Raw genomic sequence first — 111,127 nt, 5'->3', positions numbered from 1 at the left:
AACCCGGGCGACTTCGTCATCGGCGACTGCGACGGTGTGGTCGTGGTGGAGCGCGAGAAGATCGAGTCGCTGCTGCCGCTGGCCGCGAAGAAGGTCAAGGACGAGGCCGCGCGCATCGCGGCCATCAAGGAAGGCGACACGGCCGCCAAATGGCTCGTCTCGGCGCTGCGCACGGCCGGCGTGCTGAAGGAAGGCGAGACGCTGTGACCGCCATCCTCGTCACTGGCGCGGATCTGGCGTCGCAAGCCCTCGCGCTGCTCGAGGGGCATGAGGTCGTCTACGCGGGCAAGACGCCGACCGAGGAAGACCTCGTCGCCCTGTGCCGCAAGCACGATCCGGTGGCCATCATCGTGCGCTACGGCAAGGTGAGTGCGGCCGTCATGGATGCGGCCCCGTCTCTGAAAGTGATCTCGAAGCACGGCAGCGGCACCGACACCATCGACAAGGCGGCGGCGAGCACCCGCGGCGTCGAGGTTGTCGCGGCCGTCGGCGCCAACGCCGCGGCCGTCGCCGAGCAGGCGCTCGCCTTGCTGCTTGCCTGCGCCAAGTCGGTGGTGGCGCTGGACGCGCGCATGCACGCCGGTCACTGGGACAAGGCAACGCACAAGAGCCTCGAGCTCGGCGGCCGCACCGTCGGCCTGGTCGGACTGGGCGCCATCGGCCTGCGCTTCGCACGCATGGCAGATGCGCTGGGCATGCGCGTGCTGGGATTCGACCCGTTTGCCAAAGATCTGCCGGCCCATGTCGAAGCGGTGGACCTCGCCACGCTCTGGCGCGAATCCGACGCCATCTCGCTGCACTGCCCGCTGACGGAGGACAACCGGGGCCTGCTCGACGCGCAGACGCTGGCGCAATGCAAGCGCGGAGTGATCGTCGTCAACACGGCGCGTGGCGGCCTGATCGACGAGCATGCACTGCTCGCAGCCGTGCGCTCGGGCCAGGTCGCCATGGCGGGCTTGGACAGTTTCGCGGTTGAGCCGATGGCGCCTGGCCACCCGTTCCAAGGCGAAAAGCGCATCGTACTGAGCCCGCACATCGGCGGCGTGACCGGCGATGCCTATGTGAACATGGGCGTCGCTGCCGCGAAGAACTTGCTGCAGGTGCTGGCACGGCAGGCCGCGACGACCTGAATCTGCCGGGCCGCACCATGCAGAAAAGATCAAGGAGACATTCATGAAGATCGGTGGAAACCTCCGCTGGCCCGTCGCTGCCGTTGGCATGGCGGCGGCGCTGGTGGCGCACGCGCAGGCCCCGGCCTGGCCCGCAAAGCCCGTGCGCGTGCTCGTCGGCTTCTCCGCGGGCGGCCCCACGGACGTGGTCGCACGCGCCTTTGCCGACTACGCATCGCGCGCGCTGGGCCAGCCCTTCGTCGTGGACAACAAGCCCGGCGCCAACACCATCCTCGCGGCGGAAGCTGCCGTCGCTGCGCCGGCCGATGGCTACACGCTGCTGCTGGGCGCGACAAACCACACGATGATCCCCGCGCTGTACAGCCAGCGGGTCAAGTTCGATGCCGTGCGGTCGTTCACGCCGGTGTGTTCGCTGGCCGCAAGCCCGACGGTGCTGGTCGTCGGTCCGTCGATGCCGGTCAAGTCGGTGGACGCATTCCTGCAAGCGGTGAAGGCGGAGCCGGGCAAGCGCACGTACGCCACGCCGGGCTCGGGCAGCTCGGGGCACTTCGCGAGCGCGCAGTCCACGCGGTTGACGGGCACCTCGATGAACCACATTCCCTACAAGGGCGCGGCACAGGCGATCACCGACCTCATGGGCGGGCAGGTCGACAGCTCCTTCGCGACGCTGGGCTCCGTGCTGCCGCAGGTCCAGTCCGGCAAGCTCGCTGCGCTGGCGGTGGCGGCACCGAAGCGCTCGGCCTTGCTGCCGAACGTGCCGACGTTCGAGGAGGCGGGCCTCAAGGGCTACGCGGCGGACGCGTGGTACGGGTTGCTGGCGCCTGCCGGCACGCCACCCGCCGTGCTGGCCACGTTGCGCCAGGTCGCCACCGAGTTCACGCGGGCCCCCGCCGCGCGGGAGAAGCTGCGCTCGCTCGGCATGGAAGCGCAGAACACCTGTGCGGATGCCTTCGGCGCCCAGATGGCGCGCGAAGTCAAGCTTTACGGAGAGCTCGCGCGCGCGCTCGATTTGAAGACCGAATGAATGCGCACCGCCGCCATCCTTTGAACGCCGCAAGGAACCCATGATCCACCCCATCCCATGCCTGCTCGCCGCGTGCCTTCTGGCCGCCGCCGCTTCTGCACAGGCCGCCTTTCCGGAGCGCCCCATCACCCTCGTGGTGCCATATGCGCCCGGCGGCTCAGCCGATGCGCTCGCCCGCGTTCTCGCGGTGCACGTCGGCGCGAAGCTTGGCACCAGCGTGATCGTCGACAACAGGCCGGGCGCCAGCGGCACCATCGGTGCGAGCTTTGCCGCCAAGGCCGAACCCGATGGATACACGGTGCTGTACGACGCAACGCCGTACTCGATCAATCCACACCTTTTCCCCCGCATGCCATTCGCCGCCAACGCCTTGCAGCCACTGGCACTGGTTTCGCTGGCGCCCAACATCGTGATCGTCCGCGCGGAGTCGCCGGTGAAGAGCATCAAGGACCTCGCGGACAGAGCGAAGACCGAACCTGGAAAGCTCAACTTCGCGTCGGGCGGCAGCGGCACCGTGCAGCGCCTTGCCGCCGAACTGTTGCGCCAGCGGCTCGGTCTTGACATGGTGCACGTCGCCTACAAAAGCGGCGGCCCCGCCATCTCCGATGTCATGGGCGGCCAAGTCGATTTCATGTTCAGCACCATCGCCGCGTCATACCCGCTGGTGTCCAGCGGCAAGCTGCGCGCGCTGGCGGTGTCGTCGCCGCAGCGCTCCCCGCGCCTGCCCGACGTGCCGACCATTGCGGAGACTGTCGCGCCCGGCTACGAGGCGTACGAGTGGAATGGATTGCTGCTGCCCGCCGGCACGCCTGCTGCTGTCGCCGAGAAGCTTCACAAGGCCGTGGTTGAAGTTCTGAAGGAGGAAGAGGTCAAGCGGCGTTTCGTCGATGTGGGCGTCCAGCCGGTCGGATCGACGCCGGCCGAGTTTGCCGAGTTCCTGAAGAAGGAAAATGCGAAGTGGGCGGACGTGATCCGCAAGGGCAGCATCAAGCTCGATTGAGGGCGTCGTCGATGACCGTCAAATCGCTCTCGCAGCCCGTTCCTCATTCGGTGGGACTGAACCGGCCTGCGCTCGCACTTCCGCCGAATGCCTGCGACAGCCACATGCACATCTTCGATCCGCGATTCGCCGCATCGAAGCACTGGAAGCGCCAGCCGCCGCGGGCCGAAGTGGGCGACTACCGCCTGCTGCAACAGCGGCTTGGCACCCCGCGCACAGTGGTCGTCAACCCATCGACCTACGGCACCGACAACGCCTGCACGCTCGACGCGCTGGCGCAGCTAGGCGAGCGTGCGCGGGGCATCGCCGTCGTCGACCAGGACGTTTCCGACGAAGCGCTCGATCTGCTTGCCGCGCGGCGCATCTGCGGCCTGCGGGTGAACTTCGTCACGCCGCAATCCTGGGGCATGACCACTGCGCAGATGCTGATCACGCTCGCACGCAAGGTGGCTCGGCTGGGTTGGCACGTCCAGGTCTTCGTGCAGCCGGAGCAACTGGTCGAACTCGCACCCGTGCTCGCAGCGCTTCCGGTGCCATTGGTGATCGACCACATCGGCCGGATCGACCCGGCCGATGGCGTCCGCGGCGAGGCCTACGCGACGATGCGACGGCTGCTGGACGCCGGCAACACCTGGGTCAAGTTATCTGGCGTGTATATGCGCTCGCGCGACGGCGCACCGGCCTACCGCGACTGCGCTGCAATGGGCCGGGCGCTGGTCGAAGCTGCGCCCGAGCGCCTGGTCTGGGGGAGCGACTGGCCGCACACCACGGAACATCCGAACACCGTGAACGACGCCGACCTGGCCGACGTGCTGGCGGCCTGGTGCCAGAGCGTGGACGCGCGCGACCGTATCCTGGTCGACAACCCAGCGAAGCTCTATGGCTTTGGGGCCGATTGAATCGCACGGCCAACCGATACCATCCGAACCGTGGCGCGCCGGCGCCCAAGGAGATCGACTTGTACCTTTTGCAAGCGCCCCAGGTGCTGGAACTCCAGACCTTCACCACCATGCCCCAGGCCTTTCGCCGGCGCATGGCGAGCGTCTGGGCCGACGCGAACCGTGGAGGCCAACCCACCGATTCCTTTCTCGAAGGCCCCGTGTTCGATGAGGCCGGCAATCTCTACGTTTCGGACATTCCCTTTGGCCGGATCTTTCGCATCAACGCCGCGGGCGAATGGACGCAGGTTGCGGAGTACGACGGCGAGCCGAACGGCATGAAGTTCATCGACGCGCACACGCTGCTCGTCACCGACTACAAGAACGGCCTGATGCACGTCGACGTGCGCACCGGCCATGTCACGCCGCACCTGCAGCGGCGCAACACGGAGAGCTTCAAGGGCGTCAACGACCTCGTGCTCGACGCGCAGGGCAACATCTACTTCACCGACCAGGGCCAGAGCGGATTGCACGATCCGTCGGGCCGGCTCTACCGGCTGCGCCCGAGCGGCCAGCTTGACCTTTTGCTCTCGAACGTGCCCAGTCCGAACGGCGTGGCATTGTCCCCGGACGGCAAGCTGCTGTACCTCGCGGTGACGCGCGGCAACTGCGTCTGGCGCGTCCCGCTGCTGCCCGACGGCAGCGTGGCCAAGGTGAGCCAGTTCTTCACCTCCTACGGCCCCAGCGGCCCCGATGGACTCGCGGTCGACACACAGGGGCGCCTGCTGGTCGCCAATCCTGGCCTTGGCTACGTATGGGTGCTCAACCAGCGCGCGGAACCCGTGATGGTGCTGCGTGGCCCGGCCGGTGCATCGACGACCAACATTGCGTTCGGCGGGCCTGACAGAGCCACGCTCTTCGTGACCGACTCCACCCACGGCAACGTGCTGAAGCTCGTGCTGGATACGCCTGGCGTCGCACTGCATCGCTGGCCACTGCCGGGGTAGCAAGCAGTCAATGCTGGTCGTTGAACTGAGCTGACATCCTTACGCGCGAAGTCAGGGTGCCCCAAGGTCTGCTGCTTTTTTAACTCTTGCCGCCGGTGACGTACAGAACCATGTTTGCATCTCCATCTGGTTCACCTGTGCGTTCGCAGATCCGATACATGCGGCCACTCGCGTGCGCCGCCCGCGCTAGACTGAGCCTCTACTTGCAGGAGACGACTCCATGACCCGATTGCTCGTGCGCAGCTTCGGCGTTTCGCTCGATGGCTTCGCTGCCGGACCAGACCAGAGCCTGGAGCACCCGCTGGGCGTTCGCGGTCCCGAACTCATGGACTGGTTCTTTCCCACACGCGTCTGGCAGCAGATGCAGAAGTCGGGCGAAGTTGGCGGCGAGACCGGCATCGACAACCAGATGGCCGAACAAGGCTTTGCCGAAGTGGGTGCCTGGATCCTCGGGCGCAACATGTTCGGGCCGGTGCGCGGTCCCTGGCCCGACGAGAGCTGGAAAGGCTGGTGGGGCGACGAGCCTCCGTATCACGTCCCGGTCTTCGTGCTGACCCACCATGCGCGCGCGCCACTGACCATGCAGGGCGGCACCACCTTCCATTTCGTCACCGGCGGCATCCACGAGGCGCTGGCGCTTGCAAAGGCCGCCGCGGGCACGCGCGACGTGCGCGTGGGCGGCGGCGTCGCGACGGTACGCGAATATCTGAAGGCCGGGCTGATCGACGAACTGCACCTTGCCGTGCGGCCTGTGCTGCTGGGAAAGGGCCAGGCGCTGTTCGCAGGCCTGGACCTGCCGGCGCTGGGCTACAGCTGCGAACGGCAATTGGCAGGCGAGCGCGCCACGCATGTGTTCCTGCGCCGCAGCTGAATTGAACTGACTCCCGGCAGTTGCCGGCCACACCTCAACGCGTTGGCGCGGCAGGGGACAGGCGGTTCTTGCGATAGGAGTTCTTGAGCAGGATCTTGCCGGCCCGAAAAGTGAACAGATCGCAGCCGTGAACTTCAACGCGTGTTCCGTCCGTTCGCGTTCCGGTAAACGTCCACTCCGATACGCCCCGGTCTCCGTGGACGAAATGGCGTGCGTTGCCCCAGTGGGCATCGGGAAAGATGGCCCAGACCTCTGCGAAACCAGCTCGCACAGCCTCGACGCCAACGTACCGGGTGCCGCAGGCATCGGCGCCGGCCGACGATTCGAAGACGCAGTCGTCTGTCATGAACGACATGAGTGCATCGACATCGTGGCGATTCCACGCATCGGCAAATGCTTGCAGTACGTCCGTCGTCATTTCGGGAATCGCGATTTGCATGATGGGCACCTCTGCAGAGCCTTCGCGCGGGTGTTCAGTTTACTGAGTTCAGCTTGGCGATGGAGAAATCGGGCGAGCGGCCGACCACCGCTCGGATCTCCTCCATCAGCGCGCGCGCACCCGGCGACGGGAATGCGCCAAGGCGTTGAGTGAGCCCGATCTCGCGCCGCGTTTCGTCGAGCGGAAAGTCGAGCACGACGAGGCTGCCGTCTCGGATCTCGTAGCGCAGCTGGTGGGCCGAGATCGCGGTGAGCATGTCGCTTTCGAGCAGCAGGCCGCGCAGCACCGCCAGGTCGCCGGTTTCCACGGCGGGAATCGGAGGCGCTTGCCGCGCGGCGGAGAAAAAACGCTCGAGCAGTTCGCGCGACGGCGTGCCGTGGCGCGAGAGCGCCCATGTGGCCTGGCGCAAGGCATCAAAGCCGATTCGCGCAGTGCGCGCCAGCGGATGGCCGTTGCGCGCGATCACCGAAATGCGGTCCTCGAACAGCGCCTCTTGCTGCAGGTCTCCGGCCGCGGCGCCGCTGCGCAGCGCGCCCAGGATGAAGTCGATGTCGCCGCTTCGCAGCGACGCCGCCAGTGCGTCGTAGGGACTCTCGACCGTTGCGATGTGCAGCCCCGGATGGCGCGCCAGCAGCGAGGCAATGGCCAGCGGCAGGATGTGCGTGCGCCCGAGCGGCAGGGCGCCAACATTCACGCTGCCTTGCAGCATGCCCTCGCTCGCGGCAATGTCGGGTCCGATGTGGCGCAGCTCCGCGAGCACGCGCTTGAAGTAAAAGGCCACGATCTCGCCGGCCGGCGTGGGCACGAGGCCGCGCGTCCTGCGCTCGAGCAGCGCAACGCCGAGTCCGCCTTCGAGATCCTTCAGCGCGCGGCTGATGGCGGGCTGCGTGATGCCGAACTCGCGCGCGACGACCGGCATGTTGCGCTTCTCCACCAGGCTCGCAATGACCGCGAGGCGCCGGCCGTTGAGGATCGAGGCGAAGAGCGAATGCACGTCGGCCGAGGCGCCGATGCCGCCGCGTCCCACGAGCTGCGTGCGCGCGTCCTCGAACTCGCGCTCGATGCGCCGCGCGCGCATCAGCACCAGGTCGCCGTACGAGTTCAGCGCCATGCCGCGCGCGCCGCGGTCGAACAGCGGTCGGCCCAGCGCACCTTCGAGCTCGAAAATGGAGCGCGTGACGCCCGAGGCGACGCGGAACAGCTGCTCGTCCGCGGCCCTGGCGATGCTGCCCGCCGCGGCCACGGCCGAGAACGCCCGCAGGTGCCGCAGGTTGATGCCGAGCGCGCCGGCACGCGACCGCTCGATAACTTTGTCTCGCTGGTTCACGGGCTTTGCTTTTTGCGAATGTTCTCTCGCAGGAGGGAGTGGCCATCTCAGGGGAAAACCCTGATCGATAAAAAAGTCTGATGGTAGGTCAACCCGAACTCACCCCACGCGGTAGTCCGGCGAATCACACTTGCCGCAAGGGCTGGCGCCACATCTTTCGCGCCGGCAAGCACCACCAAGCCACCCACGGAACTGCCAATGATCATCGACTGCCATGGCCACTACACCACGGCGCCCAAGGCGCTGGAGAACTGGCGCAACCAGCAGATCGCGGCCCTGAAGGATCCCGCGCTGAAGCCGCGCGCCTCCGACTTGAAGATCAGCGACGACGAGCTGCGCGAGTCGATCAAGGGCAACCAGCTGCGCCTCATGAAGGAGCGCGGCAGCGACCTGACGATCTTCAGCCCGCGCGCGAGCTTCATGGCGCATCACATCGGCGATTTCGAGACCTCGTCGACCTGGGCCGCCATCTGCAACGAGCTGTGCTTTCGCGTGAGCGAACTGTTCCCGGATCACTTCATCGGCGCGGCCATGTTGCCGCAATCGCCGGGCGTGGACCCGCGCAGCTGCATTCCGGAGCTGGAGCGCTGCGTGCGTGAATACGGTTTCGTGGCGATCAACCTCAACCCGGATCCTTCGGGCGGGCACTGGACTTCGCCGCCGCTGTCGGACTGCCACTGGTATCCGCTCTACGAGAAGATGGTCGAGCACGACATTCCGGCCATGGTGCACGTGAGCACCAGCTGCAACGCCTGCTTTCACACCACCGGTGCGCACTACCTGAATGCCGACACCACCGCGTTCATGCAGTGCCTCACCTCGGACCTGTTCACCGACTTTCCGACGCTGCGCTTCGTGATTCCGCACGGCGGCGGGGCGGTGCCCTACCACTGGGGACGCTTTCGCGGGCTGGCGCAGGAGATGAAGAAGCCGCTGCTCAAAGACCACCTGCTGAACAACATCTTCTTCGACACCTGCGTGTACCACCAGCCGGGCATCGACTTGCTGACCCGCGTGATCCCCGTCGACAACATCCTGTTCGCAAGCGAAATGATCGGCGCGGTGCGCGGCATCGATCCGGAGACAGGTTTCTTCTACGACGACACGCGGCGCTACATCGATTCGACACCCATGCTCGACGCCCAGGCGCGGCACAAGGTATTCGAAGCCAATGCACGCCGCGTGTACCCGCGCCTGGACCGCGCACTCATCGCCAAGGGACTCTGATCTCATGACTGCTTCCAACACTCTCCAACAGCTCGGCGTCGTTCACCGCAACGTGGTGCGCGCGGACGCCGCCGCCGTCGTCAAGCTTTCGCGCTTCGGCGTTTCCACCGTGCACGAGGCGCTCGGCCGGCTTGGCCTGATGCAGCCGCGCATCCGTCCCATCCATCCCGATGCGCGCTTCTGCGGACCCGTCGTCACCGTGCTGCTGCAGCCTGGCGACAACTGGATGCTGCATGTGGCGGCCGAACAGATCCAGCCCGGCGACGTGGTCGTTGCGGCCTGCACCAGCGACAGCACCGACGGCTTCTTCGGCGACCTGCTCGCCACCTCCTTCAAGGCGCGCGGCTGCAAGGGCCTCGTGATCGACGGCGGCGTGCGCGACGTGCGCGACCTCAACGCCATGGGCTTTCCCGTGTTCAGCCGCGCCATCCATGCCAAGGGCACGATCAAGGCGACACCTGGCTCGGTGAACGTGCCGGTCGTGTGCGCGGGTGCCCTGGTATATCCGGGCGACGTGGTGGTCGCCGACATCGACGGCGTGGTGGTGGTGCCCGCGGCGCGCGCGCAGCAGGTGGCCGATGCGGCCGAAGCGCGCGAGGCCAACGAGACGGCCAAGCGCGAGCGCTTCGCGGCCGGGGAGCTCGGCCTGGATATGTACGCCATGCGCGAGCCGCTGGCCAAGGCCGGCTTGCGGTACATCGACTGAGCGCAGCACACCGGTGGCTGGCAAGAATGCCGCGCCGCAGACCTGGGACCAGAAACCCCGCAATCTCGAAAACGATGATGACCACTTCTTTCATTCGCCGCCGCTTGCTCGCCCTTGCAGGAGTGCTGGCGCTCGGCGCCTCCGTGGACGTCGGTGCCGCCGAGGCCTATCCGTCCCGGCCCATCAAGATCCTGGTTGGCTACAGCGCCGGTGGCGCGGTCGACGCCATTGCACGCTCGGTTGGCCAGCGCATGTCGGTCATCCTCGGGCAGCCTGTGGTGGTGGAGAACAAGCCGGGTGCGGGAACCAACATTGCGGTGAAGGCGCTCATCGCGAGTCCGCCCGACGGCTACACGCTGCTGCTGGCGGCCAACGCGCTGGCGGTGAATCCTTCGCTCTTCGAGCCCGCGCCTTACGACCTCGAGCGCGACCTGACGCCGGTGGCGTCGGCCGGCCGCGTGCCGGTGGTGTTCTCTGTGCGCGAGGGTGCGGCCATCAAGTCGCTGCCCGAACTGGTGGCCGCGGCCAAGGCCAAGCCGGGCGGCGTCACCGTCGCCACGCCGGGCAACGGCTCCACGCCGCATCTGGCGATGGAACTGTTCCAGCACACGGCCGGCCTGTCGCTGCGGCACGTGCCTTACAAGGGCGGCGCGCAGGCACTCACCGACGTGCTGGGCGGTCATGTCGACGTGGTGGCGGTCAATGCGCTGGAGGTGCTGCCGCTCGCCAAGTCGGGCAAGCTGAAGGTGCTCGCGGTGATGAGCGGGGAACGCGCCGTGGTGCTGCCGGGCGTGCCGACCGTGGCCGAGTCGGGCTACCCCGGTTTCGAATCGAGCGTCTGGTATGGCTTTGTCGCGCCCGCGGGGCTGCCGCAGCCGTTGCAGGCCAAGCTGCATGACGCCGTGCAGAAGGCGCTGGCCTCGCCCGAGGTGCGCGAGCAGCTCGCGGCTGCGGGCGGCGTCACCTTGCCCGGACCGGCGGCGCAATTCGACAAGCTGCTCAAGACCGATGCGGCGCGCTACGGCAAGCTGATCCGCGAAGCCAACATCAAGCCCGATTGACCGCGCAAGCGAGGCAACGAATGACGAATCCGATCCAGGGCCTCTGCTCGATGGCGACCCGCGGGCTGCTCGACGAACTCGTGGCCACGTATGCGCAGCACACGGGCGTGCCCGCTTCTTTCATGGCGATCGGCGGTGTCGAGGCCGCCCGGCGCGTGTCGGCGGGCGAGCTGTTCGACGTGGTGGTGCTGGCTTCGGAGGCCATCGACAAGCTGGTGGCAGCCGGCAGGCTCGGTGCCGCGGGCAGGATCGACCTGGTGCGTTCGGGCGTGGCGGCGGCGGTGCCTGCCGGTGCGTCCCGTCCCGATATTTCCACCGAAGAGGCGCTGCGCCGCGCTGTGTGGGCGGCACCGCGCATCGCCTATTCGACCGGCCCAAGCGGGGTCGCGCTGATGGCGTTGTTCGAGCGCTGGGGCATTGCCGGTGAGATTGGCAGCCGCCTGGTGCAGGCCCCACCAGGCGTGCCGGTCGGCTCGCTGCTGGCGCGCGGGGAGGCCGAGCTCGGGTTCCAGCAACTGAGCGAGCTGATCGGCATCGAAGGCATCGAGCTGGTCGGCCCGTTGCCGCCGGAGGTTCAGATCACGACCGTCTTCTCGGCGGCGCCGGCCATACCGGCCGCGCTGGGTATTGACGGCGGCGCACAGCCGGAGGCGGTGCGCGCGCTGCTCGCGTTCATGGGCTCGGCGGAGAGCGCCGACACCAAGCGCCGCCACGGCATGGAGCCCGCCTGAAGCACTGCGCCTGGCGCTGGGCTGGGCGGGACCAGGCTGTGGCTATCGGCAGGCGAAGCTGGCGGCCGATTCGATGCTGCCGCCCATGTAGACCGCCGTCTGCGGGTAGGGGCACAGCGGCCGCGTGCGGGCAGGCGACCAGTCGGCCGGCACTTCGGCGTTGACCACGTTGGCGCCCGGCCCGCGTGCGTTGGCGGTCACGGCCGCGGGCGCCTTGCCCTGTTCCACCCACGCCACCAGCGGCGCCAGCATGTCGAACTGGTCGGTGGCCGGGCCGCCGCCGCAATGGTTCATGCCGGGCACCGGGAAGAAGCGCGCAAAGCCGGACGCATCGCCGCCGTTCGCCGCGCGCAGCTGCTCGTACCAGTGCGTCGTGTCGTCGGACGAGAACACCGCATCGCTGGTGCCGTGATAGACGATGAGCTTGCTGCCGCGATCGCGAAGCGCCGACAGGTTGGCCGGGTTCGGCGGCGTCATGAACGACATGGCCGACTCGGTGTACAGCGCCGTGCTCGCGAAGATGCTCGGCGCATCGGTATCCATGCTGAAGCCCAGCGCAAAGTCGATGCCCGGCGGGCGGCTGGTGCCCAGCGGCGGTGTGCTGAAGACGAAGCCCACGGCGGCCGTGTCCAGGTTCTGCGAGTTGGCGAATTCCCATTGGCGCCAGTCCGCGCCCTTGATGCCGGCGTCGTACGGAAAGCCGCTGTAGAGCGGCGTGCCCGCGCTGTTGCGCGCGCCGGAGAAGATGTTGTCGAGCACGGTTTTCTGCGCGGCCGTGAGGCAGCTGCCGGTGCGCGCGGCGCCGCAGGTGGGCACGGCGCTGGCCAGGTCGAAAGCCTGCTTGCAGCTTTGCACGTCTGCCACGATGCCGTCCGCCGCGCCGTCAAGGGCGTCGCAGCGCGCGAGCACCGCGTTGGCCACCGTGGTCATCTCTGCCGGCGTGAAGGCGGTCTGCAGGTCCGGCTTGCCGGCCGGCGTGGTGGCGGTGGTCACTTTGGCGTATTGCTGCACGCCGTAGAGCTGGGCCACCGCGGCCTTCGGCAGATTGAATCCGGGGTTGCCGGCCAGGATGCCGTCGTATTGGTTCGCGGACCGCGCCGCGGCCACCATCGCATGGCGGCCTCCGTTGGAGCAGCCGCCGAAGTAGGAGCGGTCGGGCCCGCGACCGTAGGCCTTGGCGATCAGGTTCTTGGCCATCGGCGTGAGTTGCGCAACGGCGTTGTAGCCGTAGTCCAGGCGCGCCTGCGGGTCGATGCCGAAGGTCGGAATCTGCGCGCCCGAGTGTCCCGCGTCGGAGCTGATCACGGCAAAGCCTCGGTGCAGCGCGGTGCTCGTGGGGGCGCCGCCGCCGATGCCGCCGGTTGCGCGCGCCACGCTGCCGTCGAGACCGCCGTTGGCCTGGTAGAAGAACCGGCCATTCCAATTGACCGGCAGGCGCATCTCGAAGCCGATGGCGTAGGTCTTGCCGTCCACGCTGCTGGTGCGCTGGTTCATCTGGCCCTGCACCAGGCAGTGCTCTGGCGTTGGCGTACTCACGCCTGCGACGACGAGCGTGCCGGCCGCGACAGTCGTGGCGCTGGTGTAGACGGTATTGCTGAACGCCGCCTTGGCGGCGAGGTCGTCGCACGACTGAAGCGTGCCGGGGCGTGCCTCAGACATCGCGGAGCCACCCGGGGGAAGTGTCGCTGGAACAAACCCGAAACCGCCCGCGCCGCCGCCACCTCCACCACCGCCGCCGCAGGCGGCGAGCAGGGAGGCTGCGGCCAACGGGGCCCAGCTTGGGCGCCAAGAAGAGAACATGATCCGGCTCATCGGTGTCTCCTTGCCGGTCGGGCCGGCTTGATGAAGTTATGTGAGATAACCAATATAGTTTTGTCTGATAACTAAAAAATAGGGCAAACCCTGAAATTGGCAGGCAGGTTGCAGCTTGTTTTCTGCGTTGGTCAGCTGACTGGCGCCGCGATGTGTCAAAGTGCGACCGACCTTTACAGGATCCAGTTCAAAGCGCACCGTGTTTCGCCGACCCTCCATCACCTACCGGACGATGGCCTTCGTGGCCATTGTCAGCCTCGGCCTGCTGGCGATAGACGGCTGGAACAGCTGGCAGTCGCGCACGGAGCAACTCAAGCAGATGAACGTGGCGGCGTCGAACCTCGCGCGTGCCATGGCGCAGCAGGCGGACGACACGCTCAAGGCGGCCGACTCGGCGCTGGTGGGCATCGTCGAGCGTGTCGAGCACGACGGCACCGGGCCGGCCGCGGTCGAGCGCCTTCGCAAGGTGCTGGCCGCGCAGGTCGATGAATTTCCGCAACTCGATGGCCTCCACATCTACGACGAGGACGGCAATTGGGTCGCGAACTCGCGCCGCATCCCGCCCCAGAACCTGAACAATGCGAGCCGGGAATACTTCATCTTCCATCGCACGCACGAGGATCGCGGTCCGCACATCGGCATTCCGGTGAAGGCCCGGACCAGCGGCGAATTGCTGGTGCCGGTGTCGCGACGCATCAATCATGCGGACGGCAGCTTTGCGGGGGTGGCGCTCGCAACGATCGACATCGACTTCTTCATGAAGTTCTACGACAGCCTGGACATCGGCGACGCGGGCGCGGTAGGGCTGGTGCTCGACAACGGAACGATGATGACCCGCCGGCCCTACAGTCCCGACATGGTCGGGCGCGACATGCGGGAAACCGAGCTCTATCGCGCCTACGTCGCGCAGGGCGCGGCCGGCACGGCGTACATCCGGTCGGCGCAGGACGGCACGATGCGATTGAACAGCTTCCGGCGCCTCGAGAACTATCCGCTGTTCGTGACGGCGGCGTTGTCCAAGGACGAGATCCTGGCCAACTGGTGGCGCGAGACGATCTGGCATTCGGCCGGTGTGCTGCTGCTCGCGCTGGTGGTCGGTTTCGTCGGCTGGCGGCTGGTCAAGCAGTTCGACCTCCAGGCGCGCACCGAGGACGAGCTGCGGCAGGCGCGCGATGCGCTCGAAACACTGAACAAGACGCTCAACACGCTGGCCATGGAAGACGGCCTGACGGGGCTCGCCAACCGCCGGCAGTTCGACGTGACGCTCGACAACGAGTTCGGCCGCGCGATGCGCAATGCAAGCACGCTCGCCTTGATCATGATGGATGTGGACTGCTTCAAGCAGTACAACGACATCTACGGCCACGCCGCCGGCGACGAGTGCCTGCAGACGATCGGCCGCACCGTCGCACGCGTAGCGGGGCGGCGTCCGGGGGACCTGGCCGCGCGCTATGGCGGTGAGGAACTCGCGGTGCTGCTTCCCAACACCGACGTGGCCGGCGCCATTGTCCTGGCGGAACGCATCCGCAGCGCCGTTCGCGACCTGCAGATCGTTCATGCCGGCGCCGAGGACGGCTTCGTGACCTTGAGCGCCGGCGTTGACGCGCTCACGCCAATGCCCGGCGCGGCGCAGCCCAAGGAGTTGATCCGCGCCGCGGACCAAGCCTTGTATGCCGCCAAGGCGGGCGGCCGCAATCGCGTGTGCGCATTGCCGAGAACCGTGCCTGTCTAGACGGAATCAGTCGCGCCTGTCATCCGCACTCGGCGCCAGTTGTCCCGTCTTATCGACACCTTGCACTTTTCAATCTCGGAATCGGCAGCAAGCTAAGGGCATGCGACCTGGTGAAGCTGCGGGTCCGCGATATTTCCAACGGCGACTGGATGGCCGCAAGAGCGAGCGTTATGAATAATTAAACAGATTTCACTAATTATTAAACTGGATTATAATTTTTCGTATGGAGCTGAATCAGATTTGGCACTGCGCCCGACCGGAGCTCGCCAAGCGCTACCTGGCCCTGCTGCAAGCCGGGCCGGTTGTGAGCACGACCATTTTCGCGCCCCGTCGTACTGGGAAGACGGTGTTCTTGCGCAAAGACCTAACGCCAGCAGCCGACGCTGCTGGCTTCACCGTCGCGTACGTGGACCTTTGGCAGACGAGGTTGAATCCCGGCATCGCGATTGTTCGAGGATTGGAGGAAGCACTCACGCCGAAGACGTTGGCACAAAAGGCGCTCCACAAACTGCATGAGCCAGTCAAGAAGGTCAAAGCATCTGGCAGCGCGGGTGAGTTGAAGGGCGCCATCGAGGTTGAATTGGGCGACGCGAAAAAGGAAGCCACCGAACTCGCCCTGCGCATCGAAGAACTCGTTCTCAAGCTTGTTTCCAAGAAGAAGCTTCTGCTCTTGGTCGACGAAGCTCAGGAACTTGCACGGAACAAGGAGAATGAGCTGATGGCAATGGCACTGCGCACCGCCATCACCAAGAATAGCGACAAGCTGCGAGTCGTATTCACCGGCTCATCGCGCACGCAACTTGCCAACGTCTTCTCCAACAGCACCGCGCCACTCTTCTCGGTGGGCGCCGCTGTTCAAGAGTTCCCACTGCTTGGCAGAGAACTGGTCGAATTCGTCGCAAAGAAGTTCCAGGTCGCCAGCGGACGAACCCTGGACGTCTCCGCAGGGTGGACGGCCTTCCAGGAATTCCACCAGCAGCCCGAGCCATTCCTCTCGGTAGTCGTGGCCATGCTCATGGACCCATCGCTCACCTTAGAGCGCGCAGTGGCATCCGAAAAGGCAGAGCAGGACAAGGAGGAAAACCACGAAGGAACCTGGGCGTCGCTCGATGCGATGCAGCGCCAGCTCCTTTTGCTCTTCGTCAACGACCCGCATGCCAAGCCATTCGGAAAGGCGGCGCTTGCGAAGCTTGCCAAAGCTCTCGGCGTTCCTTCGCTCGCGCCGTCCGACGTGCAGTATTCGCTCAACAATTTGAAGTCCAAGACCATCGTCTCGAAGGCGCCAGGCGGTGTGCACACGTTCGAAAGCGCGGCGTTCGAGCGTTGGGTCAGAACGTCGGCGCCCGTTAATCCCTGACGGGCGCCAAACCGGCTGTTGTGTGTGGGGCAGCATCCGGCAAGAGGAGACTTCGGAACCGAACCACAATCTGACGCAATCAATCCCCATGCAGGCTCAACTCGATGCGTTCGGTACCCCTTTTTCTAGGCTTGGCTCTGATTGCTGTTGCGCAACACAGCTTGCGCCCGCAGCCACGAACGCCAACAGTGCAAAGTCCGCACTTCCGAACGTCCTACTGGGCGCAATGATGTTGCTAACAGAAACCCGGTCGTGGCGCGCGGGGGCAGCCACGGCGATAGGGGTGCTGATGGTCCTGTAGGCGCTCGTGCCGCGCCGAGGCTCCAAAGTCGGTGGGAAAAGCACTCGGCAGCGGGCACGATCCGACATTCGAGACAGCCGCCAATCACCCACAATTCAGGCATGACACCGTTTCAGATTGCGACAAGAAGTCGCACTTCAGTTGTTGCGGCCAGCTTGCTAGCGGGCACCAGATTGGCAAGGGCTTGGAAAGCCTTTTGTCGCCGTCGCGCACTGTTAACCATCTGTGTTTGCTTGCTGGCAGCTGGGCAATCCGCGCACGCACAATCGCCCACCCTGGGCTTCATGCAGTTGCCGCAGCCTGGCGGCGGACTCGTCACCGTTTTCTACCCGTCTTCGGACCCAGAGATGCCAGCCATACAGGGGCCGTTCAAGTTGTCATGGGCAGCCAACGGTCGCGTGTCGAAGGGCAATGAACACCTCGTTGTGATCTCTCATGGCTCGGGCGGAAGCCCATGGGTGCACGCAGATTTGGCGCGAGTTCTGGTGCACCGGGGATTTACCGTCGCCCTGCCTCAGCACGCAGGCGACAACTACCTTGACCCATCGGAGCCAGGACCCGGGAGTTGGATCAAGCGGCCGATCGAAGTTTCTCAGTCCATCGATGTCGTAGCCGGCAGCCAGTCACTGGCGGCTAACTTGCGCCTTGATTCGGTCGGTCTGTTCGGAGGGTCTGCTGGTGGACATACGGCCTTGTCTATGGCCGGCGGCAAATGGTCAAAAACGCGCTTCAGGAACCACTGCGAAGAGCACATCAGAGATGATTTCTCGTCTTGCGTCGGTTTCTTCACATTGCTCAACGGCGACTGGATGGACGAACCAAAGATTTGGCTGGCGAAGGCCGTTATCGCAGCGCGCTTCTCCGACGATGCAATTCAAGGTGGCTTCGACCCGCGGGTCAAGTCCGTGGTGGCCATGGTCCCATTCGCCGCGGACTTTGATCCAGCGAGCTTGAAGCAGCCCGCAACTGCGCTGGGGCTTGTGATCGCGGAAAAAGACATCAACCAAGTGCCCCGCTTCCACGCGGGAGCAATCCTTTCCGCATGTGAACCCCGATGCGAAGTCGTCATGCGCTTGCCGGAGGGTGGCCACGGTTCGATGCTCTCCCCAATGCCGCCCTTGGAGATTGGCAGCGTGGCGCAGCGCCTGCTACGTGACCCGCCCAATTTTGACCGGGGGCAGCTGGTTCCCGCGCTTAATTCGCGGATCGCCGATTTCTTCCTCCGGACCTTGGCTTCTGCGCCATAGCTATTGGAGCCGATGAGGATCGTGCTTGCTTGCGTCCCGAACGGCCCCAATGCGCAAGCCGTGAGAGGCCGGTCTGGGTCCCTAGCTCTGAGCCTGTGACCGGCTGCAGTCGGCCAGGAGGGGCATCGGTGATCGGGCGGGATCCGCGGAGCTCTCTTCTAGACTCGTAATCCCACTACGAAGTAGATCTTGAATGACCTACTTCACCGGAATCGCGCTCCACAGCACACATTCACCGTCGACCAGTACAAGTCGACGGCGCGAGTGCAGCGGCGTGCTGGCATGCATCGTGCACGAAGTACCGCGATGTTTTCGTTTCCACTGGATGCCTTGTGCCACCGCCTTCGCCAACTGACGGGCCAGGCCCAGCCCCTGCGTGTGTTGCTGACTCTCGGAAGCCTGATGGCGATCGGCAGCCTGAGCGGCCACGCCGAAGCCCTGACCCCGTTGTTTCTGGGCACCATTGCCAGCGCATTGGCCGAGACCGACGACAGCGCGCGGGGCCGCTTGCGCGCGCAGCTCGTCACGTTGGCCTGCTTCATGGTGGCGGCGCTGGCCGTCGTGGCGTGGGTTGACAAGCCGATCTTCTTCATCCTGGGTCTGGCGCTGGCGGCGTTCTCGCTCACGATGCTGGGTGCCATCGAGGCGCGCTACAAGGCCATCGGCTACGCCACGCTCATCCTTGCGATCTACGCCACGCTGGGCACCGATGGCGGCGCGGCCGCAAGCGAAGCCGCGAGGCTCCGGGAGGTCTTGCTGCTGCTGGCGGGCGCCGCCTGGTATGGCGTGTTCTCGGTGGCATGGTGCGCGTTCTTCCCGGCTCAGCCGGTGCAGGTGCGGCTGGTGAAGCTGTTCTCCGTGCTCGGCGACTACGTGTGCTTCAAGGCCTCGCTGTTCGAGCCGCTGCGCGGCATCGACGTGGAGCGCAAGCGGCTCTCGCTGGCGCAGCTCAACGCCGACGTGGTGCGCGAGCTCAATGCGGCCAAGGAAGGCATCTTTCGGCGCATCGGCGCGCGCGCACCGCAGGGCCGCATCGCGCGCTACCGCGGCCTGTACCTGATTGCCCAGGACGTGCACGAGCGCGCAACCTCCTCGCATGACGACTACAACGCGCTGGCCGATGCGTTCTTTCACAGCGACCTGCTCTACCGCTGCCAGCGCGTGCTGAGTCTGCAAGGCGAAGCCTGCCGGCGCCTTGCGCGCTCGATCGAGCGGCGCGAAGCTTTCGACGCCGGCCCGCAGACGGGCTGGGCGCTGGCGGAGTTGCAAGGGGCCATCGAGCACGAGCGCGCGCAGGTTCGCGAGCCGCGCCGCTTGGCACTGCTCGCGTCCATCGAGGCGCTGGCGCGGAACCTGGCGCAGCTCGACGGGCAGCTCGCCGGTGCCATCGAGCCCTCGGCCAGGGCCGGCCGCGCCGACATGGGGCTTCTTGACCGCTCGCCGCGATCGTGGCGAGAGAAGGTGGAGCGCGTGCGGCGCCAGTTCACGCCGGAGTCGACGCTGTTTCGCCATGCGCTGCGCCTGGCGGTCGCACTCATGGCGGGCTACGGCGTGATGCTGCTGATCCACCCGGTGCGAGGCTACTGGATCCTGCTGACCACGCTGTTCGTCTGCCAGCAGGCCTGGGGCGATACCGTGTCCCGCATGGGTCAGCGCATGGCAGGAACGACCCTCGGCGTGGTGGCCGGGTGGGCCTTGCTGGCGCTGTTCCCGCAGCCCTGGGTGCAGTCGCTGGTCGCTGTGACCGCGGGGGTCTTCTTCTTTGCCACACGCGCGACGCGCTACCTGCTCGCGACGGCGGCCATCACGGTGCTGGTGCTGATGTGCTCCAACCAGGTGGGCGACGGCGAGCTGCTGATCGTGCCGCGGCTGATCGACACCGCCATCGGCAGCGTGATCGCCGCCCTTGCGATGGTGCTGGTGCTGCCTCACTGGCAGGCGCGGCGCTTCGGCGACCTGGCCGCCACGGTGCTGCGCAACCATGCGCACTACCTGCGGCAGATCGCCGGCCAGTACCACTCGGGCGCGCGCGACGACCTCGCTTACCGGCTTGCAAGGCGCAATGCCCACAACGCCGACGCCACACTGTCCACCGCCGTGTTCGAGATGTACCGCGAGCCGGGCGTCGTGCGTCCGCGCGCGGGCGTCGCGATGCGGTTCCTGATCCAGTCGCACGCGCTCCTCGGCTATCTGTCGGCGCTCGGCGCGCACCGCGTGGCACTGCATGCGCCGGAGCAGCTGGCCGCCCTGGATGCCGAGTCCGAGAGCGCAGCCGTCGCGCTGGAGGCGCTGGCTGCCTATATGGAAGGTGTGGAAGGTGCATCGCAGGACGCCGGCCGGGCAAGCGCAAATCCGATCGATCCGGGGCCTGCGGCGGCGGCCGGCGGCGCCGCCGCGGCCGATCACGTCGTCCGGTTATATCGGGCCGAGCTCGCGATGGTCTGGATCCAGATCGAATCACTGCGCGGCCACGCCGCCCGTTGGCTGCGGCCGCAGGCCGACGGCGCGGACCTTGCACGCTGAAGCGGTGTCTACCTACAACTTAGCTGGCGCGAAAGAGCGAGCTTCGTTTTGCCATGAACAAGCTCAAGCATCTGCTGCGCCTGTGCAAGGAGGCCGCCGCGGCCTGGGTGGACGATTTCGCGCCCAGCATGGGCGCAGCGATCTCGTACTACACGATGTTCTCGCTGGCGCCACTGCTGGTGATCGTGATCGCCGTGGCGGGTGCGCTCTTCGGGACGGAGGCGGTGCAGGGCCAGATCGCCGCGCAGCTGGCGGGCTTGATCGGGCAGGAGGGCGCGCTCGCGGTGCAGGCGCTGGTCAAGAGCGCGAACGAGCCGTCGCGCGGGCTGATTGCCGGTGGCATCAGCATCGTGGTGCTGATCGTCGGCGCAACCACCGTCTTTGCCGAGCTGCAAAGCGCGCTCGACCGCATCTGGCACGTACCCGAGCGCGCGAAGCCGAGCGGCATCTGGGGCATCCTGCGTGCACGGGTGCTGTCGTTCGGGCTGATCCTGGGGCTCGCATTCCTGTTGATGGTGTCGCTCGTGGTCAGTGCCGTGCTCGCAGCATTGGGGAACTGGAGCGAGGGGCTTTTTCCGGGCTGGGAGTTGCTGCTCCAGTCGATCAACGCGCTGGTCACGCTGGGCATTCTCACGCTGCTGTTCGCCATGATCTACAAGCTCATGCCGAGCGCACCGATCGCGTGGCCCGACGTCTGGATCGGCGCGGCGGTGACGGCCTTGCTCTTCGAGATCGGCAAGGTGCTGATCGGCCTCTATCTCGGCAAGAGCAGCGTGACCGAATCTTTTGCCGCGGCCGGATCGCTGGTGGTGCTGCTGGCCTGGGTGTACTACGCGGCGCAGGTCTTCCTGCTGGGTGCGGAATTCACCAAGGTCTACGCCAATGCCCATGGATCGGTGGCTGCGAGCAAGGCCAAGGCCGCGACGGAACTGGCGGCGCATCAAGACGAGCAGGGCACCGACATCGTCACCGTGCGCCAGCAGGAAGAGGGTCACGTCGAAACACTCGAGAAGGTCGAGGTCACCCGGCGCAAGCTCGATGATCGCACCCGGGTGGCCGCCGCCAAGCTCCTGCAGCAGATGATCGGCCTGTTCGCAATCAGCGTGGCGACGAGCATCGTGAAGCGGCATCGGCGCAGGCTGCGGCGCAGTGGCTCGACCCGCGCCCGTGGCCCGACGCGAGCTGCTCGCTGAGCGCTAGAGCTTGATTCCCGCGCCCTTGACCGTCGGACCGAGCACGTCCACCTGCGCCTTGACGAAGGTGTTGAACTCGGCGGTTGATTCCGGCTTGGCGATGATGCCGAGTTCGGTGAGCTTCTTCTGGATCTCGGGCATCACCAGCACCTCGTTGCAGACGTCATGGAGCCGCGCGACCACGTCCGCCGGCAGCTTGGCGGGGCCGGACAGGCCGAAGAAGTTCTCGAGAACCAGCCTGGGCTGCTGGAGCTCGACGATGGAGGGCACCTCCGGCATTAATGGGGAGCGCTGCGGGCCTGTCACCGCCAGCGGCAGCAGCTGGCCGCTCTTGAAAAAGGGCACATAGGCCGTGATGACGTCGATGCCCACTGGAATGGTGTTGGCGATCAGGTCGGTGGTCATCGGCGCGCCGCCGCGATAGGGCACGTGCACCATATTGATCCCCGTGATCTTCTTGAGCAGCTCGCCGTGTATGTGGCCAACCGACCCGGGGCCTCCGGAGCCGAAGTCGATGTGGCCGTCCTTGCGTGCGGCCGCTTCGAAATCGGCGTAGCTCCGCAGGCCAGAGGGCTTGCTGGCCATGATGACCAGCGGCGCGGCGCCCAGGTGGGCGATGTGGCTGAAGCCCGTCACCGGATCGTAGGGCTGCTTGTCCAGCGTGAAGGGGCCGAGCGCAATCGGCGTGGTGTTCGAGAGCATCAGCGTGTAGCCGTCGGGCGCTGCCGAGGCCACCTGCGCGCCGCCGATGGTGCCGCCCGCACCGGGCTTGTTGTCGACGACCACGGGTTGCCCCAGCTTCCTGGACAACTGCTCCGCCATCAGCCGGGCCAGCACGTCGCTGGAGCCGCCCGGTGGAAAAGTCACGATGATCCTGATCGCCTTGTCGGGCCACTGCGCGAAGGCGGAAAGAGCCGCCGAGGCTGCCCCTGCAGCGAGGACGTGCAGTACGGTGCGGCGGGTGGCGCGAAATTGGGACATGGCGATCTCTCTGTGGGCAATGGGGAGAAACCACCGTTAGCAGGAAGCGGGCCGAGCGGCGCAAGGCTCCTCGCTTCATAGTTGCTATCTCGCCTCGACAAATGTAAACAGACTGTTCACAGGGCGCCGTGCGCGTTACATTTTTAGGACTCTCGAGGGCGACATGAACGAAGATGGCCGGAAATCGCTGCGGCGAATGCTCTACCTGCCGGTATCGGGCAAGTTCCTTATTGCGTTGATCGGCGCCAGCGCCTGGATGGGTTTTTCGATCTGGGCCGCGGAGCCGTGGTTCGCGGATCTGCAGGACCATGTGGGCTTGGTGCTGGCTGTTTTCCTGGTGTATGGCATTGCCATCATTCCGGGTTTCATGAATGCGTTCCTGGCCATCAGCCTGATTCTGGACAAGCGGCCGCCGCATCGCACGTTGTCCGTCTACCCTCCGATATCCATCCTGGTTGCCGCATACAACGAGCAAGCGTCCATAGAGGAGACACTCGTCAGCATTGGCCATCAGAACTACCCCGGCGGATTGCAAGTCATCGTGATCAACGACGGTTCGACAGACAACACATCTGCAGTCGTCGAACGTGCGCTGGATCAATATCCGTGGCTGACCTTCGTCGATCTGAAAAAGAACGGGGGCAAGGCACGCGCGTTGAATATCGGATTGAAGGAAGTCCTGCACGACCTGGTCATCACGGTCGATGCCGACTCGTTTCTGTACCGGGGAGCGCTGACCAATATCGTCGAGCGATATCAGGCGGATCCGCCGAATACGCGCGCCGTGGCGGGAAAAATCCTGGTCCGCAATTCACGCCAGAACTGGATCACGGGCTGCCAGGAATGGGATTACTTTCATGGCATTTCGGCCATCAAGCGGGTTCAATCGCTGTTTCAGGGCACCCTGGTGGCGCAGGGTGCCTTTTCGGTCTACGACCGGGCTGCGCTCGCCGAAGTGGGCGGATGGCCCGAATGCGTGGGGGAAGACATCGTGCTCACCTGGGCCCTGCTGAAGGCCGGCTACCGGGTCGGACACTGCGAGGACGCCTGCCTGTTCACCAATGTGCCGAGTACCGTCAAGCAATTGGTGAAGCAGCGCCAGCGGTGGGCGCGCGGCATGACCGAAGCCTTCCTCAAGCATCCGGGGATTCTCCTCAAATCCCGCCTGTCGACTTTCTTCATTTACTGGAACCTGTTGTTTCCGTGGCTGGACCTGGCGTTCACCATCGGATTCATACCTGGACTGGTACTTGCGTTTTTCGGCTATTACTGGATCGTGGGGCTCATGACGCTTGCGCTGTTGCCAGCCACCTTTGCATTGAGTCTTCTGATGTTTTCCATTGAACGCCAAATGTTCAAGAAGACAGGCTTGGTCGTGCGGAAGAATGTCCAGGGCTTCTTTGTTTACGTGCTGCTGTACAGCCTGATCCTGCAGCCGGCCAGCATCCTCGGCTACCTCGATGAATTGTTCAGAAAGCCCAAGGCCTGGGGCACGAAATGACGGTGCCATTCAGAAACCTTGCTGCGGTTCCTTTGGGATTCATGGTGCTGATGGCGGCTAACTGCCAAGCTGAGGAAGCCAAGGACGAGGAAAAAAAAGCCGACATGGCTTTTGGCACGGAATTCTTCGTGACCAACGACAGCGATCATTTTCAGTCGCGCCGCGTGTCTGTCGAATTCTTTCCTGCCTTCGAAAACGCGGATCGCTTCCTGGGCTTCCGCCTCGGCGACTATCAATACAAGCAGGACAGCTGGCGACGCGCCGGGCAGAAGATCTCGTTCCTCGCCCGCTCCATCGAAACCCGAAGCGGCGACGGAGGCGCCCTGGAAGCCGGCGTGTTCCAGCAGGGCGGGCATTCGCTGCTGACGCTGGACGGCAACTACCGCCTGTCGCCCACCAAGAGCACGGCGGTGGAGTTCCTGCTGACCCGCGACTGGGTGGAAACACCCAAGTCGCTGGACCGGGGCATCGATTTTTCTTTCGTCGGCGTGGCCGTGGACCAGGGGCTCGGAAGCCACGTGACCCTGGTCGGGCTGGTGGCGCAGCAGTATTTCTCGGACGGCAACCGGCGTGACCACGGGCGCGTGCGGCTGATCTATCAGCCCTCGCTCGACCTGGGCCTGACCTTGCAGGCGCGCTATCGAACGTACCGCAGCACCCACGAGGACGTCGACCGCGCCTATTTCAATCCAAAGAACTATGCCGAGTCGATGCTTGCGGTCAGCTGGCGGCAGCGGTTCCAGGGATGGACCGCCGCGGTAACGGCGGGGCTCGGCAACGAGACCATCAATCATGACCTGAGCCAGCCGACGAGACTGCTGGACTTCAGCCTGCAAAGCCCGGTGAGGGGGTCGCAGGTGTTTCGCTTCGGTGCCGGCTACAGCCGCAGCACCACCTTCTCGGGGCCCAGCTACGTGTACCGCTATCTGCGCGGGGAGTGGATCATTCTTTTTTGAGCGGCCGACATTGACGCGGGTGGCATGCGCGGGCCACCATAGCGTCCGATCGTCAGGGCTTCAAGGAGAACTCCATGGCTGAGAGCGACAAGGTGTTTGCGGGCTCGATCCCGAAGCTCTACGACACGCTGATGGTGCCTCTGATCTTCCAGGCATACGCCGACGATACGGCGGCGCTGGTCGCGGGGTTCTCGCCCGGCGCGGTGCTTGAAACGGCAGCGGGCAGCGGCGTGGTCACGCGGGCACTGGCACCAAAGCTCGGCACTGACGCGCGCTACGTGGTGACCGATCTCAACCAGCCCATGCTCGACTATGCCGCCAGCCGGCAGCCGCCCGATTCCCGGATCGAATGGCGGCAGGCGGACGCGCTCGACCTGCCGTTCGAAGATGCCTCGTTCGACGTGGTCTGCTGCCAGTTCGGCGCCATGTTCTTCCCCGACCGTACCGCGGGCTATGCCGAGGCGCGCCGCGTATTGAGGCCGGGCGGTCGCTTTGTGTTCAGTGTCTGGGACCGCATCGAAGAGAACGCCTTTGCCGACGACATCACCAACGCCGTGGCCACGCTGTTCCCGAACGATCCGCCGCGGTTCCTGGCCCGCACCCCCCACGGCTATCACGAAGTCGCGCTGATCCGCGAGGACTTGCGCCGCGCAGGCTTCGCCAATGTCCAGATCGAAACGCGAGAAAAGCTGAGCCGCGCGCCTTCGGCACGCGACGTGGCCATGGCCTATTGCCAGGGAACGCCGCTGCGCAACGAGATCGAGGCGCGCGACGCCAGCTTGCTACAGCTGGCCACGGACCGCGCCGCGGAAGCGATGGAAAGCCGCCACGGCGAGGGCGAGGTGGCCGGCAAGATCCAGGCGCATGTGATCGTGGCGGCGCAATAGCCCCCCAGCATTAAACCTTCGACAAGCGCCGCCGCGCCTTGACCGCGGTCGCCAGGCCCTCGAGCACCGGCACCGTCTGGGCGAAGCCGATGCACGCATCGGTGATCGAGACACCGTGCTTCAGTGCCTCGCCAGGCTTGAGGTCTTGTCGTCCTTCCTCGAGATGGCTTTCGATCATCAGGCCCGTGATGCGCCGCTCGCCGGCCGCGATCTGCGCCGCCACGTCTTCGGCGACCACGATCTGTCGCTGGTGCTGCTTGCTGCTGTTGCCGTGCGAGACGTCGACCATGACCTGCGGCCGCAGGCCGTTCGCCACCAGCGCCTCGCAGCTGGCCGCGACGTCGGCGGCCGAATAGTTGGGCGCCTTGCCGCCGCGCAGGATCACGTGGCAGTCGTCATTGCCGCGCGTCTCGAAGATGGCCGCCATGCCCATCTTGGTCATGCCCATGAAGGCATGCGGTGCGCGCGCCGCGAGGATGGCGTCGGCGGCGACCTTGACGCTGCCGTCCGTGCCGTTCTTGAAGCCCACGGGGCAGCTCAGGCCCGATGCCAGCTGCCGATGGCTTTGGCTCTCGGTGGTGCGGGCGCCGATGGCGCCCCAGGCGATCAGGTCGGCAATGAACTGCGGGCTCAGCAGGTCGAGGAACTCGGTGCCGGTCGGCAGGCCCAGGGTGGTCAGCTCGAGCAGCAGGCGCCGCGCGCGCTCCAGTCCTTCGTTGATCGCAAAGCTGCCGTCCAGGTGCGGGTCGTTGATGTAGCCCTTCCAGCCCACGGTGGTGCGCGGCTTCTCGAAGTAGGCACGCATCACAATCAGCAGGTCGTCCTGCAGGGAATCGGCCACCGTCTTCAAGCGCTGCGCATATTCGATGGCCTGGTCGTGGTCGTGGATGGAGCAGGGGCCGACCACCACGATCAGCCGGTCGTCGCGGCCATGCAGCACGTCGGCGATAGCCGCGCGGCTGCCTTCGACCAATGCCAGCGTGTTGTCGCGCACGGGCACGCGTTCCTGCAGCAGGGCAGGGGTCATGAGCGGACGAACGGCGCCGATGCGCACGTCGTCGATCCGGGTGGTGTCGAGCGTGCTGTCGCGGGAGCCGATTTCGGCGTCGTGGAGAGGGTCGTCGAGGCGGGGCATGGTCATGGCTGTGAGTTCAAACGGGCTCCTTCGATTGTCGTCTCGAAGGCGCCCACGGCCGGCGCGCTTGCGAGATAGCCAGGTTGCCGCCGCCGCTACGCGTTTCGAGCGTCCCGATGTGGACGAAGATCGACCCGCGCTCCGACCACCTTGCAGTTCTCGATCTCGAGGACGAAGCGCAGTTGTTGCCCTTCGACCCGCAGCTGGAGCTTGAGCCGTGCCGTGATCTCCTCGCAGCCCAGTTGCGCGCCCCTCCAATCCGCCACGGCCTTGCTGGCCGACAGCGCGGCCATCTCCACGGTCAATCCCTGGCCCAGGGCCTCGGAGTGCATGGCGACCGCATTGCGTCCTTCGGCGCGCCCCTCCAGTCGCACGTGCAGGCCCGGTACGGCAAAGAGTCCGTCGCTGAGCTGCACTTCGCCCGACAGCGCGGTACGGCCGAGCAACAGGCGCGCCTGCTCCGTCAAGCCCTGGCCCTGGCCCCCGGCACTCTGGCGCAGCATCGTCTCGGCGAAAGTCTTCAGGTGCAGCTTGCCGCGTTCCGAAACCCACGGATTCAGCAAAGCGCCGCGTCGCTCGAATTCCACACCCGCGAGCGGCGCCGATGCGAACTGGTAGAGATAGCTGCGCCCATTCGGCGCGTCGACATACAGGCCCAGCCGGCTCACGCCCATGCGCGAGTCCGGTCCCACATGTTCGACAGTCGCGTCGTTGAAGTCGATGTGCCCCTGCCGAATGGGCACGGTGACATCGGCGTCGAACAGCAGGTGCGCGTCGGTGATCTCGCCGCGGATCGTGCCGTCTGCCGCGTCGAGCGGGCCGAGGCACCAGGCCTCGGCTGCCGTGCTGGGCGTGGCCGACGCATCCGTACTCCGCAAGGCCTGCCACGCGGCCCGCAGCTGCGGCGGCATGGTCAGCGGACCCTGCAGCCTCACGCCCGAAAGCTCGGCCTCGGCAGCCTCCAACGCCGTCAGATGCGGCGCGCCGGCGTCGGTGCGCAGGTGCCCCACGAGTTCACGCACGGCAATGCGGTCGATCTCCAGAGTGATCGCGCCCGACGCCAGCCGAAGCGCGATCGCCTCGAACTGGCGAGCGCCGACTTCGATCGCGCCCTCTTGTTCGGACTTCCAGGTGACGCCCTCGAGCGACCAGCGATCGTGCGCGACGTTGTCGGAAGCCCCGAGTTTTAGCCCGAGCAGGAGATCGACGATGGAGGTCGCGAGTGGGACCGTCATGGAGGCTTTGTACCAGAGCATGGCGCCGGGGCAAATCGGTCCCCTTCGCCCCGCAGGACGCATGTGTGGCTGGTCCAGCACATAATTGTGTCCTGATGAAAGCGTCTCACGTCGTGTTCGGCCACCACACTCTTCGTGTCGCCACGATGGCGGGTGATGCTGGCATCCAGGTCCGAAGCATTTCATGACGGCCGGCCGCAAAGGTGGTTCGCGGGTCGTCCGGTGGATCGCCAAACTGTGGCTCGCCCTGCCGCTCGCGGCCTTGCCTTGCGCGCACGCCAGCGAGGCTCCGGCCGCGGACGAGGTGCAGCGGCAGAGCGGCGTCCTTCACGTCAGGCACGCCGAGCTGCTGTCGGTTTCAGGCGCGGGGTATTCCGCCCCTCCGCGTCGCGCCGAGGACGCCGAGCTGCCGAGCGATGGGTGGAAGACGGTCAGCCTCCCGCACACGGCCGAGCGCGAACTGGTGCCCACGTCGATGGGCGGCGTGCGAACCATCACCGACTGGTACCGCATCGATCTGACCCAGCTCGCGCCATCGGCGCAGCACCGCTTTCTCTACCTTCCGCGCTGGAAGACCCTCGGCCACATTGCGGTGTACGGCGACGGCGTCTTGCTCTATCAATCGCACGGCAGCCCCGTGCACAACGGCTACAACCATCCGCTACTGATGCCGTTGAATGCGACCGCGCATGCGATGTCGCCGGCGTCGGTCCTGATTCGCGTCGACCGGCTGCGCAGCAGCGGCAGCGGATTCTCGACCGTGTGGGTGGGCGACCAGGATTCACTGAACTGGCGCTACCAGGCGCGCCAGCTGCTGCAGGTGCAGCTGCCGTTCATGGGCAGCGCCGCGTTCCTCGCGGTGGGTGCCTTCGCATTGGCGGTGTGGTTGGGCCGAAGGCGCGGATCACTCTATCTGTTGTTCTTTGCCATCTCCGCGATGGCCTTTCTGCGCACGCTGCACTACTACGTGAGCGGCGAGAACCTCCCGGTCTCGGACGGGTGGTTCGAATGGATCACCGTGGCCTCGCTGCTCTGGCTGATCGTTCTCATCCACCTGTTTCTGCAGCGCCTGCACCAGCAGCCCTCGGCCTGGCTGACCCGTTCTTCGGTGGCGCTCGCAACGGCCAGCAGCATCGCGGCGATGCCTCACGCGGCGTTTGCGAACCTGTATCTGGTCACGCCGCTGCTCAACCTGATGGTGCTGCCCATTGCGGTGCTGATCTTCACGGTGAATCTGCACAAGGCACTGCGCGCCAGATTGCCGGAGGGGCGGCTGGTGGCGGGCTGGGCCGTGCTGGCTGTCGCGTTCACCTCGTACGACGGGCTCCTGCAAAACAACCTGGTGAGTCCGGAGAGCGTGTACACCTCGCCTTACGCGATCATCGGCCTGTTCTTCATCTTCTCGTACATCATGTTCCAGCGCTACACCGGCGCGTTCGCCGAGGTGGGCCGGCTGAACAAGGGTCTGGCGGAGCGCCTGCAGGCGCGCGAGGCCGAACTGGAGCAAAGCTACCAGCGGATGCGCGTGATCGAGAACGAGCACATGTTGGGTGCCGAGCGCCGACGCCTCATGCAGGACATGCATGACGGCCTGGGCTCGTCGCTGATCAGCGCCATCCGTTCGGTGGAGCAGGGCGTCATGAACAAGGCCGAGATCTCCGGCGTGCTCAAGGGCTGCATGGACGACCTGAAGCTGGCGATCGATTCGATGGAAAGCGTGGACGCCGATCTGCTGCTGCTGTTGGCGACCTTGCGCTTCAGGTTGGCGCCGCGCATCGAGAGCGCCGGCCTCGCGCTGCGCTGGGAAGTGCAGCCGGTGCCCGCGCTGCCATGGCTGGACCCGGGCAGCGCGCTGCACATCCTGCGCATCATGCAGGAATGCGTGGCCAACGTGCTGCGCCACACGCGGGCTACCACCATCTGCTTCAGCACCACCACGGATGGCCGGGGCGTGCGCGTGGTGATCGAAGACGACGGGGCCGGCTTCGACGTTGACGAGGCCTTGCGACGGAGTGGGCGGGGGCTGCGCAACCAGCAGCGGCGCGCGTCGGCCATCGGCGGCGCCGTGAACTGGGAATCGAGCAGCGCCGGAACCCGCTTCACCCTCTGGCTACCGCTTCACCATGGGGCCGTTCCGCCCTAGATGATGAATTGGCCCCATGTCTCATTTGTCGAATGACCCGCAGACATGATCCACCCATTCAGACTGAGCGATCTCTTCGAAGCTCGCGTCGACGAACCCGAAATCGCCGAGCAGCGTGAGGAACCCCTTGTCAGGGTCGGCCTGCTCGGCCGCGCGCAGCCAACCCATTTCGCAGTCTTCGCAGTGCGCATAGACCCGGCGATAGGTGACGTCGTGCTGCAACACGAGCCGGCCATGTCCGCAGTTCACGCACATGCGGGTCCAATAGGAGGTCGCCATGCTGCGTGTCAGCCCAGCGCCGGCCGGCGCTTGCAGCCGCGCGCGGCCGATTTCAGAGACCGTGCACGAGGTACACCCCCTGCGGGGACGAAGGCACTTTCAGCGTGTACTCGCCCACCCTGGAGAAGCGGTACTCGCGGCCGTTGAAAACGGCGGATCTGGTGTTGGTCCAGATGCGGTACTCGTAGCCGTCCTGCAGGGCCGTGACCTGCAACACGCGCATCACCGGCGGCACGACGACCTTGAAGCCCAGCTGGCCTGTGGCTGTGCCGCGCCCGAGCATGCTCTCCGCCGCACAGACGGGCGGCAGAAGAAGAAGCAATGCGAACAGGGCGCCATTGAGGCACACCCCCGCAGACAACCTGCTTCCGGACATAAGGCTTTCCCCCCGAAAAACACTGGGCTGGAAACATCTCGGCGATGACCGGCCTTCGTTGATCGGCGGAAAGCTTCAAAAATGAAGACCGGCAGAGCAAGTAAATACAGCAGGGGGTGAAAGCGCAACTGCCTTTCGTCGGATTCAATGGTCTTTCTGGATAGGAAAGTCGGTCATGGCGGCGTCTCGCACGTAGACGTTGACGCGTCGCGACGGGGAACCGGCACTGCTCCAGGGCAGCGGCAGGTTGTCTTGAACCAGCTCGATCTGGTGGCTGCCGGCGGCCACGGAGGGGAAGCTGTAGCGGCCTTGGGCATCGGTGCGGGCCACGTAGCCGCGGTCGAGCACCACCGTCACGCCCGGGACACCGCCTTCGCTGGCTTCGCGCAGTCCGTTGTTGTTCTGGTCGAAGAAGACATAGCCCTCGAGCTTGCCCGCGCCGGCGCCGGGAAGGCCGCCGATGGGGGCGCTGGCCACGCCCGCGCGGCTCTCGTAGCGAAGCGCCACCATGAACGAGCGGTTGGAGGGAAGCACGCGCACGGCTTGTTGCATGGCCGTTGTCAGGGCCGACACCACGGCCGGGTTGAGCGACTCCTGCCCGCGTGCGGCGGCGTACTGGGCAATGAACGACCAGCCCAGGCCGAGGGGCCAGCTCAGGCGCGCGTTGGCGCTCAAGAAGCGCGAATCGGTGTCGCCGATGCCGTTGCTGCCGCGCAGGCTCAGGTCGAGCCGGGCGCCGGCGGCCAGCGGCGTGGTGCCGAGCACCCCCCAGTGCACCGTGCGCGCATCGACGCCGGATTGGCGCGATTGCTCGTAGGCCAGCGAGGTCGAGAGCGTCTGGTCCTCGCTGACACGCCAAGCGTGATCGATGCCGGTGCGCAGCACGCGAAGGTCGGTGCCGTGTGCAACGTCGGTGCGCCACTGGCTGTAGCCCCAGTCGGACTTGTGTTCCCAGGTGAACTGTGCCGATTGCGCCGCATAGTTGCCGGTGCGCGCGGCCACGTTGCCGGAGAGCGAGTCGCGCGAGTCCAGCCGAAAGCGGCCGAAGAGATTGCCGTAGAGCGAGCGGCGCTGGAGTCCGCTCACGCTGTCGCTTACCTCGATGTTGCCGCCCAGTTGCCATTGGCGGGTGGAAACGTCGCCGCGCCACGAGGCACCCCGCAGGTCACTCGGCAGCGAATCGCCGCCCCATCGCAGCGAGGGCTGGAAATAGAACACGGTCGCGCTCTGCTGCATCAGCTGCGTGCGCCAGGTTGCGTCGACCCAGCCGCCGGTGGCTGAATCGCGCGCCGCGCGCGACGAGGCGTCAGAGGGCTGCCCGTTGCTGTGCGCCAGGTTGGCCTGGACCCGCAGGCCGCCCACGCGCTCGCCGACGCCCCCATAGCCTTTGCCGACGGAATCGGCCCACGGCGCCTGCCCTTGCCACGAGACGGCGCTCCACACCGAGCGCGTGTCCTGCGCAAAGCCGGGCACGCCATTGGCGTTGAAGTTGCGGGTCTCGACCATCTGGACCGCCGCATCGGTGCGGCCCAGCGCGTAAGGGCCGTCGCTGCCGCTCAGCTGGGTCTGTGCACCGGCGCCCGCCGCGGTGCCCCGTCCGGACGAGAAGCCCTGGGACGAGATGCCGTCGAAATAGCCAAGCCGCCCGGCTGAGGCATTCAGCGTGGTGCGCCCGGGCTGCTCGATGCTGAGCGAGGCGCCCTCGATCGGCAGGCTGGGCAGGTAGACCCGACCGACACCGCGCGCGAGCGGCGTGCTCGCCATGTTGATGTTGCCGATGCTGTTGTTGCCGAACCAGCCGCCGTCAAAAGGCATGGCGCGCTGGTCGATGCGCCAGGTGCTGCCGCTGCGGTAGGTATAGGGCACCTGCGTCAGCGGCGTTCCGGTGGTGCCGTACAACGCGATGCCGCTCACCGGCACCGAATCGCGGTTCAGGTTCAGGTTGGCAGACAAGGTGCCGTAGTCGGGCGTGTCGAGGTAACCCGAGAACAGCAGCGAATTACTCTGCGTGCGCGTGGCGCCGCTTTGACGGGTGGACTGCCCCTCGACGGTCCAGCCGCGCGGCCAGCCGGTACCCTGGGTCTGGGGCTCGTCGACCGGCGCGGCCTGCGGGCTGTCGTCGAGCACGCGATCGATGTATTGCGCCGCCTCCGGCTGCGCCCTTGCGGATGTGCCGCCCAGCACCTGCCCCGCGCCGCACAACCCGAGGGCGCCGTAACGGAGCCAGCGCTTCATGGAGCGAAGCGTTGATTGATCGGCAGCGAGCCGCTCTTGCCCCACTCCAGCTTGCCGGCGATGGTGATCGGGAAACGCACCGCGACGGTGGTTTCGGTGTCGCCGGGCTTGTTGGCCGCGAGCGCGATTTCCCGGGTTTCGCCGGGCATGATGGGCGTGGTGCCGGCCTGCAGCTCGAGTGCCGTGCCGCCCGCGTCGGTGCCCGAGAGAAAGCCGGCCAGGCGGCCATGGGCTGTGCCCGTGTTGCGGATCTTGAGCATGGGCGTGGGGCGCCCGTCGACCGTTCGCACCGAGGTGCCCACGAGTTCCAGCACCGGTGCGACGTCGCCTACGGCCACGTAGACGATGACTCCGATGCGCGCGCCCAGCGCCATCGGCACGCCCGGGGCCGTGGCCGGTTGCTGGCCTTCGATCAGCACCGCAAAGCGGCATTCGGTGGGCGGCGCGTCGGCCGGCGGCGTCACCTCGAAGCGAAAGCGGTAGGGGCGTCCGGAGGTGATGCTGAGCTCGCGGCGCTCGATGGCCACCCAGGGCCGGCAGCTGCCCGGCACCAGCTCGTCGCTGAAGTCGACCGAGGCATCGGGGCGGAAAGTCCAGTCCGCGGTCTTGAGCTTGTAGCCGCCGCTCGGCGTGTCGCGGTGCGTGAGCTCGATCACTTCGCGCACGCGCTCGCCGGGCTTGGTCGACAGTTCGAAGCGCGGCGGCGACACGGCAAGCGAAAACTGCGCTTGCGCCGTTGTGCCCATCATCAGGGCTGCAAGCAGAAAAATAGCCGCACTGCGGCCACGGCAAAGAAGTGCGACTCGGCGCATCACGGGGATACCTCGATCTCGAAAAAGAATTGCAGGGATTGCGCGTGCTCGACCTTGCGGCCGTCGGCCGTGAGATCGACCACGATGCTTTCCTGCAGGAAAGAGTCGCGCACCACGCCCTCGTACACCAGCGTGCGACTGCCGCCGCGGACCGTGCCCGGAAGCAGGCGGCCCTGCGTGCGCCAGGTGGCGACCAGCTGCTCGCCGTCGGTCGGCGCCAGCGACAGGTAGATGCGCGCGGGCCGGCTGACCCATTGCGACAGATTGAGCCGCAGCTGCACTTGCACGCGGCCTTCCACCGTGTGGTCTCCGGCGCGGCCGGGTGCCAGCTGGCGCCAGCGCATCGGCGTGACCGGCTGGCTCGCAAAGGTGCCGGTGTCGTCGATGCGATAGGTGGCGGCAGCGGCGGGAAGCATTGCGCCCAGGGCCAACAGGCCGGCCAGCATGGCAAGCGTGCGTTGGACTCTCATGGGGCGGTCAACGTGAAGGTCGCCCTGCCGGTGAAGGTGCCGGCCGGGACGATCTCTGTATTGAGGTAGCTGAACGCGAGACAGCTTTCGAACCACGTGTTGCGGCTGACGGTCAGCAGGGTCTGCGTACCACCGCTAACGAACGTGCCGCTCGGAATGGTCGCGGTGGCGTCGCCGTTACCCGAAGAGGTCCATGCAATCCTGCTGAACGGAATGGTGTCGCCGTTGCCGCTGGTCAGGGCGGCCGGCGTAGTGACGCTCAGTATGGCTTCGTTGCCTCCGGCCCCCTGGCCGGGCCGGCGGAAGAAGCCGCCCACGTACACCTGTCCGGTGGTGGCGGGCGAGTTGCAGAAGGCGGCCCCTTCCCAGGGACTGGCCGTGACGGTGCTGTCCGTCGTCATGAGCTGCGGTGCGCCCGACCCAAGCTGGGCCACCGGGACGGTGACCGATGCGGTGTTGACCGTCGAGTTGTCGCCCGGCGTGCCGCCGTTGTTGAAGAACCCTCCCGACATGGTGCCCACGCCCACCTGAAGGAACAACGCGCGCTGCCCGGCGGTGATGCCGACCGTGAAGCCGTGTGCGCTGGGCAGCCAGGCGACGCACGCCACGGCGAGCCCCAGCAGGGCGCGGCGCATCCGGAATGACAAAGATTTCATGCCGCTCGTTCTCAGCGAATCGCCAAGGCAGGACTCGGTCCGCCTTCGGTCATCGAGGGTTGGAAGCCGCGCTTATTTATTTGGAGGTTCTGCTGGAGCTCAGGGGGCGGTCGCGGTGTAGGTCACGCGTCCGTTGTTTGCGACCGTGTCGCCGTAGGTGCCGGCTGGCATCACGGAGGTGTTGGCATAGGCGAAGGTCCAGCTGCCTTCGCGGCGCACGAGGCCGCCCGACGCAGTCAGCGTGGTGGGCGTTGCCGACGCGCCGCCGGTCGCGCCGTTGTTGAACGGCGGGTGGGCGATTGCGGCGTTGGTGTAGCCGGTCGTGGTCGTCGCCAATACGTCGGCCGTCACGGTGATGTCGGTCCACGGCACGGTCGGATTGCCGCTGACGCCATTGCTGAGTTGACCCGAGGTCGCATTGGTCAGGACGACGTTGCCAGTATTGCCGAGTACGCGAACCGTGACGGCGCCGCCGGAGAGGTTGCCGCCGGTACCTGCCACCGCAGTGCCGTTGCCAATGCCGTTGGCGGGCACAGTGAACGTCACCATATCCACCGTCGTGTTGTCCGTCATGCTGGAGCCCGTGCCGACCTGCAGGAACAGCACCTTCGGAACGACGATCTTGAAGTCGAGCTTGGCGCTGGCGGCCGGTGACGTCGAGCCGGTGGTCGTCACGAAGTTCGATTCGGCTTGGCTGGCGAAGGGCGCCAGGATGGCGGCTGCTGCGGCGATCAGAAGTAGGTTTTTCATGAAAATGAATGCTTTAGGGCTAATGGATGGGGCGGGAGGCAGGTCGAGTGTAACTAAATAAATACATTTGTGTGAGACATTAAGTTCTCATTTCTGAATGAAACGCCTGCAAATGGGAACTTCGGTAATAAGTCACAGAAATGGGCGTTGTGTCGTTGCGACACTCATTCGGGCGGAGCCGCGCGCTTCCTCGAAGGGACCGGTAAATTTCTTTTCAATGGCTGAATCCTTTGGACCACGCGCGGCCCTCCATGCAAGGGTCAACATCTTTTGGAGCTGCAACGTGTTTCATCTAAAACGCAACATCCCAGCCTGGGAACGAGTGATCCGCCTTTGCCTGGGCGTTCTGGCGGCGCTTGGCGCCTTCTACTTTTTGCCGCCCGGAGGGCTCCAGGTGCTGGGCTTTGCCGTTGCGGCCATGATGGGAGGCACGGCCGTCGTTGGGTTCTGCCCTGCCTGCGCAATGCTCGGCCGCAGGGCCGTTGGGTCGCTGAAATGATCCGCGCATCCGCGCCGCTGATCGAGGCTGCCTGTGCGGGGGATGAGCGGGCGCTGTCGCAGCTTCTGCGCACATGCCAACCCGATCTCAAGCGCTTTGCGCGCCGCACCTGCACCAACAGCGAGGACGCCGAAGACGCGGTGCAGGTGGCGCTGTGGCAGTTGCACCGGAAGATCGGCACGCTCGGGACCGTGGCCGCCTTTGCCACATGGCTGTTCCGGATCATCGAGCGCGAGTGCTACCGGATCTTCAGGCGCAGCGCCTCCAAGGACCGGCTGTCGTCGGAGCCGCTTGCCGACGAATTGGCCGCGCCCGCGATCCCGACCGATCTTCGCCTCGACCTGACGAAGGCGATTGCTGCGCTGCCGGAGGCTTATCGCGTTGCACTGATCCTGCGCGACGTCGAGGAGCTGACCGCCCCCGAAGTGGCGCAAAGCCTGGGGCTGAGCGTGGAAGCGGTGAAGAGCCGGCTGCATCGCGCCCGCGCCATGGTGCGCGAAAGCCTGATGAACGGCGGCTATTGGAACCAGGACGGCGGCCCGGACGCCGCTTGAAGCGCATCGTCCGGGCGGACCGTTGGCTTACCATCCCCCGATGCCCGCTTCGCACTTCCCCGCAGATCATTTCGGAGTGCACGCGTCCTGATGCGGCCCAAAGGTCCGGTCGCGAGGCTGCTCTGGCGCGTGCTGGCGCTGGTGTTTGTCGCCCTCGGCCTGATCGGCGCCTTTCTCCCCGTTCTGCCGACGGTGCCCTTTCTGCTCGCAGCCGCCTGGGCGGCACGCCACGGCTGGCCGGCGCTGGAGCGCTGGCTTCTCGAACACCCCCGCTACGGCGAGTACATCCGGCGATGGCAGGAAAGAGGCGCGGTGCCGCGCCGCGCGAAGTGGACCGCGACCGTGATGATGACCTTCAGCGCGCTTGTGCTGCTTGCCACCGGCGCACCCGTCGCCGTGAAGATCGGCGCGCCGCTCTTCATGGCGGCCATCGCGATCTGGCTATGGCGTCGGCCCGAGCAGTGATCGCTCCGGCTGGGTCAGGAGTTGCAGCAGCGTGTTGGCGACCACGACGGTCGCCTTGCGCAGTTCATCGAGCGGCACGCGCTCGTCGGCGCGATGGCCGTTGGCTTCCAGCAGCGACGCGGGGCCGGCGCCGTACATCACGGTCGGAATGCCGGCTTCGCTGTAAAGCCGTGCATCGGTGTAGAGCGGCACACCGATCGGCGTGACCGGCTTGCCCATCACGGCGCTGGCTTCGCGGCACATCAGCTCCGCGAAGGCCTGTGCGCCGGGGGCGGGCGCGAAAGGCCGGGCCAGCAGGATCTGCCGGATCTCGACGGAGATGCCGGGCAGGCTGCTGCAGGCTTGCTCGATGACCTGGCGCAGTTCGGCCTCGACGTCCTCGGGCACTTCTTCGGGCACGATGCGGCGGTCGATCCGCAGGCTCAGCGCGTCGGCCACCACGTTGGTGTTGATGCCGCCTTCGATCAGGCCGACGACCATCGTCGGCTGCGTGATGCCCGGCGTTTGCGAGGGCCGCTGCGCCAGCTGGTCGCGATAGCGGTAGAGCGCCGGCAGCAGGGTCGCCGAAGCCTCGATCGCGTCGACGCCGGTGTCGGGCCTCGCCGCATGCGCGGACTTGCCGCGCAGCGTCACTTCCAGATGCAGGCAGCCGTTGTGCGCCACCACCACGTGATGCGAGAAGGCGGCCGATATCACGTAGTCCGGCCGGCTCAGGCCCTGCGAAAGAATCCATGCCGGGCCGGTCATGCCGCCGGTTTCTTCGTCATAGGTCAAGTGCAGCTCGACCGTACCGGCCAGCGGCGCGCCCGATGACTGCAACTGTTTGAGCGCACGCATCGCGAACGCGTAGGTCGTGAAATCCGACTTCGAGACCGCGGCGCCGCGGCCGTACAGCCAGCCGTCGCGCACCTCGCCGCCGTAGGGCGAACCGCTCCAGCCTGAGCCGGGCGGCACCACGTCGCCGTGTGCATTGAGTGCAATCACCGGCCCGTCGCCGAAGCGCTCGCGCACGATCAGATTGGTCACGCTGCGCATGCCGTGTTGCGCTGCGAATGCGGCCGGCACCGGATGGCGTTCGACCTTCAGGTCCATGGCCTCGAGCAGCCGGGCCGTGAGTTCGGCGTGCGGGGCGCAGTCGCCGGGCGGGTTGTCGGAGGGGCATTGCACCAGCCGTGCGAGGGTTTGGACCTGATGGTCGAAATGGGTGTCGATGAATTGGCGCAGCGTGTCGCGCGCGGTTGAAAGGTCTGTCATGGCGTCAAAGAAAGCGGTCGATGTGGAAAGGAGTGATGTCGATGTCGGTGCGGCCGCGCACGATCAGGTCGGCCACCAGGTGAGCGGTGATGGGTGCCAGCGTGTAGCCGTTGGAGGTCACGGCGTTGTAGAAGCCGGGCAGGCCGGATACGCCGCCGATGATCGGCGCGCCGTCGATGTTGACGTTCATGCCGGCCCAGCAGCGCACCATGTGCAGCCCGCTCACGGCCGGCAGCACCTGGCGCGCGACCCAGAGGCTTCCTTCGATGCTGTCGCGCTCGGCGCGGTTCAGTCGCATGCCCTCGTGAAAGGCGGCCGTCCAGCCGCCGCCGATGAGCAGGCCGCCGGTGGCCGCCTGCTTGAGGCTCAGGTGGCGGTCGGCATGTGCCACCAGGTGGTTGACCAGCGGCGGTGCCGGCTCGGTCACGATCATCTGCAGCGGTGCGCCCTTGACCGGTATCCTGATGCCCAGCATGTCGCCGACCGTGCTCGACCAGGCGCCGCTGGCGTTCACCACGCGGCCTGCGTGGATGGTGCCGCGCGAGGTGTGAACGACGAAGCCGGCGCCGCTGCCCGGCCGGCGTTCGATGCGCATCACGTCGCAGCCGCGCAGAAAGCGCGCGCCTTCCTGCTGCGCCCGCGAGGCCACCGCATAGGTCGCGCGCAGGGGGTTGATCTTGCCTTCCATCGGGCACAGGTCGGCGCCCAGCAGCTTTCCGGATAGCGCGGGTGCGAGCCGGCGCAGTTCGGCGCCGTCGATGACTTGCGCGTCGATGCCGTGGCTGCGCTCGAGCGCGGCCTTGGCCTCGAGGAAGCGCATGCCGGCCTCGCTGTCGGCCACCATCAGCCCGCCCGTGATCTTGATCTCGAGGTCTTCTTCGCCGCAATCGGCCTGGATCTCCTGCCAGAGCCGCACCGACATCGGGCCGAGGGGCAGGGTGGCCGCGGCCGGGCCGCCACCTTGCTGCGCCTTGACGCCGAAGTCGAAAGACAGCAGCTGGACATGCAGGCTTCCCGCGTTGGCGCCGGAGGCCTGCAGATTGATGTCGTCGCGGTCGACCACCGTCACGTCCTGGCCGGCCTTCGCCAGGTAGTACCCCAGGCAGGAACCGAGCACGCCGGCGCCGATCACCAGCACGTCGGTGCGGAGGATGTGAAAGGGCGCGCGCTCCACAGGGCGCGCGAGGTTCGGCGTGATCGCCGGCTTGTGGCCGCCCCATTCGGGCTTCTCGAAGCCGAGCGCGCCCGCGGGCACCGGCCTGGCCGGCGGCCGCGGCGCGAAGTACTGCTCGACCGCGGTCGGGCGTCCAGTCGTCTCGCCGATCAACCTGGCCGCGGTGACCGCGCAATAGCGGCCTTGGCAGCGGCCCATGCCGAGCCGCGTGTTGCGCTTCAGCGCGGCCAGCGTGTCGCGGCCGGCCCGGATCTGCTCGCGCACCGAACCGAAGCTGATCTCCTCGCAGCGGCACAGCAGCGTGTCGTCGCTGACCGTGGCCAGCGCCACGGGCGGCGCCCGGTAGAGCGACCACAGCGCCTGCTGGAAGCGCTCGGCGCGGCGCAACCGGTCCCCGGCGCCGGGCGGTTCGGAGGCGGTCAGGCCGATGTTGCGTGCCGCCGCCGCGCCCGCCAGCGTGCCGCGCGCCAATGCGACGCGCGAGCCGCCCATGTCGGCACCATCGCCGACCACGAACACCCCGGGCAGGCTGGTGGCGCCGTCGGTGCCCGTCACGGTCGCGAGGTAGCCCAGGTGCCGGTCGGCCAGGCGGTGTTCACAGCCGAGCATGCGCGCCAGCTCGGTCGAGGGGATGAAGCCGTAGCCCAGGCACAGCGTATCGGCCTCGAAGCGCAGCGCCGGGGAAGGTGTGGCACGGCCATGGGCATCGAGCCGCGCGGCCTGCACCGCCTGCAGCTCGGCCGCGCCTTCGGCGCCGACCACTGCATGGCCCCACAGCAGTGGGACCTTGTGGGCGCGCAACTCCCGAAGGTAGCCCCAGCCCTGGCGCAGCAGATCGGGCGCGGTGCGGGCGGCGGCGAGCAGCTGGCGCCAGTCGCCCGCGGACGGGCGGCCCGCCGATTCGAGCACCGCGATGACGTGGGCGCCGCCGGCAATCAGTTCCGCGGCCAGCTGCAGGTTGAGCGGTCCGTTGCCGGCGATCACCACGCGCTGTCCCGGCGCGACGCGGTAGGCCCGCGCCAGCGTCTGAGCGGCGCCGGTGGTCATCACGCCCGGCAGCGTCCAGCCCGGGAAGGGCACCGGCCGCTCGTAGGCACCCGGCGCGATCACCAGCTGCCGGCATCGGATGTGGGTGACCTGCCCGTCGATCAGCGCGCTGACGTCGTGCGGCGAAAACGCGGCCCAGACCTGCGCGTCCTGCTGGATCGTGACGCCGGCGGAGAGCACTTCGCGCTCCAGCGCCAGGCCGTCCGCAAACTGCCGGTCCGGCGGTGTTGCGGCCTGGTGCGACGGTGCCAGCGGTTTGAAGAACTGGCCGCCGGACTGCAGCCGCTCGTCGAGCACCAGCACGCCGGCACCCGCGCGCCGGGCCGCGAGCGCCGCCGAGAGACCGGCCGGGCCGGCGCCGACCACCAGCACGTCGACTTCGCGCGCCAGCGGCCGGGCTGCCGCGTCGGGTGCCAGCGGCGTCAATGGATCCGCAGGCGTCCCCGCCGGCATGGCCGAGCGGATCTGCTGGCCGTCCGCGGCCTTTGTCAGGCAGGCGCGCTGGCTGGCCCGGCCGTCGATCGTCACGAGGCAGTCGAAGCAGGCGCCCATGCCGCAATACAGGCCGCGGCGTTCGCCGCCCTGCGTGTGCCGCATCTGCCGGAGATCGCTGGCCGCGAGCGCGGCAGCCACGGTTTCGCCCTCGAGACCGTCCACGGGCTGGCCGTCGTACCAGAAGCGGATCGGGCGTCCGCCGGCAGCGATGGAGGGATGGGTCAGTCTGGCGCTCATTGAAACAGGTGCGAAGCAAAAAACCACTTGGACATGGCCTAATGTATACGTATACTGAACGTATACAAATACTTCGTCGCCCCAATTTTTTCAACAAGGACTGGAATGACAGCGTTTCGAGGCACCTATACGGTGCTCATCACCCCCATGACCGCCGACGGAAAGCAGGTGGACGTGCCGGCCCTGAAGAGGCTCGTCGACTGGCAGATCGAAGAGGGCATCCACGGGCTGATTCCCCTGGGCAGCACCGGCGAATTCCTGTCGCTGACGGCCGAGGAGCGGCAGCTGGTGATCGAGACCTGTGTGCAGACGGCAGCAAAACGCGTGCCCGTGCTGATCGGCACCGGCGCCGAGTGGACCGACGAGTGCGTGCGGCTGAGCCGCGAGGCGGAGAGCATGGGCGCCGACGGCGTCATGATCATTCCGCCGTTCTACAGCACGCCCACCGACGACGAACTGTTCGCGCACTACCGCAAGGTGGGCGAGGCGATCGGCGTGCCGATCATGGTCTACAACAACCCGGCCACGGCGAACGTCGATCTCAAGCCGGAACTGGTGGCGCGGCTCTCGCGCATCGACAACTGCAGGTACATCAAGGAATCGACACTCGAGGTGACGCGCGTGCGCGACATCATCGAGCTCTGCGGCGACCGCATGACGGTGTTCGCGGGCATCCTGGGCTACGAGTCGTTCTGGCTGGGCGCGCAGGGTTGGGTCGCGGTCTGCTCGAACCTGATCCCGAAGATGTCGGCGCGGCTGTTCGAGCTGGTCGCCGACGAGCAGGACATGCCCGCGGCCCTCGCCCTCTACAAGGAAATGCTGCCGATCGTGCGCTGGGTCGGCGGCCACCGCTATGTCGCGGCCTCCAAGCACGGACTCGGAATGATGGGCCTGCCGGTCGGCCAGCCGCGCGCGCCACGCCTGCCGCTGCCCGAAGCCGACGCCATCGACCTGCGGCGCGAGCTCGACCGCCTCGGCCTGCTCGGTTCGATCAAGGCCTGAGCAGCGCCCGTCCCTTCAATCTCCCATCTCTTGCCTCGCTCCATCTCCACCAGGAAACCACCATGAAACTGCTTCCCGCTCTCACGTCGGCCACGGTTCTTTTCATCCTCGGCATGGGCATCGCGAACGCCCAGGCCTGCAAGTCGCCGGTGCCCGACTCGGCGCTGATCAAGAAGGGCACCCTGATCATGTCGGTCAACCCGACCTTGCCGCCGATGCAGTTCGTCGACCAGACCGGCACCCTCAAGGGCATGCGGGTGGAACTTGGTGAAGCGATTGCCAAGCGCCTGTGCCTGACGCCCGAATACGTGCGCATCGAGTTCTCGGCCATGATTCCCGGCCTGCAGGCAGGCCGCTGGGATGTGATCAATACCGGCATCTTCTACACCGACGAGCGCGCCAAGCTGATGCAGATGCTGCCCTACGAGGACCAGGCGATCAGCATCAGCACCGCGCGCGGCAACCCGCTCAAGATCAGCAAGCCCGAGGACCTGTCGGGCAAGAGCATCGGCGTCGAGCTCGGCGGATTCGAGGAGCGCAAGGCGCGCGAACTCGACAAGCAGCTGACCGACAAGGGCATGAAGGGCATGACCATCCGGACCTTCGAGAACTTCGCGATGGCCTTCCAGGCGCTGCGCGCGGGGCAGGTGGAGGTGGCGCTGTCGATCGACTCCACCGGTGCCGAGTACCAGAAGCGCGGCGATTTCGACCGCGTGCTGAGCGGCCTGTTCCCCACCCCGGTGGCGCTGGCCGCGAAAAACAAGGAGCTGTCGGTTGCGATGGCCAAGGCACTCAACGACATGAAGGCCGACGGCAGCTTCCAGAAGCTGTTCGACCAATACGGCGTCAAGGCGATCGACGGTGCCGTCGTCGTCAAGGGCCCCGCCAGCTGAGCGCACCGCACCACCACTGAGTTCGAGAGGGAAAGTCCATGGGACAAGGCTGGAGCTGGTCGGGTTTTGCCGACTACCTGTTCAATCCGTACATCCTGAAGGGCGCGCTCACCACGCTCTGGCTCACCCTCGCGTCGATCGCGGGCGGCCTGGTCGTCGGATGTGCGCTGGCCCTGGCCCGCCTGTCGCGCCACCGCTGGCTGGTGGCACCGGCGCATTTCTACATCTGGGTCTTCCGCGGCACGCCGCTCCTGGTGCAGCTGATCATCATCTACACCGGACTGCCGCAGCTCGGGCTCAAGATGTCGGTGATCGAGTCGGCGCTGCTCGGGCTGATCCTCAACGAGGCCGCCTACCTCGCGGAGGTGGTGCGCGGCGGCATCCAGTCGGTGCCGGTGGGCCAGACCAACGCGGCGCGCGCCATGGGCTTCAGCAGTGCGCAGAGCATGCGCTACATCGTGATGCCGCAGGCGATGCGGCTGATCATCCCGACGCTGGGCAACAGCATCAACGGTCTGCTCAAGACCACCTCGATCACCTCGGTGATCTCGATGGAAGAACTGCTGCGCCGTACCCAGGTGCTGATCCAGGAGAAATTCATGGTGCTGGAGCTGTTCATCGTCGCCGCCATCTACTACCTACTGATGACCACGGCGTGGGATTTCATCCAGCGCCGCATCGAGCGCCACTACGGCCGCGCCTACCGCAACGGCGCCACCGCCGCCGACGCGCCGGTGGTGGGCGATGCGGTGCTCGAACAACGTTGACCGGAACCCGACGATGAGCTCCTACGACCTGATTCTTCGCAATGCCGACATCGCCACCGTGGGCGACCGCTACCGCGCCGACATCGGTGTGCGCGACGGGCGCATCAGCGCCATCGCCCATCGACTGGACGGCAGCGCGACGCGCGAGATCGACGCGGCCGGCCGGCTGGTGACGCCCGGTGGCGTCGACGGCCACTGCCACTTCGACCAGCCGACCAGCGACGGCTCGCGCTTTTCGGACGACTTCTTCACAGGCACGCGCTCGGCGGCCTGCGGCGGCACCACCACGGTGTTGCCGTTCGCCGCGCAGCAGAAGGGGCGCAGCATGCAGGAAGCTGTCGACGACTATCACCGGCGCGCCGAAGGCAAGGCGGTGATCGACTATGCATTTCATCTGATCGTCGCGGACGCGACCAAGGACGTGACGCAACGCGAGCTGCCGGCATTGATCGAGAAGGGCTACACCTCGTTCAAGATCTACATGACCTACGACGACCTGAAGCTCGCCGACCGGCAGATCATCGAGGTGCTCGCGGTGGCGCGCCGGCACGGCGCGATGACCATGATCCATGCCGAGAACAGCGACTGCATCGCCTGGCTCACCGAGCAGTTGCTCGATGCCGGGCTGACGGCGCCGCGCTATCACGCGAGCTCGCGGCCGATGGCGGTGGAGCGCGAAGCCACGCACCGCGCGATTGCGCTGGCCGAGCTGATCGATACCCCGATCCTGATCGTCCACGTCTCGGGCCGCGAGGCGGTCGAGCAGATTCACTGGGCGCGCGGGCGCGGGTTGCCGATCCATGCCGAGACCTGCCCGCAGTACCTATTCCTGAGCGCGGAAGACCTGGGGGTGGACCCCGACGATCCGATGCACGGCGCACGCTGCATCTGCAGCCCGCCGCCGCGCGACAAGGCCAACCAGCAGTTCATCTGGAACGCTCTTTCGAGCGGCCTTTTCACGATCTTCTCTTCCGACCATGCGCCCTTCAACATCCATGGCAGCGACGGCAAGCGCGTGGCCGGCGAGGATGCGTCCTTCGACCGCATTCCCAACGGCATTCCAGGTGTCGAAACCCGGCTTCCGCTGCTGATGAGCGAAGGCGTGCTGACGGGGCGCATCGACGTCCATCGTTTCGTCGAACTCACGTCCACCAACCCGGCGCGGCTCTACGGGCTGTATCCGAAAAAGGGCACGATCGCGGTCGGCAGCGATGCGGACCTGGTGGTGTGGGACACGTTCGGCGAGGGCCACGAAAAAGTCATCCGCAACGACATGCTCCACCATGCGGCCGACTACACGCCCTACGAGGGCATGAAGATGCGCGCCTGGCCGGGAATCACGCTTTCGAGGGGACGGGTGGTATGGGAAAATGGCGTGTTCTCGGCGGAAGCAGGTGCGGGGCAGTTCCAGCCCTGCCTGCGCCCTCGCGCGCCCAACGCCGAGAATCCGCTCGCCAAATGGCTGTGAAGCTTTCAGCCCCGCCGCGGCTGGCCTTCCAGGCGTTTCCCCACCTTTCGTGGCAATCAACTTCTCCCGCATGCCAAGCCTTCCCAGCCCGGCTCAGCCAGCCACAATTACCATCGCGCCGCTCGAAGTCCGCTCCGCGAGCCTGGCCGAGCAGGCCTACGCGAGCTTGCGCACGCTGATCCTCGATCGCAAGATTTCGGCGGGCAGTCCGCTTCAGGAAGGCCGCCTCGCGGACGATCTGCGGATTTCGCGCACGCCGATGCGTGAGGCGCTCGTCCGGCTCGCCGGCGAAGGTTTGCTCGTGCGCCGCGACGCGCGTTCCTACGCGGTGCGCGCGCTGGGCACCAAGGAATACTTCGACTGCATGCGGGCGCGCGAGATCATCGAGTGCGAGGCCATCGTACTGGCCGTCGACAAGATCACCGAAGCGCAGCTCGACGAACTGGACGCCGATCTGAAGACGCTCGACGCCGGGGTGCACGACGAGATCGAGCACTGGCACTTCGACGATCGGTTCCATCAACTCATTTCATCGGCCAGCGGCAATGTGGTGCTGCCGCGCCTGGTCGAGGAACTGCGCGTGAACGCGCGCCTGTTCCGGCTGCACAGCCCGCTGCACCGCCAGCGTGAAAACCATGAAGAGCACGGCGAGATCATCTCGGCATTGCGCGCGAGGGATCCCGAAAGGGCGCGCGCGGCGATGCGCGCACATCTGCGCAGTCTCCAGGAAGACGTCAAGCGCGCGCTTGTCGACTGATGCCGGTGCAGAGCCGCCGGCCGGCGCTCAGATGACTTCGGCCGGGCCCGTGAGCACGCGCTGATATTTGCCCATCGCCTCGGGCTCAATGCCGAGCCAGCGCGCCACCTGGTCAAGCTTGGCGCCTCTTCGCAGCTGCCGCAGCGCGAAGGTGTGGCGCAGCAGGAACGAGCCGCCGCCAGCGGCATCAATGCCCGCATCTTCGAGCACCTGCTTGGCAGCCACATACTGTGCTTCCTTGCTCCACGCCTTGCCGGTGCGCGTGGCCGGAAACAGGAATTCGCCCGCAATCTGCGCCTCGGCCCGCACTTTCAGCCAGTGCTGGAGTAACTCGCCCGCCCAGGGCGCAATCGGTGCCTCGCGTGCCGGTGAGTTGCCGTTGCCCGGCACCGCAACTTTCCACGGACGGTCGCGCCGACCTGCGATCTGCGACGTGGGCGCGTTCAGCCGCAGCACGCGAACGTCGCCGGGCGTGAGTCCCGCGCCCAGCTGCAAGGCGACGGCCACTCGGTTTCGCAAGGCCTGCCAGCTCAGCGCGGCTTGTCCATGCCTGTCGCCGGGCCGGGGCCTTGCGCTCGAGAGAAAGGTGATGAGGTGCCTGGCTTCGGAGACCGAGAGAAATTCCGGCAGGGGATCCGCCCGCGCCGAATCGGCATAGCGAACCTCGGGCTGGGTGGCTATCCATTCCGATGCAGCCGTGTTCGCGGCGATTCCCTGGGCCGCCGCATGGTGGCGCAGCACCCGGTCGATCAGCCGGAGCAGGCGCAGCGCATAACGCGGTGACAGCGACAGATCGTCGCTTTTCATGCCAAAGCGAGCCTGCTGGAAGGCCGACAGATCGCTGGTGTCCAGCGACGCGAACGTCACCGCGGGCGACTGGCCGAGGCACCAGGCGGTGAAACTGCCCCACATGTCCCGGTAGACCGCGATGGACGAGGGCTGTCGCAAGGCCCCGTTTTCCTGCTGGGACGCGAGCCACCTGTCGAACGCGGCTTGGTGGGATTCGCCCGAAGGTTCAGAAAAGAGCGGAAGAGACGTCATAAAAATACGCTAACGGCGACGGATTTGTTTTTCCGTTGTTGCCGGCGAGTGTTGGTAAATGGCGCATGCGTTGAGGTGTGGTTGGTACGCTCGGTTTGCCGTTAGTGTATTTATTTCTTGATGGTAGCAGTCTTTGCGGGGCCGCCGCGACCTGTGCCCCCTCGCCGGGCCGGCCGTACAAAGAAGTTTGCGAATTCATCGCCGCTTGTCCGCACGACGGTGCCACGCTGCGCAGGCACTGGCTCATGCGTTCGGCCATGACCTTCAGCAATTCGTCGCCCGCCTTGTGGTTAAGGCTGTCATTGACTAGCTTGAAGCCGTCCAGGTTGATGAACACCACCGTCATCAACGGCCCGTATCGGTCCGCATACGAAATGGCCTGCTTGAGGCGATCTTCCAGCAGCGCGCGGTTCGGAAGTCTCGTCAGTACATCGTGGATGGCCTGGTGCTTCAGGTGGTCGGCGCTGCTCTCCAGCAGCAGATTGAAAATGCTCGAAACGCGATGAACTAGCTGGCCAAGGCGATAGGATGTTTGAGTTCTAGATCCACCATGGGCCGCTCTGCATGAGAGGGCCAGCCCCGCCCACTACCTACTGGACAGAGTGCAGAGGAAGGCTGATGGTGAAGACGCAGCCCGAGCCCGGCACGTCCCGGACCGTCAACGTTCCATAGTCCGCTTCGATGGTTTGACGAGCGATGGAGAGCCCAAGCCCCAGACCGGCCCGGCTGTCGTTGTTGGGCCTGAAGGGGATGAACATCTTTGCGGCGCCGCCTGGCGGCAATCCTCCGCAATGGTCCTCGACATCGATGAGGACCTGGTCGCCCGAGGCGTAGGCGCTCAGGGTCACCATGGCGTTCTCCTGGGTGTACTTGAAGGCGTTCTGTAGCAGGTTGGCCAGCGCCGCATGAAGCAAATCCCGGTTGGCCATGATCGCCAGCGAGGGATCCACGGTCCGCACCTCGAAGACTGCGCCTTTGCGCGCCAGATCGAGCCGCGCCACCAGGTCGACATCCGCAATGAACGCGGCCACCGAGAAAGTCTGGCGTTGATCGGCCCCTTCGCCCCGCACTTCGGCCGTGGCCCTGCTGATTAACAGCCCCAGCGTGGAAAGGCTTCGCTTCAGGACCGCGCCCGTTGCGCCGCTGATCGCCATGTTGCCCAGTTCGAGCGCCCGCACGGCGAGGGTGGCGGTTCCGAGCGAGTTGCGCAGTTCGTGAACCAGGAATCCCAGCCGCTGCTTTTCGCCTGCGATCTGCTGCACCGAAATCTGCGCATCGCGTTGAGCGCTGAACTCGGTGACGGCGTCCGCAATGGCGTTGTCCAGACAGCGGTTCAGCGTACGGAACTCGGCCACGGCAAATGGTGCATCCCGTTCGAATGCGAGGTCTGTGATGGCCTGGCAGAGATCGCCGTAGTCATGAACGACCTGGTCCACGGTGTAGCCCAGATTGAGCAGTTCCTTGCCGTGGGCGGTGGCGCTCACGCCTATTTCGGACAGGGCAAGCGTATCGCCCCCAGAAGGCCCCGAAATGGCGATGCTCACGTCCATCTCGTCGTCTTCTTCTGCGGCGAGCGTTCTCGCGAGCTGGTCCAGGAACATGGGCACACCATGGGCCAGTTGCTTGTCGGTCGCCGCCCGCAAGGGGCGTTGTGCAACCTTCACTTTGCACCGAGCAATCAGTTCGTGGCGGTTGTTGGAAAGAAAACGGTGCATGAAGACCTTCTTGGCCAGTGCACGAAGCGATGGGGCAGGCCAGCAGCTCGTGCGTCGGAGGCTCAGTGGCCACTATAGGCGCTTCGGGCTGGGAACTCGAGGTGATCGAGGTAATGGATGAGCGGCAGTGTGCCGCATTCATGTTGTATTGGGGCACGCAGCCGTCGCGCGGAGCGGCAGCGCCCCGCCCAAGTGCACACCGGCCACGAGCGTGGCGAAATTCATCCGCCAGATGATGCATTGGCCACCCCAACGGGTTGGACTACAGCACGCCGCGCCATCCACCCACCTTGTGCCAACGGCGGGGAGCGAATGATGCTCCCAAACAAGGCTGACAACTCGCCCGACCTCAACCACCAAACCATCCAAGGAATGCCCGTGACCCAAGCCAAGACCCCTTCCGAGCGCTACGACCTGAACCTCGACCCCATCACCGGTGAGCCGGGCTCGCACCCCGTCGGCACGGGCGCGGGGGCCACGGGCGGTGCCCTCGCCGGCGCCGCTGTCGGTGCCGTCGGCGGACCGGCAGGTGCGGTCGCCGGCATGCTCGTGGGTGCCGTGGCCGGCGGCATGGGTGGCAAGGCCGTTGCAGAGCGCATCAATCCCACCGTCGAACACAGCCACTGGGAAGGCGTCTACACGCGCGAGCCTTACTACGAGCCGGGCCTGAGCTACGAGCACTATGCGCCCGCCTATGAACTCGGCTGGAACCGCCGTGCGGCGTTGGACGACTCCTTCGCGGCCGTCGAGCCGTCGCTAGCCCGCGAGTGGGAAGCACGCCGCGGCACCTCGTCGCTCACGTGGGAGCAGGCGCGGCCTGCCTCGCATGCGGCATGGGAGCGCGCCGACCGGCTCTACATGCGTGACGAGGACACCTCGCTTCCCGAGGGCGATCCGCTATCGAACGATGAGGTGGTCGACGTGCTGAACGATGTGATCGAGAACGTGCGCGACGGCGAGGCCGGATTTCGCACCTGCGCGGAAGAAGTGGAATCTCCCCGGCTGAAGCAACTGTTCGCGACGCGTGCCGCGCAGTGTCGCGAGTCCGCGGCGCAACTCTCCCAACTGGTGATTTCCTATGGCGGAGAGCCTGCGGACGGTGGCACCGCCTCGGGCGCGCTGCACCGGGGCTGGGTGCACCTCAAGGGCGCGGTGGGTGCGAACAGCGAGCTGTCGATCCTCGAGGAATGCGAGCGCGGCGAGGACGCCGCAGTCGCGCGCTTTCGCAAGGCTTTGCGCCAGCCGTTGCCCCAGGATGCACGCCAGGTGGTGCAGTCACAAGCGCAGGCCGCGCAGCGCAATCATGATCAGATCCGTGACCTGCGCAACGAGGCACGCGCAGCGCGCGCCTAACCCCCTGCGCCTGGGGTGCGCGACAGGCAGGGACGCTCCGAGAAAGTGCTGCCGTGTTGCCCATTGAGTACTCGCAAGAAATCGAGCATGCCAGCTTTCCTTTGGAGGAGGCCCGCTTCGCGCGGGCTTTTTCCCGTCTGCTCCGTCATGGTTGCGAGTCTCGCGCACGGGTGCCTTTGGAAGCTGGTCAACCGTGCACCTTGACCGTATTCCGCCCCCCTTCTTTGGCAAGATAGAGCGCCTCGTCCGCGGCTTTCAACAGTTCAAACGGCGTGCTGCCGGGCTGCGGAACCCAGGCCGCTACGCCAAGGCTGACGGAGACGATGCCTCGGCCCGTCGCTGCATGAGGAATTTGCAGATCGGCCACTGCCAGCCGTGCCCTTTGCGCGACCTCGAGCGCCCCGTCGGCGTCCGTCGCGGGCAACAGCAGAACCATTTCCTCGCCGCCATAGCGCGCTACAAGATCGCCTGAGCGCCACACCGCCGAGCGCAGCGCCTGGGCGGCCCGCCGCAAGCACTCGTCGCCCTCAAGGTGGCCGTACAGATCGTTGTACTTCTTGAACTCGTCGACATCGACCATGACGACCGCCAGCGCCATTTGGCTTTCCAGTGCCTGTTGGAAGTTGAGGACCAGGCGGGCGTCGAAGTAGCGGCGGTTAGCCAGACCCGTCAGCCCGTCTTCCTGAGCGAGATGTTCCAGGCGCTCATTGGCCTCCGTCAGTGCGTCCCGGGCGCTTCGCAAATGGAGTTCAGCCACCAGCCGTCTGCGCATCGATCGGATCAGATAACGTCCTGACACTCCAATGATCAAGCACAAAAGGACGACCCAGGTCGTTTGATAAATCGATGCGGATTTCCATTCCCGCAGCGCCTCGTCCTTGCCCGCGGCGACGGTCACGAAGAGCGGATAGTCCAGCAGGTGCTCGAAGCTGATGATCCGGGTCACGCCGTCAATCGCCGATCTTCCCTCGACGGTGCCCGAACGCGAGGCCTGGAAACGCTGCTGCAACGGAGAGTCCGTATTGCGCCTGCTCATGTCGGCTTCTCTGAAGGGCCTGCGAACCAGGAGCTGGTCGGTCCGGAACAACGCGATCGCTCCTTGCTCGCCGATCTGGAAACGGTCCAGCACGGCCAGTAGGTGCTTGACGCTGAGCGTGACCAGCACCACACCGGCGAAGTTTCCGTTCGGGTCGTTGATCCTTCGGGACACCGGGATCACCCACTCGCCGGAAGAGCGGCTCACGATGGGGCCACTGATCAGGGTCCGCGCACTCGGGTTGATTCGGTGATGAATGAAATACTCGCGGTCCGAATTGTTTCGTGACCCGGCCGCAGAGGCCTCGGAATGGACCAGCCAGCGGCCTTGCTCGTCGTAGATGAAGAGTCCTCTGATGGCTTGAACTTCGGAGGTATGGTTCACGAGGACCGGCTGCAGACGTTGCAGCGTGTCAGGCGTAATGTCCGAACGCTCGAGTTCGAAGACGAGGCCCGAGCTGATGTGCTCGGCCAGGGCGACGGTACTTTCGATTTGTTGGCTGACCGCGCGCGCCAGGTTGGTGTTCGCCCGCGCGATCTGCTCGTTTTCCGCCGTGCGAGCGCGAACGACCAGCCATGCATTCATAACCAGCAACGCCGCACACACGAAGACTACGAACAAAGTGGTACCGAAGATGACGCGGCTTTTTTGCACATCCGTTTTTCGGGCAAGAGAGCTCGCGTCGTCAGCGGACCATTGGCCAATGGACGTAGCCGGAGCCGTCTCCGTTGGCGTGGGCGAGGAAGCTGTTTTCATCGAAGGCTCGCATCAGCGCGTGCATCAAGCCTCGGCGGCGCTCGTTGACACGAGGCCGATAGCAGGAACGATTGGCTGATCTTCGTGGCCCTGTACCGCTACGTCGTGCCAGCGCGCCGTCGGCATGTCGCCCACGCAAACTGAAAAACTGTGCACACTACCGACGGGTGCGGCGACTGGGTGTCAGTGGGAGGCTTGCCTTCGCGTGAGGCGCCCCGCTCTGCAATGAGGCCCATCCGGAGCGGCCCTCAGATAGGGCGCCCCACACTCGAAGCACAGTCTGCGCAAGTCAGTGCAGGTTCCCAAGCTGGATTGGGATGGCCTGCCGCAAACGCCGTCGTGCAGAACGTGCAGAACCGAAACGAAGAGCGAACTCCAGCCATGCCACAGCCACTGCGCCTCATCGAGACTTCGCCCAACCCGCCGGCTCGTGCCGACGTCGTCGTGATCGGCGGCGGGATCATCGGTGTGTTTGCCGCGTACTACCTGGCCCGGCGCGGGCTTTCGGTCGTCGTGGTTGAGAAGGGCCGCATCGGCGCCGAGCAATCGAGCCGCAACTGGGGCTGGTGTCGCCAGCAGAATCGCGACGCACGCGAACTGCCGATGGCCACGAAGAGCCTGGAGCTGTGGGAGCAGTTTGCCGCGGATACCGGTGAAGACACGGGCTTCAACCGCCATGGGTTGCTTTATCTGAGCGACGACGACGACGAAATCGCCCGCTGGGCTCGCTGGCGCGATTTCGCCAAGTCGGCGGGCGTGACGACGCACATGCTGAGCAGCCGGCAGGCCTCGCAGCGGGGTCAGGCGACCGGTCGCGCGTGGAAAGGCGGCGTGTTCTCGCCCACCGACGGCACGGCCGATCCGGCCAAGGCGGCGCCCGCGGTGGCAGCCGCGCTGATGAAGCTGGGCGGTACCGTCCACCAGAACTGCGCAGCACGGGGCATTGAGCTGGAGGGCGGCCGAGTCAGCGGCGTGATCACCGAAGCGGGGACCATCAAGACCCGCACGGCTGTTCTCGCAGGTGGTGCGTGGGCATCCTCGTTCTGCCACCAGCTCGGCGTGCAATTTCCGCTCGCCACGGTGCGCCAATCCATCGTGCGCGTATCCCCGCTCGAACAGCGCTTGCCGGACGCCCTGGCGGGCCCGCGTGTCGCCGTTACGCGGCGCCCCGATAACAGCTACATCCTGGCCATCAGCGGCCGCGGGCGCGTGGACCCGACGCCGCAGCTGATGCGCTTCGCGCCGCAGTTCGTGCCTATGTTCGCCAAGCGCTGGCGCAATGTGTTTCCCGGCGGCCTGGAAGGCATCCGCTGGGGTCATGAAACTCGCGCGCTATGGAAGTTGGACGCGCCCACGCCCATGGAACGGGCACGCATCCTCGATCCCAAGCCCGACCCGGCGGGCGTGCGCGAGACGCACCGCCGCGCCGTCGAGTTGTTGCCCGCACTTGGCAAGGCTCCCATCGCCAGTACCTGGGCGGGCTACATCGACAGCACGCCCGATGGCGTTCCCGGTGTGGGAGAGGTGCCGGGGGTGCCCGGATTCATCCTTGCCGCGGGCTTTTCCGGGCACGGCTTCGGCATCGGTCCGGGGGCCGGCCACCTGATCGCCGACCTGGTCACCGGCGCAGCGCCGATCTTCGACGCCGCGCCTTTCCGGCCGGACCGGTTCAACAAGTCGGCGTGGGGCAAGGTGGCTGATTTCTAGAGGGCTGCAAGTTATGCCTCCAGCCAGACGTGTTCGGCGAAGCTGGAGCCCATCATCCCGCCGAGCGGAATCTGCGACAGGCCCTTGAGCTTGCTGGCGTGCCCATCGATGCTGGAGAGGAACATCGGAATCCCGATGCCGCCTTCGTTGTGGATCATCACCTGCATGTCCGCATACATCTGGGTGCGCTTGGCCGCGTCGGTTTCCCCGCGCGCGGCCACCAGCAGCTGGTCGAACTTCTCGTTCTTCCAGCCTGCTTCGTTCCAGGGCGCATCGGACTTGAAGAACAAGGTCAGTGCCAGGTCGGCGCTGGGGCGCGTGTTGACGTTGCCGAAGCCGATCGGGTGCTTCATCCAGTGCGTCGACCAGTATCCGTCGGCCGGCATGCGCTTGACCTCCAGATTCAGTCCGATCTGCTGGGCCGCCTGCTGCAGCAGCAGGGCCATCTCCACCGAGTTGACCGCGGCGGGCGAGACCACCACCGGCACGGGCGCGCTGCCCAGGTTGGCCTTTTGAAGGTGCCACTTGGCCTTCTCGGGATCGTGCGCGCGCTGCGGCAGGCCCTTGAAGTGAAAGCGGCTGGCCGGGCCGATGGGCTGGTCGTTAGCCACCACGCCATAGCCCTGCGCGATGGTCTTGAGCATCTGGTCGCGATTGAACAGGTGCTTCATGGCCAGCACGAAATCGGGGTTGGAGCCGGGGCTGCGATCGATGCGCATGATCAAGTCCGTGTACGAGACCGCCTTGGACTCGAAGACCGCGTGCTGGCCGGTGGCTTTCACCCGTTCGACCGAGCGCGGGTCGACCGCGCTGATCAAGTCCAGCTGGCCACCCAGCAGCGCGTTAACGCGCGCAGACTCATCGGTGATGGCCAGGAACTCGATCTCGTCCAGATACGGGCGGTTGGGCTTCCAGTAGTTCTCGTTGCGCACGGCGATGGAGCGCACGCCGGGCTTGAACTCCTTGAGCTTGTAGGGGCCGGTGCCGATGCCGGCACTGAAGTCGGTCGTGCCTTCCTTGACGATGTGGAAGTGGTAGGTGCCCAGGATCACGGGCAGGTCGGCATTGGGCGAGGCCAGGCGGAAAGTCACCTCGTTGGGGCCGGTGGCGGTCACTTGCTCGATCTGGTCCGCCAGGACCTTGGCCTTCGACGCGGTAGCGGGGTCCTTGTGCCGCATGATCGAGAACACCACGTCGGCCGGCGTCAGCGGCTTGCCGTCGTGGAAGCTCACGCCCTTGCGCAGCCTGAAGACCCATGTCTTGGCATCCTTGGTCGTGAACTCCTCGGCCAGCTGCGGCTGAGCGGCGAGGCTGCCGTCCAGGTAAGTCAGGCCGTTGTAGAACATGAAGCCCCGGGCGTAGTCGGTGCCGTTGGCCTGCTTGGCGGGATCGAGCGTGTCGTTCACGCCAGAGGAGGTACCCGCGACCCGGATGCGGCCGCCCTTGCGCGGCGTCTGCGCATGTGCCGCGGTGGCCAGCGATGCGACGCCGCCCGCCAGCGTGGCCTGCATGCCGCCGGCCATCAGCATCGCCAGCACGTCACGGCGGCTGGCGCCGCGCTGCAGCTGACCCATCAGGCGCGTGCTTTCCTCGGCGCCGATCAGGCCGTTGAGGTTCTTGTGCTCGTTCATGGTTGATTCCTCGATTGATGAGTAGCGAGATGGGCTTCAGGCGAACTTGTCCTTGAGCCGGTAATAGGCTCCTACCAGCGGCAGGAACCACGGGGGTCCGACATGGCCCGGAATCGCAGGCCAGTCGAAGTCTTTCCAGGGATTGAGTTCGGCGCGCCCGTCCATGACCTCGGCCATGATCGTCCCCATCAGGGTCGACATCTGGGTGCCGTGGCCGCTGTAGCCCATCGAGTAATAGATGCCATTGCGCTCGCCGGCGCGCGGCAGGCGGTCACGCGTCATGTCGACCATGCCGCCCCAGCAATAGTCGATGCGTGCGGCGCGCAGCTCGGGAAAGACCTCGTGCAGCGCGGCCTTGAGGATCGCGCCGCTCTTCTCGTCCGAGTTCGGGTTGGAGACGGCGAAGCGGGCGCGTCCACCGAAGAGCAGCCGGTTGTCGGGCGTCGTTCGGAAGTAGTTGACCAGGTTCTTCGTATCGACCGCCATCCGGCGCCGTGGCAGCAATCGGTCGAGCGTCTCTGTGGTCAGCGGCTCGGTGACGATCAGGAACGCGCCGACCGGCACGATGCGGCGCCGGATCCAGCCCAGCGGCCCGGTCTGCGAGGTGCCGCTGGCCAGCAGCACCTGCTTGGCGTGGAGCCGGCCCTTCGGGGTTTCGATCTGGTGCCCTCCGCCGGGGGCGGGTCGCAGGCCGGTCATCGGCGCATGCTCGTGGATCTCCACGCCGCGCCGCGCTGCAGCTTCGCCCAGGCCGCGCACGAAGCGCCCGACATGCATGCCGGCGCCTTTGCGGTAGATCAGCCCGCCATGGAAGCGGTCCGACCCGACCTCGCGGGCCATGTCGGCGCGGCTCACCATCTCAGTGTCGGGGTCGACGTTGGCGGCCAGCAGTTCCTGGCTGCGCGCCAGCTTGTCATAGTGCTCGGGCTTGGCCGCCAGCTTGATCTTGCCAACGCGCGCGAAGCTGCAGTCGATCTTCTCTTCCGCCACCAGGCGCTCGACCATATCGACGCCGGCGTCGAAGGCCCGATAGAGCCGGTCGGCAACTTCCTTGCCGAGTTTGGCCGACATCATCCCGTAGTCCTGCGCAAAGCCGTTGTTGCACATGCCGCCGTTGCGCCCGGAGGCGGCGTTCCCGATGGTCTCGGCCTCCAGGAGCACGACGCGTGCACCTTTCTTGGCAAGTGCCAGCGCAGCCGAACAGCCGGTCAGGCCACCGCCGATCACCGCCACGTCGCAGCTGCCCTGCACCGGTCCTGCAGCGGCACTGCGGAAGGGCTCCGAGGTGTCGAGCCAATACGAGGCAAGCTTCATAGCGGCATTTCCGAAGTTGTCGGCGTTTCCGGTGTCTTCGAGCGCGTCATCGTGATGTCTCCTAGTTGAACGACTGGTTGGCCAGCGCGAACATGCGTGCCGGCCCCGCTGGCGGGATGTGCGGCCCCTTGACCATGGTGATGGCGTCACCAACCTGCCGCAGGCCGATGCTTTCGAGCCAGTCTCCGAGCTGCGAGCTGGCCGCGGTGTCGACGCGCACGAAAACCTGGCCGAGACACGCGAGTGAGGCTTCGATCAAGGCGCGCCCATCAACCGCACTTTCGGCGACCACGGGACCAATGACATACCCGCGGCCGAACCGGCGTGAAATGGCATAGCCGCGCGGCTCGCCGTCACGCACGAGCACGTGGCCGTCACCGGCCTGGACGAGCCGGTCCAGCATCTGCCGCCTGGCCCAGCCCGTGCCCTGCTGGTCCAGCCGCGCGACCGCCTCGGCATCCGATGGCGCCATCGCCCTAACCAGGCTGGCCGGTGGCGCCTGGTGGCGCTCGTGGGGAACGCCCTGATGCTGCTGGACGACGCCGATGCGGACAAAGCTGCGCCTTTCATAAAGCGCCAGACCTTCAGCCGTCGAGTTCAGCGTGATGGTCCGCGGATGCGCCGCCGCCAGCAGCGCGTCCATCAGCCGGGCACCATGCCCGCGGCCTTGGGCCGCCTTGGCGACGATGATCATCCCGGCCGAAGCATGGGTTTCGCCGTAGGCCCACCAGGCCGCGGTCGCGATCACCGTACCGGCGCTGTTGCGCAGCACGAAGCCCTGGCCGAGTTCGAGCGCGATGGCCCAGTCCTCGAGCCGATAAGGCCAGGACATCTCCTGCGAAAGTTGGAGGGCGCCCTCCAGGTGTTCCATGGCAAACGAAAGCAGCACCACCTCGTTGTTGTCGTCGTCGTGGTGGACGGGCTGGGGCGCCATGGCGGTCATGGTTCGCGCACCGCGATGGCGTCGATCTCGACCAGGTACCCGTGGTGCAATTCCGGCACCGGAACCACGCTGCGTGCGGGGCGCGCATCCGGCAGCATGGACGCATAGACCGCGTTGAAGCCGGCCCAGTTGGCGATGCCGACGATGTACGCCGTCACCTTGACGATCTGTTGCGGCGAGCTGCCCGCGGCGCGAACGATCTCCAGCATGTTCTGGATCGCCTGTCTGGCCTGCGCCTCGAATCCCTCGTCGTCCAGCGGACGCCCATCCGGGCGGATCGGCAACTGGCCGGAGACGAACACGTGGGCGCCCGAGACCACGGCCTGCGTGTAGTGGCCTGCCGGCTTCGGCGCGCGGTCCGTCAGGATGCCGGTGATGCCCGTGCTCATCGCCAGCCCCCGAAACGCGGCCACTCGGCTTCGACCCGGTCGGATGCGCCGCGAACGACGTGATAGGCGCGATGCTGAGCGCCCGTGGCGCAGGCGTGGTTCGGCAGGATTCGCACGCGATCGCCGATCGCGAGATCGGGCAGCTTGCCCCCCGAGCCGGCGCGCACCGTGATGATCCCGTGCTCCTGGTTGGCGTCGGCAACGATCAGGTCGGGATAGGGGACGCCGGCGGCGTCGCACACCAGGCCATAACCTTGGTCGACTGCCTGCTTGCGAGTGCCGCGATCCTGCGACAGCGCCATCCAGCCGGCGTCCACCAGGATCCATCCCTTGTTGCGCTGGTGGCCGATCACCGTCGCCAGCACCGACAGCGCGATGTCGTCGACCTGGCAGACACCGATCCCGGCCATCACCAGATCGAAGAACACGAACACGCCCGCCCGCACTTCGGTGACGCCGGTGAGGTCGGCGGCGTTGTGCGCGGTCGGCGTGGAGCCGACGCTGACCACCGGGCAGGGCAGCCCCGCCTGGCGCAGGATGCCGGCGGCATCGACCACGCTGCGGCGCTCGACCTCGGCACATTGCCGCAAGGCCTCGGCCCCGCGGGCCAAATAACTGTCCCCGGCGTGCGTGATCACGCCCCGCAATTCCGCGCCGTCTTCCAGGGCGTGGCCGATGTCCAGCAGCAGCTGCCGGTCGGTCGGCAGCACCCCGGAGCGGTGGCCGTCGCAGTCGATCTCGATCAGCGCCGGAATACGCACGCCGGCCTGGCGCGAGGCTCGGGCAACGGCTTGCGCCTGCTCCACGGTGTCCAGCACCACGGCCACGTCGGCCCCCCCGGCACGCAGCGCCAGCACCTGCGGCAGTTTCGAGGGTGCAATGCCGACAGCGTAGACGATGTCCTGCACGCCGGCGGCTGCGAACTCCTCGGCTTCGAGCAGCGTCGAAACAGTCGCTGGACCCGACGGCGACGTCATGGCGCGCCGCGCGACCTCCACCGACTTGGACGTCTTGAGATGCGGGCGCAGCGTCACGCCCAGGCCGTCCAGCCTGCCTTTCAGGCGTGCGATGTTGCGCTCCATCCGCTCGGCGTCGAGAACGAGGCAAGGCGTCGCCAGTTCACCCAGCGTGGTTGCGATCTGTTCGGCTTGCGCCGGCTCTGTGGTCTGGGCCAATGTCGTGCTCCGAGTTGTGCTTGTCCAATGCGGCCTGCTGGATGCGCACTGGCACCAAGCAAGCGAGATGGCCGGATGTTGCGCCTGATCGATTGAACCTACAATTTATCGAACCTGCATGCCAAGTTAAGGTTCAACTAAATGATTAGCTCCGAGGATCTGCGCTTCTTCAATGTGCTGGCCCAGTCCGCGTCGCTTGCTGAAGCGGCCCGGAAGATGGACGTCACGCCGCCGGCGGTCACGCAGCGCCTGCAAGCGCTGGAAGCACGAATCGGCATCCGGCTGATCGACCGTTCCGGCCGCAGGATGGTCCTCACCGATGAAGGCGATCTGGTTGCATCGCACGGCACCATCGTGGCCGATGCGATGGAGGCGCTGACCGAAGCGCTGGCCAATCGCAAGAAGGCCGTCAGCGGGCATCTGCGCATCGCCGCCCCGCATGGCTTCGGGCGACTGCATGTCGCACCCGTGGTCGATGCGTTTGCAAAAGCGCACCCTGGCGTGACCGTCACCCTGGACCTTGCCGACCATCCCGGCGCGCACCTGCTCGAGAGCAGCGACGTCATCGTCCACATCGGACCGCCTGGTGCCCAGAACCAGATCGTCACCACCCTCGCACCCAACCGGCGCATCCTCTGCGCCAGCCCGGACTATCTCGCCAGTGTGCCGCCGATTCAGTCGCCTTCGGACTTGCTGCGGCATCGGTGCCTGGTGGTAAGGGAGAACGACGAGGACGTCACGCTGTGGCGCTTCGTGCACGCCTCGCGCGGATCTGAAACCGTCCGGATCCGTCCCACCATGTGCAGCAATGACGGCGCGGTAGTCTGCGAGTGGGCGGTGGCAGGGCAGGGCGTCGCAATGCGGTCGGAGTGGAACGTCACAGCCGACCTGGCGGCCGGCCGGCTCAAGCGGGTGCTTGCGAGCTGGGAGGTGCCAGCGGCCGACGTCGTCGCCATGCTGGGCACCCGCTTCGGGCGAAGTGCGCGGGCAACTGCCTTTCTGACGATGCTGCGCCAATCTCTAGCGCCGCCACCATGGAGGCGACGGGCCGTGCGATGAGGCCGGGTCCTTGTCCGCCGTCCATCACTTCACGCCTTCGCAAGGTGCTTTTGAATCCGGCGGCAGCTCCGTGAGCGCTCGCGCGAGACGGCGCGGTGTCACGCCGAAACGGTGCAGCACGTTGCCGAGAAGCTTGCCGAAGAGCGGGTCGCTGCCAACCACCCAGGCCGCGCCGACCGCGCCCGCATGGAATACGCGCCCGCCCTGCGGCCGCTCCCAATAGATCATTTCGGCCGAAAGCCCGTCGAGCGATTCGGTGGGTCTCGAGTAGTAGTCGAGGTATGTGTCCAGCTTGCCCGGAATGCGCCGGATGCCCTTGGCGATGACTTCGATGCCCTCCTGCGGGGCAGGAAGGGAAGTCCCCGGAGGACGATGCCTGGTCATCTTCGCAAGTGTCGAAAGGGTCAGATCCCACTCGTGCCCGATGGCGCGTGGCAGCCCGCCGCCGGGCGCGTGGCCGAAGGTTTCCCCTTTGCCAAGGCCCAGTGGCTGCGGCTCGGTGAAGAGCGCATGCTCCGGCTCCTCGACGTGGTAGACGCCGAAGTCATCCCCGTCGGCGAACGCCCAGCCCGCGGTTTCGAGGCCGATGACGTCGGCAGCCGGACGGCCCGATGCCTTGAGCCGTCCGCCGCGCGCCCAGTCCTGGCTGTGGTACTGCTCGCCGAACGCGCCGGCCGGCGGGCCGACGGGCGGCCTGGCGTCGTCGTGACCGGGCCCGTTGACCTTCCGCTGTTCCATGACGGTGAAGTCTTCGTCGTAGCTCACGCGCAGGTACATGGTGTTGCCCGACAGCACGATCGCGCTGCCGCCGCGCTTCAGGAAATCGTCCAGTCCCTCCACGCCGGGCAGCGACCAGTATTCGCTGTGCCCGTTGATGAAGACGGTCTTGTAGTTCGCGAGCAGCGACGGGTCGCGGTGCAGGTCGATGTCGCCGATCACGTCGTAGTCGTAGCCCTGCTTGTCGAGCCACACGTGCAGGTGGCGTTCGAGCCGCGCCCACTGGCTGAAGCCGCTCGTGGCCGGGTCGTAGAGCGCATTGGGGCTGGCATTGGGCCAGGGCATGCGCAGGCCGACCTGGTAGCAGGGCTGGCCGTGGCGGTGGTAGACGTAGCTGCTGTAGGCCGGCGCTTCGGGATGGCTGTTCTCCAGGCCTTCCGAACGGCGCGGCCACACCGGATCGTCGACCACGTTCTTCGCGAATGGCGTGGTGGCGTAGGCGAGCCAGCTGTTGACGGCACATAGCACCAGGATCGGCGCTGGCGCCACGTGCGCAGGCTTGCGCACGATGAAGGTGATGTCGTAGTCCGCCTTGCGGCCTTCGATGTCGAAGCGCGCGCGGCCGACGTACACGCCCGACCTCGCGTCGTCGGGAATGCGGAATTCGTGCACCGCGTCCCAGCGGCAATCGTAGAGATCATCGCTCGCGAACCGCAACCCATGCCCGCGCGTCGGATCATGGAGCGGGTCGTAGGGCGATTCGTCTTCTTCGTGCTCGCCGACCTTGCCGGGCTCGAAGGCCGGGCCCACGATCATCCAGGTTGCGTGGTTGACGATGCGGCCGGTGCGTTGATATCCGGTGGTATCGGCCACTTGCGAACCGCGTTCCTCGCGCAGCGGCCAGCAGGCGAGTACCGAACGGCCCGTTGCGATCTGCAAGCCGCGCTGTTCACGGCGCGCCGCGATCTCGTCGGGCGAAAGCGCGCGGTCGTACAACGACGGCATGACAAGGTCGGCTTCGAGGAACAGGTCGGCCTGGCCGTCGATGGCACACGCGCCGAGGCGCAGCGGCGCAGCAGCAGGCTTGACTGTCTGCAGCGCGGGCCACTCCGCGACGAACACCCCATCGATGTAGAGCGTCGCGAGCTTGCCGTCCCAAGTGGCGGCAATGTGCTGCCAATGACGCGCCCCAAGCCGGCCGTGCAATGGCGCGGCGTTGTCACCCAAGTGGAACGACAGCGCGCCGCCCGGCTCGATGAAGAGCGCAAAGCCGCGGCGCGCGGGGTCATCGTGCTGGCTGATGATGGTCTGCCGTACACCGACCGTCCACGGCTTGATCCAGCATTCGAAGCTCAGTCCGCGCAGCGGCAGGCCGGCCGGCAAGCCGCATTCGACATGCACGTAGGAGCCGGGATGGATCGGTTGAACGCGTGCCGGATGGGGCGCGAACGCTTCGAGCGCCACGTCGTCGCTGCGTCGCTCGACGTCGCTGCCCAGCCGGCAGACCGCGAATTCGTAGGGCACATCGCTGCTGACGTGGAAGCGGATGAGATCACCCGCTGCCACGGTCTTGGCATCGGCGTAGCCGTGGAGACCGGGCAGTTGCAGCGCTTTGTGTGGCGGCATCGGCTGCGGCGCGGTCGCTGTCATTCCGACGTGAAGCCCGAGGCCTTCACCACCGGCCCCCAACGCTTGATGTCGTCGACGATGAGGGCCGAGAGTTCTTCGGGCGTACTCGGGTTCGGATCGCTGCTGAGCTTCATCAGCCGTTCCTGCACGTCCTTGTTCGCAAGCGCCTTGCCGAGCGCCGCATGCAGCTGGTCGACGATGGGCCGCGGCGTGCCGGCAGGCACGAACAGGCCGGTCCATTCCAGGTTGTCGAAGTGCGGCTGGCCGAGTTCCCTGAGCGTCGGCACGTCGGGCAGCAATGCGGCACGTTTGGCGCCGTTCACCGCCAGCACCCTGAGCTTGCCCGACTGCTGATGCGCGACGAGATCGGCAATGGGCATGATGCCGGCCGAGATCTGGTTGCCGAGCAGGTCCTGCACCAGCGGCGCGGCGCCCCGGTAGGGCGCGGCCACGAGGCCCGCCTTGGCATCGCTGCCCAGCCGGTAGCCCATGAATTGCGCGACGCTGCCCGGAGCGGGCACGCCGTAGTTGGCCTTCTTCGGGTCCTTGGCGGCGATGTCGAGCCATTGCTTCACATCCTTGGCCGGCAGCTCCGCGGGCACCGCGATGCCTAAGTAGAAGCTAGCGATACGGCCGACGGGCTTGAAGTCCTTGACGGGGTCGTAGCGCACCGACTTCGTGGTGAGCGGCAGCATGACCATCATGTGCATGTTGGCGAGCAGCACGGTGAGCCCGTCCGCCGGCGCCGTGCGAACGTAGTCGGCCGCGATCGCGCCGCCCGCGCCGGTGCGGTTGTCCACGACGACGGTCGTGCCGAGTTCGGCCGCGAGCTTGTCGGCGAGCGTGCGCGCCTGAACGTCGGCTGAGCCGCCGGCCGGATAGCCGACGATGAGCTTCAGCGGGCCATGCGCTGTGTTGATCTGTGCACCAGCCGCGACGGCGAAGGCCAATGCCGTGCAGGCGAGCGTGGCCTTGAGAGTGAACGAGAGCTTCATCGAGGGCTTTCCTGGGTGGGGTTGCGAAATCGGTGCGTGCGCCGGGTTCAGCGCGCGAGGCCTTCGCGCGCGACCTCGTCCGCGAGATCGGCCAGTGACTTTTCGAGCAGGCCGGCCAGCTCGTCGATCTCCGCTTCGGTGATCGTGAGCGGTGGCGTGATCATCTGGAAATCCCCGAAAGCGCCGAGGTTGGCCCGGCGGTTGTAGAGCGCGATGCCATGCTTCAAGCCGTGCTCGGTCAGCCGAGCGGGCGCATTGAAGGCAACCGGCAACTGGCTGCGCTTGCCCTTGTCCGAGACGATCTCGATGGCCGTGAGCAGACCCTTGCCGCGCACGTCGCCGACGATCGGCGAGCGGGATGCGATGTCGCGCAGGCGTGCCATCAGCAGTTCGCCCATATCGCGTGCGCGTATCACGAGGTCTTGCCGCACGACCTCGTCGACCACCGCGCGCGCGACCGCGCATGACAGCGGATTCGTGAAATAGGTATGGCCATGCACGAAGCCACCCGCGCTCGCAATTGCGTCGACCATTCGGTTCGGTGCGAGCAGGCAACCCAGCGGCGTGTAGCCGGCGGCCAGGCCCTTGGCGAGCGTGACGAGGTCGGGTCGCGCCCCCTCCCAATGGTGCGTGGCGAGGAAGGCGCCGGTGCGGCCGGCACCGCTCATGATCTCGTCGAAGATCACCAGCACGCCGTGGCGGTCGCAGATCTCGCGCACGCGCTGAAAGTACGCCGCCGAGGAGACCACTGCGCCGGTCGAGAGGCCGCCGATGGGTTCGAGGATGAAAGCCAGCACCGTCTCCGGGCCTTCACGCAGGATGGCTTGTTCGAGCGCGTCGGCGCACGCCTTCTCGTGCGACTCGACCGTGTGGCCATCGGGCACGCGGTATGACAAGGGCGCCGGCACCTTGGGCATCGGCCGGACCATTGGACCGTACAGGTTGAGCGTGTTGGCATCGCCGGTGACCGCCAGCGCGCCGAGCGTGGAGCCGTGGTAGCTCGGATTGCGCGAGATTACCTTCGAGCGGCTTCCTTGGCCGGTCACGACCGCATACTGGCGCGCCAGCTTGATCGCAGCCTCGTTGGCCTCCGATCCGCCCGATACGAAGAATGCGCGGTCGAGGCCGTCGCCCGCGAGCTCGCAGACGCGGTCGGCCAGCGCGATGTTGTGCTCGCTCTCGAAAAAGCGCGGATACGCGAAGGTCACCTTCGAGGCCTGTTCTGCCATTGCGGCCAGTACGCGCGGGTTGCCATGGCCGATGTTCGCGACGACGGCGCCGGCGGTTGCGTCGAGATAGCGCTTGCCGTTCGCGTCCCACAGAAAGATGCCTTCACCGCGCGCGACGCGCGGCGGACGGGCCGACCCCTTGGGGGCGTAGAAGCCGAGGACGGAGCCGCCCTTGGGCTCGTCGCCAATCCGGGCGATGCCGGTCGCGGGGGAGTTCAACATGTTCATGACCCGACGATACGAATCGCGGTCGCTTTGCGGTAGACGCATGGAGTGATGAAGTGTTATACGTATAACGTATGAAGCACGTACATGACCGACTCGACCTTCTCGGCACTTTCCAGAAGATCGGCGAGAGCGGATCGCTCAGCAAGGCGGCGCGGCTGCTGGGGACCACGCAACCCACGGTCAGCCGGCGACTGCTCGAACTGGAGCGGCTGCTCGGCTGCAAGCTTGCGCTGCGCACGACCGCACATTTTTCGCTCACCGATGAAGGGCGCTCGCTGCTCGTCGAAGCCCGCGACCTCGGCGACCGCTGGTCAGGCCTGTCGCAACGCCTGAAGGGAGGGCAGAGTCGGCCTGAAGGCACGCTGCGCGTGATCGGGCCTTCGGGATACGGAACGGGCTTCCTGACCGATGCCGTGACCGACCTGCGCGCTGCACATCCCGCGTTGCGCGTCGAACTCACGCTGACCGATCGGGTGCTCGACCTGACTGCATGGGGCGCGGATTGCTGGGTTTGCGTGGGCGAGGTGCGCGATCCTGGATTGGTGAGCCGCAAGCTCGGCACGATGGAACGCGTGCTGATCGCCACGCCCGAATTGCTCGAGAAGCTGGGGCCCGTCAGCATCGCGCGCCTGCCGCAATTGCCCTGCGTCGGCCTCGTGCCCTACGTGACCGGAAACGTGCGCATGCTGGATCGATCGGGCCGCTCCCGCATGGTGACGCTCGACACGCCGATCCAGACCGACAGCCTGTTGTCGAGCTACCGCGCGATCCTCAACGGAGCGGGCATCGGCGCTGCGGCCCCCTGGATGTGCCAGGAAGATCTCAAGACCGGCCGGGTGCAGCGGGTGCTGGCGAACTGGTGGCTCGAACCCATCGCCATTCACGTCGCACTGCCTCCGGGCATCTACAGGCCCGCACGGGTGACCGCATTCATCGAGGCGCTCAGGGCCAGGATGCTTTCTCTTCCCGGATTTCGACCATCCGCCTGAAAAAGCAGGCCAGGAGGCGCTGACCTGCGACAGCTCGCCCATCAGCTTGAGGAATCCGAAATCGTAGGACGCGCCCAGGTTGATCGTGCGCAGCTGCTCGGAAAGCCGGGTGCCGGCCACGACCCCAGTCTCGCTGATCACCAAGGTGTCGGCTGCCGTGCTCTTGCCGTAGGCAACCGCCACATTCACCGGGCCGCTCGTATAGTCAAACCGCCCGCCGTAGTAGCGTCCACGTTGGGACGGGCTGTCGAACAGGTAGCTGTATTTCACGTTCTCAGGCAGGGCGTACATGACCTGGCCATAGAAACCGCCCTTGACGAAGACAAGCGTGCCGGTGCGGCCCTCCTTGATGGTCACGTCGTCGATGGTCGAGGTTCGCGCAACCCGGTCACCGACCCGTATGGGCGAGCGAAACTCGAATTGGCTGCCGGCCCACATGCGGCGAGGCAGCGGCACCGGAGGAAGGAAGCCGCCGCGCTTGGCGTGCCCATCGGCGCCGATTTCCGACTGTCGATGCATCGGCAGGAAATACAACCAGTGCCAAAGGTACGGCAGGGTGGTGCCGGCCTCTATGGGCGCCGCAGGGTGGTCCAGCGTGGCGGTCAGCGCGATGACTGGTGTCGGGTTGATGGCGTCCTGGATGGTTTCGCTGCGTCCGACCCAGGCGCGAAGTTCTTCAGCTTGCAGGCTCATTCACTTGTCTCCGTTTGCGGCTCCTGCTTCTGAGGACCCTTGCGAACGAGTCTCTCGCCTTGGCGGAACAAAGTGAATTGCAAGATTCGGAACGATTGATGCATCGTCCGCATGAAAATGCGCGCACGCTTCAGTGCCGGAGATCAGCAAATTCCAGGCTTCTTCAGCCGATGCTGCCCAAAAGCAACGCCTGCAATATGAACCGCCTGTTGTCCGTGGGCAGACTCCGGTCGTCGAGCTGGTTTGCCAGCGCCGCCGTGGGATGGGCCGCACAGGCGATGCCGTCATAGATCGGAATGGCAGCCTCCCGGCTGATCTGGCGCACGAGTTCCGGCGCCATGCCCTGGCATTCCACTGCGTCGTAGAAGCGGCTCAGGATCCTTGCCGTATGCCGGACTTCAGCAGGGCTGCCAAGGCTCGCGAGGGCGGGGCGAATGGTCGCGACGTGCGCGCCCAGTTCCTCCGCGGCGCGCTGAAACAATGCCCTGCTTTCGCTGCCTTCGTCGGCTACGTCGCAAAAAACCCCCAGATTCTTGCCCTTGAGCTGCAGCGGAAAGGCAGCGCGCAACGCAGCCGCCTGGAGGAGCCGTGCGCGCCCGATCAGGGCGGCCTCGTCCTCGGGCAACAGGATCTGAAAAGCCGACGAATTGTGGATTTCGAAGGGAAAGCGCATGAACTCCCTTGTGTGACCCGGGAAGGCTAGTCCCTCGACGTGCGCCGCTCTTGACGCAGATCAAAGCCGCGCCAGGCCGGGCGCTGTTACGCGCCGGACACAAACCATTCACCCAGCGTTACCCACCGACTCCGAGTGTTGTCACTGTGTTGCCGGGCGCTTCCTAGCATCCCTTCATCGACCCGCGACATGCGCACAACACACCCGAGGAGCTCCCACATGTTCAACCCCGCCCGCACCGAAACTGCCGCCCCGGCGATGACCGGCTTTCTCGCGACGCGCGCACTGGCGCCGGTCGGCAACGCCGTTCAAGAGCGGGCAGGTCATGAGCGGGCCAGCCAGAAGCTGGTGGAAACGCAAAAGCTCTTGCAGGAGCGCCTCGCGCCCCAGCGCCGCGTGGTGCACGCCGGCGACGTGATCTATCAGTCTGGCGAGCGCTTTGGCAACCTGTACATCCTGAACTCGGGTTTGTTCAAAATCGTGAACCTGTCCGCGGACGGGCGCGAGCAGGTGGTGGGCCTCAAGTTCCGCGGCGATTGGCTCGGCTTCGACGGCATTGCAGGTGGGCACTACTCGTGCGACGCCGTGGCCATGGACACGGGCGAAGTCTGGGTGGTTTCGTACGAATCGCTGCTCGCCGCCTGCCTGGCCGAGCCGGCGCTGCTGCAGGTGTTCCACACCGCGATGAGCCGCGAAATATCCCATGACCGCGATTCCCTGATGTCGGTGTGCACACTGCCGGCCGACGCGCGGGTGGCGGATTTCCTGCGCTACTGGGCCGAGTCGCTCGCCGAGCGTGGCATGCGCACCGACCAGATCACGCTGCGCATGACGCGTGCCGAGATCGGCAACTATTTGGGCATGACGCTGGAAAGCGTGAGCCGTGCGCTGTCGCGGCTGGCGCGCGACAAGGTCATCGAATTTGTCGAGAAGGGGCGCCGCGACGTGCAGATCCCCGACGTGAGTGCCTTGTCTGCCTTCGTGCAGCGCTGCCTCGCGCCGGCGCCTGCGCTGCTGCAGTGACCGCCGCTACGGCTTTTCCGCGCCTGCGGGGCGTGCGGCCCGCTTGACGGCCTGGGCTGACTGTTCCGCCGCATCGGCCGCCGCGCGCGCCGCATTGCGCATGGCTTCAGCGGCCTTGTCCAGCGCTTCGCGCGTGGCCTGGGCTGCTTTTTCCGCTTCTTCCTTGCTGGCCTGCATGGAACGTTTGACCGACTCTTCGGCCCGATCGAGCGCCTCCCTGGCGGCGGCCGAGGCCTTCCTGCTTTCTTCCTCGACGCCACGCGCAGTTTCGCGGGTGCTGCCTGTGGCCTTGGCGGACGAGGCGCCTGCCTTCTCCTGGAACCGGTTGGCAGCCTCGGCCGCTTTGCGCGCAGCGCGGCGAATACCTTCCGCCAGGGCTTGCGAGATCTTGCCGGCGTTTGCCTTGCCATTCTCTGCCGCTGCTTCGGCGGCATCGACCGCTTTCTTTCCGGCGCTGGCTGCGTCCTGCGAAGCTTTTCCGGCCGCGTTCATCGTTCCGCGCCCCGCTTGCGAGGGCGGGCTCAGCTGCCCAGGCACTGGGTTGGTATCTGCGGCAAACGCTGTAGCGCCGGCAAGTGCGAGTGGAAGGAGCAGGTTGCGAAGTGTTGTTGAGCGCATGACATTCTCCTGTTGAAGAGAGGACGGAATCAATTAACGCGGCACGGGTCCCCGGCGTCCATCCGCCTTCGAACGTTTCCTTCGCTGGGGGTGCTTCACTTCCTTGCGCCCCTCGAGCCATTCGAAGATGCCCCATGCCGGCCAGCATCGCGATCACGAACACCAGCGCCTTCGCTTGTCCCATGCCGACTGCCACCAAGGCCGGACCCGGACAGAAGCCCGCGATGCCCCAGCCGATGCCGAACACGACGCTGCCAACGATGAGGCGCCGATCGATCGACTGCAGGCTGGGCAGCCGCATGGCCGCGCCGAGCAGCGACCGCGTGCGCCTCCTAGCCACTGCAAACGCAACCGCTCCGACAGCGATCGCACCGGCCATCACGAAAGCAAGCGACGGGTCCCATCGCCCACCAAGGTCCAGGAAGCCCAGCACCTTGGCGGGATTGGCCATGCCGGAAACGATCAGGCCCAGGCCGAACACCAGGCCCGCGAGAAATGATGTGAAGAAGGCCATGGCAGTGTTCCTCACAGGCTCAGCAGATGGCGCATCAGGAACACGGTCAGGAAACCGGCCCCCATGAAGACCGCGGTTGCCGCGAAGGAGCGCGGCGACAGGCGCGACAGGCCGCAGACGCCGTGGCCGCTCGTGCATCCCGCTGCGTAGCGGGTGCCCACGCCGACCAGTAGACCGGCCAACACCAGCGTGCCATAGCCGGCTTCGATCTGCGGCCTCGGCCAGTCCGTATAAAGGGCGTAGACCATCGGCGCGACGACGAGGCCGGCAATGAACGCCACGCGCCACGCCACGTCACCGGTGACGACCCGAAGCAGTCCGCCGACGATGCCGCTGATGCCGGCGATGCGGCCATTGAGCAGCAGGAACATGGCGGTGGCTGCGCCGACGAGCACGCCGCCCGCGAGTGCGGCCCATGGGGTGAATGAAGGCCAATCGATGGTCATTGTTCTTCCTTCGGGCAGTAGATGCGGTAAAGCAGGGCGAGGATCTCGAGCAGTGCCGGATCGGCCACGGCATAGAAGATGTTCTTGCCTTGCCGGCGCGTGGTGACCACGCCTTCATTGCGCAGCACGCCGAGCTGCTGGGACAGCGTCGGCTGGCGGATGTCGAGCTGCGCTTCGAGTTCGCTCACGCACATCTCGCCTTGCGAAAGCTGGCACAGCAGCAGCATGCGGTCTTCATTGGCCAGCACCTTCATCACGCCGACCGCACGCGAGGCGGCGCCGCGCAGCACCTCGGCATCGAAGACGGGGTGCGGCGATTTCATGGCTTGCACGGCAGGCATCGGTCGGTCGTCCCATTCATCAGAGCGTTGACAACATTATATGAATATATAGAATATTTTCCCATCGATCAAATCGACCGATCGAACCGCGAGGTGCCCAATGAACACGACCGCCTCCGTCCAGGCCTTCTTCGACCCCAAGACCGGAACCGTGTCCTACCTCGCATGGGACCCGGCCACCTTGCAAGCCGCCGTGATCGATCCGGTGCTCGACTACGACTTCAAGTCGGGCCACACCGGCACCGCGTGCGCCGACCGGGTGCTGGCCTGCGTGGCGGAGCATGGGCTGCAGGTCGAATGGATCCTGGAAACCCATGCGCATGCCGATCACCTATCGGCGGCCGGCTACCTTCAATCGCGGGTCGGCGGGCGCATCGCCATTGGCGAGAACATCCGCATGGTGCAGGCCACCTTCAAGAAGCTCTACAACCTGGAGCGCAGCTTCCTGCCGGACGGCAGCCAGTTCGACCATCTGTTCAAAGACGGCGAGACCTTCCGCATCGGAGCGATCGAAGCCACGGCCATCCTCGTGCCGGGACACACGCCCGCCGACATGGCGTATCTGATCGGCGGCGCGGCGTTCGTCGGCGACACGCTCTTCATGCCGGACCTGGGCAGCGCACGGGCCGACTTTCCCGGGGGCGATGCTTATCAGCTGTATGCATCGATGCGAAGGCTGCTCGATCTGCCGCCCGAGACGCCGATGTATGTCTGCCACGACTACCCGCCCGCGTCGCGGCGCGCCAAGTGGCAGACCACGGTGGCGGAGCAGCGCGCGCGCAACATCCATGTGCACGACGGCATCACCGCGGACGAGTTCGTGGCCATGCGCCTCGCGCGCGACGCCACGCTCGATGTGCCAACGCTCATCCTGCCGTCGATTCAGGTGAACGTGCGCGCCGGCCGGCTGCCGCCTGCGGATGACAACGGCGTGTGCTACCTGCGCATTCCGCTGAATGCGCTGCCGGTTCGTCCCATTGCCGGCGGGTGAGCGCGGGTGCGACGGTACCGTTTTTTCTGAACCTGCTCATCGTTCCAATGATCCGTGGCACGTGGATGAGCAAGCCATGGCTGGCGGCAAAAAAATCTGGCCGATCGTGCGCGGCGCTGTAACCCCGGCAGCGCAGCTTGCGAACTAGCAAGTGACCGCGCATTAGGGCGTGGTTGCAATCTCAATCAATCTTCGGAGTTCATCCATGATCAATCGTTCTTTCGCGATCACCGCCCTTGCGCTGGGTGCCCTTGCCGCCGGCTCCGCCATGGCGCAAGACAAACCCATGGCCGACAAGATGGCCACGATGGAAAAGTGCTACGGCGTCTCGATGGCCGGCAAGAACGACTGCGCCGCCGGCCCCGGCACCACCTGTGCGGGCACCTCCAAGGTCGACTACCAAGGCAACGCCTGGAAGAACGTGCCGGCCGGCACCTGCACCACGATCAAGACGCCCAAGGGCATGGGCTCGCTGGCACCGATCAAGTCCTGATCGACGACGCACTGCGCAAGCCGCCATGTCTCGCACTCTTGCGGCCGGCGTCGGCCTCAAGCCGGAGCACTACGAGGCCGCGCTCGGCGCGCGCGCCGAGGGCCTCTGGTTCGAGGTGCACCCCGAAAACTACATGGTGGCGGGCGGGCCTCGCATCGGATGGCTCGAAGCGATCCGCTCGCGCCATCCGGTGTCGCTGCATGGCGTCTCGCTCTCGCTCGCGGGAGAAGCGGAACCCGACGCCGCGCATCTTGAGCGGCTGGCTGAACTTGTCCGGCGTATCCAGCCCGCCTTGATCTCGGAGCACTTGGCGTGGTCGACGTGGAACGGCCAGTACTTTCCCGATCTTCTGCCGTTTCAGCGCACCACCGCAGCGCTGCACCGCATCGCCTCCAACATTGCGCGCGCGCAGGACGCGCTGGGCACCGAGATCGCCATCGAGAACCCATCGCACTACCTGCACATCGACGGCCACGAATGGGACGAGATCGATTTTCTCGCCGAGCTGTCGCGGCGCACCGACTGCAAGCTGCTGCTCGACATCAACAACGTGTATGTGTCCGCACGCAACCTCGGTTTTTCCGCCGCGGACTGGATCGATCGTTTTCCGCAGGCGCTTGTCGGCGAGATCCATCTCGCGGGCCACACGGCCGACCCTACGCTGGGCGATGCCTTGCTGATCGATTCCCACGACGCGCCCATTGCGCCGGAGGTCTGGCAGCTGTACCGGCGTTTCATCGAACGTGCCGGTGCCCGCCCCTCGCTCATCGAGCGTGACGGCAACGTGCCGGCGTTCGAAGAACTCATGGCCGAACAGGAATGCGCCGCCGCAGAACTGCAGCGTGCATCGCAGGAGGCCACGGCATGAACACGCCGCACGGCGCCTTCCAGCAAGCGTTTGCAGTGGCCTTGTTCGATCCGTCTCAAGCCATACATCCGGCGGTGCGGGCACTCGCCGCGCAGCCGGCTTTCGCGGTATATCGCAATACCGTGATGAAGGCTTGCATCGATGCATTGCAGGCCAACTTTCCGACGGTGGCGCAGCTGGTGGGCGAGGAGTGGTTTCGCGCTGCCGCCGCACTCTACGTGGCCGCCGATGTACCGCGCGACGGGCGCCTGCTGCACTACGGCGGCGGCTTTCCCGATTTTTTACGCGGCTTCGAACCGGCCGCGGAACTCGTCTACCTGCCCGGCGTCGCGCAACTCGACATCCTCTGGCGCGAAGCCCATGCCGCATCGGATGCACCGGCTGCCGACGTCGCATGGATCGCACAGCACCCCCCCGACCAGATTGCCGGACTGGCACTCGCGCCGCATCCAGCTGCGCGCTGGGCCTGGTTCGATGCGCAGCCGGTCTACAGCATCTGGGAGCGCAATCGCCGGCAGGCTGACTTGGACGAAGAGCTGAACTGGCGGGGCGAGGGCGCATTGCTGACGCGGCCGCATGACAAAGTCAACTGGCACGAGATCACTCGGGCCGGCTGCGCCTTTCTCGACGCGTGTGCAGGCGGGTCGAGCCTTGCCGACGCGGCGGAACACGCGCTGGCGGCCGACCCCGAGGCGGACATCTCGGCCGTCTTTGCAAGCCTGCTGCGCGCCGGCGCCTTCACCGACACATCCGCCTCGTCCGCGATTAACGAAAGAGCACCATGACCACCCACCTTCAGACCCCCGCGCCCATCGAGAGCAGCAGCAGTGATGGCCTTCGCGCGCGCTGGAATGGCCTGGCCGAGCGGCTCACACGCATCGTGAGCCATGACGCGCTGGCACTGGCCACGCGCGTTGGCGTGGCGGCGATCTTCTTCTACTCGGGCCGCACCAAGGTCGAGGGCTTGCTGACACTCACCGACAGTGCCTACGAGTTGTTCCGCGCCGAATACAAGTTGCCCTTCGTGCCGCCCGAGATTGCGGCGCACCTGGCGGCTTACTCGGAACACCTGTTCCCGCTGCTGCTGGTGCTCGGGCTTTTCACGCGCCTGTCGGCGCTCGCGCTCCTGGGCATGACACTGGTGATCCAGGTCTTCGTCTACCCGGACGCGTGGCCGACGCACCTCTCATGGGCTGCGCTGCTGCTGTACCTGGTGGGCCGCGGCGGCGGCCGCCTGTCGCTCGACCAGGCGATGGGGGTTCGCTGAACCGTCCCGCGAGCTGCTGGCTCAAGCATTGAGCACAGGGTTTGGCGCGTACTTGTCACCCACCCGCTCGCGCAGCGGATGCGTGTCGTAGATGATGTGCATGCTGTTGATGCGGTCGCTGCCCAGACGGAAGCCGAACACGTCTACACAGGTGAAGTCGACCAGCCTCCCATCGCTGAGTGTCCAGTCGTAGCGGAAGTAGGCCGCCACGCGGACCGTGTCATCCGCGGGTTGCGCCGACGCGAACAGATCGATCAGCGTGATCACACTTCGGCTCGAGGCCTGTGCCAGTTTGGGAAAGAAGTCGCGTGCCTTCATGGTGCCGAGAAACGGGGAGTGCACGACGCCATCGTCCTCGAAAGTGGAAATCAGTCCCGCCGTATCGCTCGCATGCAAAAGGCGCAGGTAGGTGCGCACCGTTTCCAGTTGAAGTTGGCTCATTCATGACTCCTTGTCAGTCCAAGGAGCGAATAGTTCCAGACACTGAGTCCGCAGACAAGTCAGAATGGCAGCCAATCTATAAAGGCTGTTTATGAATCTGCGGTACCTGCAATACCTCAGGCTGGTGATCGAGCACGGCAGCTTCGCTGCGGCGGCGCGGGCAGGAGGTGTGTCGCAGCCAGCGATCAGCCACGGCATAAAGCAGCTCCAGCGACAGTTCGACGCGCCGCTGTTCGTGCCCTCCGGGCGCAGCGTGCTGCCCACCGAGGCGGCGTTGCAGGCGGCCCTGAAGAGCATGGATTTCGCCGAGCGGATCGACGCACTTTCGGCGACGAGTGCCAGCCCGCACCACCGCGACACGCTGCGCGTTGGGGTGACCCCATCTGCAGCCTTGGTCTGCGGCCCCTCCTTGTACGCTGCCTGGTGCCACGGCCATCCCCGTCGGCGCCTCGACATGTCCAGCGCTGACGAAGGGCGCCTGCTTGTCAGGTTGCAAGCTGGCGAACTCGACCTTGTAATTTCCCCGAAGCCCCGCGGCTACGTTAGCGCCGGCTTGGCCACCCAGCCGCTCTACCAGCTTGCGCCGCAGGCCTACGCCCATCGCGCTCATCCCTTGGTCAAGGCGCAGTCGCTGGCAGAACTGCAAGCAGCGTCCTGGGCCATCGTCGGACCCAGCGTGAGCGGGCCCGTGGACGTACTGCATGAAGCCTTCGCCGTCCGGCGGATGAGGCCGCCACGCGTAGCCGTCTCGTGCCCGGACTACGCCAGCCTTCTGCACCTGATGATCGACAGCGACTTGCTCGGCGTGCTTCCTCACCCAGCCCTGCTGGACAGTGCAGCGAAGGGCCAGATCGTGCCCCTGCGACTACGCGAGGCTCTTCCGCGCTACGAGATGCATCTCTTCACACCGATCCAATCGCGTCGCGTCCTGGGGCCCGTGTTCGCCCATTTGAAGCAACAGGCAGATCTGAGTTCCAAGGCGCCAGGACCTGCGCATTCAGGCGAACGCTAGATTCAGGGCGATTCGGTTGCCTCAGTCGCTACATTGGCTACAGTTGGCCACAAGCTGAAATTGGCGCAGGCGTCCCATTTCACGACGATCATGGTTCCGCTCAGCGCTTGCTCCGTTGCCGCATTAGAGAGGACAAACTTGGATGGCAAGATTCATCTTGGTGCCAGGTGGTTGGCACGGAGGCTGGGCATTCGATGCCGTCAGCCATGCGCTATCAAGTGAAGGCCATGAAGTTCAGCCGCTCACTCTGTCAGGGCTGGGTGATGAGCCTGCGCATGGAGCCAATCTCGAACGGCATATCGACGAGGTGGTTCTAGCGGTTCGCGGGCGCAATACGCAGGCCATTCTTGTCGGTCATTCGTATGGAGGCATGGTCATCACCGGCGCGGCGGACAAGGAGCCATCGCGCATCAAGGCGATCATTTACGCCGATGCCTACGTGCCGGACGACGGCGCATCGGTTTGGTCGCTTACGACCTCGAACTATCGGGAGCGGTTCATCGCGGGCGCGCTCGCGGATGGTTTGACTTGCGCGCCGCCGGGCCATCTCGACAGCCGATGCCGCCCCCATCCGATCGCCACTTTCTTGCAGGCGATCAAGTTGACCGGCAATTGGCGCAACGTTCGGACTAAGGCCCTCATCGCCGCATTCGGCTGGGAAGGAAGTCCGTTCACTGATCTGTACGAGCGTCTGCGCCTGGACCCTGAATGGGATACGCATCGCCTCGACTGCGCACACGATATTCCGCGCTTGGCGCCGGCAGCCTTTTCGAGGATTCTCTTGAAGTACGCGTAGGCACTTCGTCAGTCAGTCGGCGTATTCGCCGGCGTCCTTGATGACCTTCGACCAGCGGGCCTTCTCCGATTCCACGAACTTCTTGTGGCCGGCCGCGGACAAGCGGTCGTCATTCACCACCGTGAGGCCCAGCGCCTCTTCACGCTTGATGAGTTCCGGATCCTTCAAGGCGGTGCGAAGCGCCGCGTTCAGCTTCTCCAACACCGCAGGCGGCGTCCCCTTGGGGGCATACAAACCGTGCCAGACCTGCACGTCGAAGTCCTTGAGCCCGGACTCCGACAGCGTGGCGGTGTCCTTGAGCGATGGCAGCGGCAGGCGCTTCAGGCTTGTGATGCCGTAGACCTTGACCTTCTTGCCCTCGATCTGCGGAACGGCGTTGGTGGCCTGCTCGCACATGAGATCGACTTGCCCGCCAATGAGGTCCGTCATGGCTGGCGCGGTTCCCTTGTAGGGCACCGGGGTCATGCTGGTCTTCAAGGCGTTCTGGAACATCAAGCCGCACAGGTGCGACGCGGAGCCCAGCCCTGCATGGGCCAGGTTGACCTTTCCTCCGTTCGCAGCAATCCACTTGCGCAGGTCCGCGAAGCTGTTGGCTTCCAGGCTCGGCTTGCCGATCACCACCGAAGGGGCTTCGTTGATCAGGCCCAGCATTTCGAAGTCATCGGGCACCTTGTAAGCGAGCTTGCGATACAACGCCGGCGCGGTTGCCATGCCGATGTGATGCACCAGCAGCGTGTAGCCATCCGGCGTGGCGCGCGCCACTTTGGCCGAGCCGATCGTGCCGCCCGCACCGGCAGCGTTGTCGACGATCACGGTCTGGCCGAGTGGCTTGCGCAGTGCCTCGGCCAGGTCGCGGGCGATCTTGTCGCTCGGGCCGCCGGCCGCGAATGGGACAACCAGCGTGACGGGCTTGTCCGGGAAGTCTGCAGAGGCCACCGTGGCCGAAGCGAGCAGGCCGATGCCAGCGGCGTAGCGCCAAATGCTTTTCATGGTGTTGTCTCCTTGTTGGGCCATCTGTTTCAGGCTGAAAGCGCCTGCATTTCGCGGTACAGATCGGCCTTGCCCTCGAAGCCGATCCCCGGCAAGTCAGGCAGGGTCACGAAGCTGTTCTCGACCTTCACGCCATCCGGGAAGCCGCCGAACGGCTGGAACAGGTCGGGGTACGACTCGTTGCCGCCGAGGCCAAGGCCGGCCGCGATGTTCAGCGACATCTGGTGACCGCCGTGCGGGATGCAGCGGCTGGCCGACCAGCCATGTTCCTTCAACATCTCCAGCGTGCGCAGGTACTCGACCAGGCCGTAGCTGAGCGCGCAGTCGAACTGCAGCCAGTCGCGGTCCGGGCGCATGCCGCCGTAGCGGATCAGGTTGCGCGCATCCTGCATCGAGAAAAGGTCTTCCCCCGTGGCCATCGGGTTCTTGTAGAAATTGCGCAGGGCGGCTTGCAATTCGAAGTCCAGCGGATCGCCCGGCTCCTCGTACCAAAAGAGGTCGTACTGCGACAGCGCCTTGGCATAGGCAATCGCGGTTTCCAGGTCGAAGCGGCCATTGGCGTCAACACAGAGCTTCTGGCCGTCTTGCAGTACTTCCATGATCGAGTCGATGCGGCGCAGGTCTTCGTCAAGCGAGGCGCCGCCGATCTTCTTCTTCACGACGGTATAGCCGCGGTCGATGTAGCTGCGCATCTCGTCCTTGAGCTTCCCATGGTCCTGCCCCGGGTAGTAGTAGCCGCCCGCCGCGTAGACGAAGATCTTGCGGTTGGGCTTGCCGTCCCCATAGCGGTCGGCCAGCAATTGAAACAGCGGCTTGCCTTCGATCTTGGCCACCGCGTCCCACACCGCCATGTCGATGGTGCCAATGGCCACCGAGCGCTCGCCATGGCCGCCCGGCTTCTCGTTGGTGAACATCGTGTTCCAGATCTTGTGTGGATCGAGGTTGTTGCCGCTGTCGTCGACGAGGGACGACGGATTCGCTTCCATGATGCGCGGGATGAACCGCTCGCGCATCAGCTTGCCTTGGCCGTAGCGGCCGTTCGAGTTGAAGCCGTAGCCAATGACGGGCTTGCCGCCCTGGATCACGTCGGTGATCACCGCGACCAGGCTCAGCGTCATCTTGCTAAAGTCGATGTAGGCGTTGCGGATGGGCGAGCTGATGGGGATGGTCTTCTCGCGGATTTCGACGATCTTCACGGTTGTCTCCAGAGGGGTGAGTGGGAGACTGAATGGTCGGCCATGCCCTCTTTTTCGGCCAATGTTCAATTTCTCAACTTCTATGCGCTGGACGAACCGGACATGAACCTGATCTGGCTTGATGACTTCCTGGCGCTGGCGGCAACAGGGAACTTCTCGCGCGCGGCAGATGAGCGCCATAGCTCCCAGCCCGCATTCAGCCGTCGCATTCGGGCGTTGGAGGAGTGGATCGGCGCCGACTTGTTCGACCGCAGCACTCAGCCCGCCACACTCACCGAAGTTGGCGAATGGTTTGCTGGCGTGGCGCACGAATTGACCGCGAGGGTAGCCCGTGTGCCGGGCGACGCCAGGAAGATTGCGGAGGCCAGTTCGGTCACCCTGCGCATTGCGTGCACGCATGCGCTTTCCATGACTTTCCTGCCGCGATGGATTCGCAGCCTTGAGTCGAGCATTACGCTGGGGCCAGTGCAGCTCATGTCCGACGTCCTTCAGCGTTGCGAATCGCTGATGCTGCAAAGCAAGGTTCAGTTCGTACTGAGCCACGCGCATTCTGAAGCGCATGGCGCGCTCGATGCAGACCCGTACAGGTCAGTGCGGATCGGTGGGGATTTGCTGATTGCAGTGTCCGCGCCCGATGACTCTGGCAAGCCGCTGCATCAGCTGTCACGCAAGGGCGCATCGGCCGTACCGGTGCTTTCGTACACCGAGGAATCCGGGCTGGGACGCATCATGCGTGCCCTGGTCAGCCGGCGGTTGGAGTCGCTGTCTGTCCAGGTCGTTTTCACCGCCCATCTCGCCTCGGTCCTCAGGACGATGGCGCTGGACGGCAGGGGCATCGCATGGCTGCCGCAGACCCTCGTGGAGGAAGACATCGGCCAAGGGCGCCTTGTCGCCGCAGCGAGCAGCGAGTGGGCCGTTCCGCTGGAAATCAGGCTCTATCGAGACAGTGAGCTCTTGGGGAAGGCGGCGAATGCATTCTGGAGTGCCGCGATCAGGGAGTGAGCGGCCTCGCCGCGCGTGGCACACGGCTTGCATGCCGATCCCTCGGATAACATTCACGCTGACAGGCCGCCGCCTCCACGTGCCATCGTGGACGGCTTCCCTGGACAAGGTTTATTGATTTGGATACCGAGAACGCTTTCGCCGAATTGGGATTGGCACCTGACGCGACCGAGCGCGAGGTGAAGGCGGCATGGCGCCGGCTGGCCTCGCAATGGCATCCGGACCGCAATGACAGCGACGGTGCTGTTGCCAAGATGCAGCGCATCAACCAGGCATTCGAAGAGATCCGCCGCGCCGGATTCGGTGCCCAGGCGAACGCCGACGTCGACACGGCCGGCGCACCGGACAACAACACCCCCGACGGCTTCGGCGCCGACCAAGCTACGGCGGCGGCATCCCATGCGGCCGACACACAACGGCAGCGCCGAACCCTGCACCGCAAGGTCAGGATGACTCTGGAAGAAGCGGCCGTCGGTTGCATCAAGGTACTTCGGGGCAAGGTCACCGACATCTGCGCCACCTGCGCGGGCGCTGGGCACCAGGTGCTGGGCGGCAATTGCGCTCGGTGCGGCGGGTCGGGCGCGATCCCGAAGCGCTCCTTTTTCGGTTGGCCCGCCGGCGTGGCCGAGTGCGAGGCTTGCTTGGGCGGCGGTATCGCAAGGCAGCCATGCGCGGCGTGCGGCGGAGCCGGCAAGATGGCACCGCGCGGCTACAAGATCAACGTGCGCATTCCGCACGGAGTGCGCGATGGCGATCTGCTCCATGTGGACGGGCGGCGCGTGCGCGCCGAAGGCCCTCCCGCTGACGTCGAGATTCGCGTCGAAGTGTCGGAGCACGCGTTCTTCAAGCTCGACGACGACGGCACCATTCGATGCGAGATGCCGGTCGACGGGTTCGCATGGATCGCCAATCGGCAGGTCAAGGTGCCGACCGTCACCGGCTTCCATGGGCTGCAACTGAGCCGCGACCAGCTCTCTTACCGCTTGAAGGGCCAGGGCTTCCCGGTGCAGCGCCGCGGCACGCGTGGCGACCACCTGGTCACGCTGGTGCCGATATTTCCACAACAGCTCAGCACCGATCAGCAGATCCTGCTCGACCAGCTCTTGGCCACCAGTTCGGGCGCCGGGGGAGAAGCATTGGACGAGCGCCTTCACACATGGAATCAGGGGATGCGCGCCTGGGAACGAAGCCTGTAGACGGGGCGATAGCTAAGCCGGCAAAGGATCGCGATGACACTGCCACCGGCCACTAGGAGGCACTTCGGCTCCACACCAGATTGAATAGCTTCTACTTCAACTGAACTCAGCAATGCAGCTCGTCTGGCCGTCGAGGGAGTACCTTCCCAGCTATGTCTCGGCGCTCGAACGCGGATGGTCGCCCAACAATCTTCGGCCTGAAGCCGCGCAGGAAGAGCTTTCGGCAATTCGAGCCGACGCTGCCGGCTTTCTCGATGGCTTGGTGGACCGAGAAGCAAAAGGTGCTCCGGTCAAGCTTCCCGACGGCACTACCGTCCCCCGACTTCCGGGATACCTCCGCTGGATGTGGGACGGGGAGTTCTGCGGCAGCATCGGCCTTCGCTGGCAGCCGGGTACAAATTGCTTGCCTGACTATTGCTTGGGCCACATCGGGTACGGCGTCGTTCCATGGAAGAGCGGGCAAGGCTATGCGACACAGGCATTGGGCTCGCTACTTCTGGATGCCGCCAACGAGGGCCTGACCTATGTGGAAATCACGACCAGTCCGGACAACTTCGCGTCGCAAAAGGTTATTCGGGCGAACGGCGGCGTATTGGTCGAGGAATTCAAGAAGCGACTCGAACTGGGTGGTTCACCCGAGTTGAGATTCCGAGTCGACATTTGAGCGAAGCGACCGGCGCTTGCACGGCAGAATGAGGGCCACCCCCCACCCATTGCCCGGCCATCTTGAATGGACAACATCGCCATCGCCGACGCCACGCCCGAAGAACTCCGCTCCGGCGAGCTCGGCCGCAAGCTGCGCCACTACAACTACGGCTTCGTCGGCGAGTATCCCGAGCAGCAGTACATCCGGCTCAACGCCAAGGATGGGAATGGCCGGTTGCTTGGCGGGCTGCGAAGCTTCGTATTTCTCTACTGGCTCAACATCGAAGTACTGTTTGTCGAAGCCGACGTACGCGGCTCGGGCGTGGGCAGCCGCCTGCTGGCCAAGGCCGAGCGGCAGGCCATCGCGTTGGGCGCGACGAATGCGAAGCTTGACACCTTCGAGTGGCAGGCGCCCGCGTTCTACAAGAAGCACGGCTACGAGGAGTACGCGCGCATCGACGACTATGCGCCCGGCTTCTACCTGGCTTCCATGAAGAAATCTTTGGCGCGCTGAGGCGCGCCTCACAGATTTCCACAATGGTGCCCGTCAGGCCCGGGACATGGCAGAACGCCTCCTGACTGCTGCCGCTATTCGTTCGCACATCGGCCGTTGTAACCACCTTGCTCGGTAGAGGTCTCCATGACGGAAGGATCTCGAGCGAAGGCGCCGAACCTCAGTTAGTCGCTAGAGCCTTTGACCGAATCGCTCTAACCGGGGCATCCAATCGCGCTTTATGTCGGCGGAGACAAGGATGCGGAGCGCTCGGCCAATGAGCAGATGGCGCGGTACTAGACCGATGTAGCGCGAATCGGCGCTGTCGTCCCGGTTATCGCCCAGCATTAGGTATTCCCCCGCTGGTACAACGAGGGGCGCGAAGCTGCTGCGCGCAGCAATGCCGTGCAACCACTGCACGCGGCGCTCATTGCCCTGCACCCGTTCGGTCAGGCGCGTCGCGCCGATGGTGCGGCCCGGGGCCACGGTCTCTTGAAGCCCTTCTGGAGCGACGTAGCGAGCTGCCTCGCCGTTGATGAAGAGCACCTCGTCGCGCATCTCCACCACATCTCCCGGGACGGCCACCAGCCGCTTGATGAGGCGCGTGCCGTCTCGCGGCGATGAGAAGGTCACGACGTCGCCGCGTTGCGGCTCCCCAATGTGGGCCAGCACAACGTCGGTCAGCGGCACCTTAACGTTGTAGGCTAAACGATTGACGAACACTACGTCACCTTCGAGCAGGTTGGGCCGCATGGAGCCCGAGGGGATAGGGTTCCAATCGGCAACGGCGGTACGAAAGACGCCGAAACACAACAAGAACACTAAAAATCCTTTGTTCGCTCTGATCCATCGTCCCATGTGTTTTCTCCGTTAGGGGCAGCTCAATGGCGCTGCGCACGAATCAGAGCCTCCAGCATGTCAACAGTTCCCGATCTGCTCAGAATGGACAGACCGAAGTGCATTGAGGATGATCCGCCAGCTCTTGATCTAGGTTCCAAATTGACCCGCCGTGACCGGCCCAGGAGCGGTCCTCCGGCAGAGTCCGCCGCGTCACTGTTTAGTTGGAGTTGAGCGAGATTTTCGGCACACTGGCGCTCTGCCTTTGATCGAGAGGTACGTGTCATGGCAAAGCTGGCCGTCATCGGAACAATCGAAGTTCAACCAGGCGCTAGAGAAGAGGTCCTGCGTGGATGATGTGATTTGACGGCTGCCCGCCGCGATGCGCGGCTTGCGTCGGAGAGCCGTGATTTCAGAGGAGCGCACCATGCAAATTCGTAACTGGATAAGGCCAGCGGTTGTCGGGCTGTGTATTGGGGGCTGCGCGGGAATGGGGATGCAGGGGGGAGTGAACCAGGAGACGAGAGCCGCCGTGGCACCAACGGGCACGCTTCGGGTCGCATTTCTCCTGGGGCCGATTTATGCAACCAAGGATTCAGCGACCGGCGAACTCACAGGCGTCGCCGTCGATCTCGGAAAGGAGCTCGCGCGCCGCGTTGGCGTGCCGTTCCAAGCGGTCGCGTATTCCAACCCTCCCGCGCTGATCGGCGGTGCGAAGTCCGGCGAATGGGACGTCGCAATGTCCGGAATCAATGCCGAGCGGGCGGCGGCGATGGATTTCTCAGCGCCTTACATGGAAGTCGAACAGGGTTACCTCGTCCGCGCCGGAGTCCCGGTCGCCACGGCGGCGGACGTGGACAAGGCGGGAATCCGGATCGGAGTGCTCGAAAAATCCGGCGCAGAACTCCACCTGTCGAAGGCCTTGGAACACGCCGAGCTGGTCCGAGTCAATAGCCCTGCCGAAAACTTCGCTTTGCTGGATACCGGAAAGGTCGAAGTGATTGCCGCCACCAAGACGGCCCTCTTCGCCGGAGCGACGAGCCGGCCGGGCTCGCGAGTTCTCGACGGCCGGATCGTGGTCGAGCCGATCGGCATGGGCGTGCCCAAGGGGCGCAATGCTGCCGCGGCCATGTACGTCGCCAAATACGTCGAAGAGGCGAAGTCAGCGAACCTGGTGGCGGCCGCGATCAAGGGGGCTGGGCTGCGCGGAGTCGCCGTTGCTCCACCCAGGTAGATGCTCTCTAACGGATTCATCGACCCGGCCAGTTGCATGACGAAGAAAGCCGCCCAAAAAGTCAGCCCGCCGCCATCCCCGCGAGTTGTTTTGCAGACCCGCGCAGCCCATTCAGGATGCCGTCGCTGACGTGGCCCGGAAAGCCGCGGGGCAGGGCGGCCGCCACCTTGTCTATGACGGCGGGCGTCTGCTCCAGGATGCGCTCGATGATCGGTTCCGCCGAAGGCGTGAAGAAGCACTTGGCCGCCATGGCATTGAAGTGCCGACGCTGAATGTCCTTCATCAGGTAGTGCCGGTTCTTGCCCTTGATGGCCATGGCCAGCTTGGCGCGGTGCCAGTTGAACTGGTTGGGGCCGGCGCCGGTCGCGGGCCAGATGGACATCACGTCATACAGCGGCGTCATCCTGAACAGGCCGCCGGCGAGCAAGTGCAGGCTGAAGTTCTTGGCATGGCCATCGGGTGCGGCCAGCATCCAGAACAGGATCTGGGTGGTGAGCAGCGTGCGCAAGTCGGCCTCGGCATTTTCCGATTGCCGCAGGATGCGGGCGAGGTGCTCGACGCCGGGGCCTCCGTCGGCCTCGTACTTGGCGTGGGGCGGCACGCCCAGGGCCTGGCAGAAATCCTCTTGCGGAAGCCGCAGATACCAGTTGCCGTCGGGATGCAGCTGGCGGTCGAAGCGCGTGACACTCAACACCTTCTGCCGGCCGAAGGTGTGGATGTCGGTCTGCGCGACCGGCAGCCCGAACTCCCGAAGGATGTTGAGACACAGCCACTCGTTCTCCACCGAGGTGCCGAGATCGATCTTCCTGTTGCCCACCAGGCCCAGGGGAAGTTTGAGGATGTGCGTGGTGGGCGTCGCGCCATGGGGGCGCAGCCACTTTCCCTTGTGCCGCAGCAGCGCGGTTTTCTCTTGCGCACCGGCCAGCGAGATGCGGAAGTCGTCTTCGTCGACGTTCGCGCCGAAGGCCGAGGAAGAAACCGTCTGCTCGAGGAGCTGTTCGATGTCTTTGTCGCGGAGCGCTGTGGCGTCGATACCTTGCACGTTGCCCGGTGTTTCGTCCTCTTCGAGCAACTGGACGGCACCGACGCAGTCGCGTCCGATGGCTCTCAGCAAGTCGAAGGGATCGACCGAGCCTGTGCCGAACCGGCTCGCGATGCGCTTGCGGATGGCGTCGCTGTCGGGCAGCAGGTTGTCGAAATAGTTCTGCACGCGCTCGCCTCTGAGCGGCGCGTCGTCGACGCCGAAGGGCAGCGAGAGCGACAGCGGCCGGCCAGCCGGCGAATCTTTCCAGGACCGGTCATATTGGAGTTCGACCGCGCCGCGCGCCGGAATACGCCAGGTGCCGACCCGCAAGCCGTTGGCCCAGATCGAGAGCATCTGGGCGTGGGATTTCCTGCCCATGTCACCAGCTCCCCGGTGCACTGGCCGGGCGCTTGTCCTGCGCCGCCACGCGCAGTTCGTACAGGCTCATCAAGGCGAGCAGCTGTTCGAACGTCAGCGATGAGGGATCGGTTTCAAGCACCGACAGGCGGCTCTGGCTGATGCCCACGCGCGCCGCCGCTGCGGCTTGCGTCAGGCCCTTCGCCTTGCGGGCGGACATGAGAAGGTGAGCCAGCTGCACCGGATTCGACAAGGGGTATTGCATGCAAATTATTCTTGATGCGAATAATTGCACTTTATCTCGTTAACGAATAATAGTCAATTATCTCCCTGACGAATAAGCAGAGAATGCCGGACTGCCGCCGAACACACGGTGGCTTTCTGACATGCGGTGAAGTCTTGCTCGGGCGCAACACCTCGCGTGTTGAGAAACACCTCCAGGGACCTGCATGAGGCGGACGCCGACGTGCGGCGTCGCCCAAAGGCTTCGACGGCCGTGGCATCGTCCTGAGTGGCCCGCTGCTGTAGCTGCGTGTTGTCGAAGGCGAGATAGGTCCGGGGTGCCGCCCACAAATCGCAGCACATATTTTCTTGATCATGTGTATGATGAACATCATGCGACATGCGAAGCACGCCGTCAGGACAGCAGCCAAGGAAGCCTCCCACGAGCGCATCGTGTCCGCTGCAGCACGGGCAATCCGCCGCAGCGGCTACGAGGGAACGGGAGTGGCCGAAATCATGAAAGAGGCCGGCCTGACCCATGGCGCCTTCTACGCCCACTTCGCCTCGCGCGAGGCCATGCTGGCGGAAGCAGCGGCGCGCGCCTGTATCGACTCGGCCTCCATAGCGGCAAACGCGGTGGCCAGGGTGCCCCCGGAACAGGCTTTGACCTACATCCTCCACGCCTATCTCTCGCGAGAAAACCTGGCGCAGGTGGAGCTAGGGTGCCCCCTGGTCGCCCTGGGCTCGGAAACCGTGCGCCAAACACCCGAAGTCCGGCGCGTGACCACCCGGTACATCAAGGAAATGGTCGATCTTGTGGCCCGCCAATCGCCAGATTGGGGACAGGGCGGTGTTCACGAACGCGCCCTCGTGACCGTCGCCACCATGGTCGGCACCTTGCTGTTGGCCCGCGTCGTCGACGAGCCTGCGCTATCGGACAGCCTGCGCGAGGCTGCCTTGAAACACCTGCCCATTGCCTGAGGCCATTGACACCCATCGATTTTTGCTCGTTCAAAAATATGACGAACATCATGCGACATATCAACCACTGATTCTCAACAACACTCCACCTGAAAGAAGACGATGACATTCCAAGCACTGCTCGCCAACAAGACGGGTGACAAGATCACCACCAGCGTGGTCTCGCTGAGTGAACAAGACCTCATGCCCGGGGACGTCTTGGTCGACGTCGATTACTCCACTGTGAACTACAAGGACGCGATGGCCATCACCGGCCGTGCGGAGGTCGTTCGCCGATTCCCGTTGATTCCCGGCATCGACTTCGCCGGCACGGTCAAGACTTCTTCCTACCCTGGCATCGCCGCTGGAGACCGCGTCGTCGCCAATGGCTGGGACCTGAGCCAAACCCATCACGGTGGCTATGCGCAGCAGGCGCGCGTGAAAGGTGAGTGGTTGGTCAAGCTCCCGGCAGCCTTGTCCACCAAAGACGCAATGGCCATCGGAACGGCGGGGTACACGGCGATGCTGTCTGTGCTGGCGCTTGAGCACGGCGGGCTCACGCCTCAGCATGGCGACGTTCTCGTGACGGGCGCCAATGGCGGCGTCGGTTCCATCGCCATCGCGCTCCTGTCCGGTCTCGGTTACCGGGTCGTTGCCTCCACGGGGCGACTGGAGGAAAGCGAGTATCTGCGCAGCCTGGGGGCCGCCGAGATCATCGACCGCCGCACGCTTTCGGAACCGGGGGCGCCGATAGCCAAAGAAAGGTGGGCCGGCGCCGTCGACTCCGTCGGCAGCCACACACTGGGCAATGTGCTGGCACAGACGAACTATCGAGGCGTGGTCACCGCTTGCGGCCTGGCTCAGGGCATGGATCTTCCGGCCTCGGTGCTGCCTTTCATCTTGCGCAATGTGACGCTGGCCGGCATCGATTCGGTCAATGCACCCCAACAGGTGCGCATCGAGGCTTGGTCACGTTTGGCGCGGGACCTGGATCTGGACAAGCTCGCGCGAACGACACATGTGGTTGGCCTTGCCGAGGTGCCCGCAGTCGTTGAGCGAATGTTCGCAGGACAAGTTCAGGGCCGCACCGTTGTTGACGTCAACGCATGAGTAAGTCGACCCAGGAGGTGATTTGAGTACACACACAACCGCCAGCATTGGCAAGCGCGCGCTGGTGACCGGCGCGTCCAGCGGCATTGGCGCGGCCATCGCGCGTGAGCTCGCGGCGCTCGGCGTTGATCTCGTGTTGACGGCGCGGCGCCGCGACGCACTCGACGCGGTCGCTGCGACCTGCAAGGGCGTGAAGGTCGAGATCGTCACCGCAGATCTCGGCCAGCCCGATGCTGCGCGTGCGCTGTGGGACGCAGCGACCGCCGGCGGGCCCATCGACATCCTGATCAACAACGCCGGGTTCGGCTATTTCCGCCGCTTCGACGAGGTCGACTGGGCGCGCGACGCGGAACTCGTCCAGCTCAACATGACCTCGCTCGTCGCGCTCGCGCGGTGCTTCGTCGACGCGCGCAAGGCAAGCACAGCACCCGCACACATGGTGAACATCGCGTCGACCGGCGCGTACCAGTCAGTGCCGAACATGGCGCTGTACGCCGCGTCGAAGGCCTTCGTCCGCAACTTCAGCGAAGGTCTCCATGACGAGCACCGCGGCACCTCGCTTTCGGTGACCTGCATCTGTCCTGGCGGCACGGAAACTGCGTTTCACGCCGCATCCGGCGGGGGCGACTACTCGTGGATCGCGAACGCATCGACCAAAAGCGCGGAGTTTGTGGCGCACACGGCGATCCGCGCGATGCTGCGCGGCGAGCGCACGGTTGTGCCTGGCCTGTTCAACAAGCTGTCGTGCTTCGGTGTGCGCTTCTTGACGCGGCGGTTCGCGTCTCGGGTGGCGACTCAAGTGCTCGGCAAGCCGCGGCTGGCGCTACCGACGCGAACAGCCACTTGAGAGCACTTCGGGCCCCTTGACGGGGCCCCGAGTTTCGCAGGGCGCTGAAGCAGCGCCTTCCCACTGCTTTGTTTTGTCACAAAGAGACACAAATTGTCGTCGCGGGGTCGCGCCGGCCGCCCCTTCCATCGAAACCTCGACTGTTTCCGACAAATTGCGTCCACATCGACGACAAGAAATCGAAATGCATTGCCGGCATGCAGCGTGCGTATCGACGTGGTCTCCCGCTTAGACAGTCGTCATTCCATGCGGGGCATCAACACAGAAAATCCCATGAAGAAAATGAAGCAAAGAAGCCACCGGTCGCGCGCTGCGGGTGCTCTGTTGGCGCCGTTCGTACTGGTGGCCTGCGGCGGTGGCGGTGGTGGTGGCGGCGGGACGGGCTTGCCCCCGGTGGCCGCTGCATCCGCATTCACCGCGTCTCCTGCTGCAGCTCCTGCGCCTACTCTGGCTCCGGCTCCTGAAACTGCCAGTGCACCAGCACCAGCACCAGCACCAGCACCTGCACCTGCGACCGGGCCAGGACCTGCGCTCACCTCAGACAGCCTGAGCGGCGGGTTTGCCGGCGAGGTCACCGGAGGCGGCAAGGTCGCGGCTATCACGGTGTCTAGCGCGGCGCAGATGCAGGCTGCCATTGACGGCTACACCGGCAACGGTGGGCTCGTGATCCGCTACAACGGAACGTTCGATTTCGCCAGCATCACCGATGCCTGCACGCAGTGGAAGTTGCCGGCGGGCGCCATCGTCGATATCGAGGACAAAAGCAACATCACCATCGAGGGCACGAACAACTCGTCGGCCAACTTCGGGCTGGCCATCAAGGCCGATGCCACCAACATCATCATCCGCAACATGACGATCGGCCTGCTGCCGGGTTCGATCGATGCGATCGGCATCGAGGGACAGAGCGGCAAGTTTCCCGGCCACATCTGGATCGACCACAACACGCTGTTCAGCAGCTTGAAGGAGTGCTCGGGCGCAGGCGACCTGGAGTTCGACGGCCTGCTCGACAACAAGGCGGGCGCGCACCACATCACCTATTCCTACAACCACATCCACGATCACCACAAGGTCGGCCTCATCGGTTCGAGCGACAGTGATTCCAGCGACCGCTTCATCACCTTCCATCACAACGTCTACGAGAACGTCGGCTCACGCCTGCCGCTGCAGCGCGGCGGCTACACGCACCTCTACAACAACCTGTACAGCGGCGTGGCCACGTCGGGTGCCAACATTCGCATGGGTGGCTTCTCGCTGATCGAAGGCAACTACTTCGAGAACGCGCAGAACCCCGTGACCTCGCGCGACAGCTCGGCCATCGGCTTCTGGGAACTGCGCAACAACAACATCAAGACACCGGCCGACTTCAGCACCTTCGGGATCACCTGGGTGGCCAGCTCGTCCTCTCCGACGCGCGACGCGACCGACTGGATCACGACTGCCGTGTTCCCGGTGAGCATCCCCTACGCGTACACGGCGCAGGACCCGGCTTGCGTGAAGCAGACGCTGCCTGCGGTGGCTGGTGCGGGCAAGACGCTTGCCCGCCTCAGCTGCAGCTGAAGGCGGCGCTCTCGATGGCGAGTCGACAGCAGTTGCAGCCTTTCAAAAGCGATGCGCTGCCGCAGCTGACAGCCTCCGCCTGAGCCTCGACAGCCAGCGGCCCCCCGCATCGAAGCAGCGGCAAGCACCGAACGCGATCGCACCGGTCACGGCCAGCATGGCCGCGGTGTGAACGCCGACCGCCGCGAACGCCAGCAGCAGCGAGCCCGATGCGCCGACCTCGCGGGCTGAGGCGTCACCCATGCACAACGGGATCAGCGCCGGCACCAGCATGAGGCCGGCGCCGTGCGCGGTGGCCATCATGAAGGACCAGAGCGCCATCCCGACGTGACCGGCCGGCGCGCGCGCCGCACGCGGTGTGCGGCTCGACAAGTGAAGCGCCGCGAAGACGACGATCAGCACGCCGGCCGAAATCTGCAGCACGACGCGGTCCATCGACAGGCCGAAGGCCACCGCCGCGGCCACGAGCGCCACCGAGGCGGCGTGCCCGATGGCGATCGGCGCCAGGGCCCGCAAGGCTTGCGTGCGGTCGCGTGAGCGCACACCCCAGGCCGCGGCCCACATCCAGCCAGTGGCGGGGTTCAGGCCGTGAAGGGCCCCGATCCCTGCCACCACGAGCCATGGCCAAAGGTTTGCCATGAGACGCTTTCGAGGACAGGTTCAATCGGATCCGTGGCAGCACGAGCCCGCCGCGGCCGCCGGCTTCGCAGCCGGCGCCGAGGACTCGTAGCGGTCATGGTGCCGCACCCAGTCCATCGCATGGACCGGGTTGGGTTCGTCCCTTCCCTTGGGCGTGAGATCGAGCAGGTTGTAGGTGCCCATCATGGCCTCTACGCCGCGCTCATAGGTCGAGTAGGTGTGGAAGACTTCGCCCGCGTCGTCCTTGTAGAACACGCTAATGCCGGGCGCCTCTTGCGCCGGAAACGGCCGCACGCTGTAGTTGTAATAGACCTCGCCCTTGCCCTCCGCCCACTCCTGCGGCTTGAAGCTGACGTTGAAGTCGTAGTTGAAGTCGCTGCCATGCGAAGACACCCACTTGAACTGCCATCCCATGCGGCGGCGAAAGCGCTCGATCTGGTCCAGCGGCGCGCGCGAGACCACCAGCAGCGTCAGGTCGCGGTTCTCCAGGTGCACTTTCATCCCGTCCAGGTGATCGGACATGTAGGAGCAGCTCGGGCAGCCTTGCTCCCAATCGGGGCCGAGCATGAAGTGCTGCACCAGCAGCTGGCGGCGGCCTTCGAAAAGGTCTGCGAGTGCGCGCGGGCCCTCGGGTGTGTCGAAGACGTAGCTCTTCTCGACGCGGGTCCACGCCAGTGCGCGGCGCTCGCGGGCAATCTGGTCGCGCAGGTGAGTCAGCTCCTTTTCGCGGGCCAGTAGCGCCTTTCGCTGGGCGAACCATCGGTCCTTCGACACGACAGGATGGCTGGCGATGGGGGTCTCGGCAACGGCGGTGTTCATGCGTTTCTCCTTGGGCTCGATGAGCCGTACGCGGGTTTCGTTCATGCGCGGCTCCACCCGCCTGGTGGCCGGCGCGCTCGTCTTCGGCAAGCAAGCCGAAAGGGGGTTGTCAGCGCGCGGGTGCCGCCACCTTGCGCGCCGGGATGCTGGTGGGCCGCTCAGGCCTTGACGGCTCTCGGACGCCGCACGGCGCGGACCTTGCCGCTGCCGCCGCCACCGCAATAGAAGAGGTCGGCCCCGTCGGACTCAAGCCCGCTCACGTTGGCGCCGCGCGGCATCTCCAGGCGCTCGAGCACGGCGCCGTCGGCGGGGTCGACGCGGCGCAGTTCGCTTTCGTCGTTTTCCCAGGTGCCGTGCCACAGCTCACCGTCGACCCAGGTCACGCCGGTGACGAAGCGGTTCGATTCAATGGTGCGCAACACTGCGCCGCTCACCGGATCGATCTGATGGATCTTTCGATCGCGATGCTGCCCGACCCACAGGCTGCCCTCGGCCCAGGTCAGCCCCGAGTCGCCCCCGTGGCCGGGCGCGGGGATCGACGACAGCACCTTGCCGCTGGCCGGATCGATCTTGTCGATGCGCGCCTCGGCAATTTGGTAGAGATAGGTGCCGTCAAAGGCGGTGCCTGCATCGCAGACGCAATCGAGGGTGCGCGTGGACTCGCCGCTCGCCGGATCGAAGGCGACCAGCTTCGTCCCCGCGGCCGCCCAGACGCGCTGGCCGTCGTGGGTCACGCCGGCCACGCTGCCGTCACCGCCAAAGGGCCCGTATTCGCGCACGATCTCGGCCGCACGCGGCACGACCTGGGACTTGTCTTTCTTGCTGGCTGTGGTGCTGTTCATCAGTTGCTCCTTGTGTGGGCGGGTGCCGGGATCGGTGCCGCGGAGACAACTCTATTCAATCGGCAGCGCAGCGGGGAGTAACAAGATCGTCGTGAATCCCGCGAGCGGAGGCGCCAGCCAGCGTTGCGCCCGCGCGCGGCCGATGGAGCGCACCCGGCCTTCGGCTTCGAGCTCGACGAGGGCGCGCTGGACCGTTCGCTGGCTCGCATCCAGTGCCAGCGCGAGCGCCGAGGTCGACCAGGCCGCACCATCGGAGAGCAGCGCCACCAGCGAGGCCTGCTCGCCGTCGATGGGCGGTGCGAGCACGACCACGTCGCGTGCATCGCGCGGCTTGAGCGCAAAGCCGCGCGCGGTGGCCTCGATGCCGGCCTGCGGGGCGATCAGTGCACGCAGGCGGCCGATCTCAACCCGCAGGCGCGCGCGATGCGTCTCGTCCGGGCGGCGGGTGTTGAACGCGTAAGCGATCAAGGCTTCGCGATCGACATCGCCGGGCCACGCCTCGGCCAATGCACGCGCCAGTGCAAAGAGCACCGGCCGGCGCGCTAGCGGCCGCCACGCTTCACCGCAGCCCACGCCGCGGCGGCAGGCGTCGACCACCAGCGCATCGGAGGCCAGCACCGCTGCGACTTCGCCCAGGCGCAGCGGCTGCTCGCCACCGGGGAAGAGGCGCCGGGCGGCGGGGCGGTCGAGCGCGGCCTGCGTCTCCGCCACCTCGGCCAGCAGCGCCGGCACGCGCGCGCGGCCGGCCGCCTCGCGCGCACGGGCGAGCGCGGCGCGTGCCGGAGCGATGTGCAGCGAGCGCAGCGCCAGTTCCGCCGCAGTCAGCTCGGCCACGGCCGCCAGCATGGGAGGCAGGTCGCGCACGTCCAGTGGCGCCAGCGCGGCCGCGGCAGCTTCGAGCCGGCCGAGCAGCAGCAGCCGGCGCGCCGCGATGAGCCGCGCCTGCATCGCGTTGGCGCGGTCGGCGTGCGCATCGAGCGTCTCCGCCGCCGCCGCCAGCGCGCGCGGCGAGCCGCCGAAATCGCGCATGGCCATGGCCACCTCCGCCTCGGCCACGACGCAGCGTGCGCGCGCCAGTTCTTCATGGGCCCCGAAGCCGCGGCTGGCGCGCCGCAGCAGTTCGCGCGCGCGCGGATGCTCGCCCAGCTGGGCCATCGCGATGCCGCGCAGGGCCAGCGCGGGCGGGTCTTCGCGCAGGGCGACCCGCTTGAGGGCGCCGAGTGCGTCGCCGGCAGCGAGCGCACGCGCGGAAGCGGCAATCAGGGAATCCATGCCGCGAGGTTACCCGGCACGGCGCCTCGTGCAGCCCTTTGCGCTATTCGAGCAGCGCCCGGTGAACCCGGATCGCCTCGGCCGAGACCGGGTTCAGTTCCCCGGATCCATCGGCATCCAGGTGCGCGAGCAGTTCCCTGCGCATGCGCGGCTCCCAGAAGCGCTTGAGATGCTGCGCCAGGTCATGCAGGGCTTCGCTGCGGTCGGGCATGGCTTCGAAGAAGCTGCCCATCTGGTTCACCATGCGAATCAGCTGGTCGACGTGCATTGCAGAAAACCTCAGGCGTTGGCGGGCGAGCCGTTCAGCCGCCACGGGTGGGTGTAGATGACCAGGTCGTCGCCGCGCACGAAGCCCGCCAGCGTCAGGCCGGCGTCTAGCGCCACCGTCGTGGCCAGCGAGGTCGAGGCCGACACCGCCGCCAGCAGCGGCACGCCGGCTGCGACGGTCTTTTGCACCATCTCGAAACTTGCGCGGCTGGTCACGGCGATGAAGCCGGTGGACGCGTCCAGCGTGCTTTTCGCAAGCGCACCCACGAGCTTGTCGAGCGCGTTGTGCCGCCCGACGTCCTCGCGCACCAGCAGGGCTTCGCCATTTGCGGTGCACCAGGCCGCCGCGTGCACGGCGCCGGTGACCTTCTGCAGCACCTGCAGCGATGCAAGCTCCCGCATGCCGCGGGCAACCGCGTTTTTCGAAAGTGCCGGGCCGTGCGGCAGGGAAGGCAGCGCACGCGCGACATGGGCCAGGCTCTCGGTGCCGCACAACCCGCAGCCCGTGCGTCCGGCCATCGAGCGGCGGCGCTCTTTCAGCCGCGCGAAAGCCGCGCTCGCGACGTCGAGCTTGAGCGTGATGCCTTCGGGCGCGAACTCCTCCTCGATGCCGTAGAGCTCACCACGCCCGAGCAGGATGCCCTCGCTGAGCGCGAAGCCCAGCGCAAAGTCCGCCAAGTCGGTCGGCGTTGCAAGCATCACGGCGTGCGCGATGCCATTGAACTCCAGCGCGACCGGCACCTCCACGGCCACCCAGTCGCGGTTGTCGAATGCCTGGCGCGCGCGCACGCCGCGCACGGGCAATAGCTCCGCGCCTCCTGGCCGCAGCGGTATGTCGGCCAGGTTCATTTGGCTGCCGCCGTTTCTGCCGCCTGTTCGAGCCGCTTGTTCAGAAGTTCTTCTTGCAGAGCGTTGAATCGGCTGTACTCCTGCTGCCATTCGGAAGGCTGCATCACCGGCATCACCTGAACCGCGGTCACCTTGAACTCGGGGCAGTTGGTGGCCCAGTCGGAGTTGTCGGTGGTGATCACATTGGCGCCCGATTCGGGGAAGTGGAAGGTGGTGTACACCACGCCCGGTTGCACGCGTTCGGTGATGGTGGCCCGCAGCACGGTTTCGCCGGCCCGGCTCTTGATGCCGACCCAGTCGCCTTCGGCGATGCCGCGGTCCTCGGCGTCGTTCGGGTGGATCTCGAGCCGGTCTTCGCTGTGCCACTGGTTGTTCTCGGTGCGGCGGGTCTGCGCGCCCACGTTGTATTGCGACAGGATGCGCCCGGTGGTCAAAATCAGCGGGTACATGCGCGTGACCTTCTCGTCGGTGGGCACGTACTGCGTGATGATGAACTTGCCCTTGCCACGCACGAATTCGCCGATGTGCATGGTCGGCGTACCCTCCGGCGCGTCCTCGTTGCACGGCCACTGCACGCTGCCCAGCTTTGCCAGCTTCGCGTAGCTCACGCCGGTGAAGGTCGGTGTCAGCGCAGCGATCTCATTCATGATCTCTTCGGCGCTCGCGTAGTTCATGGGGTAGCCCAGCGCGTTGGAGAACAGCTGCGTCACCTCCCAATCCGCGTAGCCGGCCTTCGGCGGCATGACCTTGGTGACGCGCGAGATGCGGCGCTCGGCATTGGTGAAGGTACCGTCCTTTTCCAGAAACGACGCGCCCGGCAGGAACACGTGGGCGTACTTGGCGGTTTCGTTCAGGAACAGGTCCTGCACCACGATGCACTCCATCGCCATCATGGCCTCGGCCACGTGCTGCGTGTTCGGGTCCGACTGGACCACGTCCTCGCCTTCGCAATACAGGCCCTTGAAGCTGCCGGTGATGGCGGCATCGAACATGTTGGGAATGCGCAGGCCCGGTTCGGGCCGCAGCTCCACGCCCCATGCGGATTCGAAACTGCCGCGTGCGGTGCTGTCCGACACATGGCGGTAGCCCGGCAGCTCGTGCGGGAACGATCCCATGTCGCACGAACCCTGGACGTTGTTCTGGCCGCGCAGCGGGTTCACGCCCACGCCTTCGCGGCCCACGTTGCCGGTGGCCATGGCCAGGTTCGCGATGCCCATCACCATGGTCGAGCCCTGGCTGTGCTCCGTGACGCCCAGGCCGTAATAGATGGCGGCATTCCGCTTGCCGTCATGGCCCTGTGCGAAGAGCCGCGCGGCGGCGCGCAGGTCGGCGGCCGGCACGCCCGTCACCGCTTCCATCGCCTCGGGCGAGTTAGCCGGACGCGCGACGAATTCGCGCCACTCGTTGAACGACTTGGCCTCGCAGCGCTCGGCCACGAAGGCTTCGTCGACCAGCCCTTCGGTCACGATCACATGCGCCATCGCGCTGATCACCGCCACGTTCGTGCCTGGCTTGAGCTTGAGGTGATGGTCGGCCTTGACGTGCGGCGACTTCACAAGGTCGATGGTGCGCGGGTCGATCACGATCAGCCGGGCACCCGCGCGCAGGCGCCGCTTCATGCGCGACGCGAACACCGGATGGCCGTCGGACGGGTTGGCGCCGATCACCATGATCACGTCCGACTTTTCCACCGACTTGAAGGTCTGCGTGCCGGCCGATTCGCCCATGGTCTGCTTCAGCCCATAGCCCGTTGGCGAATGACACACGCGCGCGCAGGTGTCGACGTTGTTGTTGCCGAACGCCGCGCGCACCAGCTTCTGCACCAGGTAGCCCTCTTCGTTGGTGCAGCGCGAAGACACGAGCCCGCCGATGGAATCGGTGCCGTACTTGGCCTGGATGCGGCGGAACTCGCTGGCGGCGTAGTTGACGGCTTCGTCCCAGCTTACCTCCTGCCACGGGTCGGAGATCTTGCTGCGGATCATGGGCTTGAGTACCCGGTCCTTGTGGGTGGCATAGCCCCAGGCAAAGCGGCCCTTCACGCACGAATGGCCTTCGTTGGCCTTGCCGTCCTTCCAGGGGACCATGCGTACCACTTCATTGCCCTTCATCTCGGCTTTGAAGCCGCAGCCCACGCCGCAGTAGGCGCAGGTGGTGATGGCGCTGTGCTCGGGCTGGCCCAGCCAGATCACCGATTTTTCCTGCAGCGTGGCGGTGGGGCAGGCCTGCACGCAGGCGCCGCAGCTCACGCAATCGGATTCCATGAAGGGCTGGTCCTGTCCCGCCGACACGCGCGACTCGAAGCCGCGGCCGCTGATGGTGAGGGCGAAGGTGCCTTGCGTCTCTTCGCAGGCACGCACGCAGCGGTTGCAGACGATGCACTTGGACGGGTCGTAGGTGAAGTAGGGGTTGGATTCATCCTTGGCACTGTTCAGGTGGTTGGCGCCGCCGTCGCCATAGCGCACGTTGCGCAGCCCGGTCACGCCGGCCATGTCCTGCAGCTCGCAGTCGCCGTTGGCGGCGCAGGTGAGGCAGTCGAGCGGATGGTCGGAGATGTAGAGCTCCATCACGCCCTTGCGCAGTTCCTGCAGCTTCGGGCTTTGCGTGCGCACCTTCATGCCCGCTTCAGCCGGCGTGGTGCACGACGCCGGATAGCCCTTGCGCCCGTCGATCTCCACCAGGCAGAGCCGGCAGGAGCCGAAGGGCTCCAGGCTGTCGGTCGCGCACAGCTTGGGCACCTGCACGCCGGCATCGACGGCCGCGCGCATCAGCGAGGTGCCTTTGGCCACTGTCACCGGCGTGCCGTCGATCTCGAGTGTGACTTCCTCGGTGGACTCGCGCCTGGGCGTGCCGTAGTCGATCTCTTGCGATGGGTTCAGCATGGAGTGTCTCCTGTTCGTATCGCCGGTCAGGCCGCGGCGCGGTCGGGGGCTTCGATGCCGAAGTCCTCCGGGTAGTGATTGATGGCGGACAACACGGGGTAGGGCGTCATGCCGCCCATGGCGCAGAGCGAGCCGTGCAGCATGGTGTCGCAGAGGTCGCGCAGAAGAATGACCTGCTGCGGCCGGTTCTGGTTGCTGGTGATCCTGTCGATCACTTCCACGCCGCGCGTGGAGCCGATACGGCAGGGCGTGCACTTGCCGCAGGACTCGATCGCGCAGAACTCCATCGCGTAGCGGGCCAGCTGCGACATGTCGGCCGTGTCGTCGTGCACCACGATGCCGCCGTGCCCGACCACCGCGCCCACGGCCGCATAGGCCTCGTAGTCCAGCGGCAAGTCCCATTGCGATTCGGGCACGTAGGCGCCCAGCGGGCCACCCACCTGCACCGCCTTGATCGGCCGGCCGCTCGCGCTGCCGCCGCCGAAGTCGTAGAGCAGTTCGCGCAGCGTGAGGCCGAATGCCTTTTCAACCAGGCCGCCATGCCGGATGTTGCCCGCCAGCTGAAACGGCAGCGTGCCGCGAGAGCGGCCCATGCCGTAGTGCTTGTAGAAGTCCGCGCCCCGCGCCAGGATGAGAGGCACCGAGGCCAGCGTAATCACGTTGTTGATCACGGTCGGCTGGCCGAACAGCCCCTGCAGCGCGGGCAGCGGCGGCTTGGCGCGCACGATGCCGCGGCGGCCTTCCAGGCTTTCGAGCAGCGCGGTCTCCTCGCCGCACACGTAAGCGCCGGCCGCCTTGCGCACGATGAGGCGAAAGCGGTGGCCCGACCCCAAGATGTCGTCGCCGAGAAAGCCGGCCTGCTCCGCATTGCGGATGGCCTCGTTCAGCGTGGCGATGGAATGCGGGTATTCCGACCGCACGTAGATGTAGCCCTCGGTCGCGCCGGTCGCAATGCCTGCGATGACCATGCCTTCGACCAGCATCAGCGGATCGCCTTCCATCGTCATGCGGTCGGAGAAGGTGCCCGAGTCGCCTTCGTCCGCATTGCAGACGATGTATTTTTGCGGCGCCTCCGCGGCCAGCACGGTCTTCCACTTGATCCCGGCCGGGAATGCGGCGCCGCCGCGGCCGCGCAGCCCGGAGTCGAGCACCTGCTGCACGATTTGCGCGGGTGTGAGCGTGAGCGCGCGGCGCAGTCCCGCAAAGCCTTCATGCGCCTCGTAGTCGGCCACCGAGACCGGGTCTGTCACGCCCATGCGGACGAAGGTCAGGCGCTCCTGCTTCTTCAGGTAGGGAATCTCTTCGGTCAGGCCCAGGTTCAGCGCATGGGCGCCGCCGGAAAGAAAACCGGCATCGAACAGGCCGGCGACATCGGCCGGCGAGACCGGCCCGTAGGCCACGCGGCCCGCCGGCGTTGCCACTTCGACCAGCGTCTCCAGCCAGAACAGGCCGCGCGAGCCGTTGCGCACGATGCGCACGTCCGCATGGCGCGCACGGGCTTCCGCCGCGATCCGTTGGGCGACCCGCTCGGCGCCGACGGCCAGCGCCGCGGAGTCGCGCGGAACATAGAGCGTGACGGTCATGAACCGCTCCTTGCTTCTTCGACGATGGCGTCGAACAGCGCCGGCGTGATGCGCGCATGTACCTCGTCGTTCACCGCGATGGCCGGCGACGATGCGCACAGGCCGAGGCAGAACACCGGCTCCAGCGAACACTGCCCGTCCGCCGAAGTGCCGTGCACGTCGCAGCCCAGTCGATCCGCCGCATGTGCCAGCAGCGCATCCGCCCCCATGGATTTGCAAGCTTCGGCCCGGCAGACCTGCACCAGCACGCGGCCGGCCGGCGCGGAACGAAAGTGGTGGTAGTAGCTGACCACGCCATGCACCTCGGCCCGCGACAGGTTGAACTGCTCGGCAATGAGGGGCACGGCCTCTGGCGGGATGTGCCCCAGCGCATCCTGGATGCCGTGCAGCGCGGGCAGCAGCCCGCCCGGAACATCCTTGTGTGCGGCGGCGATGGCGGTCGCGGTGCCCAGGTCTTGCATATGCTTTCGATCTCCTAATTGGAGTTGCGATATTCGTGGTTGTGCGAGTGTATGGAGTGAAAGAAGGCGCCACAATATGAGGCGTTCAGCCCAATAAATATGCTTTCAAAAGCCGAAACTCATGCATGAAGTGCACATCAAGCCGCAATGGACCATTCGCCAGCCCGACGGCGCGGCGCTGGCGCCGCGGGTGATCGAACTGCTGGTGAAGGTGCTGGAGCACGGCAGCCTGTCGAGCGCCTGCACCGCCAGCGGCGTGTCCTACCGCCATGCCTGGGAGCTCATCCGGCAGGGCGAAACCATGTTCGGCCAGCCGCTGGTGGCCATGCAGCGCGGCAAGGGCTCCAGCCTCACCCCGCTGGGCGAGAAGCTGGTGTGGGCTGACCGCCGCATCACCGCGCGCCTGTCGCCGCTGCTCGATTCGCTCGCGTCCGAGCTGGGCGCCGAGATCGAGAAGCTGATTCCCACCGCGCCCACCTTGCTGCGCATCCACGCGAGCCATGGCTTCGCGATCGAGGCGCTGCACGGCTTCCTGGCCGCGGCGCAGGTGCCGGGTGACCTGCGCTACTGCGGCAGCGAAGAAGCCGTGGCCTCGCTGCACCACGGCAGTTGCGACGTGGCGGGCTTTCACGTGCCGCTCGGCGCGTTCGAGGCCGAAGCCATCGCCCACTACGGCGCCTGGCTCAACCCCGACACGCAGAAAGTCATCGGCATGGCCACGCGCCATCAGGGCTTGATGGTGGCGCCGGGCAACCCGAAGAAGATCTACACGCTGGCCGACCTGGCGCGTCCCGGTGTCCGCTTCATCAACCGGCAGGCGGGCTCGGGCACGCGCTACCTGTTCGACCTGCAGTTGCGCGAGCAGGGCATCGCGCCCGAGTCGATCAAGGGCTACGAGCAATGCGAGTTCACGCATGCGGCCGTGGCGGCCTTCGTGGCCAGCGGCATGGCCGATGCGGGCTATGGCGTGGAAACGCCGGCGCGCCAGTTCAAGCTGGACTTCATTTCCAACCAGGTGGAGCGCTACTTCCTGCTGTGCGACGAGCGCTCGCTCACCGCGCCCATCGTGCAGCGGATGCTGGCCATCTTGCGCAGCGATGCCTACCAGGAGGCGGTGAACCGGCTGCCGGGCTACCAGGCGGTGAACTGCGGCCGCGTGCTGTCGCTCGCCGAGGCCTTCGAATCGCTTCGGCCGGCGCCGGCCACGAAGCGCGGCGCGCGTTCAGTCGCTTGAGGCGGACGGCCGCATGCCGAGCTTGCGCAGTGTGCGATGGAAGTTGCTGCGGTCGATGCCGGCCTCGCGCGCGGCGTTGGCCACGTGTCCGTGGTGCCGCGCCAGCGCGTCAGCAAGCCACGCCCGCTGGAAGGCTTCCGTGGCTTCGCGCAGTGTGCCGCCCGCGGCAATAACGCCCGCGTGAAGGCCTGTTGAAACCGCCGCATGCGCAGGGGAGGGCAGAGGTGGCGCGGACGGTGCCTGGGAACTGCCTGAACTGCCGGCTGCCGTCGCATCCAGCGCCAGATGATGCGGCTCGATCGCGGTCCAGCGCGCGCCGCGGCGCTGCTCCGTGAAGGCCCGCAGCGATGCGCGGCTGATCACGTGCTCGAGTTCGCGCACGTTCCCGGGCCAGCTGTGCGCCAGGAGTGAGGCCTTCGAGGCCGGCGACAGCCGCAGGTTGCGCGCACCCAGGCGATGCTGGTTCTCTTCGAGGAAGCCGCCGGCCAGCGCCACCACGTCGCGGCCGCGTTCGCGCAGCGGCGGCACCACCAGCGGATAGACCGAGAGCCGGTGGTAGAGGTCGGCGCGGAAGCGCCCCTGCGCAATCGCAGCGGGCAAGTCGCGATTGGTGGCCGCGATCACGCGCACGTCGACCTTCAGCGTGCGGTCGCTACCGGGCCGCTGCACCTCGCCGCTTTGCAGCACGCGCAGCAGCTTGGCTTGCACCGTCAGCGGCAGTTCACCCACTTCGTCGAGAAAGAGCGTGCCGCCGTCGGCAATCTCGAACTTGCCGTCGCGGTCCTGCACCGCGCCGGTGAATGCGCCGCGCTTGTGGCCGAACAGCTCGCTGTCGGCCAGCGACTCGGGCAGCGCCGCGCAATTCACCTGTACCAGCGGCTGCTCGCGGCGCCGTGAATGCGCATGCAGCCGCTGCGCCACCAGGTCCTTGCCCACGCCGGTTTCGCCGAGCAGCAGCACCGTGAGGTCGGACACCGCCACTGTGTCGATCTCGCTGCACAACTGCTTCATCGCGGCGCTGCTCCCGAGCAGCTCGCGCGTGGTGCCGCGGCCCGAACGCAGGGCCTGTGCGAGGGCGTGCTCGCGCATGGCGCGCGCTTCCATTTCCTGGATCGTGTGGGCGGCCTCGATGCCGGTCTCCACCAGCGTGACCATGGCGTCAAGCTGCGCCGGCGTCACGGTCTCGAACGCGCCGGGCTCGAGCGCGTCCAGTGTCAGCAAGCCCCAGACCACGCCGCGCAGCCGCAGCGGTGCCCCCATGCAGTCGTGCACGGGCAGGATGCCCGGCTGTCCCGAAACCAGGCCGTCGTAGGGATCGGGCAGGCCGCAGTCGTGGGCGAAGCGCAGGCCCCGGCTGCTTTCGAGCAGGCGGGCGAAGCGCGGGTGAGACGCGATCGGAAACTGCCGCCCCAGCGTCTCGTCGCTCAGCCCATCCACCGCGACCGGCCTCAACACCTGGCCGTCGAGCTGCAGCAGCGCGGCGGCATCGCACCGGACGAGTTCGCGCGCCGCGGCAAGGAGAGGGCGATAGCGGCTGCCTTCGCTGGCCGTAGTCTGATTGACACTATCTGTGGTCATGAATGCAACATTGATTCTGTTGCGAATTTGACCACGTATCGAGAATCCCCAGTGTCCACGGGCACTTGCGAGGGGCCGGCCGGCTGGCACGGAACGTGAGAGGGAATAGCGAGCTTCATTTTTTCAACCCGAGACAGACCCACCATGAACCCGCAGACCATCGCCATCGTCAAAGCCACCGTGCCCGCGCTTCAGGCACATGGAGAGGCCATCACCAGCCACTTCTATCGGATCATGTTCGAGAGCCATCCGGAGGTGAAGGCGTTCTTCAACGAGGCGCACCAGGCCGCCGGCAGCCAGGCGCGGGCGCTCGCGGGCGCGGTGCTGGCCTATGCCACGTACATCGATCGCCTCGATGAAATTGCCGGCGCGCTGCCGCGCATCATTCAGAAGCACGCTGCCCTGGGCGTGCTGCCGGAGCACTACCCGGTCGTCGGCGCCTGCCTGCTGCGTGCCATCAAGGACGTGCTCGGCGACGCCGCAACCGACGAAATCATCGCGGCATGGGGCGAGGCCTACCAATCGCTGGCGGCACTCCTGATCGCAGCGGAAGAAGAGGTCTACCGCGCCAACGCCGCGCAGACCGGCGGCTGGCGCGGCGAGCGCGAGTTTCGCGTGGCGAGGCGCGAGGACGAGAGCGAAGTCATCACCTCGTTCTACCTGGAGCCGACCGACGGCGGTCCACTGCTCACGTTCTCGCCGGGCCAGTACCTCACGCTGGTGCTGAACATCGACGGCGAACCCCTGCGGCGCAACTACTCGCTGTCCGATGCACCGGGCAAGGCCTGGTACCGCATCAGCGTCAAGAAGGAGGAGGGCGGCAAGGCATCGAACTGGCTGCATCAGGCCGCCACCGTCGGCACGCTGCTGAAGGTGCAGGCGCCCTGCGGCGACTTCGTGCTGCAGCCCACAGCCACCACCGGCGAAAGCGCGCGCCCGCTGGTGCTGGTGACGGGCGGTGTCGGCATCACGCCGGCCATGAGCATGCTCGAGTCGATGGCGCACACCGGCCGGCCGGTGCATTTCATCCACGCGGCGCGGCATGGCGGCGCCCACGCGTTCCGCGCGCGCGTCGACGCGCTGGCGGCCAAGCATGCCAACGTGAAGCCTGTCTATGTTTACGACACGCCGCGCGATGCCGACCGGCCGCACGCCACCGGCTTCGTGACCCGCGAGTTGCTCGCGCAGCAGCTGCCTGAAGACCGCGACGTGGATCTCTACTTTCTCGGGCCGAAGCCTTTCATGAAGTCGGTGTATGCCAACGGCCTGGCGCTCGGCGTGCCGAAGCAGCAGCTGCGCTACGAGTTCTTTGGACCGCTGGAGGCGCTGGAGGCCTGAGGACGCCGGCAGGGTATTGCTTCGCGTGCCGGCCATCCGCATGATTGCCGGCAAAAGAAGGAGACCGCCATGCCCGCCTACCTGATTGCGCAGACCGAAATCCACGACCACGAGATCTATGACAAATACAAGGCGCAGGTCTTGCCCGTCATCCAAAAATTCGGCGGCCGTTTCATCGTGCGCGGCGGCACTCTCGAAGTGCTGGAGGGCGGCTGGCAGCCCAGTCGCCTGGTGGTGATCGAGTTTCCTTCGATGCAGCACATCCGCGACTGGTTCGCCTCGCCCGAGTACGCGCCGCTGCTCGCGCTGCGTCAGCCGGCAGCGGTCGACTCGCTGGTGGCGGTTGAAGGCTGCTGAAGCTACTGCGACCGGCGGCCGGCCGTCAGCAACAGTTCGTTCGGGCCTTCCCAACCTGACGGGGTGTTGAAGGCGGCGAGGCGCTCCTCCATCTCGGTCCACGCGGCGGCCGCGGCACTGTCGTCCAGACGGCCCAGGATCTGCCGGACCGGACTTGCCGACGCCCGGACGAAATCCAGATAGTGGCGGGCCGAGGGCAGCTTGAACGGCGCATCGATCGTCGTGGTGGCCACCTCGGTGAACCCAGCCTCCTTGAACAGCCCGTCGATCAGTCCGGGGCGCCCCAGGCTCAGCAGGGTGCCGGGCTGGAACGGGTCGCGCGGCGCGAGCCCCGCATGCTTCATGGCCGTCGACATCAGGGTTGTGACGCATGGATTGCGCTCGGGTCTTCCGAATACCAGCGTGCAGGCACCGCCGCCGGGTTTGAGCGCACGGTGCATCTCGCGCAGGCCTTCCAGCGGATTCGGAAAGAACATCAGACCGAGCCTGCACACCACCGCGTCGAAGCTGGCGCTATCGACCGGGAGCTTTTCGCCATCGGACACTTCCGTCTGCACATTGGCGTAGCCGGCACGCCTGGCGTTGTCCTGTGCCAGCGCCAGGATCACGGGCGACAGATCGGTGGCGAGCACGAAGCCATCCGGGCCGACGCGCCGCGCCACGTCGAGGGTCTGGTCGCCGGCGCCGGCGGCAACGTCGAGAACGCGCGCACCCTTTGTGACGCCGGCCATCTCGAGCATGGCCTCGGTGGCGCGGTCCAGCCACTGCCGTATCTGCGGCGCATGGCCGTTCCATCCCGGGGCCGCGCGGTCCCACTCGCTGCGGATGGCGGTCTTGAACGCTTGGGCGTCCACTTCGGGTGCGATCAACGGGTTGGTCATCATCGATCCTTTACTTCGCCGGGTCGGTCGGCATCTGGTGGCTGTCACTCCCCGTTTGAACCCAGCATAGGCGCCGAGATGCCCCGGCGTAAGCCGCAGGAATGCAGAATGGGGCCGCACAAACGCATAGCTCGCGCCATGTTCGACTGGAACGACCTCAAGTACTTTCTGGCCGTGGCCCACCACCACAGCACGCTGGCCGCCGGCCGTGCGCTGCAGGTGAACCAGTCCACTGTCCAGCGCCGGCTGGCCGAGTTGGAGCGGCGCCTCGGACGCCAGCTCGTGCAGCGCCATCCCACCGGCTATCGCCTGACGGAGTTCGGCGAAGCGCTGCTGCCTTATGCGGAAAGCGTCGCGAAGGCAGTGGCCGCGCTTGAACAGCAACTCGAATCGGCCCAGCTCGAAGCGGTGGGCGTCATCCGCGTGACCTGCCCCGAGCCGCTGGTCTACCGCATCACGCAAACCACGCTGCTCGACCGCTTCCATGCGCGGTACCCCGGGCTGCGCGTCGAGTTCGTGATGAGCGACAAGTACCTCGACCTGATGAAAGGCGAAGCCGACGTTGCCCTGCGCTCTGGAGATACCGTAGATAACGAACTGGTCGGACGCAAGATCGGCGATTCGCTCTGGGCGGTGTATGCGAGCCGCAAATACGTCGAACGCTGCGGCCAGCCCGATCGCGTCGAGGCGCTCGAGCAGCACGACCTCGTCGGCTTCGACGAGACGATGGCCAACCATCGTGCAGCCCAGTGGCTGCGAAACGTGGCTCCCCACGGCAGGGTGGTCGCGCGCAACAACAGCGTGCTCGGGCTGCTCTATTCCGTGAAAGCCGGCGTTGGCATTGCGCCGCTGCCTACCGCCATTGCCGATGTGGAACCCGAACTCGTGCGCGTGCTCGGTCCCGTATCCGAACTGGCGCGCATCTGGCGTCTTCTTACCCGCGCCGACCTGCGGCACACGCCGCGCGTTGCTGCGTTTTTCGACTTCATGATCGAAGAGATCGACACGTTGCGGCCGATCATCACGGGATAGATTTCAAGCTCGCGCAAACATCAAATTGTCTCTGTCGTTAATGATCAATTTTTCAAGTTGGTTTTCACGATGCAGGCCGTCCGAAATCCCCGAGCTTCTATGCCTTTCGTGCAATTGCCGACGCCCAAAGCCAGGCGTACGCTGCACTCCGGTTGCATTGAAAAAGCGGCTGCAGATGGCGGCCTTTTCTACGGTGATTCACGATCTTTTCGAAGGTTGATTTCGGGTTTTTCTACCGCGCGGTAGAAAACGGGATGGCATCGAGCGAGCCTTGCAGATCCGCTCGCGCGACGGCAGCGCCTCAAAGCGCCACGACGACAGCAACACAGCGCCGCATCATCGATTCCGATGACGCATTCGCCGCATCGAAAGCCTACCCTTGCACAGCACCTAAGCGGGCCTAGAAAGTTCATCCCATGTTCCATCGCACCGTTCGACGCTTGTCCGAAGGAGCGCAGGGCGCATTCAAGCTCCGGCGCTCGAAGCGAATCCAGCTCATCGGCGCCTTCGCAAGCGGGGCGCTTCTGTCTGGCGCCCTCATGGCGTCGGCAATGCACGCTCCCGCCGCAGCGGTTGCCGCGACCCGCAAAGCAGACCCGCGCGCCGGCCTGTCGGCCTCGTCCAGGCTCGACCTGCTGCGCAACGAAGCCGGGAGCGGAGACGAGTTCTCAAACCGTGAACTCTCCATAGCGCTGATGGAACGGTATGACTCGACGGGCGACTCCGACGACCTGTACGAGGCCATGGTCTGGTTCGACAGGCGATGGGCCATGTCCGGCAACACGGAACTGGTTGCGCGCGTGGTCGAGCGCTACTGCGGGCAGCGCGTGGTGCGATGGCACTGGCTCTGCATCGGGGGGGAATGACAAAGGCGCGCGCTTCAACGCGAACGGCCCGGCCGCCACGAACGGCATTCCAAATTCTCCAGCACCCCACCACCAAGGAGTCGATATGGACTTCACCAGAATATTGCATGCGGCAGCGCTCACGGGACTCGGCCTCGCTGCCGCTGCCTGCCAGCAGAGCGGCCCCCAGATTGAACTTGCGAGCGCCGTGGCCCCGGCCGACGAAGCCAAGGCCGCACCGAAAGATGCGCGCGCAGCGGCATCGAAGATCTCGGACGACAGCCTCCTCACGTACATCGGCGAGATGTTCGCGGAGCAGCAAAGGGCACTCGCCGGACGGCCGCCGGACAAGGATGCGCCGAGTTTCTGAAGGCGCGCTGGCGATGTGGCCGCCCGTAACGCCACGGCGTTCATGGCCCCGCGGAGGCGCAGACAGGGCAGGGGGACGCGCATCCTCCATAACCTGTCCGCGCCTGTTCATCACGTCCCGGCGGAAATGAGTCCAGCAAATCGCTGCTGAAGTGGCGACGAGCCCTGGGCGTCATGGCCCTGAGGCTTCACGGCGTGAGCCTGGCGAAAAGAAGTACCCCCGGCGCTGCCCGGATGAAGCTCTTTTGCCGAATCCATGCGAAACGTGCATAGCGTGCTGCGCGTTCCTGCCTTTCAAGATTGCGATCAGCGAATCCCTCTGCAATTGGCCCGAGGTGCCGCCAATAAATGGGGGAGGGAATTGCAATACATCGTCAGATCGCTGGCAAAGAGAACTTTATGTTTCTAAACTGACCGCCCATTTGCGAGCGATACACCGTTCGTTCGCTGAATCGAAGGTCACGCGATGCGCAGTACGCCACAACCCCAGCCCCCAGGGCATTCGCCCTCGTTCGCGCAATGACTCTCCATTGTTCCGAACGCAAGGGCCGGCCCGTCCGGCCGCGAGCTGGCTTGAAAGTGAACCAAGAGGCGCAGGGAACTCCAGAACCGTCCATCCCGCCGAAATCGTGGGTGCATCGTCGGCGCAACATTGCCGTGGTGAGCGCTTCCGGGTCGACGGGCGAAGATTCGCGCCGGGCGCTGCGCGCGCTGGGTCGGTCGCCCTGGATATTCATGAACATCGACGAGTTGCGGTCGCTCGGCAGCCGCCTCCAGCAATTCGAACTGCTGGTGTTCGTGTATCCCGCTTCCCTTGAGACGACCGAACATCAAGATTCGCCTGCAAGCGAGGTCCGCAAGGTCATGGGCGAGGGCGTTCCGGTTCTATTGGCATTCGAGGGCAGGGCGCCGGCGTCGTCAGTCCGGGTGCAAGACATCAATACTGGCGTTGCCAGCGGTCCTTTCACGTTCAGCCGCTTTTACATCCTGCTGCACGATTTTGCGGTGCGCCATCGCATCCGCATAAACCCGGCTGCGCCCGAGTGGGGACCTTATCGGTTTCATACACGGACTCACTCGGTGTCCATCGGTTCTGCTGAAGTGAGATTGACGCCCTGCGAGTTCGATCTGGCGATCGAGCTTTTCTACGGCATGGATCGGGTCGTTCCCACTCAGCGTCTGGACTTCATCGTCGCCGCGCACGGTTCTCCAGCGGAGAAGAAATCCGTTCACGCAAGGATCGCTGGATTGCGCAACGCACTGGATTTCGATCTCACCCGAGAGTGGCAAATCGAGAGCGTTGCAGGGATTGGATATCGATTGCTCGCTCCGGTCGTCGCAGTTCCCGAAAGCCACAACCTCGGAGGCCGCATTGGATTTGGCACGCGGTGAACAACAACAACAGCCATGCGCGTCCCTCAACCAAGTTCGGCATCATCATGACGAATGAACGCTCATTGTCCGTGGCTCTCTTGGTGACGGAAAAGGAACGCAGAACGGCATTGCAGGAAATGCTGGTTGAACTCGGGCATCAGCCCACCGCGTTTTCCGATGCAGCAGAGCTGCTGATCGCGTTCTGCATCGGACAGCGATTCGATCTGTTGCTTTTGACCCTGCACGATCCGTCACTGCATCAAAGCATGTCCGAAGTGTGCAAGCGACTGTGCATACCGATATTGCTTGTCGTCAACGACAAGGACTGGTCATCTTTGCTGCCACGCGCCAACGATGAGTCCGCATGGGATGACGTCATCGAGTTCAATGTCTTGCAGACGCGCGTTCAGGAGCTGAACTGGCGAGTGCAAACACTCCTTCACCGAAGGCGCGGTTCTTCGCGAGCACCGCGACTGGACAACGAAATGACCTGGGGTGACTACAAGTTCCTTCCGGATAGCACCACCGTCCTGCACCGGGGACGCGAGATCCGTCTTTCACCGCTCGAGCTTGCGTTTGCACTCGAACTGTTCCGCAATGTCGGCCGGGTGCTGACGCGAGACTGGCTGCTGGACGCGCTCTGGGCAAACAGACGACGACTCGAGAGTCAACGCACGGTGGACGTCTGCGCAACAAAAGTGCGCAAAAAGCTGGATTTGTGCGATGCGAACGGGTTTGTCCTGCGTGCCATCTACGGGCAAGGCTATCAACTCGTCGCTGTTTCGCTTGGTGCTGGTGGGTCGCCGGTGCTGCAGTGAGGGTTGGGACCGGGTAGCTGGACCGGGGGAGCAATGCGACATTTCTATTCGGGCCAAACGCGACATTACTAATCAGCCGCTACACGCAGTGTCAACGCCAAGTTCAAATGTCGCATTCCTGGCTAAATAGAAATGTCGCATTTCTTCTTTTTGGATGGAGCCCGGCGAACGCCGTGACTGCCTTGCCTTTGAGCCTGCACAGGTCTTTCAGCCGGAGGCCAACACGGTTGTTTTCTTGGGTGCCCGGCAGACCGCTCTGACCGCTTCGTCGAGGTCCTGTGACGTGAACTGCCTGGACCGTTTGGTCCCTGGCAAAGCCTTGGTGGAGTAGGGCGCCTGCCCCTGGTTCGTGCGCGAGGGCGTACTGGACTTCCTTCTGTCGTCACGCTGCGCCTGGATCACCAGCGCAGCCTGCAGCGCGTGGCTCAGGCGCTTGTTCTCGACGATGGCGGCCGTGTCGACCTGCGGCAATCGGTCATAGCGCTCATAGACCAGGTTGACTCCGTCGGCCCGCAGCTCGATGCGCCCATCCGGGTACTCGAAGACATCGATGTACCGATGGATCAGCTTGCGGTTGGCTGGCGAGTCCTTGAGCAGGTAGATCACCCGGTCGTGTTGTAGCGTGAGCGACAGCGACACCTTGCGCTGCAGCCGCCAGGTGAACAGCAGATCCAGATCCTCATCGGCGCGCACCGGTCGATGCGCATCGAACTCGCGCAGCGGCGCCTTGGCGAAGCGGGCATTGAAGTCGGCGATGAAGTAGGGCGCGAACGCATTGGCCGCCTCGCGCGTGTTGATCTCCCGCAGGCGCAGTTCCTTCACCAGGCGATCCTGCAGCGTCAGGTTGGCACGCTCGACCCGGCCCTTGGCCTGGCTGGTGTTGGCACACATGATGTCGATGTTCAGCTCGAAGAGAACGCGTCCGTACTGCGTCGTGCCGCGACCGAAGTCGGTCGAATCGCGCACCGAGCGGAAGATGCTGGCCTTGTCACTGTAGAACGCCACCGGCTTGCCATGCTGTTCCAGGTAGGAGCGCGTTGCCTCGAAATAGGCAAACGACGATTCAGTGGGCACGAAATGCAGCTGCATCAGCTGGCTGGTGGCGTCGTCGATGAACACCAGCAGTGTGCACGATGGCGCTCGGTCTTCGAACCACGCGTGGTCGCTGCCGTCGATCTGGATGAGTTCGCCGACGCACGCTCGACGGTTGCGCGGCTGGTGGATCTTGGCCGCCCGCTGTTTGCGGGGCGTCCACAAGCCTGTAGCGACCATCAGCGCACGAACCGTTTCCTTGCTGAGCGCAATCCCGTGGCATTCCTGCAGCTTCTCGGTGGCCAGCGT

General features: G+C 65.8%; 106 protein-coding genes and 4 pseudogenes (1 of these 110 cut by a window edge). 58 read left to right on the top strand and 52 right to left on the bottom strand.

Features of this window, described 5'->3' with window-relative positions; all coding sequences use genetic code 11:
- From J2X92_RS21345 to J2X92_RS21315, 7 genes are all read left to right on the top strand, one after another.
- Window positions 1–207, top strand: the end of a protein-coding gene (locus J2X92_RS21345; protein ID WP_307578492.1) for an RraA family protein. The gene continues 483 nt to the left of window position 1, outside the view; the window shows 207 of its 690 coding nt (coding positions 484–690); the start codon falls outside the window, past its left edge; its stop codon occupies window positions 205–207.
- A complete protein-coding gene (locus J2X92_RS21340; protein WP_307578490.1) occupies window positions 204–1,130 on the top strand; it encodes an NAD(P)-dependent oxidoreductase in 927 nt (308 codons plus the stop codon). Before J2X92_RS21345 ends, J2X92_RS21340 begins: the two co-directional genes overlap by 4 nt.
- A gap of 43 nt (window positions 1,131–1,173) precedes the next feature.
- Entirely contained in the window at window positions 1,174–2,154 is a 981-nt protein-coding gene (locus tag J2X92_RS21335; protein ID WP_373424868.1) for a tripartite tricarboxylate transporter substrate binding protein, read from the top strand.
- A 40-nt stretch (window positions 2,155–2,194) separates the two neighbouring features.
- The gene (locus tag J2X92_RS21330; protein WP_307578488.1) at window positions 2,195–3,154 is read left to right on the top strand and encodes a tripartite tricarboxylate transporter substrate binding protein; all 960 of its coding nucleotides are present in this window, start codon (window positions 2,195–2,197) and stop codon (window positions 3,152–3,154) included.
- 11 nt (window positions 3,155–3,165) lie between these two features.
- A complete protein-coding gene (locus J2X92_RS21325) occupies window positions 3,166–4,053 on the top strand; it encodes an amidohydrolase family protein (RefSeq protein WP_307578486.1) in 888 nt (295 codons plus the stop codon).
- A 59-nt stretch (window positions 4,054–4,112) separates the two neighbouring features.
- Window positions 4,113–5,039: an SMP-30/gluconolactonase/LRE family protein gene (locus J2X92_RS21320; protein WP_307578484.1), complete on the top strand. Its 927-nt coding sequence runs from the start codon at window positions 4,113–4,115 to the stop codon at window positions 5,037–5,039.
- 220 nt (window positions 5,040–5,259) lie between these two features.
- On the top strand, window positions 5,260–5,910 hold the full coding sequence (locus tag J2X92_RS21315) for a dihydrofolate reductase family protein (protein ID WP_307578482.1): 651 nt from the start codon (window positions 5,260–5,262) through the stop codon (window positions 5,908–5,910).
- A gap of 34 nt (window positions 5,911–5,944) precedes the next feature.
- Here J2X92_RS21315 and J2X92_RS21310 read toward each other — a convergent pair whose 3' ends face one another.
- Together J2X92_RS21310 and J2X92_RS21305 are read right to left on the bottom strand one after the other, a co-directional pair.
- The gene (locus J2X92_RS21310; protein ID WP_307578480.1) at window positions 5,945–6,349 is read right to left on the bottom strand and encodes a nuclear transport factor 2 family protein; all 405 of its coding nucleotides are present in this window, start codon (window positions 6,347–6,349) and stop codon (window positions 5,945–5,947) included.
- Between the two features lie 34 nt (window positions 6,350–6,383).
- On the bottom strand, window positions 6,384–7,676 hold the full coding sequence (locus J2X92_RS21305) for a LysR family transcriptional regulator (RefSeq protein WP_307578478.1): 1,293 nt from the start codon (window positions 7,674–7,676) through the stop codon (window positions 6,384–6,386).
- 198 nt (window positions 7,677–7,874) lie between these two features.
- Between J2X92_RS21305 and J2X92_RS21300 the strand changes: the two genes are divergently transcribed.
- The 4 genes from J2X92_RS21300 (at window position 7,875) to J2X92_RS21285 (ending at window position 11,401) form a co-directional block, all read left to right on the top strand.
- Complete coding sequence (locus tag J2X92_RS21300) at window positions 7,875–8,903, top strand: amidohydrolase family protein (RefSeq protein ID WP_307578476.1); 1,029 nt, start codon at window positions 7,875–7,877, stop codon at window positions 8,901–8,903.
- 4 nt (window positions 8,904–8,907) lie between these two features.
- Complete coding sequence (gene ligK / locus J2X92_RS21295; protein ID WP_307578474.1) at window positions 8,908–9,609, top strand: 4-carboxy-4-hydroxy-2-oxoadipate aldolase/oxaloacetate decarboxylase; 702 nt, start codon at window positions 8,908–8,910, stop codon at window positions 9,607–9,609.
- 77 nt (window positions 9,610–9,686) lie between these two features.
- On the top strand, window positions 9,687–10,670 hold the full coding sequence (locus J2X92_RS21290) for a tripartite tricarboxylate transporter substrate binding protein (protein WP_307578472.1): 984 nt from the start codon (window positions 9,687–9,689) through the stop codon (window positions 10,668–10,670).
- Between the two features lie 20 nt (window positions 10,671–10,690).
- Window positions 10,691–11,401 (top strand): substrate-binding domain-containing protein, encoded by a 711-nt coding sequence (locus J2X92_RS21285; protein WP_307578470.1) that lies wholly within the window; start codon window positions 10,691–10,693, stop codon window positions 11,399–11,401.
- Window positions 11,402–11,443: 42 nt separating this feature from the next.
- Here J2X92_RS21285 and J2X92_RS21280 read toward each other — a convergent pair whose 3' ends face one another.
- Window positions 11,444–13,213, bottom strand: a complete 1,770-nt coding sequence (locus J2X92_RS21280; RefSeq protein WP_307578468.1) for a tannase/feruloyl esterase family alpha/beta hydrolase — start codon at window positions 13,211–13,213, stop codon at window positions 11,444–11,446.
- 199 nt (window positions 13,214–13,412) lie between these two features.
- Here J2X92_RS21280 and J2X92_RS21275 point away from each other — a divergent pair, with 199 nt between their 5' ends.
- The 6 genes and pseudogenes from J2X92_RS21275 to J2X92_RS21250 all read left to right on the top strand — a co-directional run bounded on the left by J2X92_RS21275 (window position 13,413) and on the right by J2X92_RS21250 (window position 21,566).
- Window positions 13,413–14,945 carry a sensor domain-containing diguanylate cyclase gene (locus J2X92_RS21275; RefSeq protein WP_307578466.1) on the top strand — a complete coding sequence of 511 codons (1,533 nt, stop codon included), beginning with the start codon at window positions 13,413–13,415 and terminating at the stop codon, window positions 14,943–14,945.
- A 53-nt stretch (window positions 14,946–14,998) separates the two neighbouring features.
- Window positions 14,999–15,124: pseudogene (locus tag J2X92_RS21270) on the top strand (integrase); the annotation flags it as partial.
- A gap of 44 nt (window positions 15,125–15,168) precedes the next feature.
- Entirely contained in the window at window positions 15,169–16,302 is a 1,134-nt protein-coding gene (locus tag J2X92_RS21265; protein ID WP_307578464.1) for an AAA family ATPase, read from the top strand.
- A gap of 402 nt (window positions 16,303–16,704) precedes the next feature.
- Window positions 16,705–17,850 (top strand): alpha/beta hydrolase family protein, encoded by a 1,146-nt coding sequence (locus J2X92_RS21260; RefSeq protein ID WP_307578462.1) that lies wholly within the window; start codon window positions 16,705–16,707, stop codon window positions 17,848–17,850.
- Between the two features lie 306 nt (window positions 17,851–18,156).
- Entirely contained in the window at window positions 18,157–20,373 is a 2,217-nt protein-coding gene (gene yccS, locus J2X92_RS21255) for a YccS family putative transporter (RefSeq protein WP_307578460.1), read from the top strand.
- A 53-nt stretch (window positions 20,374–20,426) separates the two neighbouring features.
- Window positions 20,427–21,566, top strand: a complete 1,140-nt coding sequence (locus J2X92_RS21250) for a YihY/virulence factor BrkB family protein (RefSeq protein ID WP_307578458.1) — start codon at window positions 20,427–20,429, stop codon at window positions 21,564–21,566.
- A gap of 3 nt (window positions 21,567–21,569) precedes the next feature.
- Here the strand turns inward: J2X92_RS21250 and J2X92_RS21245 are convergent, their stop codons facing one another.
- Entirely contained in the window at window positions 21,570–22,547 is a 978-nt protein-coding gene (locus tag J2X92_RS21245; RefSeq protein ID WP_307578455.1) for a Bug family tripartite tricarboxylate transporter substrate binding protein, read from the bottom strand.
- A gap of 163 nt (window positions 22,548–22,710) precedes the next feature.
- Here J2X92_RS21245 and J2X92_RS21240 point away from each other — a divergent pair, with 163 nt between their 5' ends.
- From J2X92_RS21240 to J2X92_RS21230, 3 genes are all read left to right on the top strand, one after another.
- The gene (locus J2X92_RS21240) at window positions 22,711–24,048 is read left to right on the top strand and encodes a glycosyltransferase (RefSeq protein WP_307578453.1); all 1,338 of its coding nucleotides are present in this window, start codon (window positions 22,711–22,713) and stop codon (window positions 24,046–24,048) included.
- A 2-nt stretch (window positions 24,049–24,050) separates the two neighbouring features.
- Window positions 24,051–25,004 carry a hypothetical protein gene (locus J2X92_RS21235; RefSeq protein ID WP_307578451.1) on the top strand — a complete coding sequence of 318 codons (954 nt, stop codon included), beginning with the start codon at window positions 24,051–24,053 and terminating at the stop codon, window positions 25,002–25,004.
- 74 nt (window positions 25,005–25,078) lie between these two features.
- Window positions 25,079–25,891, top strand: coding sequence for a class I SAM-dependent methyltransferase (locus tag J2X92_RS21230; RefSeq protein WP_307578449.1), 813 nt, complete (start codon window positions 25,079–25,081; stop codon window positions 25,889–25,891).
- Between the two features lie 10 nt (window positions 25,892–25,901).
- Here the strand turns inward: J2X92_RS21230 and J2X92_RS21225 are convergent, their stop codons facing one another.
- Together J2X92_RS21225 and J2X92_RS21220 are read right to left on the bottom strand one after the other, a co-directional pair.
- Window positions 25,902–27,026 carry a 3-deoxy-7-phosphoheptulonate synthase gene (locus tag J2X92_RS21225; protein WP_307578649.1) on the bottom strand — a complete coding sequence of 375 codons (1,125 nt, stop codon included), beginning with the start codon at window positions 27,024–27,026 and terminating at the stop codon, window positions 25,902–25,904.
- Window positions 27,027–27,121: 95 nt separating this feature from the next.
- Window positions 27,122–28,261, bottom strand: a complete 1,140-nt coding sequence (locus tag J2X92_RS21220) for a hypothetical protein (protein ID WP_307578447.1) — start codon at window positions 28,259–28,261, stop codon at window positions 27,122–27,124.
- Between the two features lie 184 nt (window positions 28,262–28,445).
- Between J2X92_RS21220 and J2X92_RS21215 the strand changes: the two genes are divergently transcribed.
- On the top strand, window positions 28,446–30,404 hold the full coding sequence (locus J2X92_RS21215) for a sensor histidine kinase (protein WP_307578445.1): 1,959 nt from the start codon (window positions 28,446–28,448) through the stop codon (window positions 30,402–30,404).
- 21 nt (window positions 30,405–30,425) lie between these two features.
- On the opposite strand, the gene J2X92_RS21210 is transcribed toward J2X92_RS21215, so the two are convergent.
- The 7 genes from J2X92_RS21210 to J2X92_RS21180 form a co-directional block, all read right to left on the bottom strand.
- The gene (locus J2X92_RS21210) at window positions 30,426–30,683 is read right to left on the bottom strand and encodes a hypothetical protein (RefSeq protein ID WP_307578444.1); all 258 of its coding nucleotides are present in this window, start codon (window positions 30,681–30,683) and stop codon (window positions 30,426–30,428) included.
- Between the two features lie 52 nt (window positions 30,684–30,735).
- Window positions 30,736–30,966 carry a hypothetical protein gene (locus J2X92_RS21205; RefSeq protein ID WP_307578443.1) on the bottom strand — a complete coding sequence of 77 codons (231 nt, stop codon included), beginning with the start codon at window positions 30,964–30,966 and terminating at the stop codon, window positions 30,736–30,738.
- Window positions 30,967–31,203: 237 nt separating this feature from the next.
- A complete protein-coding gene (locus tag J2X92_RS21200; protein ID WP_307578442.1) occupies window positions 31,204–33,294 on the bottom strand; it encodes an SdrD B-like domain-containing protein in 2,091 nt (696 codons plus the stop codon).
- Window positions 33,291–34,043 carry a hypothetical protein gene (locus tag J2X92_RS21195; protein ID WP_307578441.1) on the bottom strand — a complete coding sequence of 251 codons (753 nt, stop codon included), beginning with the start codon at window positions 34,041–34,043 and terminating at the stop codon, window positions 33,291–33,293. Before J2X92_RS21195 ends, J2X92_RS21200 begins: the two co-directional genes overlap by 4 nt.
- Window positions 34,044–34,105: 62 nt before the next feature.
- The gene (locus J2X92_RS21190) at window positions 34,106–34,576 is read right to left on the bottom strand and encodes a hypothetical protein (RefSeq protein ID WP_307578440.1); all 471 of its coding nucleotides are present in this window, start codon (window positions 34,574–34,576) and stop codon (window positions 34,106–34,108) included.
- Window positions 34,573–35,232, bottom strand: a complete 660-nt coding sequence (locus J2X92_RS21185; RefSeq protein WP_307578439.1) for a hypothetical protein — start codon at window positions 35,230–35,232, stop codon at window positions 34,573–34,575. Before J2X92_RS21185 ends, J2X92_RS21190 begins: the two co-directional genes overlap by 4 nt.
- 99 nt (window positions 35,233–35,331) lie before the next feature.
- A complete protein-coding gene (locus J2X92_RS21180; RefSeq protein ID WP_307578438.1) occupies window positions 35,332–35,982 on the bottom strand; it encodes a hypothetical protein in 651 nt (216 codons plus the stop codon).
- A gap of 217 nt (window positions 35,983–36,199) precedes the next feature.
- Between J2X92_RS21180 and J2X92_RS21175 the strand changes: the two genes are divergently transcribed.
- The 3 genes from J2X92_RS21175 to J2X92_RS21165 all read left to right on the top strand — a co-directional run bounded on the left by J2X92_RS21175 (window position 36,200) and on the right by J2X92_RS21165 (window position 37,500).
- The gene (locus J2X92_RS21175) at window positions 36,200–36,481 is read left to right on the top strand and encodes a YgaP family membrane protein (protein ID WP_307578437.1); all 282 of its coding nucleotides are present in this window, start codon (window positions 36,200–36,202) and stop codon (window positions 36,479–36,481) included.
- Window positions 36,478–37,035, top strand: coding sequence for an RNA polymerase sigma factor (locus J2X92_RS21170; protein WP_307578436.1), 558 nt, complete (start codon window positions 36,478–36,480; stop codon window positions 37,033–37,035). The genes J2X92_RS21175 and J2X92_RS21170 overlap by 4 nt, the downstream gene beginning before the upstream one ends.
- 90 nt (window positions 37,036–37,125) lie before the next feature.
- Window positions 37,126–37,500: a YbaN family protein gene (locus J2X92_RS21165; protein ID WP_307578434.1), complete on the top strand. Its 375-nt coding sequence runs from the start codon at window positions 37,126–37,128 to the stop codon at window positions 37,498–37,500.
- Here the strand turns inward: J2X92_RS21165 and J2X92_RS21160 are convergent.
- Together J2X92_RS21160 and J2X92_RS21155 are read right to left on the bottom strand one after the other, a co-directional pair.
- Entirely contained in the window at window positions 37,477–38,754 is a 1,278-nt protein-coding gene (locus tag J2X92_RS21160; RefSeq protein ID WP_307578432.1) for a M20/M25/M40 family metallo-hydrolase, read from the bottom strand. The genes J2X92_RS21165 and J2X92_RS21160 overlap by 24 nt on opposite strands.
- Window positions 38,755–38,758: 4 nt before the next feature.
- Complete coding sequence (locus J2X92_RS21155) at window positions 38,759–41,707, bottom strand: FAD-dependent oxidoreductase (RefSeq protein WP_307578430.1); 2,949 nt, start codon at window positions 41,705–41,707, stop codon at window positions 38,759–38,761.
- Window positions 41,708–41,812: 105 nt separating this feature from the next.
- Between J2X92_RS21155 and J2X92_RS21150 the strand changes: the two genes are divergently transcribed.
- The 5 genes from J2X92_RS21150 (at window position 41,813) to J2X92_RS21130 (ending at window position 46,594) form a co-directional block, all read left to right on the top strand.
- Window positions 41,813–42,709, top strand: a complete 897-nt coding sequence (locus J2X92_RS21150; RefSeq protein ID WP_307578428.1) for a dihydrodipicolinate synthase family protein — start codon at window positions 41,813–41,815, stop codon at window positions 42,707–42,709.
- A 62-nt stretch (window positions 42,710–42,771) separates the two neighbouring features.
- Complete coding sequence (locus J2X92_RS21145; RefSeq protein WP_307578425.1) at window positions 42,772–43,602, top strand: ABC transporter substrate-binding protein; 831 nt, start codon at window positions 42,772–42,774, stop codon at window positions 43,600–43,602.
- A gap of 38 nt (window positions 43,603–43,640) precedes the next feature.
- Window positions 43,641–44,369 carry an amino acid ABC transporter permease gene (locus tag J2X92_RS21140; protein WP_307578423.1) on the top strand — a complete coding sequence of 243 codons (729 nt, stop codon included), beginning with the start codon at window positions 43,641–43,643 and terminating at the stop codon, window positions 44,367–44,369.
- Between the two features lie 13 nt (window positions 44,370–44,382).
- The gene (gene hydA / locus J2X92_RS21135) at window positions 44,383–45,837 is read left to right on the top strand and encodes a dihydropyrimidinase (RefSeq protein WP_307578421.1); all 1,455 of its coding nucleotides are present in this window, start codon (window positions 44,383–44,385) and stop codon (window positions 45,835–45,837) included.
- Window positions 45,838–45,907: 70 nt separating this feature from the next.
- Window positions 45,908–46,594, top strand: coding sequence for a GntR family transcriptional regulator (locus J2X92_RS21130; RefSeq protein WP_307578420.1), 687 nt, complete (start codon window positions 45,908–45,910; stop codon window positions 46,592–46,594).
- A gap of 27 nt (window positions 46,595–46,621) precedes the next feature.
- On the opposite strand, the gene J2X92_RS21125 is transcribed toward J2X92_RS21130, so the two are convergent.
- From J2X92_RS21125 to J2X92_RS21115, 3 genes are all read right to left on the bottom strand, one after another.
- Window positions 46,622–47,542, bottom strand: a complete 921-nt coding sequence (locus J2X92_RS21125) for a tyrosine-type recombinase/integrase (protein ID WP_307578418.1) — start codon at window positions 47,540–47,542, stop codon at window positions 46,622–46,624.
- Window positions 47,543–47,609: 67 nt separating this feature from the next.
- On the bottom strand, window positions 47,610–48,035 hold the full coding sequence (locus J2X92_RS21120) for a diguanylate cyclase domain-containing protein (RefSeq protein ID WP_307578647.1): 426 nt from the start codon (window positions 48,033–48,035) through the stop codon (window positions 47,610–47,612).
- Window positions 48,036–48,225: 190 nt separating this feature from the next.
- A complete protein-coding gene (locus J2X92_RS21115; protein WP_307578416.1) occupies window positions 48,226–49,350 on the bottom strand; it encodes a sensor histidine kinase in 1,125 nt (374 codons plus the stop codon).
- A gap of 378 nt (window positions 49,351–49,728) precedes the next feature.
- Between J2X92_RS21115 and J2X92_RS21110 the strand changes: the two genes are divergently transcribed.
- Window positions 49,729–50,703: a ferritin-like domain-containing protein gene (locus J2X92_RS21110; protein WP_307578414.1), complete on the top strand. Its 975-nt coding sequence runs from the start codon at window positions 49,729–49,731 to the stop codon at window positions 50,701–50,703.
- Between the two features lie 187 nt (window positions 50,704–50,890).
- Here J2X92_RS21110 and J2X92_RS21105 read toward each other — a convergent pair whose 3' ends face one another.
- Window positions 50,891–52,495 carry a GGDEF domain-containing protein gene (locus J2X92_RS21105; protein ID WP_307578412.1) on the bottom strand — a complete coding sequence of 535 codons (1,605 nt, stop codon included), beginning with the start codon at window positions 52,493–52,495 and terminating at the stop codon, window positions 50,891–50,893.
- A 381-nt stretch (window positions 52,496–52,876) separates the two neighbouring features.
- On the opposite strand from J2X92_RS21105, the gene J2X92_RS21100 reads away from it, so the two are divergent.
- Complete coding sequence (locus J2X92_RS21100; RefSeq protein ID WP_307578410.1) at window positions 52,877–54,202, top strand: NAD(P)/FAD-dependent oxidoreductase; 1,326 nt, start codon at window positions 52,877–52,879, stop codon at window positions 54,200–54,202.
- Window positions 54,203–54,213: 11 nt separating this feature from the next.
- On the opposite strand, the gene J2X92_RS21095 is transcribed toward J2X92_RS21100, so the two are convergent.
- The 5 genes from J2X92_RS21095 to J2X92_RS21075 form a co-directional block, all read right to left on the bottom strand.
- Window positions 54,214–55,833 carry an ABC transporter substrate-binding protein gene (locus J2X92_RS21095; protein WP_307578408.1) on the bottom strand — a complete coding sequence of 540 codons (1,620 nt, stop codon included), beginning with the start codon at window positions 55,831–55,833 and terminating at the stop codon, window positions 54,214–54,216.
- 36 nt (window positions 55,834–55,869) lie between these two features.
- Entirely contained in the window at window positions 55,870–57,147 is a 1,278-nt protein-coding gene (locus J2X92_RS21090; RefSeq protein WP_307578406.1) for an NAD(P)/FAD-dependent oxidoreductase, read from the bottom strand.
- Window positions 57,148–57,208: 61 nt separating this feature from the next.
- Window positions 57,209–58,090, bottom strand: coding sequence for a GNAT family N-acetyltransferase (locus J2X92_RS21085; protein WP_307578404.1), 882 nt, complete (start codon window positions 58,088–58,090; stop codon window positions 57,209–57,211).
- Window positions 58,087–58,479: a RidA family protein gene (locus J2X92_RS21080; RefSeq protein ID WP_307578402.1), complete on the bottom strand. Its 393-nt coding sequence runs from the start codon at window positions 58,477–58,479 to the stop codon at window positions 58,087–58,089. Before J2X92_RS21080 ends, J2X92_RS21085 begins: the two co-directional genes overlap by 4 nt.
- Entirely contained in the window at window positions 58,476–59,561 is a 1,086-nt protein-coding gene (locus J2X92_RS21075; RefSeq protein WP_307578645.1) for an alanine racemase, read from the bottom strand. Before J2X92_RS21075 ends, J2X92_RS21080 begins: the two co-directional genes overlap by 4 nt.
- 234 nt (window positions 59,562–59,795) lie before the next feature.
- On the opposite strand from J2X92_RS21075, the gene J2X92_RS21070 reads away from it, so the two are divergent.
- Window positions 59,796–60,713, top strand: a complete 918-nt coding sequence (locus tag J2X92_RS21070; RefSeq protein ID WP_307578400.1) for a LysR family transcriptional regulator — start codon at window positions 59,796–59,798, stop codon at window positions 60,711–60,713.
- Between the two features lie 24 nt (window positions 60,714–60,737).
- Here J2X92_RS21070 and J2X92_RS21065 read toward each other — a convergent pair whose 3' ends face one another.
- Genes J2X92_RS21065 through J2X92_RS21055 form a run of 3 tightly spaced genes read right to left on the bottom strand, consistent with a single transcriptional unit; the run spans window position 60,738 to window position 65,511 of the window.
- Window positions 60,738–63,056: a LamG domain-containing protein gene (locus J2X92_RS21065; protein WP_307578398.1), complete on the bottom strand. Its 2,319-nt coding sequence runs from the start codon at window positions 63,054–63,056 to the stop codon at window positions 60,738–60,740.
- A gap of 20 nt (window positions 63,057–63,076) precedes the next feature.
- Entirely contained in the window at window positions 63,077–64,054 is a 978-nt protein-coding gene (locus J2X92_RS21060) for a Bug family tripartite tricarboxylate transporter substrate binding protein (RefSeq protein ID WP_307578396.1), read from the bottom strand.
- 47 nt (window positions 64,055–64,101) lie between these two features.
- Complete coding sequence (locus tag J2X92_RS21055) at window positions 64,102–65,511, bottom strand: aminotransferase family protein (protein ID WP_307578394.1); 1,410 nt, start codon at window positions 65,509–65,511, stop codon at window positions 64,102–64,104.
- 71 nt (window positions 65,512–65,582) lie between these two features.
- Here J2X92_RS21055 and J2X92_RS21050 point away from each other — a divergent pair, with 71 nt between their 5' ends.
- Complete coding sequence (locus tag J2X92_RS21050) at window positions 65,583–66,500, top strand: LysR family transcriptional regulator (protein ID WP_307578392.1); 918 nt, start codon at window positions 65,583–65,585, stop codon at window positions 66,498–66,500.
- Window positions 66,501–66,527: 27 nt separating this feature from the next.
- On the opposite strand, the pseudogene J2X92_RS29575 reads toward J2X92_RS21050, so the two are convergent.
- The 3 genes and pseudogenes from J2X92_RS29575 to J2X92_RS21040 form a co-directional block, all read right to left on the bottom strand.
- A pseudogene (locus J2X92_RS29575) lies at window positions 66,528–66,803 on the bottom strand (porin); the annotation flags it as partial.
- Between the two features lie 9 nt (window positions 66,804–66,812).
- A pseudogene (locus J2X92_RS21045) lies at window positions 66,813–67,193 on the bottom strand (FAS1-like dehydratase domain-containing protein); the annotation flags it as partial.
- A gap of 163 nt (window positions 67,194–67,356) precedes the next feature.
- A complete protein-coding gene (locus J2X92_RS21040; protein ID WP_307578390.1) occupies window positions 67,357–67,866 on the bottom strand; it encodes an ornithine carbamoyltransferase in 510 nt (169 codons plus the stop codon).
- A 219-nt stretch (window positions 67,867–68,085) separates the two neighbouring features.
- Here J2X92_RS21040 and J2X92_RS21035 point away from each other — a divergent pair, with 219 nt between their 5' ends.
- Window positions 68,086–68,889 (top strand): Crp/Fnr family transcriptional regulator, encoded by an 804-nt coding sequence (locus J2X92_RS21035; protein WP_307578388.1) that lies wholly within the window; start codon window positions 68,086–68,088, stop codon window positions 68,887–68,889.
- A 6-nt stretch (window positions 68,890–68,895) separates the two neighbouring features.
- Here the strand turns inward: J2X92_RS21035 and J2X92_RS21030 are convergent, their stop codons facing one another.
- The 4 genes and pseudogenes from J2X92_RS21030 to J2X92_RS21015 form a co-directional block, all read right to left on the bottom strand.
- On the bottom strand, window positions 68,896–69,507 hold the full coding sequence (locus J2X92_RS21030; protein ID WP_307578387.1) for a hypothetical protein: 612 nt from the start codon (window positions 69,505–69,507) through the stop codon (window positions 68,896–68,898).
- A gap of 178 nt (window positions 69,508–69,685) precedes the next feature.
- Window positions 69,686–70,021 (bottom strand): annotated as a pseudogene (locus J2X92_RS21025) (DUF6691 family protein); the annotation flags it as partial.
- Between the two features lie 11 nt (window positions 70,022–70,032).
- Entirely contained in the window at window positions 70,033–70,467 is a 435-nt protein-coding gene (locus J2X92_RS21020; RefSeq protein ID WP_307578385.1) for a YeeE/YedE family protein, read from the bottom strand.
- Window positions 70,464–70,808 carry an ArsR/SmtB family transcription factor gene (locus J2X92_RS21015; protein WP_370878382.1) on the bottom strand — a complete coding sequence of 115 codons (345 nt, stop codon included), beginning with the start codon at window positions 70,806–70,808 and terminating at the stop codon, window positions 70,464–70,466. Before J2X92_RS21015 ends, J2X92_RS21020 begins: the two co-directional genes overlap by 4 nt.
- A gap of 100 nt (window positions 70,809–70,908) precedes the next feature.
- Here J2X92_RS21015 and J2X92_RS21010 point away from each other — a divergent pair, with 100 nt between their 5' ends.
- The 5 genes from J2X92_RS21010 (at window position 70,909) to J2X92_RS20990 (ending at window position 74,427) form a co-directional block, all read left to right on the top strand.
- Entirely contained in the window at window positions 70,909–71,799 is an 891-nt protein-coding gene (locus J2X92_RS21010; RefSeq protein ID WP_307578383.1) for an MBL fold metallo-hydrolase, read from the top strand.
- Between the two features lie 205 nt (window positions 71,800–72,004).
- On the top strand, window positions 72,005–72,292 hold the full coding sequence (locus tag J2X92_RS21005) for a BufA1 family periplasmic bufferin-type metallophore (protein WP_307578381.1): 288 nt from the start codon (window positions 72,005–72,007) through the stop codon (window positions 72,290–72,292).
- Between the two features lie 25 nt (window positions 72,293–72,317).
- A complete protein-coding gene (gene bufB / locus J2X92_RS21000; protein ID WP_307578380.1) occupies window positions 72,318–73,160 on the top strand; it encodes an MNIO family bufferin maturase in 843 nt (280 codons plus the stop codon).
- Entirely contained in the window at window positions 73,157–73,945 is a 789-nt protein-coding gene (locus J2X92_RS20995; protein WP_307578378.1) for an HvfC/BufC N-terminal domain-containing protein, read from the top strand. The genes bufB and J2X92_RS20995 overlap by 4 nt, the downstream gene beginning before the upstream one ends.
- A complete protein-coding gene (locus J2X92_RS20990; RefSeq protein WP_307578376.1) occupies window positions 73,942–74,427 on the top strand; it encodes a DoxX family protein in 486 nt (161 codons plus the stop codon). Before J2X92_RS20995 ends, J2X92_RS20990 begins: the two co-directional genes overlap by 4 nt.
- A 21-nt stretch (window positions 74,428–74,448) precedes the next feature.
- Here J2X92_RS20990 and J2X92_RS20985 read toward each other — a convergent pair whose 3' ends face one another.
- The gene (locus J2X92_RS20985) at window positions 74,449–74,868 is read right to left on the bottom strand and encodes a nuclear transport factor 2 family protein (RefSeq protein ID WP_307578374.1); all 420 of its coding nucleotides are present in this window, start codon (window positions 74,866–74,868) and stop codon (window positions 74,449–74,451) included.
- A 91-nt stretch (window positions 74,869–74,959) separates the two neighbouring features.
- Between J2X92_RS20985 and J2X92_RS20980 the strand changes: the two genes are divergently transcribed.
- Both J2X92_RS20980 and J2X92_RS20975 read left to right on the top strand, forming a co-directional pair.
- Complete coding sequence (locus J2X92_RS20980; protein WP_307578372.1) at window positions 74,960–75,880, top strand: LysR family transcriptional regulator; 921 nt, start codon at window positions 74,960–74,962, stop codon at window positions 75,878–75,880.
- Window positions 75,881–76,022: 142 nt separating this feature from the next.
- Window positions 76,023–76,676 carry an alpha/beta hydrolase family protein gene (locus J2X92_RS20975; RefSeq protein ID WP_307578370.1) on the top strand — a complete coding sequence of 218 codons (654 nt, stop codon included), beginning with the start codon at window positions 76,023–76,025 and terminating at the stop codon, window positions 76,674–76,676.
- Window positions 76,677–76,688: 12 nt separating this feature from the next.
- Here the strand turns inward: J2X92_RS20975 and J2X92_RS20970 are convergent, their stop codons facing one another.
- Window positions 76,689–77,666 (bottom strand): tripartite tricarboxylate transporter substrate-binding protein, encoded by a 978-nt coding sequence (locus tag J2X92_RS20970; protein ID WP_307578368.1) that lies wholly within the window; start codon window positions 77,664–77,666, stop codon window positions 76,689–76,691.
- Window positions 77,667–77,695: 29 nt separating this feature from the next.
- Window positions 77,696–78,862 (bottom strand): mandelate racemase/muconate lactonizing enzyme family protein, encoded by a 1,167-nt coding sequence (locus tag J2X92_RS20965; protein WP_307578367.1) that lies wholly within the window; start codon window positions 78,860–78,862, stop codon window positions 77,696–77,698.
- 42 nt (window positions 78,863–78,904) lie between these two features.
- On the opposite strand from J2X92_RS20965, the gene J2X92_RS20960 reads away from it, so the two are divergent.
- The 4 genes from J2X92_RS20960 to J2X92_RS20945 all read left to right on the top strand — a co-directional run bounded on the left by J2X92_RS20960 (window position 78,905) and on the right by J2X92_RS20945 (window position 82,219).
- The gene (locus tag J2X92_RS20960) at window positions 78,905–79,864 is read left to right on the top strand and encodes a LysR family transcriptional regulator (RefSeq protein WP_307578366.1); all 960 of its coding nucleotides are present in this window, start codon (window positions 78,905–78,907) and stop codon (window positions 79,862–79,864) included.
- Between the two features lie 119 nt (window positions 79,865–79,983).
- Window positions 79,984–81,060 (top strand): DnaJ C-terminal domain-containing protein, encoded by a 1,077-nt coding sequence (locus J2X92_RS20955; RefSeq protein WP_307578365.1) that lies wholly within the window; start codon window positions 79,984–79,986, stop codon window positions 81,058–81,060.
- A 112-nt stretch (window positions 81,061–81,172) separates the two neighbouring features.
- Window positions 81,173–81,724, top strand: a complete 552-nt coding sequence (locus J2X92_RS20950) for a GNAT family N-acetyltransferase (protein WP_307578364.1) — start codon at window positions 81,173–81,175, stop codon at window positions 81,722–81,724.
- A 66-nt stretch (window positions 81,725–81,790) separates the two neighbouring features.
- Window positions 81,791–82,219 carry a GNAT family N-acetyltransferase gene (locus J2X92_RS20945; protein WP_307578363.1) on the top strand — a complete coding sequence of 143 codons (429 nt, stop codon included), beginning with the start codon at window positions 81,791–81,793 and terminating at the stop codon, window positions 82,217–82,219.
- 171 nt (window positions 82,220–82,390) lie between these two features.
- On the opposite strand, the gene lepB is transcribed toward J2X92_RS20945, so the two are convergent.
- The gene (lepB, locus tag J2X92_RS20940) at window positions 82,391–83,056 is read right to left on the bottom strand and encodes a signal peptidase I (RefSeq protein WP_307578362.1); all 666 of its coding nucleotides are present in this window, start codon (window positions 83,054–83,056) and stop codon (window positions 82,391–82,393) included.
- Between the two features lie 406 nt (window positions 83,057–83,462).
- Between lepB and J2X92_RS20935 the strand changes: the two genes are divergently transcribed.
- The gene (locus J2X92_RS20935) at window positions 83,463–84,269 is read left to right on the top strand and encodes a transporter substrate-binding domain-containing protein (protein ID WP_307578361.1); all 807 of its coding nucleotides are present in this window, start codon (window positions 83,463–83,465) and stop codon (window positions 84,267–84,269) included.
- Window positions 84,270–84,330: 61 nt separating this feature from the next.
- Here J2X92_RS20935 and J2X92_RS20930 read toward each other — a convergent pair whose 3' ends face one another.
- Window positions 84,331–85,671, bottom strand: coding sequence for a type II toxin-antitoxin system HipA family toxin (locus J2X92_RS20930; protein WP_307578359.1), 1,341 nt, complete (start codon window positions 85,669–85,671; stop codon window positions 84,331–84,333).
- A gap of 1 nt (window position 85,672) precedes the next feature.
- Window positions 85,673–85,915 carry a helix-turn-helix domain-containing protein gene (locus tag J2X92_RS20925; protein ID WP_307578358.1) on the bottom strand — a complete coding sequence of 81 codons (243 nt, stop codon included), beginning with the start codon at window positions 85,913–85,915 and terminating at the stop codon, window positions 85,673–85,675.
- 338 nt (window positions 85,916–86,253) lie between these two features.
- On the opposite strand from J2X92_RS20925, the gene J2X92_RS20920 reads away from it, so the two are divergent.
- From J2X92_RS20920 to J2X92_RS20905, 4 genes are all read left to right on the top strand, one after another.
- Window positions 86,254–86,853: a TetR/AcrR family transcriptional regulator gene (locus tag J2X92_RS20920; protein WP_307578357.1), complete on the top strand. Its 600-nt coding sequence runs from the start codon at window positions 86,254–86,256 to the stop codon at window positions 86,851–86,853.
- A 102-nt stretch (window positions 86,854–86,955) separates the two neighbouring features.
- Entirely contained in the window at window positions 86,956–87,942 is a 987-nt protein-coding gene (acuI, locus tag J2X92_RS20915; protein WP_307578356.1) for an acrylyl-CoA reductase (NADPH), read from the top strand.
- 64 nt (window positions 87,943–88,006) lie between these two features.
- Window positions 88,007–88,789, top strand: coding sequence for an SDR family NAD(P)-dependent oxidoreductase (locus J2X92_RS20910; RefSeq protein ID WP_307578355.1), 783 nt, complete (start codon window positions 88,007–88,009; stop codon window positions 88,787–88,789).
- A gap of 621 nt (window positions 88,790–89,410) precedes the next feature.
- Window positions 89,411–90,349, top strand: coding sequence for a pectate lyase family protein (locus J2X92_RS20905; RefSeq protein WP_307578354.1), 939 nt, complete (start codon window positions 89,411–89,413; stop codon window positions 90,347–90,349).
- A gap of 42 nt (window positions 90,350–90,391) precedes the next feature.
- On the opposite strand, the gene J2X92_RS20900 is transcribed toward J2X92_RS20905, so the two are convergent.
- The 9 genes from J2X92_RS20900 to J2X92_RS20860 form a co-directional block, all read right to left on the bottom strand.
- Window positions 90,392–90,988: a hypothetical protein gene (locus J2X92_RS20900; RefSeq protein WP_307578353.1), complete on the bottom strand. Its 597-nt coding sequence runs from the start codon at window positions 90,986–90,988 to the stop codon at window positions 90,392–90,394.
- A gap of 21 nt (window positions 90,989–91,009) precedes the next feature.
- On the bottom strand, window positions 91,010–91,807 hold the full coding sequence (locus J2X92_RS20895; RefSeq protein ID WP_307578643.1) for a DUF899 domain-containing protein: 798 nt from the start codon (window positions 91,805–91,807) through the stop codon (window positions 91,010–91,012).
- 158 nt (window positions 91,808–91,965) lie between these two features.
- Window positions 91,966–92,649 (bottom strand): Vgb family protein, encoded by a 684-nt coding sequence (locus J2X92_RS20890; RefSeq protein ID WP_307578352.1) that lies wholly within the window; start codon window positions 92,647–92,649, stop codon window positions 91,966–91,968.
- A 51-nt stretch (window positions 92,650–92,700) separates the two neighbouring features.
- Window positions 92,701–93,921: a helix-turn-helix domain-containing protein gene (locus J2X92_RS20885; RefSeq protein WP_307578351.1), complete on the bottom strand. Its 1,221-nt coding sequence runs from the start codon at window positions 93,919–93,921 to the stop codon at window positions 92,701–92,703.
- Window positions 93,922–93,964: 43 nt separating this feature from the next.
- The gene (locus tag J2X92_RS20880) at window positions 93,965–94,189 is read right to left on the bottom strand and encodes a formate dehydrogenase subunit delta (protein WP_093014171.1); all 225 of its coding nucleotides are present in this window, start codon (window positions 94,187–94,189) and stop codon (window positions 93,965–93,967) included.
- Between the two features lie 11 nt (window positions 94,190–94,200).
- The gene (gene fdhD / locus J2X92_RS20875; RefSeq protein WP_307578349.1) at window positions 94,201–95,037 is read right to left on the bottom strand and encodes a formate dehydrogenase accessory sulfurtransferase FdhD; all 837 of its coding nucleotides are present in this window, start codon (window positions 95,035–95,037) and stop codon (window positions 94,201–94,203) included.
- Window positions 95,034–97,916 (bottom strand): formate dehydrogenase subunit alpha, encoded by a 2,883-nt coding sequence (gene fdhF / locus J2X92_RS20870; RefSeq protein ID WP_307578347.1) that lies wholly within the window; start codon window positions 97,914–97,916, stop codon window positions 95,034–95,036. The genes fdhD and fdhF overlap by 4 nt, the downstream gene beginning before the upstream one ends.
- Before the next feature lie 26 nt (window positions 97,917–97,942).
- Complete coding sequence (locus tag J2X92_RS20865; RefSeq protein ID WP_307578345.1) at window positions 97,943–99,499, bottom strand: formate dehydrogenase beta subunit; 1,557 nt, start codon at window positions 99,497–99,499, stop codon at window positions 97,943–97,945.
- Window positions 99,496–99,960: a formate dehydrogenase subunit gamma gene (locus J2X92_RS20860; RefSeq protein ID WP_307578342.1), complete on the bottom strand. Its 465-nt coding sequence runs from the start codon at window positions 99,958–99,960 to the stop codon at window positions 99,496–99,498. Before J2X92_RS20860 ends, J2X92_RS20865 begins: the two co-directional genes overlap by 4 nt.
- Before the next feature lie 121 nt (window positions 99,961–100,081).
- Between J2X92_RS20860 and J2X92_RS20855 the strand changes: the two genes are divergently transcribed.
- Window positions 100,082–101,194, top strand: a complete 1,113-nt coding sequence (locus tag J2X92_RS20855) for a substrate-binding domain-containing protein (protein WP_307578340.1) — start codon at window positions 100,082–100,084, stop codon at window positions 101,192–101,194.
- Here the strand turns inward: J2X92_RS20855 and norR are convergent.
- The gene (gene norR / locus J2X92_RS20850) at window positions 101,183–102,772 is read right to left on the bottom strand and encodes a nitric oxide reductase transcriptional regulator NorR (protein WP_307578338.1); all 1,590 of its coding nucleotides are present in this window, start codon (window positions 102,770–102,772) and stop codon (window positions 101,183–101,185) included. The two genes, J2X92_RS20855 and norR, sit on opposite strands and share 12 nt — an antisense overlap.
- 144 nt (window positions 102,773–102,916) lie before the next feature.
- On the opposite strand from norR, the gene hmpA reads away from it, so the two are divergent.
- Entirely contained in the window at window positions 102,917–104,110 is a 1,194-nt protein-coding gene (hmpA, locus tag J2X92_RS20845) for an NO-inducible flavohemoprotein (RefSeq protein WP_307578336.1), read from the top strand.
- Between the two features lie 69 nt (window positions 104,111–104,179).
- Window positions 104,180–104,467 (top strand): DUF1330 domain-containing protein, encoded by a 288-nt coding sequence (locus J2X92_RS20840; RefSeq protein ID WP_307578334.1) that lies wholly within the window; start codon window positions 104,180–104,182, stop codon window positions 104,465–104,467.
- Between the two features lie 2 nt (window positions 104,468–104,469).
- Here the strand turns inward: J2X92_RS20840 and J2X92_RS20835 are convergent, their stop codons facing one another.
- Complete coding sequence (locus tag J2X92_RS20835; protein WP_307578332.1) at window positions 104,470–105,348, bottom strand: class I SAM-dependent methyltransferase; 879 nt, start codon at window positions 105,346–105,348, stop codon at window positions 104,470–104,472.
- A gap of 138 nt (window positions 105,349–105,486) precedes the next feature.
- On the opposite strand from J2X92_RS20835, the gene J2X92_RS20830 reads away from it, so the two are divergent.
- The 5 genes from J2X92_RS20830 (at window position 105,487) to J2X92_RS20810 (ending at window position 109,786) form a co-directional block, all read left to right on the top strand.
- On the top strand, window positions 105,487–106,380 hold the full coding sequence (locus J2X92_RS20830) for a LysR family transcriptional regulator (protein WP_307578330.1): 894 nt from the start codon (window positions 105,487–105,489) through the stop codon (window positions 106,378–106,380).
- A gap of 551 nt (window positions 106,381–106,931) precedes the next feature.
- On the top strand, window positions 106,932–107,246 hold the full coding sequence (locus tag J2X92_RS20825) for a hypothetical protein (protein ID WP_307578328.1): 315 nt from the start codon (window positions 106,932–106,934) through the stop codon (window positions 107,244–107,246).
- Between the two features lie 85 nt (window positions 107,247–107,331).
- A complete protein-coding gene (locus J2X92_RS20820; protein WP_307578326.1) occupies window positions 107,332–107,595 on the top strand; it encodes a hypothetical protein in 264 nt (87 codons plus the stop codon).
- A gap of 578 nt (window positions 107,596–108,173) precedes the next feature.
- The gene (locus J2X92_RS20815; RefSeq protein ID WP_307578642.1) at window positions 108,174–108,986 is read left to right on the top strand and encodes a winged helix-turn-helix domain-containing protein; all 813 of its coding nucleotides are present in this window, start codon (window positions 108,174–108,176) and stop codon (window positions 108,984–108,986) included.
- Window positions 108,983–109,786, top strand: coding sequence for a response regulator transcription factor (locus J2X92_RS20810; protein ID WP_307578324.1), 804 nt, complete (start codon window positions 108,983–108,985; stop codon window positions 109,784–109,786). The genes J2X92_RS20815 and J2X92_RS20810 overlap by 4 nt, the downstream gene beginning before the upstream one ends.
- Before the next feature lie 207 nt (window positions 109,787–109,993).
- On the opposite strand, the gene J2X92_RS20805 is transcribed toward J2X92_RS20810, so the two are convergent.
- Window positions 109,994–111,127 (bottom strand): ISNCY family transposase (locus J2X92_RS20805; protein ID WP_307578322.1); only part of this gene is annotated, 1,134 nt, incomplete at its 5' end.

Source organism: Variovorax paradoxus, assembly GCF_030811855.1.
Classification (GTDB): Bacteria; Pseudomonadota; Gammaproteobacteria; order Burkholderiales; family Burkholderiaceae_C; genus Variovorax; species Variovorax paradoxus_L.
The sequence above is the reverse complement of the archived record's forward strand: the minus strand, read 5'-3'. Positions and strand labels throughout refer to the sequence as shown.

Excerpts from the sequence above, each read along its gene's own strand:
- J2X92_RS21335 (WP_373424868.1), top strand. The coding sequence starts at position 1,174 with ATGAAGATCGGTGGAAACCTCCGCTGGCCCGTCGCTGCCGTTGGCATG.
- J2X92_RS21330 (WP_307578488.1), top strand. The coding sequence starts at position 2,195 with ATGATCCACCCCATCCCATGCCTGCTCGCCGCGTGCCTTCTGGCCGCC.
- J2X92_RS21325 (WP_307578486.1), top strand. The coding sequence starts at position 3,166 with ATGACCGTCAAATCGCTCTCGCAGCCCGTTCCTCATTCGGTGGGACTG.
- J2X92_RS21315 (WP_307578482.1), top strand. The coding sequence starts at position 5,260 with ATGACCCGATTGCTCGTGCGCAGCTTCGGCGTTTCGCTCGATGGCTTC.
- J2X92_RS21310 (WP_307578480.1), bottom strand. The coding sequence starts at position 6,349 with ATGCAAATCGCGATTCCCGAAATGACGACGGACGTACTGCAAGCATTT.
- J2X92_RS21300 (WP_307578476.1), top strand. The coding sequence starts at position 7,875 with ATGATCATCGACTGCCATGGCCACTACACCACGGCGCCCAAGGCGCTG.
- ligK (WP_307578474.1), top strand. The coding sequence starts at position 8,908 with ATGACTGCTTCCAACACTCTCCAACAGCTCGGCGTCGTTCACCGCAAC.
- J2X92_RS21290 (WP_307578472.1), top strand. The coding sequence starts at position 9,687 with ATGACCACTTCTTTCATTCGCCGCCGCTTGCTCGCCCTTGCAGGAGTG.
- J2X92_RS21285 (WP_307578470.1), top strand. The coding sequence starts at position 10,691 with ATGACGAATCCGATCCAGGGCCTCTGCTCGATGGCGACCCGCGGGCTG.
- J2X92_RS21280 (WP_307578468.1), bottom strand. The coding sequence starts at position 13,213 with ATGAGCCGGATCATGTTCTCTTCTTGGCGCCCAAGCTGGGCCCCGTTG.
- J2X92_RS21265 (WP_307578464.1), top strand. The coding sequence starts at position 15,169 with ATGGAGCTGAATCAGATTTGGCACTGCGCCCGACCGGAGCTCGCCAAG.
- J2X92_RS21260 (WP_307578462.1), top strand. The coding sequence starts at position 16,705 with ATGACACCGTTTCAGATTGCGACAAGAAGTCGCACTTCAGTTGTTGCG.
- yccS (WP_307578460.1), top strand. The coding sequence starts at position 18,157 with ATGTTTTCGTTTCCACTGGATGCCTTGTGCCACCGCCTTCGCCAACTG.
- J2X92_RS21250 (WP_307578458.1), top strand. The coding sequence starts at position 20,427 with ATGAACAAGCTCAAGCATCTGCTGCGCCTGTGCAAGGAGGCCGCCGCG.
- J2X92_RS21245 (WP_307578455.1), bottom strand. The coding sequence starts at position 22,547 with ATGTCCCAATTTCGCGCCACCCGCCGCACCGTACTGCACGTCCTCGCT.
- J2X92_RS21240 (WP_307578453.1), top strand. The coding sequence starts at position 22,711 with ATGAACGAAGATGGCCGGAAATCGCTGCGGCGAATGCTCTACCTGCCG.
- J2X92_RS21230 (WP_307578449.1), top strand. The coding sequence starts at position 25,079 with ATGGCTGAGAGCGACAAGGTGTTTGCGGGCTCGATCCCGAAGCTCTAC.
- J2X92_RS21225 (WP_307578649.1), bottom strand. The coding sequence starts at position 27,026 with ATGCCCCGCCTCGACGACCCTCTCCACGACGCCGAAATCGGCTCCCGC.
- J2X92_RS21220 (WP_307578447.1), bottom strand. The coding sequence starts at position 28,261 with ATGACGGTCCCACTCGCGACCTCCATCGTCGATCTCCTGCTCGGGCTA.
- J2X92_RS21215 (WP_307578445.1), top strand. The coding sequence starts at position 28,446 with ATGACGGCCGGCCGCAAAGGTGGTTCGCGGGTCGTCCGGTGGATCGCC.
- J2X92_RS21210 (WP_307578444.1), bottom strand. The coding sequence starts at position 30,683 with ATGGCGACCTCCTATTGGACCCGCATGTGCGTGAACTGCGGACATGGC.
- J2X92_RS21205 (WP_307578443.1), bottom strand. The coding sequence starts at position 30,966 with ATGCTCGGGCGCGGCACAGCCACAGGCCAGCTGGGCTTCAAGGTCGTC.
- J2X92_RS21200 (WP_307578442.1), bottom strand. The coding sequence starts at position 33,294 with ATGAAGCGCTGGCTCCGTTACGGCGCCCTCGGGTTGTGCGGCGCGGGG.
- J2X92_RS21195 (WP_307578441.1), bottom strand. The coding sequence starts at position 34,043 with ATGATGGGCACAACGGCGCAAGCGCAGTTTTCGCTTGCCGTGTCGCCG.
- J2X92_RS21190 (WP_307578440.1), bottom strand. The coding sequence starts at position 34,576 with ATGAGAGTCCAACGCACGCTTGCCATGCTGGCCGGCCTGTTGGCCCTG.
- J2X92_RS21185 (WP_307578439.1), bottom strand. The coding sequence starts at position 35,232 with ATGAAATCTTTGTCATTCCGGATGCGCCGCGCCCTGCTGGGGCTCGCC.
- J2X92_RS21180 (WP_307578438.1), bottom strand. The coding sequence starts at position 35,982 with ATGAAAAACCTACTTCTGATCGCCGCAGCAGCCGCCATCCTGGCGCCC.
- J2X92_RS21175 (WP_307578437.1), top strand. The coding sequence starts at position 36,200 with ATGGCTGAATCCTTTGGACCACGCGCGGCCCTCCATGCAAGGGTCAAC.
- J2X92_RS21170 (WP_307578436.1), top strand. The coding sequence starts at position 36,478 with ATGATCCGCGCATCCGCGCCGCTGATCGAGGCTGCCTGTGCGGGGGAT.
- J2X92_RS21165 (WP_307578434.1), top strand. The coding sequence starts at position 37,126 with ATGCGGCCCAAAGGTCCGGTCGCGAGGCTGCTCTGGCGCGTGCTGGCG.
- J2X92_RS21160 (WP_307578432.1), bottom strand. The coding sequence starts at position 38,754 with ATGACAGACCTTTCAACCGCGCGCGACACGCTGCGCCAATTCATCGAC.
- J2X92_RS21155 (WP_307578430.1), bottom strand. The coding sequence starts at position 41,707 with ATGAGCGCCAGACTGACCCATCCCTCCATCGCTGCCGGCGGACGCCCG.
- J2X92_RS21150 (WP_307578428.1), top strand. The coding sequence starts at position 41,813 with ATGACAGCGTTTCGAGGCACCTATACGGTGCTCATCACCCCCATGACC.
- J2X92_RS21145 (WP_307578425.1), top strand. The coding sequence starts at position 42,772 with ATGAAACTGCTTCCCGCTCTCACGTCGGCCACGGTTCTTTTCATCCTC.
- J2X92_RS21140 (WP_307578423.1), top strand. The coding sequence starts at position 43,641 with ATGGGACAAGGCTGGAGCTGGTCGGGTTTTGCCGACTACCTGTTCAAT.
- hydA (WP_307578421.1), top strand. The coding sequence starts at position 44,383 with ATGAGCTCCTACGACCTGATTCTTCGCAATGCCGACATCGCCACCGTG.
- J2X92_RS21130 (WP_307578420.1), top strand. The coding sequence starts at position 45,908 with ATGCCAAGCCTTCCCAGCCCGGCTCAGCCAGCCACAATTACCATCGCG.
- J2X92_RS21115 (WP_307578416.1), bottom strand. The coding sequence starts at position 49,350 with ATGCACCGTTTTCTTTCCAACAACCGCCACGAACTGATTGCTCGGTGC.
- J2X92_RS21105 (WP_307578412.1), bottom strand. The coding sequence starts at position 52,495 with ATGAAAACAGCTTCCTCGCCCACGCCAACGGAGACGGCTCCGGCTACG.
- J2X92_RS21100 (WP_307578410.1), top strand. The coding sequence starts at position 52,877 with ATGCCACAGCCACTGCGCCTCATCGAGACTTCGCCCAACCCGCCGGCT.
- J2X92_RS21095 (WP_307578408.1), bottom strand. The coding sequence starts at position 55,833 with ATGAACGAGCACAAGAACCTCAACGGCCTGATCGGCGCCGAGGAAAGC.
- J2X92_RS21090 (WP_307578406.1), bottom strand. The coding sequence starts at position 57,147 with ATGAAGCTTGCCTCGTATTGGCTCGACACCTCGGAGCCCTTCCGCAGT.
- J2X92_RS21085 (WP_307578404.1), bottom strand. The coding sequence starts at position 58,090 with ATGACCGCCATGGCGCCCCAGCCCGTCCACCACGACGACGACAACAAC.
- J2X92_RS21080 (WP_307578402.1), bottom strand. The coding sequence starts at position 58,479 with ATGAGCACGGGCATCACCGGCATCCTGACGGACCGCGCGCCGAAGCCG.
- J2X92_RS21075 (WP_307578645.1), bottom strand. The coding sequence starts at position 59,561 with ATGGAGCGCAACATCGCACGCCTGAAAGGCAGGCTGGACGGCCTGGGC.
- J2X92_RS21070 (WP_307578400.1), top strand. The coding sequence starts at position 59,796 with ATGATTAGCTCCGAGGATCTGCGCTTCTTCAATGTGCTGGCCCAGTCC.
- J2X92_RS21065 (WP_307578398.1), bottom strand. The coding sequence starts at position 63,056 with ATGCCGCCACACAAAGCGCTGCAACTGCCCGGTCTCCACGGCTACGCC.
- J2X92_RS21060 (WP_307578396.1), bottom strand. The coding sequence starts at position 64,054 with ATGAAGCTCTCGTTCACTCTCAAGGCCACGCTCGCCTGCACGGCATTG.
- J2X92_RS21055 (WP_307578394.1), bottom strand. The coding sequence starts at position 65,511 with ATGAACATGTTGAACTCCCCCGCGACCGGCATCGCCCGGATTGGCGAC.
- J2X92_RS21050 (WP_307578392.1), top strand. The coding sequence starts at position 65,583 with ATGAAGCACGTACATGACCGACTCGACCTTCTCGGCACTTTCCAGAAG.
- J2X92_RS21040 (WP_307578390.1), bottom strand. The coding sequence starts at position 67,866 with ATGCGCTTTCCCTTCGAAATCCACAATTCGTCGGCTTTTCAGATCCTG.
- J2X92_RS21035 (WP_307578388.1), top strand. The coding sequence starts at position 68,086 with ATGTTCAACCCCGCCCGCACCGAAACTGCCGCCCCGGCGATGACCGGC.
- J2X92_RS21030 (WP_307578387.1), bottom strand. The coding sequence starts at position 69,507 with ATGCGCTCAACAACACTTCGCAACCTGCTCCTTCCACTCGCACTTGCC.
- J2X92_RS21020 (WP_307578385.1), bottom strand. The coding sequence starts at position 70,467 with ATGACCATCGATTGGCCTTCATTCACCCCATGGGCCGCACTCGCGGGC.
- J2X92_RS21015 (WP_370878382.1), bottom strand. The coding sequence starts at position 70,808 with ATGCCTGCCGTGCAAGCCATGAAATCGCCGCACCCCGTCTTCGATGCC.
- J2X92_RS21010 (WP_307578383.1), top strand. The coding sequence starts at position 70,909 with ATGAACACGACCGCCTCCGTCCAGGCCTTCTTCGACCCCAAGACCGGA.
- J2X92_RS21005 (WP_307578381.1), top strand. The coding sequence starts at position 72,005 with ATGATCAATCGTTCTTTCGCGATCACCGCCCTTGCGCTGGGTGCCCTT.
- bufB (WP_307578380.1), top strand. The coding sequence starts at position 72,318 with ATGTCTCGCACTCTTGCGGCCGGCGTCGGCCTCAAGCCGGAGCACTAC.
- J2X92_RS20995 (WP_307578378.1), top strand. The coding sequence starts at position 73,157 with ATGAACACGCCGCACGGCGCCTTCCAGCAAGCGTTTGCAGTGGCCTTG.
- J2X92_RS20990 (WP_307578376.1), top strand. The coding sequence starts at position 73,942 with ATGACCACCCACCTTCAGACCCCCGCGCCCATCGAGAGCAGCAGCAGT.
- J2X92_RS20985 (WP_307578374.1), bottom strand. The coding sequence starts at position 74,868 with ATGAGCCAACTTCAACTGGAAACGGTGCGCACCTACCTGCGCCTTTTG.
- J2X92_RS20980 (WP_307578372.1), top strand. The coding sequence starts at position 74,960 with ATGAATCTGCGGTACCTGCAATACCTCAGGCTGGTGATCGAGCACGGC.
- J2X92_RS20975 (WP_307578370.1), top strand. The coding sequence starts at position 76,023 with ATGGCAAGATTCATCTTGGTGCCAGGTGGTTGGCACGGAGGCTGGGCA.
- J2X92_RS20970 (WP_307578368.1), bottom strand. The coding sequence starts at position 77,666 with ATGAAAAGCATTTGGCGCTACGCCGCTGGCATCGGCCTGCTCGCTTCG.
- J2X92_RS20960 (WP_307578366.1), top strand. The coding sequence starts at position 78,905 with ATGCCCTCTTTTTCGGCCAATGTTCAATTTCTCAACTTCTATGCGCTG.
- J2X92_RS20950 (WP_307578364.1), top strand. The coding sequence starts at position 81,173 with ATGCAGCTCGTCTGGCCGTCGAGGGAGTACCTTCCCAGCTATGTCTCG.
- J2X92_RS20945 (WP_307578363.1), top strand. The coding sequence starts at position 81,791 with ATGGACAACATCGCCATCGCCGACGCCACGCCCGAAGAACTCCGCTCC.
- lepB (WP_307578362.1), bottom strand. The coding sequence starts at position 83,056 with ATGGGACGATGGATCAGAGCGAACAAAGGATTTTTAGTGTTCTTGTTG.
- J2X92_RS20935 (WP_307578361.1), top strand. The coding sequence starts at position 83,463 with ATGCAAATTCGTAACTGGATAAGGCCAGCGGTTGTCGGGCTGTGTATT.
- J2X92_RS20930 (WP_307578359.1), bottom strand. The coding sequence starts at position 85,671 with ATGGGCAGGAAATCCCACGCCCAGATGCTCTCGATCTGGGCCAACGGC.
- J2X92_RS20925 (WP_307578358.1), bottom strand. The coding sequence starts at position 85,915 with ATGCAATACCCCTTGTCGAATCCGGTGCAGCTGGCTCACCTTCTCATG.
- J2X92_RS20920 (WP_307578357.1), top strand. The coding sequence starts at position 86,254 with ATGATGAACATCATGCGACATGCGAAGCACGCCGTCAGGACAGCAGCC.
- acuI (WP_307578356.1), top strand. The coding sequence starts at position 86,956 with ATGACATTCCAAGCACTGCTCGCCAACAAGACGGGTGACAAGATCACC.
- J2X92_RS20905 (WP_307578354.1), top strand. The coding sequence starts at position 89,411 with ATGCAGGCTGCCATTGACGGCTACACCGGCAACGGTGGGCTCGTGATC.
- J2X92_RS20900 (WP_307578353.1), bottom strand. The coding sequence starts at position 90,988 with ATGGCAAACCTTTGGCCATGGCTCGTGGTGGCAGGGATCGGGGCCCTT.
- J2X92_RS20895 (WP_307578643.1), bottom strand. The coding sequence starts at position 91,807 with ATGAACACCGCCGTTGCCGAGACCCCCATCGCCAGCCATCCTGTCGTG.
- J2X92_RS20890 (WP_307578352.1), bottom strand. The coding sequence starts at position 92,649 with ATGAACAGCACCACAGCCAGCAAGAAAGACAAGTCCCAGGTCGTGCCG.
- J2X92_RS20885 (WP_307578351.1), bottom strand. The coding sequence starts at position 93,921 with ATGGATTCCCTGATTGCCGCTTCCGCGCGTGCGCTCGCTGCCGGCGAC.
- J2X92_RS20880 (WP_093014171.1), bottom strand. The coding sequence starts at position 94,189 with ATGCACGTCGACCAGCTGATTCGCATGGTGAACCAGATGGGCAGCTTC.
- fdhD (WP_307578349.1), bottom strand. The coding sequence starts at position 95,037 with ATGAACCTGGCCGACATACCGCTGCGGCCAGGAGGCGCGGAGCTATTG.
- fdhF (WP_307578347.1), bottom strand. The coding sequence starts at position 97,916 with ATGCTGAACCCATCGCAAGAGATCGACTACGGCACGCCCAGGCGCGAG.
- J2X92_RS20865 (WP_307578345.1), bottom strand. The coding sequence starts at position 99,499 with ATGACCGTCACGCTCTATGTTCCGCGCGACTCCGCGGCGCTGGCCGTC.
- J2X92_RS20860 (WP_307578342.1), bottom strand. The coding sequence starts at position 99,960 with ATGCAAGACCTGGGCACCGCGACCGCCATCGCCGCCGCACACAAGGAT.
- J2X92_RS20855 (WP_307578340.1), top strand. The coding sequence starts at position 100,082 with ATGCATGAAGTGCACATCAAGCCGCAATGGACCATTCGCCAGCCCGAC.
- norR (WP_307578338.1), bottom strand. The coding sequence starts at position 102,772 with ATGACCACAGATAGTGTCAATCAGACTACGGCCAGCGAAGGCAGCCGC.
- hmpA (WP_307578336.1), top strand. The coding sequence starts at position 102,917 with ATGAACCCGCAGACCATCGCCATCGTCAAAGCCACCGTGCCCGCGCTT.
- J2X92_RS20840 (WP_307578334.1), top strand. The coding sequence starts at position 104,180 with ATGCCCGCCTACCTGATTGCGCAGACCGAAATCCACGACCACGAGATC.
- J2X92_RS20835 (WP_307578332.1), bottom strand. The coding sequence starts at position 105,348 with ATGACCAACCCGTTGATCGCACCCGAAGTGGACGCCCAAGCGTTCAAG.
- J2X92_RS20830 (WP_307578330.1), top strand. The coding sequence starts at position 105,487 with ATGTTCGACTGGAACGACCTCAAGTACTTTCTGGCCGTGGCCCACCAC.
- J2X92_RS20825 (WP_307578328.1), top strand. The coding sequence starts at position 106,932 with ATGCACGCTCCCGCCGCAGCGGTTGCCGCGACCCGCAAAGCAGACCCG.
- J2X92_RS20820 (WP_307578326.1), top strand. The coding sequence starts at position 107,332 with ATGGACTTCACCAGAATATTGCATGCGGCAGCGCTCACGGGACTCGGC.